Raw genomic sequence first — 97,364 nt, 5'->3', positions numbered from 1 at the left:
TTTACGGACATTAGTTTATACCAGCAACATAGTTGAAAACTATAATTCAGTAATTGGTAGTTTCCTAGCTGCTAAAAAGTCTTTTAATAACATAAACCAACTGTTATTAGACCTTTATGTACATTTTGGTTACAACCCAAGGTACAAAAAACTAAATCAGAAAAGTAATAGACTGAGAAATTGATATAGAATATATGAAGAGTTAATGGATGTATTTCCGAACTTAATTAAGAAAAACTAAAAGTTCGAAAAAAATCCAGATTACACAAAATTAGCTTCGTTCCCTCTGATGTATTTTTATGAAAACTATATTTAATTTATAGGATAAATTTCTATATAACTAAATTTATGCGATCTAAAATAATGTGAAGTTTTTAATTCAATATTATAAACTTTAAGAAGATTTTATAAATATTCAAATACCAGATTATCAAGCAATTAGGATTAAACTAATTTTTAAAATCAAATCGGATTTAAATAATTTTTTAAAATTTATTAAAAATTATGCAAAAACAAAATATTTTTAAAAGTTATAAGCTACACCTTAACAATGATAAGTTAATGAGACAAAAATGATACATCATCTCTGGTATCACAGCAGTGTTAGTCATTTTCTTCGCCATCATTCTAGGAATCATGGAAAGATTCATTAACTTATCAGGCAATCTTTACCCTGCTGTTAATAATGCTAAGCATTTAAATGAGGCGATGAGAATTATGGCAATTATTTATTTTGCCATCTTCTTCTTACCTTATCTTTACTTTATTGCGGCATTCTTCTCAGGAATTAACCAGATCTATCGCTCATTTACTTTACACATGATTATCTGAGCTACAATCCTTGTTGGGATCTTATTAATGTTTATTACATGTGTAATGTTAATTGTTGGTTATTCTAATTTAGACAGTTACAACCTGATTAGAAACTTTCAATAACAATGGATTATAATAACAAAATTGTTATTATTGATAAACCAAAAAATATCTCAAGTGCTTTTTGCTTAAACCTATTTAAAAAGCGCTTTAAAATTAAAAAAGCTGGACATAATGGTACCCTAGATCCCTTAGCATCAGGGGTATTGGTAGTTGCTACCAATAAAAAAACCAAAGAACTAAGTCGTCTTAATCAAGACGATAAGCAATATTTAGTTAAACTAAAGTTTAACGCCCACACTGATACTTATGACATCATGGGGAAGGTTGTTAGAACTAGTAATTATGTTCCAGATGTTAATAAACTAAATGATTATCTAGATCAGCTAGATAATCATAGTTTTTATCAAACACCACCAAAGTTCTCAGCCCTTAAAGTTAATGGTGTTAGAGCATATCAATTAGCTCGCAGAGAAGTGGATTTTGAACTAGCTAAACGTTTAACGACATTATATAAGGCGAAATTAATTTCGTATTATGGTGATTATGTTGAGATCTTGCTAGATGTTAAAAAAGGCTTTTATGTACGTTCTTTTGTGGTCGATTTAGCTGACCACTTTAATACCACAGCCATGATGGTCGATTTAGTTCGTACGAAGTCTGGTCAATACAGTTTAAAAGATGTTATCAATTATCAATTTAAAAAGTAGTACAATCAACCAAATCAACAAGGATGTTGATTTGGTTCTTGGTTTTTTTGATGGTATTCACAGGGGTCATGTGAAGCTTTTTAGTCAATCTAATAAGTTTAATCTTTTAACCTTTAATCATGTGCCTAAAAAGCAAAGATTACTATATACTAGAGCAGATGCAATTGAGCAATTAGCTCAATTGCCTAATCTTGAACAACTCTTAATCTATGATGTGTTAAACAATAATTTAACTGCTCAAGGTTTCATTCATAAATATATTAAGTTAATAAGACCCAAAAGAATTATCGTTGGGTCTGATTTTAAGTTTGGTAAAGATCAGGTTGATCATTCTTTGTTTGCAAAGAATGGTTTTGAAGTTGTCGTTATTCCCAAGGATGATTGCTGTACAAGCGGGATTAAGCAGTTAATAATCGGTTGTGACTTTGAGCAGGCCAACAAATTATTAATCCACCCCTTTTATTTAAAAGGTGAGGTGATAAAAAACCACCAACGCGGACGAACAATTGGTTTTCCTACAGCAAACATTAGTTTAGATAACCAGATTATTGATCTAACTGAAGGATCTTATGCTTGTAAGGTGATTGTTGATAATATCACTTATAATGGTGTTTGTTTTATTGGAAAACCTAAAACCTTTGACGAACAACAAAGAAGATGCGAAGCACATATCTTTGATTTCGATCAAGATATTTATAAAAAAACCATTAAGGTTGAACTTTATCAATTTATTAGACCAGTAATTAAGTTTAATTCGTTTAACGAATTAAAACAAGCGATTGATGATGATAAGAAAACAGCCATAACCTTTTTTAAAAATCAAAAAAAAACTAAAGTTTTAGTAGCACTATCAGGTGGGGTGGATTCAGCTGTTTGTGCTTACTTGTTAAAGCAACAGGGTTATGATGTTGTGGCTGCTTTTATGCAAAATTGAGATAAGGATCTTAATCTTGAGCTATTATCAGATCATTTAAATAATGACATTGAAGGTTGTGATGCTAAACAAGATTTCCAAGATGCCCAAAAGTTGTGCGAACAATTAGATATAAAGCTGTATCATTTCAATTTTGTCGAACAATATTGAAATGATGTATTTCTAAGAACGTTAGATGATTACAAAAAGGGATTAACGCCCAACCCTGATGTGTTATGTAACCAGTTTGGTAAATTTGGATGGTTTATTGATGCGTTAAGAAAGCAATTTGGTGATGATATCAAGATTGCTTTCGGGCATTATGCAAAATTGGTTATTAAAAATAATCAACCATTTTTAGTGCACACTAAAGATCATAATAAAGATCAAACTTATTTTTTAACAATGCTTAAGAAAGAACAGTTAAGAAATATCATCTTTCCTTTAAGTGACTTTGATAAACCGACTGTTAGAAATATTGCTAAGCAAGCTAATTTATATGTGGCTACAAAAAAAGATTCAACAGGAATATGTTTTATTGGCGAACGAAATTTTAAACAATTCCTAAGCAACTATCTAGCAATCAAAAAAGGACCAATCGTATTAATTAACGAAAACAAGGTTGTTGGCGAACATGACGGATTATACTTCTATACGATTGGTCAATCACGACGCTTAAATGTTGGTGGAACTAAAGAAAAGATCTTTGTATGTAAGAAAGATCATGATCAGAACATATTATATGTTTGCTATGAATCAACCAAAGATCAACACTTAGCTTCATTTAGTTGTGAGTTATCAAACTTTAATTGGTTAATAGAGCATAAAGAACAATTAGTTAAACGAAAACTATGAATCAGATTTAGGCACCGTCAAAAGCTCCAAGAGTGTAAAATTATTTCATATGATAATGACAAAGTGATTGTGAAATATGAAAAACAAATTGGTGTAACCCCTGGTCAATATGGTGTGATATATAATCAAGATCTTTTTGTTGTAGGTGGTGGTAAGATTACCAGGATTATTGAATAGCTTATCGATTTTTAATCGATAAGCTTTTTTGTTTTAGCTACTCTAGTTAGATAACTTCTAAATTTTGGATGAGCGATACTAATTAACAATTTTGTACGCTGTTTAATCGATTTAGCCTTAAGATTAATAATTCCATATTCAGTAACTATATAATCTAGATCATTTCTTAAAGTGGTTGTGACTCCTTTAAGTTTAGTGACAATTTTAGAAGTTTGGTAATCACTAGTTGTTGATTTGATAGCGATAATGATTTTACCATTTCTAGAATAACTAGCACCTCTAATAAAATCAGCTTGACCACCTGTTGCTGAGTATTGTTGATGATCAATTTGTTCAGCATTAACATTGCCAAATAGATCAATTTCAATTGCTGAGTTAACTGCAACAAAATTATCAATTTTAGCAATATTTATTGGATTGTTGACATAATCAAACCTAGCAATTTTAAACTCTTCATTATGATCTAGATATTGATACATTTCATGATTACCAACAGCGAATACAAAAGTTGATACACCTTTATCGATATTCTTGTATTTGTTGGTGACCACACCTTGTTTGATTAATTCAATCATCCCTGTACCTAGAATTTCGGTGTGAATTCCTAAATCTTTTTTAGTCGTAAGTTTTTTACAAACCATATTAGGGATCGCACCGATCCCTAATTGAATAGTAGAACGATCATCAATTAATGAAGCAACATAATCAGCAATTGCTAATTGTTCTTTAGATGGTTGGATATTAATAGCTTGAGTTAATTTATAGTCAGATTCGATAATAGCTGTTACTTCACTAATATGAAGTTTATGTTTAGCACCAACAATGTGAGGCATATTCTTATTAGCTTCAATAATGATTTGCTTAGCTTTTTTAATTAACTCTAGATCAAAACAAGTTGATAAACCTAAATTAAAATAACCTTCTTCATCCATGTCAGTAGTTAATAGGATAACTGTATCGATATTAAAATTATTCAACAATTCTGTTGATTGCGAAAAATGAAACGGGTAATATTCGATGTTATTTGGAATTAATCCTTCTTGGCACTTGTTAATTGCATTTCTTTCAGGAGCTCTAAAGAAAAAACAATGCCTTCTGACGATTGGATTAAATTCATCTAAAAAGATTGTTTCTTCGCAATCAGTTGTAGAAGCGTAATAATAGAAATCTAGCTTAGAATACTTGTTATTTTCTAAAGATTTTTTAATACCTTTTAATATCGATTTTGGTTGAATGTAATCGAACCAAATTTCTGAGTTATTTTTGATTAATGATGCCGCTTGATTTTGATTAACTAACTTCTTCTTATATTTTTCAAAATATTTCATTTTTGCGCTTGTTTATTAATAATTTTAAAAAAGTAACTTTAAATTTATAGATAAAAAAACGAATTTATTTTAGTAAAAATTACAAATTGATTTTATCTGTAATAAAGATCTCTAAGAGCTGTTTTGCTTTATGTCATGGAGTTTTGTGATTTAGAAAGAAGATATAGACCTTATTAAATAATTGACAAAATGCCTTTTTTTTAATAAATCAATCCTAGAAGGATATTTATTTAGTTGATGATTATAACTTTAATAATTTTTCTATAAGTTCTGATTTATGAAACTTTATTCTTTTTAACAACTAAAAAAAAAGCCTTTGCATTAGTTTGATTTATACATTTAAGTAGGGATATAAATGAAATTCACAAAAATTATCAATATCACCAGGAGACAATTAGCATTATTCCTAGTATTTTTAGGAACCGTAATATTCGCTAGTGTAGGAATCGTCTCTTTGATGACTTATGCACTTTCTAAGCAAGGATTTTACTTTCTAATATATGATCAAATGAAATTTAATATTTCATTGATTTTACCGCTGATTTTCTTTGTTATTTTTGCTGTTGTAGGTTTGGTAATCTTACTAACAGGTAAAGAAAGTTATCAATTTAGCAGCAAGTTAATTAATAATCCAAATCGATTGAAAATCATAATTTCATTTGTTGAAATCATTCAATTAATTATTTGAGCTTTTTTTATCATAATTTTAATTACTTACTTTTACCCAATAAATGAGTCAGTTGATCAAATTTATCAAACTCAAACATCAACTGTTGATTTTGCCAACAACACAGTTTATTCAGGATTTTTATCTTTTGTTCATATCAAGAATAACTTTTTTGCTGATCTAAAAGTATCAATTCTAAATTATGCATCAATCCTTCCGTATTTCTATAACAAGGATTCGTTTGCATTCTGGAACATTATTTATCTAACTTTATATTTAAGTTTCTTTTTAGCTTATGTTAAGTTAAGTCTTTTCAAACAAAATCAAAGATTATTTTCACTAATTCCCTTTGCTGGGTTAATTTCTTATTTCAAATCATCTAATAATCTAGAAGAAAATGTTTTATCGGAAACAGATAAAACAGGTTTAAAGTCATATCAAATCCTAGCATCAAATCAAATAGTATTTAAGATCAAACTAACTAAAACGACCCTTTATTTATCGTTATTCTATCTAGCTAGTGTCTTAGGATTTGTTATTTATGCAATTACAATAACATTTATGTATGGAATTGGTTTTAAACTAAAACCATCAGTAGATGTAAATAATGCTTATGTATTTGATTTTAATCGTTGAAACAGACAATTTAATGTATCAGAATTGAGGTTAATGACTGATTTCTCAACCGCATTAAGGGCATTCTTCATTATCACATTTGTAGTAATGAGCTTAGGAATTATCTTAGATAAAAATCCTTATACTTTTGGTGCTATAGTTAGAAAAAATAAAACTAGATTATCTTTAACCTTATTAGCTATAGATATAATTCAATCATTATTCTGCACATTGATATTCTACTTTTATGTTGCTGCTACTTATGATGATTTTTATCCTTTAGCGGTTCAGGACAAAGTAATAGGGGAGATTGATAGTAATTATGCTGGTTTACTTTATGGAAGTCAAGATTTAATTATTACTAGTAGTTTAGTATTTGTGCTTACATACTTAAGTTGATTCTTAGCATATGCTAAGGGTGGAGTGTTTTCTAGAAGAACCAGAATCTTAATGTACGTCCCGTTTGCTTCATTATTTTTTGTTAAATACAACGTTGTTAATGCAAAAATAAAAAGCAAGAATATCAATAGTTGCCGATTGCTTTATTAAAAAATATTTTTAATCAACTAATTGAACAATAATTCTTAAAAAGAATTATTGTTTTTTGTATCTATTCAGGGTGTCTAATCGATTTTTGTGTAATATGGTTTATAACCCAAAAATAATCGTTAAAACAATTTTACATATAAGATAAACAGGAATGAGTTGAAAAAAACAACAAAATGAAATAAATCCAAAAATTAATTGGAAATTTGTTAAGTAATTGGTGACACAAGTAAACTTTTCTAGTGTTTTTGCTAAACTAGTTACACAGACTCTAGCTGATGTTGAACGCGTTAGTATAGAATAGATGAAGAGTTAATGGGTTTACTTTTAAACTTGCTTAAGAGAAATTAAGGAGTTTAAAATTCAGATTACACAACGTTTAGTTCGTCACTAGAAACATACAACCAATGTAGCTCAAGCTAGCGCTATATTTTATATTAATTAATTGTTGGCATAATTAATCTAAGATGATCGATTAATAAAGTTATTGTTTATGATTATTTGAATAATTTGAAATTAAGCGATTAGTTTTATATCTAAAAAACTATATTTTATATATTATGAATAAACGCTTAAGTGGTTCTCAAATAAGAAAAATCTGATTAGATTTCTTTAAGTCTAAAAATCATGAAATTGTTGAATCAAAATCATTAGTACCCATCAATGACCCAAGTTTATTATGGATAAATGCGGGTGTAGCAACATTAAAAAAATACTTTTCTGGTGAAGAAAATCCGACCAACCCAAAATTGGCTAACTCACAAAGATGTATAAGAGCTAACGATATTGAAAACGTAGGTGTAACTTCAAGACACCACACTGTTTTTGAAATGTTAGGTAACTTCTCGATTGGTGATTACTTCAAAAAAGAAGCAATTGAATTTGCTTATGAATTATTAACCAAATGATATGGATTAAATAAAGATAAGCTATACATCACAGTTTATGAAGATGATAATGATGCTTATAACTATTGACTTGAGCAAGGTGTGGATCCTAAACACATCATTAGATGTGATAAGAAACGTAATTTCTGAGATCTAGGCTCTGGACCGTGTGGTCCTTGTACGGAAATTTATTATGACCGCGGTGAAAAATATGATCCTAAAAAATTAGGAGAAAAACTTTTTTTTGAGGATATTGAAAACGATCGTTACATTGAAATATGAAATATCGTTTTCTCACAATTTAACAATGATGGTAGTAATAACTACACCGAACTATTAAGAAAAAACATTGATACTGGTGCTAGCTTAGAACGTTTCGTCTGTGTGTTACAAGATGTACCAACTAACTATGATACTGATCTGTATTTACCTATTATCCAATCAGTTGAAAAACACACCAAACACAAATATCTTGTTGATGATTACTTTAGTAATGAACAAGATAAGCAAGATGTTCTAAGAGCTTTTAGAGTAATTGCTGACCACTTAAAGTGTGGTGTATTTGCGATTGCTGATGGAGTTTTACCAGGTGCTAAGGATCGTGATTACATTATAAGAAAACTTCTGCGTAGAGCGTTTGTTTATGCAAAAAAACTAAATGCCAAACCAGAATATTTAGTTGATGCTATCAACGTAATCATTGATCTCTATGGCGACTTCTTTAATCATTTAATTCCTAATAAAGAAATTATTATTCAAGCAATTTCTAATGAAGCAAACAACTTCTCAAAAACATTAGACTATGGTTTTGATATCTTCAATGAAGCCAAAAAAACTAATAATATTACAGCTGAAACGATCTTTAAACTAGTTGAAACCTATGGTTTCCCCTTAGATTTAATTAAGGAATTATCAGCAGAATCCAAGATTAATTTAGACCTTGATGGTTTTGAAGAGTTGTTTAAAAAACATCAGCAAGTATCAAAAGCAAACAATAATGAAGTAGGTATGAAAAAACAAAATGAGAACCTACTTAAGTTCGAAGCACCATCTAAGTTTTCATACGATAAAAATAACATTAAAACAAAGGTTGTAGCAATCTTTGATGATAAGTTTAACCCTGTAGATCAAATTGAGGTTGGTTCAGGTTGAGCGGTATTTGAACACACGCCAATTTATGCGACTTCTGGTGGGCAAAGATTTGATGAGGGCTACTGTCTTAAAAAAGGTAATCTTGTTGTTCATTTTGACAACGTGATTAAAGCACCAAATAAACAACATTTACATCACTTTAAAAAAGCAAGTTTTTGACTTGATGAAAAAGTTGAATTAATGCATGATGAAAACTGAAGAAGACTAGTAAGAAAAAACCATTCACTAGAACATATATTGCATGCAACACTTAAGAATACAATTAGCGAAACAATTAAACAATCTGGTGCATTCAAATCAGCAGCTAAAGCGACTTTGGATTTTAATTACCCAACAAAGTTAACATATGAAGATCTAGAAAACCTAGAAACAAAAATGCGTAAGGTGATTGCTGATAAGATTCCAGTTACAGTTCATCACGTAGACTATGAAACTAGTCAAAAGATGAACGCGATTGCCTACTTTGAAGAAGAGTATAAAAAGCACGAATTATTGCGCGTAATTAAGATTGGCGATTACAGTGTTGAATTATGTGGTGGCACACATGTTGATAACACCAAAGAGATTGAAGAATGTTTTATAACTGATCTTTACTCATTAGGTGCTGGACGATGAAGAATTGAGATTATCAGTTCATATGAAACGATCTTTAATTATTTAGTTGATAAACAAGAAGAGATTAAAAAAGAAAAAGAGTTAATGTTTAATGAACTAGGTAATTATGATCTTACTTCTTACTTAGATTTCAGTAAGAAGTTACATTCGTTTAGTTTGCCAACTTCAGTTAAAGATTTAAGAAAAACATTAAGGGCTTTTGAACAATTAAAAGAAGAATACAAAGCAATTAAACTAGAGTTAGATAAGAAAAAAACTAAAGATCGCGCTAGTGAGATTAAAAAGTTAGCTCTAGAAAATCTAGATCACAAAATTGTGCTATTGTTCTTTGATAAAGAAGAACACAAAGCGCTAGCAATGGCACATACCGAATTAGTTAATGAAAAGCAAGATCATCTTTTCTTTTTCATCAACAAAGTTGATAACAAGATTAGCTATCTAATCGGAATGAAGAACCCAACAGATAAGTTAAGTGCTAAGGTGATAATTGATAAAGTTAATAAAACCTTTGGCGCTAAAGGTGGTGGCAAACCAAACTTTGCTCAGGGTGGTTTTAGCACGGACAAAGATATTGATCAATTAAAAACAAACTTTATTAATTTATGTATTACGTTGCTTTAGATGTTGGTTCTAAAACTTTAGGAATTGCTACAGGCGATGGTGAGTTTAAAATCGCTTCACCATACTGCGTGATTTCTTTTAACGAATACGATTTTAAACAATGTTTAACTAAGCTAAAAGAAAAAACTTCGGCTTTCTTTTATGAATTTAAATTTGTAATTGGAATGCCAAAAAACATTAATCAAACAAAATCTTCAACAACCGAAATGGTTGAAAGCTTTATTGAATTGTTAAAAGAAAATTTTAAAAACGAAGTTATCATCTATGATGAAACCTACACTTCAATAATTGCTGATCAATTGTTAATTGATAACCAAATTAAAGCAAAAAAACGTAAAGAAAAGATTGATAAGCTTGCTGCTTATGTGATCTTGCAATCCTTTTTTGATGATGACAGATATCCTAAATAAATTTAAGCAACTAAATTTAGAACTAAAAATACCAATCATTCGCGATGATAATTTGATTAATTTAGTTAACAAATTATCTAATCTTAAAATTACTAGTTTACTTGAAATTGGAACAGGGATTGGTTACAGTTCAATGTATCTAAGTGCTCATCTGCCAGATTTAAAAATTGACACGTTAGAAAAAGATACGCAACGTTATCAGTTAGCCCAAAAATGGCTAGCAAAATTTAGTAAAATCAATCCAATTAATGGTGATTGCTATGAATTTATTCCCAGTGATAAATATCAAGCAATCATTCTAGATGGACCTAAATCCAAACAGATTGAATTATTCAATAAATACCTTAATTATCTACAACCAGGTGGTGTGATGATTATCGATAATTTTTTTTTAAAAAATATAAAACCAAATAACAAGCTATATAATAAGAATCAAGAGTGACAAAGATTTATTTATAACCTAGATAAACAACACTTTAATGTGGAAATTGATCAATCTGGAGACGGGGTAGTTTATGTTTTTAGTAACTCAAGTACAATCGCTTAATCAAGCTAAAAAATTTGTTGATCAAGCGATTGATTGTATCTTAGTAGGTTATGAAAATTTTGCTTTAAGGTGTACTAAGACTTTAAATTATCATGAATTAAAAGAGTTGGTGGATTACCGTAATGCTAAGAAAGCTAAAACCAAAATCTTTGTTTTATTAAACAGCTTTATTTTTGAAAATCAGCTAGATGAATTAACTAATAAATTAGTTGAATTACATCAACTAAAAGTAGATAAAGTTTATTTTCAAGACTATGCAATTGTGCAAATTATACGAGAAAAACAACTAAATTTACCTGTTGCTTATCATTCTGAAACGATGGTGACTTCTTATGGTCAATTTGATTTTTTTAAAGAAAATAATATTAACCATTTAGTGATCGCTAGAGAGATTTTCATGAATGAAATTAAGCAGATGCATGAAAATAAACAAAATCTAGAATTAGAGATGCAAATCCAAGGATACGCATTTTTCATGCATTCTAGATGAAAGATGATTTCTAACTTTGAAGCTTATGCTAAGATCTCAGATCAACTCTCATCTAAAAAACAACTATGGATTCGTGAAGCGTTAAGAAAATATCCTAATGCTATCTATGAAGATGAGTTTGGAACCCACATGTTTACTGGGTATATTCTTTGCGCAATTAAACAACTAAACGAGCTTTACCAGTATGGTTTAGATTATGTCAGGATTGATTCAATCATGATCCAAGAAGAAGATCATGAAAAAATTACATTTTTATACCAACAACTAATTAATCAATTAAGAGAAAACGGTTTATTATCTAATCAATTAATCCAAGAAAAATATCATGAAATCGAACGAATTAGTTCGCCCATTGAAATAGCCTCTGGTTTTTTTGGTGGCATGAAAGAGATTAAACACCTTATTAAAGAAGAAGGAGAAACAAAACGATAATGAAATACGAATTACTAGCTCCTGCTGGAGATGTCCAAAAAGCAATGTTTGCAATTGATTATGGTGCTGATGCGGTATTTTTAGGTGCTAAGGCTTATTCATTAAGATCTAGTGCAAGTAACTTCTTTTTTAAAGATATAAAACAAACAGTCGATTACGCTCACGAGCGTAATCGTAAAGTTTATGTAGCAGTTAATGTTGTATGTCATAACCCCTTAGTTAAAGGTTATGCTAAATTTATTGCTAATCTTGAAGAAACAGGTGTTGATGGTTTGATCGTGGCTGATCCATTTATTATTAACTATACAAAAAAACACCACCCAAACATTGATCTGCACTTATCAACTCAACAAAGTGTTACAAACTCTAAATCCGCCTTATTTTGAAAAAGTAACGGTTTAAGTCGAGTTGTTTTAGCTAGAGAAGTAACGATGGATGAATTGACATTAATGATGCCAAGAGTTAAGGATAAAGTAGAAATCGAATATTTTATCCACGGCGCTGTTTGTATTGCTTTTAGTGGTCGTTGTATGATGTCAAATAACTGATCATTGCGTGATGCTAACGTTGGTGGTTGTGCACAATCTTGCCGTTGACGTTACGAACTAAAAGATGACAAACAAAATCATCACTCTGATTCATTTACAATGTCTCCTAAAGATATGGCATTAATTGATGAAATTAAGCAATTAATGGAATTAGGTGTAGCTTCATTTAAAGTTGAAGGGCGAATGAAATCAATTAATTACGTAACCACCGTAATTCGATCGTATCGTCAAGCAATGGATTATTATTTAGCTAATGGATTTAATGTTGATCAAAAAGATGAACATCTTATTTTAGATCAAGCTAGAAAAGATCTAAAATCAGCCGAAAACCGTCCAGCACATAAAGGTTTTGCGCACAATCAACCAGGTATTGATGCAATGCTGTATCACGAAGATGAACGTAAGGTTGCTCAAACTTTTGCTTTCATCATTGATGAAATCCAAGATGATGGATATGTTAAAGTAACATGTAAAAATAACTTTAAAAAAGCTCAAGAATATATGATCTATGGTCCTAGTTTTAAGATCGATCAAGTGAAGATTACTTCTTTATTGAACAAACGAAAAGAAGAAGTCGATGTGGCAAACGATCCGATGTCAACTTATTATTTAAAATTTGATCAGCACTATGAATTAATCAAAAATAGTATTGGGCACATTAAAAAAACCTTGGAACTTTAATAGTCCAAGGTTTAATTGCTAGCAGCTGGTGAATTAGATCATCTAGCTGCTCTTGATTTAAGACGACGAGCTTTATTCTTAGAAATTCTGTTATTTTTAGCTAGCTTATCAGCTAAAGAATACACTTGTTCAACATCTTTCTTATCTTTAGAAGCTTTAGTTTTCTTAAGTTGGTTCTTTAAAGATGTTTTAAATCCTTTAGTTAATAAATTTGCTTTTTGATTCTGACGATAGCTCTTTTCGTTTGCTTTAATATTAGCCATATCGTTGATACCTTCAAAATTATATAACTTATTAATTATAATATATAAGTAGATAAATTACATATAACAATAAATTAATGAATAGTAGTTTCCTTTTTATAGTCTTGTTAGTAGTTATTCCAATTGGACTAATAAGCTATGTTATCTATAAAAGAAAAAAATCTAAAGAACCTGGTCAGTTTGCAGGTAAAACCAAAGAAGAACGCCGTAATGAAGTATGAAAAACGATTAAGCGTTATCTTCAAGATAACGAAATGTATGGTCGTGAGATCATGTATTCGTTTGTTGCTAAGCGTCCTTCAGCTAACGATGATCGTAAGTTGCACAAACAATTTAAAGAAGCAACGAAGCAATACTTATTAGAACACAAGTTGTCTAAGAAAGAAAAGAAGGAATACTTAGACAAAAGAAAAAAAGAGATGGCGCGTGAACGCTATTGCATTTATTTTCAAACTAAGGATGCAAAATCGCAAGTAACGTTTGAACCTGCAATTATTGAAGCAGAAGTATTAACTTTACCGGCTAAAAGTCGTCGTGATCCGCCTGAAAGAAAAATTCAGATTAACGGATTGCAAGATTTTAAGAAAGAGTTTGCTTGAATCGAACCACTAAAAAACAAAGAAGATGCACGATTGAAAAAAGCTGAAGATGAACGCTTAAGAAAATTGGAAATCAAAGAGCGCAGAAAAGCTGCTAAATTAGCTAAAAAAGAAGCTAAAGCTAAAAAGAAAATTTAAAAAATAATGAATAAGAAAAAAGTCATTTTTTTTGGAACAACAGAATTATCGCTAGCTTGTCTAAAAGAGTTGTTAGCCGATAATTTTTTTGATATTGTTGCAATTATTTCTCCGCCCGACCGTGTTAATTTAAATAACAAAAAGAACAAACTTAATCCAATTAAGCAATTTTGTGTTGATAATAACTTACCAATTTATCAACCTGAAAAATTATCAGGATTTTACGATGAATTAAGTCAAATGAAGTTTGATCTAGGGATTTGTATTGCTTATGGTCAGTTTATTCCTAAGAAAGTTATTGATCTTTTTGCTGATGGTATATTAAATGTTCACCCATCTAAGTTACCTTTATTAAGAGGTGGTGCACCCATCCATTATGCGATTATTAATGGTTTTGAAAAAACAGCTATTTCAATTATGAAACTAGATGAAAAAATGGACCACGGGCCTGTTTTTGATCAACTAGAAGTGTCAATTCAACCTGATTGAAATCATGATGATTTAAATCGTGAAATAATTGCAAAATCACCGTCGTTTCTAATAAAAACTATAAAAAATATCTATGCACATAATTTAGTTCCAACACCTCAAGATCACGATCATTTTACTTTAGGTTTAAATATTAAAAAAGAACAAGAACAGCTCAACTTAAATCTTGATGCTAAAAGTTTTGTAAATTGACAAAAAGGTCTTTGATCTTCACCTGGTGGCTATCTAGTTTATGAAAATCAACGTGTTAAAATTGCGGCTTCTCGGGTTGTTGAAAATGAAGAAGAACATCTAGATAATCTTGTTGGAACAATTTATAAAATCGATGAAACGGGAATTTATGTGTACTTAAAAAAGGGTAGTATTGCAATTACTAAATATTTATTGCCTTCTAAAAAAGTTTTGGATATTAAGCAAGCAATCAATGGAAAAATGTCTTTTAAAGTAAACACTAAATTCAGTTAGTATGAATAAAAAATATATTTTTAAAAAAACAGATTTTATAAACACATTTAACCGTCCTAGATCGCTATGAAAATTTAGCAATAGTGAATTATTAGCTATTATTCAAAACGAACTAGGCTTATCTAAGGATGACTATGTTGATTTATTAGATCAATTAGATAACGAAAACAGTTCAATTATTAATTTTGATGAAGTTGATTTTGTTAATGAACAGATTGATCAAGAAGAATCAAAAAATATTTATATTAATGAAGTTAGCAAGATTAAAATTAAAGCTAAAGAATACATCAAAAGAAGGGTTTTATTTCAAGAAGTTGATTATGCTAATTTAGAAGAAGATAACATTAAATTTGTTGATGGTATTCTTGAACAATATCAGATTAAATATATTGATGTGTTCGATATTAAACAAGAGAATATAGCGCTTAGAATTATAGATTTAGCAGAATATCAAAACACACCTTTAATTACAGCAATAGATTTACATGAAATTATTAAAAAACACGATTATAATGAAACAAAATTGCTAATTTTAGATGGCATTTACTTTAATGAAAAAAGCGATTATTTTTTACAGGCTAATATTGAAGGTTGTTTATTTGAAAAGCCAAAAAATGATAAACTCAAAGTAAGTGTTTACAGTTTAAAAAATTCAACAACAACCAAACGAAAAGACATAGTTTCTTATTATTACGATTATCGCGTTTTAGGCGAGCTTGGCTATGATGTTGTTGAATGAAATGTTGTTTTAATTAAATACGGTTTATCTAAGAAAAATCAAGTGGATTTTACTACTACTAGTACGGTATGTCATAGCAAAACTAGTGGTTCATTACCTGATAAACTTAAGGAAGCTAATTTTTTTAGCAAATCTTTAATTGAAAACAAAGCTAGTTATAAACGTTCTGGTTATGAAAAACTATCATTAGATTATCCAGAATTAAATCCAAGTAAAACATCATTTGGTAATTTGCTAGACATCTTAACTTTCAATGTTAATGAGAATGATAATAAAAAGACATATAAGTTTGTTGTAGAACAGATGTCCATTGTTAAAAATGCATTTGATACTGTTTTTGATGAAATGATGCAGATCAAAGAAACAAACATTGGTACAATTGTCTTATCAAATGCTTACTTTAGTCAATTTGGTGATAATTTACACCATACAATCATTAAATACACATTAGGTAAAAAAGCGTTTCAACCGTTCTTGCTAAGTGGATATGTTTATAAGATTTCAAAGTTTTTTGACAAAAACAACAGTTTAATTTTTCCATTAGTCAATAAAAATAACGAGCCATTTTCAATAAAGAACTTTATGAATTATGTTGCTAATAATGCTGACACTTTAAGACCTAGCGATTGTTTCAACATACTAAATACAGTTTATGGAAGCAAACCAATTGAACATTATGTTTTTAATGAAGCTAAAACCGCTTTTAGTAAACTAAAAGACAAAAAAGTTTATTTTGATTTTGAGTCAATTTGTCACCTATTTGCACCAATGGATGATGTGTTGCCAAATATGCAAATTGTAACGCAAAATTCGTATATTATTGATCGAAATGATGGTAGTGAATCACACTGTTTTAATGATGTAATCGATCCATGTAAATTAGATGTTAATTGATTTGTAAAAATCATCAACGATCTTCATCAAGGTGTCGATTATAGTTACGTAGTTTATAACGCTTCATTTGAACGATCTAGATTAAGAGAAATGGCTTATTATATTGAAAGATATAAGCAATATTATCCAAACAAATTTAACAATCCGCAGGATTTAGAAATAGACTACTTACAAAAAGTTAAAGAAATTGAAGACAACCTTTTTGATTTAGCTGATTTCTTTAATTTAAACAAAAAACTACTAGTGGTTAAATCGCTAAACGGTTTTTATTCAATTAAAAAAACCTTGTTATTAACATCGAAAGAACAACGAGAAAAAGCTAAAGCGGTTGATTATTCAACGCTTAATGTTAAGCGTGGAGATATGGCGCAAAATTTAACAGCGAAACGATTCTTAGGTTTATTGTCAGATCAAGAGTGAAATCAAATTGCGATTGATTTAGCTACATATTGCGAAAACGACGTTCGTTCAATGATTGCAGTGGAACACTACATTAGAGATTTAATCAAAGGCAATTAAATTTATTTTTTAAAATAATAAATAATAATGAAGGTAATTTAGCTATGATTTATGACAAATTAGAAAATTTTAGTAAATATTTAACAGTTAATAAGTATTTTCCTAAAATTAAACAATTTCTAGAAGAACACAACTATGATCTGTCTCACCTAAAAGTAGGAATCCATCAAATTGATGGAATGGATCTATACCTAAATGTGCTAGATTCAGTTGTTTATTTAAATACCGAAGCTAGATATGAATTACATCATAAATATGGTGATGTTCATGTAGTGTTCAATCCTGGTGAAATTTATTTTAGTCAACATGCTGAAGATGCTAAAGACATGAAAATTGATATCCCTTACAATGAACAAAAGGATGTAACTTTTTATGTTTCAGATACCACTAAGGATGGTGTTTCTAAAAACAGGTTAATACCATCTAAAAACACTTTTGTTGTGTTTTTACCTGGTGATTTACACGCTCCAAGAGTGTCTGAAAAACCTTCTAAAAATATCATCAAATACATATTTAAATTTAGATGCTCATAAGAAAAATTTATCGGTTAATTTCGTTATTTTTTGTTGCTGTTTTAGGTTTGTTTAACCTAAATATTGGCTTTGTTAAAGAAGACAAATTAATCGATTACAAACAAAGTCTGCAAACTCAAGAAACAACAGATGATGCAGGTATTTTCTATGACGATCTAAAACAAACTGCGCAAGCAAGAACAATCAAGATTTTTTTAACTGGTAATAATTACCAATCAGTATTAACGTCATTAATGCTGACGCAGTATTTCTTAAATGATAGCGTTGTTGACGATGAAAATTCTCCAGTAGTGTTTTTATACCAACAACAACTAGTTAACGACCAAGATTTTAGCATTAATGCTGCTAGCAACATTATCACTTGGTTTAACAACAATTACTCCAATAATAAAGGATTAATTGATACTAATAGTAGTACGATTTTTGATGATACTACTAATCTAAGTTATACTGCATCAAACGTTTTAACCTTTCTTGATCTAATTAGAGTTTATTTTCATAATAAATACATAAAAAACCCTCAATTAGCAAACAAACCTTTGTTGTTTGATATCTTTATTTCGCCTGATTTGTTATCCGCAATTTGGGATAACAAATCATTAATGCTATATAACTTTTTAGCTTATGTTAATAAGTTTCATGTAATCGCTAATTCTAACTATTTGAAGTCTGTGTTTTTTCAAAACTATGCTCACCTTGTCGAAAATAGTTTAATTAATGATAGTCCACAACAAGTATTAGCCAACTATGAAGATAATTTCAATAAGATCTTTGTTAATGCAAGAACAAAGTTAGATAGTAACAAAAACCTAAATAACGGTTTTAACGACGACACTAGAGATCAAAACAGTTTTGATACATTTAAAAACACATCATTATATGAGTTGGTATATAACCAAGAAAAATTTGCATTTTATGACGGAATTTCTTACCAATTTAATAATAATCAGATTAGTGATAAATTAAAATTAAGTGTTCATTTTTATCAAAAAATCTACGAATTATTTTTTAATGCAAAAGCATTAATGTTAGATAAATCTAAGATTGATTTATTGATCAGGCAATACTTGAATATTTTCATGATTACTGATCAATATAATATTGCTGATTATATCTATAAGAATAGTGCTGATTTTGACATCAACAAAAAGACTTTTATTTTTTTAGAACCAATTGCACCAACCAGGCTAAATTTAAATGAAATTAATTCGGGTAATCCGATTAATAATTTAAAGTTTGATGAGTATAAAGCGATCTTAGAAACGTTTAGAAAAATTTATCCTGTTGATCAATATAATTTCATTTATCTAACAAATATTAACTTTGATGGTTTTAAAGCGCGGTTTGATGCATTTCAACAGTTGCTTGGCATAAATGATCTAAAGATAATTTATACCAGACCGATTTCGGGATATTTTTTCTTCTATGAGTTGTGAAACCAGTACCAAAAAAACATTACCACCACACTTAATGAACCAATTACATTAGGTGGGGTTGATTATAATGATGATAATGTTTTAGACACTTATAACTTCTTAACTAAAAATACTGTAGCAACAACAACCAACATCAACAAAATGACCAGAAATGTTAATAATTACCCTGTTCCTTTAACATTTTTAATTAATGATTTCGAACTTGGTCGGATTAATCAACCAGCACAGTATTTCTTGTTAAACCAAGCGTATGTCACTATTGCGCAAGGGTTGATTAATGATAGCAACAATGCAGGAATGAACCTTCTAGGTTCAAAACGTTTTTTTGACAACAACGACTATACAGCTTACGACCCAGTTGCATCATATGATAAAATTATTGCCCAAGAAAAAAAGGACACGCCAACTCAAGCAACAATTCCAATAATCTTAATCGTGTTTTTTGTCGTTTTATTAGGTTTGGTTGTTTGTATGATGATTTTTATTATCTATAATTACAGGAAGTTACAAAAAGCCAAAAGAAGCTGAGAAGCTTATATAAGTAAGTTTAAAAAAGAAGAGAAAAACCATGCCTAGAAAACATTTAATTGCAAACCAAATTAATAAAAAACAACAATCAAATGCGAAGTTGTGACAAAAGTTAGCCAAAGAGATTAAAGCTGCTGTTAAAGTTGGTGGAACTGATCCAGAAACTAATTACAGACTAAAAGCTGCGATCGATAAAGCTTTAACTTACAACTTATCAAAAGATTCAATTAATCGTAATATTCACGGAACTAGTAATAAAGATGATGACCAATTAATTGAAGCAGAGTATGAAATTTATGGTCCTGGTGGTTTGGGGATTATTGTAAGAACCTTATCAGATAATCCCAACCGCGTGATCTCTTCATTAAATGGATATATATCAAAACTAAAGGGATCATTAGCTAAACCTAATAGCGTCAAGATTAATTTTCAACAACAAGGGATTATTTTAACTGATCTAAACAATTATCACGACGAAGCCTTATTAGAATTGCTAATTGATTATGAACTGATTGATATCAACTCTGATGAAGAAGGTTATGAGATTATTACAGTTCCCAACGCTTATTACGAAGTTAAGAAAAAACTAGAAGCTGCAGGGTTTAAAATCCATCATTCTGAATTGAAATTAGTGCCACTTTCATACGTTGAACTAAATCAAGAACAAAATGAAATGTTTGAAAGATTTAGCGCATCATGTGAAAATGATGATGATATTCAATGAATCGTAGCTAATAATCAATAATTTTGTGGTATAATCTTAAAGGCATTAGCTACAAGGCCACATAGCTCAGCGGTAGAGCAACCGGCTGTTAACCGGTTGGTCACAGGTTCAAATCCTGTTGTGGCCGCCATTATTGGCGCGTTGGTGAAGTGACTTAACACACACGCCTTTCACGCGTGCATTCACGGGTTTGAATCCCGTACGCGTCACCATTAATTAAATTCATAATATTATTTGGGTTTAAAAATCCCGCATTCTTTGAGTTAGAGCACATAATTCAAAGATTATCTATTTTGTTAGGAAAACTCCTAACATTCTGGAGTGTTAGCTCAGGTGGGAGAGCATATGCCTTACAAGCATAGGGTCGGGGGTTCGATCCCCTCACACTCCACCACGCCGACTTAGCTCAATCGGCAGAGCAACTGACTTGTAATCAGTAGGTTGTAGGTTCAATTCCTATAGTCGGCACCATAAAGCTTCTTTAGCTCAGACGGTAGAGCAAGTGACTCTTAATCACTGGGTCGTGGGTTCGATCCCCTCAAGCAGCACCATGTTGCACTCGTGGCGGAACTGGCAGACGCGCTAGACTTAGGATCTAGTATCATTACGATGTGGGGGTTCAAGTCCCTTCGAGTGCACCATTAAAATTAATTTTAATAGTTTTCCAACATAGCAATTTTTTTTGAAATTGCTTAAAAAAAATTATATATAGCTAACTTAGAATATATATAATAATTCATTTGTTCACTTTTAAATTTAGAGTAATTTAACTTAAATTATCTGTAGCTAATTTAAGTTAATTGATACGAGCCGATTAGGCTCATTTTTTATTTTTATTAGACTTTTTTAATTTTATTAAAATGGGCTTTTTAAATAATCAAAACCTAAAGAATTAGCTTTTTTGTGTTAATTCTTTTGGTTTTTTACTTTACTTATCTAAAAATTAAGGATTATTGCTATTTCCTTTATAAAGTAGTCTTATTCAAAGGTTTTTTTAGCAATTATTAAATTGAGCTATTCTTATATCACATAATTGAACATAAAAAAAGCATTTACAATATTTTTGTATAAAAAATGAACCTTTTAATTTCTTGCTAATCGCCGATAAATTTAGTTTAGCTATCAGCTTTAATATATAATAATTACGATACCGATAAAAATTATAAAAATGATTATGAACACAACTAGAACAGTATTTATCATTTTAAGCAGTCTAGCGTTAGTCATTGGGTTAGTTTTTTGAGGTTCATCATTCTACATGTTTTTAAGAAGATATCGTATAAGAAGAACGACTTACGATGGTGCTTTTGGTAAAACAATTAGTGATAAAGACATGAAATTAACATGATGGCAAAAAAATGGCGGATATCTATTTTTTATAGCCGGACTGATGGTTTTAATGTTTGCCGTTGCAGGTTTTGCTAACTTACACAATTTCTAATAAAAATATATAGAATGGTGTTTATCACATTTAAAAACTGAAAGAAATAAATAATTTAAAATGGCTTCAACTACAAATCAAGTTCACAGCCAGAGACACTCTTCAACAGGTTGAAAGAGATTTTCTGGTCGTTTTAAAGAAGTTGTTGGTAAGTTGTCTGCAGGAATTATGATTCCGATCGCATTATTACCTATTGCAGGGTTATTGCTAGGGATCTTTGCTGCAGTTCAAAACAACGTTAGCCAAGCTACAAACCCAGGTGTTTATGCTATGGCTGCCTTCTTTAAAAATGGTGCCGACGCTGTTTTCGGTAACCTGCCTACTCTATTTGCAATCGCAATAGCAGTAGCTTTCACTAACCAATCAGGGGTAGCAGCATTCTCTGCTTTTGTTGGTTGGCTGATCTTTAATGCTACACAAACCGCATTAATTTTCCCAAATGCTGGTACAACAGATTCTTTCAAAATCTTGTACTTTAACAACGTGCCTGCTAGTGCGCTAGCTATGAACGTTGGACTTAGATCTCTAAGTACTTCTGTATTTGGTGGGGTTGTTGTTGGTGCTATTACAGCTGTGCTGTATAACAAGTTCCACACAATTCAATTACCAAAAGTTATTGGGTTCTTCAACGGTAACCGTTTTGTTCCAATTATTACATTATTAACAATGTTACCGGTTGCTTTGATTGCATTAATGATCTGACCGGCTATTGGTATTGGATTAAATGCTTTAGGTCAAAGCCTTGGTGTTTTATCAAGAAATGGTAACTTTAACTCATTCATTTTCGGATACGTAGAAAGAGCGTTGGTTCCGTTCGGTCTTCACCACGCTTTCTATGCTCCACTATGATTTACAAGTGCTGGTGGTAGCATTGCAAACGTAATTGCTACTGAAGGACAAAATGCTATCGCTCCGTTAATCGTTACAAATGAAAACGGAATGAAAATTGTTCGTGCAGTTGTTGGTGTTGCTGCAAACAAAGCAGAAATGAAACCAAGTAATTTCACTGCTATGGATTGAATGAACTGAGGTCAAGTTGTTAATGCATTAAACCCTAACACTGATATTAATACAGACACTCTTAGTGGTGACCAAAGACTTTGATTCTCAATTAACTCACTATTTGTAAACAAATCTGTATACTTAAGTGGTTCTCAAGCAACAACTCCTTACACATTCACATTTAAATCATTTGCTGACTCAACTCTTAACCACCCTTCATTAATCGCTTCTATTACTAGAAACGGAAATGTAATGACTGGTCAAGAAATATTAGGAATGATTAAAGCTAGTCAAACAGGTTCATTTGCTTTACAATCAACTGATACTCTAAACTATGCATTCCCTGGTGTAAACCCTGGTCAATATGTACAAGGTAAATATGCGTTCATGATCTTTGGTTTACCTGCTGCTGGTGCTGCAATGATTATGGCTGCTCCTAAGGATCAAAGAAAATATGCTGCTTCAATCATTATCTCAGCTGCATTCACTGCATTCTTAACAGGTATTACAGAACCAATTGAATTTACATTCTTATTCTTGGCTCCTTACCTATTCTGAGGATTCCACGCTATCTTCTGTGCGATCTCATTCTGATTAACAAGCTTATTAGGTGGTAACATCGGTCAAACATTCTCTGGTGGTATTATCGACTTAACAATTTATGGATTCGTTCCTGATGCTTTAGGTGCTAAAACAAACAGCTGACTTCCATTAGTTATCGGTCTATTCTACATCCCGCTGTACTACTTCACATTCTACTTCCTGATTACTAAACGTAACATCGAAACTCCTGGACGTGGTGCTGGTGCAAGATTGTACACTAAGGCTGATTACCAAGCAAAAGTTGCTAACAAAGCTGCTGGAAACACAACTGGTTTCAAACCAATTGAAATTACTTCATACAAACTAATTAAAGCGTTTGGTGGACGTGATAACATTACTGCAGTTAATGCATGTGCTACAAAATTAAGAGTATCTGTTAAATCTAAAGATAAAGCTGATTTCGGTCAAATTGGCGCATTAGGTTCACTAGGTACATACGCTGTTAGTGATACATTAGTTCACGCTGTTTATGGTGGTGATGCTGATATTATTAAATCTAACATGCAAAAGATGATAGCTAAAGACTACGATTCTACAGCTATCGAAAAAGCAATTGGCGATGTTTCTTCAACTAAAGAAATTGATCCATCAATGCCAAAAGCAAGCCCAGAAGTTGATCACAAACTTTCTGATATTATCGAAGTACACAGCCCTGTTAAAGGTACAGTAACTGATCTATCTAAGATTTCAGATGCTTCATTTGCTGGAAGAATCATGGGTGATGGTGTAAGTGTTGAACCAGATGATGGTATGTTTTACTCACCAGTTGATGGTAAATTAGAATTAGCTTACAACACAGGTCACGCTTACTTCTTCGATGTTCATGGTGCTAAGATTTTAATCCACATCGGAATTGATACAGTATCATTAAACTCAAACAACTCAGATTCTGACAACTTAGTAGGTTTCAAAATGTTTGCTAAATCTGGTGACAACGTTTCATTCAAAAAATCACCAGTTGTTCAAGCTAACTTAGATATTATTAAGAAAAAAGAATTATCAACAAATTCTCCAATTCTTGCTTTAAAAGACACATTAGTTAACTACGACCTTAACGTTGTTGTGAAACCTGGGGACAAGGTAAATGTTGGTGATCTATTGTTCAAACTAGTTAAAAAGAACAAATAGTTTTCAACAAACCAGAAAATAAAGTGCATTCCTTGCACTTTATTTTTTTTATTTATATATTTAAGATAGAGTAAAATTTTTATTAAATATGAGCAATAGCAGCTGCATGAAAAAAAAGGTGTGTAACGCATCTTCTTATAATTTTAAGGACAAATATCAGCATCTAAAAGGGCTAATTAATAACCAAGAAGTTGGTTCTAGTCGACTTGTCGAAATCAAATCTCCGATTGATAATGAAGTAAGTGGATCGTTTTATGGGATGACTGCTGATGAGATTGATGACGCTTATGAAAAGGCTAATATTGCTTTCAGATCTTGGTCTAAACGCACTTACGAGTATCGTAAAGCTAAGATTCTTAATTTTGTTCAATTATTAGAAGAAAACAAAGAAGAATTCACCAAATTACTAACTGATAATATTGCTAAAGCATATAATGAGTCGTTAGCAGAAGTTGAACGTTCAATTCAATATATTCACGATACAATTAGTGTTTATGAAGATATGATTAAACAACCACTAGTTATTGATGAAACTGTTCATCACGTTAAGAACAAGGTTGGTAAATTCGTGCGTGAACCACTAGGCGTAGTTTTGAATATCTCACCATGAAACTACCCCCTAAACACACCTTTATCTAAGATGATTCCGACACTAATTGCAGGTAATACGGTTGTATATAAGGTAGCTACTCAAGCAGCAATTATAGGAATTAGATTAACTCACTTGTTCAAGCAAGCCGGTTTTGATGATGGTGTTGTTCAGTGTGTGGTTGGTTTAGGTCGCGAAATCGGTGATAAATTAAATACAAATAAACATATTAAAAGTATTTCTTTTACTGGAAGTACACCAGTGGGTTTAACTTTATTAAAGCAAGCATCTGTGGGTAATATCTCATTAGAATTAGGTGGAAAAGATGCTGCACTAATTCTTAGCGATTATAATAAGCAAATAACGATTAAAGAAATCATTAAAGGTGCTTATGGATATTCTGGTCAAAGATGCACCGCGATTAAAAGAGTATTTATTAAAGAACAAGACGCAGATGAATTTGTGGAATTACTAAAGACTGAAGTATCAAAATTACATTTAGGAAACCCGTTTGATAACCCTTCATTAGTTCCTGTAATTGATCAATATGCAGCCGATTATATTAAAGAACTATATGATGACGCACTAAGTAAAAATGCAAAAGTTGTTGTTGGTGGCGACTTTGAAAAAAACTGGATTGAAGCAATCTTATTAGACCATGTTACGACTGATATGCGTGTTGCTTGAGAAGAACCGTTTGGTCCAATTTTACCGGTAATTCGTGTTAAAAATGAAGAAGAGATGATTAAATTGCATAACCAATCTCAGTACGGTCTACAGGCAAGCATTTTCACAAGTAATCAAGCTAAATTCGAAGAAATTGCTAACCAATTAGAAGCTGGAACAATCAACTGAAATCGTTCATCTTCAAGAGGGCCTGATTTCTTCCCATTTTTAGGAATTAAAGATTCGGGTATAGGAGTACAAGGGATTAAAGATACGATCCTATCTGTAACTCGTTACAAAGGTTTTGTTTATAATCGCTAATTTTAATATATAATATTAGGGACTATTTTCAAAAAGCTATATCATATATAATTAATGTTCAAAAGAAAAATAATAATGAAAAAAGATATTCATCCAACATTAAATAAGGTTAATTTCTTATGTGCTTCTTGCAATAATAAGTTTATCTTATTATCAGTAATTAAAGCTAAAGAAGTTCACATGGACGTTTGCAGTAAATGTCACAGCTTTTACATTGGTGAAACTACTCAACAAGTAGTAAAAGGACGTGCTGAAAAATTATCTAGCAAGTTCAAGCAAGGTAAAGCTCATATTAGCAAAAAAGGTGATGAAGCTTCTGCTAAACCTTCAGCTAAAATCAATAAAAAATCAAACGACAAAGCTAAATCTCTAAAAGATTTATAAGACCTTAATTATCTAAATAACAAACAATACCAAATGTAATATTTGGATTGTTTGTTTTTATTTTATTAACAACCCAACTATGGAATATAACAAACAGATGTATGAAACGTTAGTATCAATAAGAACTAACGCAGAGAAGTTAAATAAAGAGTTAGAAACTCTATCTAACGACTTTAAACGAATTCATGCTATTAATAAAGAATTAAAGCAAAAAAAACAATTATTAGAAACTTTTGAGGTTTACGATAAATTGGTAGTTAGTGGTCTAGAAGCCGAAAAGATCATTAATGATAATTCAATGAAGGAATTTCATGAGCTAGCAATAATTGATTTAGATGCAGCAAAAGAACAGATTCCTGATCTTGAAGAAAAACTTAAGATCTTATTATTACCTGCTGATCCTAACGATGATAAAGAAGTTATTGTGGAAATGCGTCCTGCTGCTGGTGGAGATGAATCTTCGATCTTTGTAGGTAATATGTTTGATCTTTATAAGGAATATTGTTCAAAACATAACTGGAAGATTAACGTGATTGAAATGTTGCCTACATCAGTAGGATACAGTTTTATTGCTTTTGAAATTAATGGTGAAGATGTTTATTCAAAAATGAAGTTTGAATCAGGCGTTCACCGTGTTCAAAGAGTTCCGGCAACAGAAGCTAAGGGACGTGTTCACACATCAACAATCACAGTTGCGGTATTACCTCAACAAGATGATGTGGAAATTGAAATCAACCCATCTGATTTAAGAATTGATACTTATCGCGCTTCAGGAGCGGGTGGTCAGCATGTTAATAGAACTGAAAGTGCTGTTAGAATCACGCACATTCCATCAGGTATAGTGGCTGCTTGTCAAGAAGGTAAATCACAAATAGCCAACCGTGAAACAGCAATGAAAATGCTTCGTTCTAAGCTATGAGAGGCTGCTGAAAAAGAAAAGAATGACGTCTTATCTGAGTTAAGAAAAAACCAAGTAGGATCAGGTGATCGAGCTGAAAAGATCAGAACATATAATTACCCTCAAAACCGTGTAACTGATCACAGAATTAATATGTCATTAAATAGTTTAGACCGTTTCATGATGGGCGATATTGATGAAATGATCTACGCACTACGTTCTAAAGAACAAGAAGAAAAAATGAAATCAATCATGAATGAATAGCTTTTTATGACATTCCATGAATTAATTAATTATTTATCTAGTAATTTTTCGAAATATCAAGAGCAATACTCTTGATCATTTTTTTTGCTCATCAAACACTATTCACAAAAAATTGTAAATAAAACCGATTTAATTAGCTTAAGAGACGAAGAAATAGATTTTAATTTTAACGATTTTATTAAGGATTGTGATCGAATTCATAAAGACCAATATCCAGTTGAATATATTACAAACCAAGTTCAAATTAATGATTTAAGTCTTTTTCTTGATGAGACAGTTTTAATTCCTAGATACGACACAAATGCAGTAATTGATAAATTCTTAAATGTTGTTAACTCTAGAAATGATATTACTAATATTTTGGATATATGTACTGGATCAGGATTGATTGGATTAACAATTAAAAAAAGATTTCCAAAATATGAAGTTTTTGGATCAGATATTTCAAAATCAGCGGTAAAAATAGCTAATTTTAATGCCGTAAAAAATTTGTTAAATGTTCGATTTTATGTTGCTGATTATCTTGAAATATTTGAACAATTACCTGAAGAAATTGATGCAATTATTATTAATCCTCCATACCTAGATGAAGAACTAAAGACGAACTATATTAAGCAAATAAGTTATGAACCATTTAACGCTTTATTTGCTAAAAATGGCGGAACTTATTTTTATGAAGAAATATTTAAATACTTAATAAACAATAAAACAAAAGTTAAAGTTTTGTGCATGGAATTCTCTGAACTAATATTTGCTAAAACTGTTGAATTGCTAAAAAAATATAGTCTGTATGATAAAACAACGTTTTTTAATGACGAAAACAAAAAATTAAGAGGTTTTATTATTGAATGAAAGTCTTAGATTTTAATAAAGATTTTAACGAAATAGTTAAAAGTATTAACAGTAATAAATTGATTGTCTTACCAACAGATACTGTTTTTGGCGTTATCTGTAAATCAAAAGATAAGATATACAATTTGAAAAAACGTGATTTAAGTAAAAAATTAATATATTTTTGTTCAGACGTTAAACAAACTAATATAAATAATGATTTGTTTATTGAATTAGCAAAACGCTTTTGACCAGGTAAATTAACGATTGTTTTTAACAAAGAAAGTTACCGTATTCCTAATAGTTTGGAAATTTTAAAAATATTAAAAATATGCGGCAAAATTTACTCTTCTAGTGCCAATATTAGCAACTTGGAACCATATAAAAAATGAGAGCAATATTTTAATGATCCTTATTTTAATCAAATAGAAGATTTGGTCCTAATAAAAGGAGAAGTAAAATCAGAACAGGGATCAACTATTTATGACATAGATAACAATAAGATTTTAAGAGAAGGTGAAATAGTTATTTCTCTCAAAGAGTTTTTAAAAAATTATTTTAGTGAATAAGGTTGATTATTCTAAAAATAAACTCAAGTTAAGAAATTCTTTAAATTATCATAAAAAAGATATAGGAATATAATTAAATAAGTAATTATGGACAAGAGAAAAATCATATTAACAGCTGATCACACAGGTGTTTTCTTAAAGCAAGAGCTTGTCAGCATGCTAAAAACAGAATACCGTGATAAATTCGAAGTTATCGATTTGGGTTCTAATGATGAAAAAGCCCCAGATGATTATCCTGATTTCGCTTTCGCACTTGAAGAATACTTTAAGGATGAAAATACAAAAAATCTTGGTGTAGCTATCTGTGGAACTGGAGTTGGAATATGTATAGCTGCTAACAAGATTAAAAACGTTCGTGCTGGATTAGTCACTGAAGTTAAATATGCCGAATTAGCTATCCAACATGATAAATGTAACGTTTTAGTCCTAGGTGCTAGAACAACATCAATTGATGTTAATAAAGAAATTCTAAGAAAGTTCTTATCCGCTGAATTCGAAGGTGGTAGACACCAAAGAAGAGTAGATAAAATTAGTAACTATGAAAAAAAACAAAATTAAAGATCCATTAAAAGCTAATTACTTTAAATGAGATCTAGTACCAGATGAATTCAAACCATCAAGAAAAAAATCTTATATCTTTTTAGGTATAGCTTTAGGCGCATTATTATTGTCTCTAATCCTTGTTGGTTTATCGGCTTCACCTTATATTGAAATTATAAATAGAGGTGTAACTCAGAACCAGTTTGTTGATGCAGTTAATAATGGTTTTTATACAAGAGTTTATACTCCTGATAATTCAAGTATAGTTCAACCTGGGACAGTAGGTTTAGATATTACTCCAATAGCTAAAGCAAACACAAGTTTACAAACTATAGGTGATATAAGAATAGCTATTGGATTAGTTTCGGTATTCTTATTTGTTTTATTCATAGTACTTGTAGTTGTATCTTACATGTACTTCTTGGGTTCTATTAAAGATGTAGATAAACCAACTAAACCACTTACTTATTAATTAAATTTAATGACTAACTTTTAGATAAAAAAAACATATATTGAATAAAAGGACAATTCAATATATGCATCAAAACAGAGGAATGTTTCTCGAAACATTAATCAACAATACGATAAAGCATAATGAATTAGCCCGAAAAGGGCTAATTTTTAAACGTCATTTGCCAATCAATGTTTATAATTTTGCCAATCGAAGAGTAACAGGTTGATTAAAAGAAAAAACTCAAACAGATTATTATGGTTTGTATAAAGGTTATTTTTTTGACTTTGATGCTAAGCAAAGCTCAAAGATTAATTATTCTCTTAAAAACATTAAACAACATCAACTAGAACATTTAAGAAGGATTCATGATCAAGGAGGAATTGCTTTTATCTTGTTGTTAATTGTTCCAAAAGAAGAATTCTTTATGATTCCAATTAAAAAAATTGATTCTTGGCTAAAACACCAAGAATCAAAAACTTTGACCTATGAATGAATCAAAAAGAGCTCTTTCAAATTAGAACTTTTTTATCCAGGAGTTATTGGAATCTTTGAAGCCCTCCAAGAATGAATTGACTTAATTAATCTTCGTCCTTTTGGCGGTTCTTAAAGAAACCTGTAGCTTTTCTTTTAGGTTGAAGCATTTCATCATCTTCGCTTACATATTTTCATTTAATAGTAGCAGTAGCTTCTTTAAGTGGTTTAGCTGCTCTAAACTTCACTTTTGGTTTTGGCGGAATTCTTGTTTGAGCTCCAGTAACTGGGTTAACAGAAATTCTTTCACGACCAATAGTCACTCTAAAAGTTCCAAGTTCAGGCAATCTAACTTGACCTTCAGATTTAATTTCTTTTTTTACTAAATCACTATAAACTTGGAAACAAGCTTTTACAAGTTTCGGACTTGCCCCAGTACATTCAGCGATAATTTTGCAAATTTCAGATTTAGTTAGCATTTTTATCTCGATTTTATATTTAGTATATTTTAATATTTTCTTAATTAAACATTAAAAATATTAAAAAAAAAATATTACTAAGATTAATTAAAATCTGATAATATTAAAAAGATTTTTTAAAAATCACAAGATTTATACAATATGTCTCATAAGTTGTCTGAAGAACAAAAAAAAGAAGCAGAATACCAAGAAAATGTTGCTAAAGCAATAACTGCATTTAATACACTATTCACTAAAGAAACTGGCAAATTTGATTTTATTAAATCTGTTTATGAAAATGATGGTGTTGCTAACATGGAATACCCTCGTCAAAAATTAAACGAATTAATGGAGTTCATTATCCATGAACCATCAAAACATTATGCTAGGAATTTCTTTATAAATACTTGCTTAACTAAGGTTACAGCATACGAAGAGATCGTAGACGTTTTAAGTTTATTTAGAAAAGATAAAAACATCTTAGATAAATTTTGTTTATATTACTTATTATTTAAGCAATCTTTTGATTTTGATGATTCTGAAAGATTCAAAATTACCAAAATTTTATCAAACATTGCAAAAGAACTTATTGAGGTTTTAGATTTAAATTAATTTATGGCTAGAAAAGATAAAGGCGTTAACATAATCATCCTAATCGTATTACTAATCTTAGGGATTATTCCAGGGGTACTATACGCTTTATTCAAGGTCTTTGTTCCACCATTTAGTTGAGTAATATTCATCATATTACTATTATTCTTCATATTCCCTGCAATCATTTACTTACTGACTTGTTCAGATGTGGTTCAGTTCAAAAAGGCTTAAGAAGATAACTATTTGCACTTATACTTTAAAAATAAAGTAAAGAGTGGTATACTATAAAAGCAATAACCAAAGACCATAACTGGTAAATCAAAAGATTCCCTTAATTCGTTATGTAGGTTAGATAACTATATCTAATAACAATCTTTGTTATTGTTTTCAATTTATATTGGATTTTAAATACACAATGAAAGCAATTATTCAAAAAAAGATTGAACATGTAAATCAAATTGCTGGATTGTTAAAAGAAGCAAAATCTTTTGTAGTATTTGAATATTCAACAATGACAGCAAAAGAGATCACTGCACTTAGAAGAAAAGTTAAAACAAGTGCTAACGAAATGTTTGTTTTAAAAAACAACATTTTAAGAAGATCTATTAAACAAGCTGGCGTTGATGGATTTGACGCAGATATTAAAAACCAAATCGCATTAGTAATTGGTTTAGAAGATGCTTTTTTACCAATTAAAGCAGTTCATGAATATGTTACAGCTAATGAAAAAGTTAAATTTGTTTGCGGATATTTAGAAAACAAAAAACTATCTGCAGCAGAATTAAGCGAAATTGCTGTACTTCCATCAAGAGATGAACTATACAGCATGTTCTTATCAGTGCTTCAAGCTCCAGTTCGCAAATTTATGTATGCACTTAAAGCTGTAGCTGACACAAAACAACAATAATTAAATTTATTAAATTCATAGGTAATATTTACAATGGCAAAATTAACTAAAGAACAATTTATCGAAAGTCTAAAAGAAATGACTATCGTTGAAATTAACGATGTAATTAAAGCAATCGAAGAAGCATTCGGTGTTTCAGCTGCTGCTCCTGTAGCTGCTGCTGCAGCTGCTCCTGCTGCTGCTCCAACTGAAGCAACAGTTGTTTTAGTATCAGCTGGTGATAAGAAAGTTGAAGTTATTAAACTAGTGAGAGAAATTACTGGTTTAGGTTTAATGGATGCTAAGAAGGCAGTTGACACTCCTCCTGCAACTATTAAAGAAAACATGAATATTGAAGAAGCTAACGCATTAAAAGCTAAGTTTGAAGCTGTTGGTGCTAAAGTTGAACTTAAATAATCATCTTAATCCACTAATTTAAATTTATTAAAATAAATAAAACATCATGGCAGTACAACAAAGAAGATCTTCGAAACATAGAAGAGATAAAAGACGTTCACATGATGCTTTAGCAGTTAACTTAATCAACGTATGTAAGCACTGTGGGAAATTCAAGAAGGCTCACAGAGCTTGCTCATGTGGAATGTACAACGAATTAAGAATTACCAAAGCAAAATAATGAACGATAACTTATCACACAAATCTAAGGATTTAAACCTAACTTCAGTAAGTGAAGTATCGAAATACCAAAACAGTAAAGTTAAAGCTGGTTTGGATTGGTTTAGTGCGACAGCAATCATCTTATTAACAATAATCGGTGTTTGTTTTGGGATTTGTATGGCTTGTTTAGTTATTATTCATGCGTCTTAATTAATAAACACAATTATTAAAAAGAATAAAGATCTATCCTCTCGGATAGATCTTTTTTATTTAGATATTTCTCTAGTGCTTTGATTGCACAATCATTTAGTTGCTTATAAGATTTGTTATGTAAGAGTTTTTTAAGGTGTGCTTAAAGCTAAATATAATTATCTGTAATATATAAGTGTTGTTTTTTTGAATGATATATATGTAGATCAATTTTTAATTAAAAAAACAAGATCTATTTTTTTATTAATAGATCTTGTTTTAAATGTTTGTTAACAATAAAAAAATAGTCTAATGACTATCTTTATTATTTAGTTCTTTCTTCATTAAATTTTCGTATAAGTTAACTTCTTTATTTGGTTTAATGAATTCTTTTAATTTAGCGATTTCTTGCTTAGAATATTCGCTTGGTCTTGCGTAGTTAATTACAACAATCAGATCACCTTTTTCACTGTAATTAGCACCATATACTCTTGAATCTAGTTTTAAGTTGATTCCCCCATTAGCAATCGTGATGATATCACCATTCTTGGTTCCTGGTTTTAAATTAATCTCTTTAATTTCTTTTAATGTTGGAATCGAGATTGTTCCGCCAGTGATTGCTAGCAATGGATCAACTAGCACATTAACAACGACGTGATTATCACGTAGTTCAAACACTCTAGAAGGTTCGATCTTAACTCTTAAGAATAGATCACCAACAAGATTTTTATAAACATGACCTTCACCGCGAACTACTACTACGTCTTGATAGAATACTGTTGAATCAATTGATACGTTTCTTTCAACAACTTCATCGACCATTCTGCGTGATTTACATTTCTTACATTTATTCTTGATCGTTTGGCCTTCGCCTTTACATGAAGGGCAGGTTTTTTTAGTTTGGAACATTCCTAGTAATGTTCTTCTTTGTTCGATTACAAAACCTTCACCGTTACAATCACCACAAGTAATTACATCCCCATCAGCTGATCCAGAACCATTACAATCAGGGCATGTTACTTGTTTTGTGTACTTAACATTTTTAATACAACCATTAGCAGCTTCTAAGAAATTTATCTTAATTTCATGAACTAAATTAACATCAACTTCTTCAACATATTCTTGGTTGTGAAAGCCACCGCCTCCACCACCAAAGAATTGTGAAAACACATCACCAAACCCACCATCAAAGTCAAAGCCGCTAAACACAGAGTTAAACACATCATAAGGGTTGAACCCGCCTTGGTGGAACCCAGACGCGTTTAAACCTTCATGGCCATAAGTGTCATAAAGTTTTCTCTTCTCTTCGTCGCTTAAAACCTCGTATGCTTCGTTCACTTCTTTAAACTTTTCTTCAGCATTGTGGTCTTTGTTACGATCTGGGTGATATTTCATAGCAAGCTTTCTAAAAGCTTTCTTAATATCTTGCTGACTAGCAGATCGTGATACTTCTAATATTTCGTAATAATCTCTTTTTGAAGACATATTAATTGTGTGTAAATGTGTTTGTTAATTTAGTTTGGGCTTGTTAAAGCAATAATATTAATATTTTAGCACTCTAAGAGTCAAAGTGACAAAAAAAGTTAAACAAATTACATTCATTGGGTTGTGAATTAAATTGTTTTAAGAACATTTGAACCGTCATATCTTAATGAATTAATGGTCCAAAATCAATATTGCTTACTAAATGTATAAAATAATTAAAGTTATTTTATTTACTTATTATAATTAAGGTATATTCTTATTTATTAAGGTATATTCTTATTTATTATAAATAAGATTTAATTAATAACTATTAGAGAATTTAAGTAGATTATTCTGATAGTTTATTTTATTAATTTAAGCGAATGAGAAAAATGAGAAAAAAGATATTTAAATTGCTTGCACTAAGTTCAGTTTTAGCTGTGCCATTGAGTTCTTGTATGGATAAAGAGTCTAAAAGCGGAACAAAACTTAATGGAGGTGAATCTAATGTTGATGATAAAGAAGGTGGCTCATCATCTGATGATAATAAAAATCAAACAGGTTCTAATTTAGGAGATGATAAAAAGAAAGAAGAACCAGTTGATGATAAGAAAGATTCAGGAGGGGGTGAAACAGGTGAGTCTGGTGATAAATCAGGTTCAAGTGGCTCAAATCTAAATGAAGATCAAAAACCACCTGCTACAGATGAATCTAATGATAATGCAGCTATTGAATTAACTTTAAAATCTAGAGCTGTTGTTGCTTCAGATTTAATTAATCAACAAAACGGAACTTACAGTCTTAATTGAACAAAGTTTAATACGAATATTAGCGAACAAAAACAAGCAAGCGCAACACTATCTAATTTAAAGGTTAATGATAGAGCAGGAATGATATCTTTTAATTTAGCAACAAGCGACAATAGAACATTTAGTTTCAACCAAACTGTAGATTTTAGTTTTGAAAATCTAAAAAGTTTGATTTTTAACTGAACTCATGTTAAGCAAACAACTAATGATGCTTCGTTAGAACAGATTAAAGCAGTTACTAATAGCGAACAATTATCTAAATTTGCAACTCCAGCATTATACACTTCTTCAAATGATCACACAAACTATTTCTCTTATTTGAGCAAATGGTTTAGTGTTAATTTAACCTATCAAACGGACTATAAGAAATTAGAAGAAAATGAAATTACTTTTCAGTATCAACTATCTAATTCTCAAAAAACCCACTTTTACAATATAGAAAATGGCAGTTCGACACCGCAACTTTGATTTAGTAACAAAAATACATCATTTTTAGTTTATCCTTCTGATTTATCTAGAGCTGCAAACAGTTTAGTTGTAAATACTAGCAGCGACTTGTTTAATGAACCAATAGATAATTTTTACGATACAAAAAACAACACTGTTAAAACTGATAAATTGGATTCATCAGTTAAAGAAGGCGGATTCATTAAATTTACTAATGATTATGGAACTAAATTTTATATATCATTAGTTAATAGTACGGCTTCATACAATGTAGATACAAGAGAATTATCATTTACTGTTCAAGTAAGATCACTAAATGATTATGATGTTCATAATAGTCGTTCAATACAAAAGACATTTACGGTAACATTAGCTAAAAACGCAGATGAATAATAATTTTTAGTGCGATAATAAATAATCACTAACAAATATGAATACAGGCTATAGCCACGTTGATAAACAAGAAAAAGCTAATAAGTTATTTGGTAAAACAGCAATTGCAAAAGCAATTTGAATTGTTTGTTTACCCGGCTTATTGGCCGCTTTTTTTGCGGGTTTATACAGTTTTTTTGATCAAATTTTAATTCAAAAATTAGTTCCAGAAGTTTGAAAACTAAACGATGTTTATAATGGTCAACACTTTTCAAATATAAGTGTTTATCAAAGGGTTTTTAATGAAATCTTTATAAATGATAGTATTGTTAAAATTCCTAATATTTATTTCTTTGATAACCATTATTACCAAGCATCTGCTTCTCAGCCTGTACCAATTGATTATTTTAATCCGGACTTTATCAAGATTTTTGGTGAACAAATTCGATCTGAACCAATAATCACTTTAGATCGTAATTCTTTATCTAAATCAATAAATAATTATCAGATTCTTGATAATATCGTTTTATTATTCAAAAGCGTTTATAACGCTCAGATGAGTGGTTTAAGCGACAACACCTCACAGCTATCTAATGTGTCGATTATTGCTAGACAAGCAGTTAATTCTTTTCAGAACGTTTTATTAATTGGTAATGCTGCTATATACTTGGTACCAATTGGTGCTGGTGTGTATTATACAAAAGCAATTAGTTATAAATACGAAAAAACTGGTCGAGATATCTGAGTAATGTCGTTTTGATCAACATTAATTTTGTGTTTAATAGCCAGTTTGGTTTGCTTTATTATTGTTGGCGCTGGATTTCAACGACACCTAATTGGTACAACCAATCTAAGTCCTAATATTATTAGTTTAATGCAAACTAATAATACCCAACAAATTGTTAGCAATATCAACAATGTTGATAATCAATCGCTTAATGGTGTTAATTTCACGATTTATCCTAAAGTGATTTTAGCTTATGATAATGCAATGGCTGATATCTCAGCGCATTGAGCAGATCAGTATAGCTGAATCTATGCAAGCGGTTTCTTCATTATTGGTTTGTTTTCGTTGTTATCATTTATGATTCGTTCTGAAGGACGAAACATCTTTGTAACAGTTGCATCGATCGTTGCTAATCTAACAAACGTTTTATTGGACTTTATTTTTATTAAATATTTCAGTCTTGGTTTAATTGGTGGTGCAGCAGCTTCAGTTATTAGCTGAGTTGTCAACTTATTGTTATATGTTGGTTTTGTAATGTATTTCAATAAGAAACAATCAACTTGATTAAGTTTTGCTGATCTATTTAAGGTTAAATTTAATATTAAGATTATCATTCCGATCATGATCTTAGGATTATCGTCATTTATTCGAATAGTTGGTTTAACCGTAATGTTCTTGGTTTATAACTTATTATTAATCAAGGTTTCAGGACAAGATTTCCAAAATTATCATGCGGGGTCTGTACCGTTAATCATTTTATTCTTTATTGCGCTATTTGGGATATCAGATGGCGGCAGGCCGTTGATTGGTTATAACTATACGAATCGACATTACAAACGCGTTCATTCGGCGTTTTGGTGGTCGTTGTTTGTAACGTTTAGCTATGCTATTATTTCTTATATCATCGTGTTTTTTGTTGCTAAAACCGTTTTAGTTAATCTATTTAACTTTAAAGATCCAAGCACAACACCAATGGTACAACCAATCGACAATGCTGATATGGCGACAAGTTATATCAGAATTACGATGTTAAGAATTATCATGTTCTCAATTACAATTTGTGGCATGATGTTGTTCCAAGGGACAAACGATGTGATTAGATCATATATCTCTTCAGCTATAGAAGGAACATTTGTTTCATACATTGTTTTTGGCACGGTATTTGGTCTATCTTACATATTGCCTAAAACAGGTAACTTAAATATTTGGGTTTATGTTTCAGGTTATGCAATATCACCGTTTATAACCTCGATTATTGTATTTGTTTTATCGATTCTATTACTAAAAAGAAATCTAAATGTTAAAAACGAAACTGTTGAACGTAAGATGAACAAGCTTGATTTAATGCAATACAACTTCTTTGTTAATGAAGCAAAAAAATATAACTTACTAACACCGCAACAACAACACGAATTAGTTAAATTAGAAAAAGCTAAACAAGAAGAAAACCGTAATTAATAATTTAACTAATTGATTAAAAATGAACGGTAAATATTAAAAATATTTTGTTTTTTTTACAAAAGATAAATTTATTGAAAGTACAAAAAAATGTAGCACTTAATGCTGCTACATTTTTTCAACTCTAAAAGACCTTATTTAGTTTCTTTCTTAGTTTTTTCATCATTTGTTTTAGGATCGGCATCCTCAGTTGGTTTTACATTCAAATCGGGGTCAGTAGTTATATTAATTTTTTGAAACAGCTTTTTAGACTTGTTGATCTTATGGTTATATAGTTGTTCAAATTTATTAATGTTTTCTAGCTTAGTTTGTTCAGAGTTGAAGTTCATCTGTTCATAAACTTCTTTAGATTTTGTTGTAAGAATTGGTTCTAATAAAACAAAAACAGTTCTAATAGCACAAGCTCCAGCAAATAAAACGTTTGCTAATTCTTGGGTTTTGTTGTTTTTATAAAGCTCTCAAGGTTTGCGAATTTCGATCACGCTTGAATATTCTTTTGAGATATTAAGCACTAATTTAATTGCTGCACGAATATCATTTTGTTCAACTAGTTTCTCAAACTCACTAGGTAATTGTTTTAGATCTTCTAAATATTTATCTTCAACATTGTTACCAGCTACATAAGGTAAGATAATTGATTCTTGTCTTGACTCTAGCATGGGAATCAGTCTGTGAACTAAGTTACCTAGGTTGTTAATCAGATCAGAATTAATTGTTTCTTGAATTAAACGTTTACCAACCTTACCATCTTCGCTTAAACTCAATTCTTTAAGTAAGTAATAACGTAATTGATCCACACCAAATAGATCTACTAATTCATTTGGATCAATCACATTGTTAAGTGATTTAGACATTTTGTTGCCATTTTCATCTAAGATTCAACCGTGAGAAATCATTCTTGTAGGTTGTTTAATTCCAAGCATCTTTAAAAAGATCACCCAATAAATTCTGTGGAATCTAGTAATTTCTTTAGCAATCAGATGAATTTTTTCACTTTTATCATCATTTCAAAATTCTTGATAAACTTGGTCGTTATCAGAACCAAAACCCATTGATGTTAAATAAGAAAATAACGCATCTAACCAAACATAGATCCTATGACTTGGATTAAGTGGTGTTTGAATCCCTCAGTTAATACTCGTTCGACTAATTGATAAATCCTTAAGTCCGACATTAACAAAATTATTAAGCATCTCTTTATTACGAGATGCAGGGAACACGCTAGGTTCATCATTAGTTAATGATTCTTTAATAAAATCATTGAACTCAGATAACTTAATAAAATAAGAAGGTTCGTTAATTGATGTTATCTTATGACCAACATTACAATATAGTTGATCATCAGGATCATTAGATAGATCAACATTATACTTTTGAATAATATCGTTCTTTTTTAAAACACTTGAACTAGTATAGTTTTCTTCACAATCAACACAGTATAATCCTTGTCATTGATCTAAATAAATATATTTCTTAAGATAAAACAATCCAAAGATCTTTTTTACTACTTCTTGGTGATTAGGTTCAGTTGTTCTTACAAATCTAGTTAACTCGATATTTAAACGGTTGAATAAATCCTTAAATTTATTAGAGTATCGATCAACCATAGCTTGAGGACTTAAATTTAAAGATTTAGCTTTAGTTTCAATCTTTTTGCCAAACTCATCAGTTCCTGATAAGAAGAATACATCATAACCCCTTTGTTTTTTAAAGCGAGCTAAGAAGTCTCCTAAAATAGTTGTATAAGCATGCCCGATGTGGGGATTGCCTGAAGCATAATAAATTGGCGTTGAAATATAACACTTTTTATTTTTTAACATCGTTTAATTTTCCTTAATAATTTTATTGAAAAAAATTTAGATTATTAGGTTATTCAAGATCATACCCGCTTTGTTTAAACTTAACGTCTTTGGAAAGCTTGCGATTCCGAGCGTTTTTTGATTTGAAATACAAGGTGATTGGAACATATTCTAATCCGAATGCCTCTCTTATTTTATTTTCTAAATACCTAGCATAAGAGAAATGTAAATAATCAGGGTTGTTACAGAATAGTACAAAGGTTGGGATCTGGCCCTGAGCTTGGGTTGTGTAGGTTATTGATAACCGATTACCATTAAATATTGGTGGTTGGTTCATCATCTGGGCTTTTTGAACAACATCATTTAATAAGGATGTTGAGATCTTAATTTTGAGCTGTTCTTGAATTAGTTTGATCGTACTGAAGATTGTATCAATTCTTAAATTAGCCTTAGCACTAATAAAGATGATTGGGGATCATGGTAGATACTTAAATTTAGCGCGAATCTGCTTTTTGAACAGATCCATTGTTTTATCATCTTTTTTAACAAGATCTCATTTGTTGACTACGATAATTGTAGGTAAATTAGCTTCATAACATAAACCACCGATCACCTCATCTTGTTCAGATAGATCAGTCGATCCATCAAGCATCAACAAAATCATCTGCGATCTTGAAATTGCTTGCTGAGTTCTTTGAACCGAAAACTTTTCAATTCTAGTTGCAATCTTACCTTTTCTTCTAATTCCTGCAGTATCAATTACTTTGTATAATTCTTTGTTATAACTAAAAGTTGCATCAATTGCATCGCGGGTCGTCCCTGGGATATCAGACACTAATACCCGCTCTTTTTTTAGTAGTTGGTTAAGTAAGCTGGACTTACCTACATTTGGTTTGCCAATAATACAAAAGGTTGCTACCAACTCTTGTTCTTTTTTATTATCAAACTGAGCTTTAAGTCTGATAATCTCATCCAAAAGATCCCCAATTCCGATTGCGTGTTCAGCTGAGATAATCATAGGTTTACCAAAGCCCAAACTAAAATAACTACCTAAGTTAAGTTGATCTTTATTTTGGTTTTCAATCTTATTAAGAACAAAAAGAATTTTTTTGTTCTTATGTTTTTTTAGTAGTTTAGCTGCATAATGATCGTCGGAGTTGATACCTTCTTTGTATGAACAAACAAATAAGATGATATCAGCTTCATCGATTGCAAATTGAACTTGCTGTTCAATTGCGCGTTGAAATACATCACTATCAGTTGTCAATCCGCCTGTATCAATAATTTGAAAACGTTTGGTTAATCATTCAACATCACCAAAGATCCGATCCCTAGTGATTCCTGGTGTGTCATCAACGATGGCAATTCGATTTTTAATCAATCGATTAAAAAGGGTAGATTTACCAACGTTTGGTTTGCCAACAATTGCAACCTTAAGCATGGTTTGCCTCCAGTTTTTCTTTGTATAAACTGATGATTTTATTAACCACTTCTTGAATTGATAATGAATCAGAATCAATTACGATTGCATCTTCAACAATCTTTAGTGGAGCTAGTGCGCGATTGCTATCATTATCATCACGTTTTTGAATTTCGCACCGAAATTTTTCTATATTTTCTGAACTCAAATTAAGATTTAATTGTTTAATCCTTCTGATTGCGCGTTCACGAGCAGAAGCGGTTAAAAAAATCTTTAAAATCGCGTTTGGCAACACCACGCTAGTAACATCTCTTCCGTCCATTACTACTGGTTTTTTAGCTGCATAATCTTGTTGTAAACTGAGTGCTAATGCACGAATCTTTTTATCTTGAGCTATATCACTTGCACCTTTTGAAATAACGGGATCATCAAGTAGATCTGAGATATTTTGACCATTAATTTCAACTTGATCACCATTAAAAACTGAATGATACGTTTTCAAGTTGTTTATCAATTGATCAACTGATCAATTGTTCTTATTTATTAAATAATAAAAAGCTCTAAACATCTTTCCTGTTGATAAATAATCAAAGCCAAGATTTTTAGCAACTAATTTAGCTACAGTTGATTTACCACTACCTGCTGGTCCATCAATTGCTACCTGTTGATTGTTAATTTGTTTACTCATGATTACGCAATTTTAAATATCCCAATTATGATAAATAAAAAAATAATACCAATACTAATCAAACCAATTAGAAAACCTAATAAAACCTTAAACTGTTTAGCTTTTTTCCTGTTTGTGCCAATCTTAATTTTCTCAACTGGTTTAAAAAAATCAGGATCATTAATCTTTTCTTTAGCTAAAGCTATGATCTGTTCAAGTTTGTACAGATCATTATGCGAGTGACTTACGAAGTTTGCTGCTATCGTTTTGATGTTTTCAAAACTCTCTTCAATCTTATTTATTTCGCTTAAACCAGGGTCGTTTAAAATCCAACTTTTCTTTTCATTATTATTTGTTAGATCTAGTGAATAATCGTTTAAAAATCTTGCTTGATCGATGATATTCACTAGATCGTTTGAATCAAAAGAACTAACAAGATCTTTTAATTCATCGATATGTTTAGCATTTGTATCAGAATAATTAATCTTTAGATCTAATAAAGTAGGTTTATTGGCTTGGTAATCAATAAGAATGTTTGAGCTGATTCTATCTAGTTCTTGTTTGTATTTCGTGATTGATTCATCTTCCTTATTAAAGATCTTATTTAATTGAGCTTGCTTCTTTTTGGTTTCACGAATAATTTTGTTTTTTGATAATCGGCTCATAATAAAAATATGTGTATTTTACTACACGATACCTTATTTTAAAATAAAATAATTACAGATTATTAAATAGATAAAAATGAGAAAGGTTTAATTTGTGAAATTACTTGTATTAACGTTAAAAGAGTTTCAAGATATCGAGCTAGTTAGTTTTGCTTCGATTTTAGTTGCTAGCGGTAAGTTTAGTAAGATTGATTATTACTCACCAGATCAAAAAGACAGTGTTGTAGGTCAGTTTAATGTAGCACACATTAAAACGATTAAATCATTTGACGTAAATGATTATGATGCGATCTATGTTCCTGGAGGAATGGGTGCGATTCACCTAAGAGCTAATCAGAACGGACTTGATGCAGTTAAGCAATTTGTTAAGGCTAATAAGTGAGTTATTGCAATTTGTGATTCGCCTAATGCTTTAAGTGAAAATAAGATCTTAAATCCAGAAGACAAATACATCTCTTGAAGCGATGGAACAATGAATCATGCTAACCGTATCAAGGATTTCAATGTACAATTAAATCGCTCAAATAAGTTAATTACAGCAAGATGTTCATTAACTACTTTAGAGTTAGCTTTTTATACACTAGAAGTGTTATTTTCTAAAGAATTTAGTCAAGAACTAAGAGCTAAACTAACTGGTGTTGCTTAATTTTATTTAGAAAAATAAGATTTTTTGATATAATTTATAAGGTATTTGGTGCCTTAGTCAAGTGGTAAGGCTTGGAGCTGCAACCTCCACATCGTCAGTTCGATTCTGACAGGCACCTCCATGTGTGTCCGGGGCGGAATTAATATTTGGTTCGACTCCAAAAACATACACCATCTTATAAATTATATCTACCGCGGGAAGTAGCTTAGCTTGGTAGAGCACTTGGTTTGGGACCAAGGGGTCGCAGGTTCAAATCCTGTCTTCCCGACCAGTTATGGCTGGATACCTCAGTTGGTTAGAGGGCTCGGTTCATACCCGAGTTGTCGTGAGTTCGAGTCTCACTCCAGCCACCATGTTGGATCTATAGCTCAATGGTTAGAGCCCCCGACTCATAATCGGTTGGTTACAGGTTCAAGTCCTGTTAGATCCACCAATAATAACTTAGAAATTTTTTAGTATAGTACTTACGTTTTTAATTTGATAAATAGCAAGTATTATTGCTAAATAAGTACTATCTAAGATACGGATGCTTACCCAAGTGGCTGAAGGGTTCGGTCTTGAAAACCGAGAGTGGCTTAACGGTCAGCGGGGGTTCGAATCCCTCAGCATCCGCCATAAATAATTAAAAAATTATCATAACTTTACACATTATTATATTATTAATAGTGTGTTACATCGCGGGATAGAGCAGCTTGGTAGCTCGTCAGGCTCATAATCTGAAGGTCGTTGGTTCAAATCCAGCTCCCGCAACCATGGTTCCTTGGTGTAGTGATAACATACCTCCCTGTCACGGAGGGGTTGCGGGTTTGATTCCCGTAGGAACCGCCACGGTCTTGTAGCTCAGTCGGTAGAGCAATGGTCTGAAGAACCATGTGTCGGCAGTTCGATTCTGCCCGAGACCACCATTATTATTTTCAATATTTTAATCATTGGCTGTTAAGTTGTTTGTTAACAGTCTAATTACTTAATACAATCAGTTTTTAAAATTACGCAGATTTTTGCGTAATTTTTATATGATGTATTATAATATTAAACGATGTCGGCATAGCTCAACTGGATAGAGCATCAGTTTGCGGAACTGAAGGTTACAGGTTCAAGTCCTGTTGTCGACGCCATTAAATTAATTTCTTTTGTAGACTTATAAAACCCTTACGATCTAACTATATCGTAAGGGTTTTTTCTTTGTTTTAGGGGCTTTTAGTAAAAAAAGATAACGAATTTATCTAATACATGATGAATAAAACTAGATGGTTAATAAAAGCAATTGATTAAATTTCGTAGCAACAAGCTGTGTTTTTTTAAATCATTATAGGTATGTTCAAATTATCTGATTTTAGTTTTTTCTGTTAAAAGGCCAAAAATACTGTTGGCAAATTTTGAAGAATTCCTAGAGTGATAAAAGAATTTGCTCGAGAATATGTTAAGTTAGGTTAACATACTTATTTATGAGTTGCTATAAAAATTTATGCATTTATTAAATAGATATGTTTATGTTGTAAAGAGATAAAACTGCTGAGACTTAATGCCCGACTGAATTGTTTAGATTTATTTATCGAAGTGATGGTTTATTAATCTATAAGAAAATTGATTCGAATTTAACAACCTAAATTACATCATAGGAACTGATTAACTCAGCTTAAAGTTAATTATCAATCGATTTCTAATAACGTTTATGTCCCTTAACACTAAGGGTCATTCATCTAAACAAATGTGAGAACCACAAATCGATTATCTTAAATTATTTAAACCCAGTAACTAATCTATGTATAACTACAATAAGGAATATCAAAATCTTACAACTTTTATAGATTACAATGCCAAGATTATTATTTATATCCAAAGAAAGATAGTCTTACCATCTATTCTTTAAATTCTTCTAAGAAGGATTTGAATTTATAAGAGATGCTATCAATGAAGAAGGAAATTACCTAATCATTATTTCCGAATATAATCAAATCCTAACAAAATATACCGATACATAACTAGCCCTATCTTGAATGATAGATAAGAAAATTTAATAAGATAATATGAAAAATACTTAAAAATTGTTAATGTAACCAGGAGGCAACTAGCATTATTTTTAGTGTTTCTGGGAACAGCTCTATTTGCGAGCACTGGCATTCTGATTCTAATGAAACAATCTGTTTTAGACAATGGATATTGATATGTAATATATGATCAAGTAAAATTCAATATTTCATTGATTTTACCGATGATTTTTTTCATTTTTTTTTGTTGCAATTGCTATGCTAATCTTACTGATTGGTAAAGAGCATTATCAGTTTGGAGATAAGTTGATTATTAGTCCAAAGAAACTAAAAATCGCTTTATCATTTATTGAGACAGCCAATTAGCACTTTGAGTTTTTTTTCTTATTAATCTTAATCACTTATTTCTTTCCAATAAATCAATCTTTAGATCAGATTTATCAAGCAAAAACATCAACTGTTGATTTTAATAATGATCAGATAAATTCGGGCCTATTATCTTTTGTAAAGATTAATAACAACTTTTTTGCTGATGTAAAAACATCGGTCATTAATTATGCTGCTATTCTTCCTTACTTTTACAACAAAAACTCATTCATCTTTTGAAACATAACTTATCTAATTTCATATCTAGGACTATTCTTGGTTTATCTGAAACTAAGCCTATTTAAACAAAAACAAAGAATATTATCTTTAATTCCATTCTCTGGTTTAGCTTCTTATCTAAAATCAACTTATAAATTAAATAATGAAATATTGAATAACGATCAACATGTCAATTTAAGGTGATTTCAAAAAATCTTCCAATCTAATAAGATTGTATTCCAAATTAAGCTAACTTCAGCAGTAGTTTACATATCGTTATTTTATCTATTATGTCTTTTTGGATTCGCAATCTTTACAGGATCTGTTGCTTTTATTGATGCGAATGGCTACAAACTTAAATGAACAAGTGATAATAATGCTTATGTAATCGATTTAAGACCATTAGAATCTAAAAACGAAGAGCTGTGAGCAAGAAGAATTGGATCTGCACTTTTGATAATTCCTATAATAATGTTCATTGGATTTGCTATTGGTGTTATTTTGGATAAGAATCCTTATGTTTTAAGTCCAAAGGTTAGAAAGAATAAGTTTAGCTTATCGTTAACATTATTAGTAATTGAAATCGTTCAATTATTAATCTTGGTAGCTTTAATTTTTTCGTTTATCTTTATTTCTAATACATTATTTGTTCAAAGGGCGACTTCTGCAGTTTTTCAAATTGAAGCTACTGGAATATTGCTTTCTAAGCAAGATATGTTTATGATCGGTATAGGGTTCATGATTAGCATATATCTTAGCTGATTCATAATTTATGCTAAAGTCGGAATGTTTTCAAGATCAACAAGAATCTTGGCATTTATTCCTTTTGCGTCTTTATTCTTAGTTAATAAGTACGCTATTAATGCAAACGAAGAAGAGCGAATTAATGGATTTAAGTGCCAAGCACTTTAAACTAAAAAATTTATTTTCAAAGAAAATAAACAACCCTTCTTAAATATCGCATTAGAAAGGTCTTATATTAAACAATAGCTTGTACCAAATTCAATTTTTTACACAAAATTGAATTTGGTACAGTTTTATCTTTACTACTTGATAAACATAATTTGCATTATGATGAATAAATAGTTAAAAATAACTAATGTAAAAAAAATCAAAAAAGGACATGAGATTTTAATCAAAATCTTATGTCCTTATTCATTATTTAGGTTATTTATTCTATCTGATTAGATTGAATTAATTTCTTGTATAAATTGAAGCTAAGAAAGTTGAGAAACTATCATCAATAGTTAAATCATGGTTACTTGGTTTGCTACTATTAACTGTTGTTGATTGTTTAACAGGAGCAGACGCAGCAAGTGTTGGAGTAGTGTTTGTTGTTGAAGCTGTTGCGCTACCCATGTAGAAGTTAGGGGTAATTTTACCATTACCATCATTGCTAAACGCAATGTTCATGATTTTAGTAGTACCATCAGTACGGTTTAATCATCCACTTGTTTCGGTTGGATAAGTTTTTACAATAAAATCAACAATTTGACGATAATCTACAGCAGATTGATCGTTTCTTGCAAATCCAGTACCACTAGTAGCAGCAGAGAAAGGATTTAATTGGTTACTAGGAGCTTTTTGATTATCAAAAAGGTCTCAATATAATAAGAAAATAATTCCGTTATTGTAATTAGGGTTACTTCTGTCGGGCTGTCATCTTTGAACAGCTCTTGCATAAGGACCATCTCAGCTTAAGCCGCTACTTAGATCTCCCCCATTAATGAAATAGTTTTGATCGCTGTCTGTGTTAGTTAATACAGTTAGTACGTAATTCCCGTTGTTAATTAAATTAGTACCATAAATCGCGGTTTGAATAGGTGACTGTAATTGGTTAGCGATTGAACTATATGCTGCTTTATTGCTAACGTCTTGTGCTGTAATAACTTTAAATAACCCTGGTTGAGTAACTACCGTACAACTTGTTAAAGCAAAACTGATACCAAAGCCTAGTGAAGCTAGACCTGTTAGTTTTGAAACAATTTTGTTTTTATTCATATATATTTATTTAAGTACACTATATTTATTTTAGTACACAGTTCATATTATATAAAAAGATAATAATTATGTTTTTCTTATGATTTATTCTAAAAGATTAATTTTAGTTGTTGGTCCAACTGGCACAAAAAAATCATATTTAGCTAATATGTTGGCAACAAAATTAAATGTGCCAATTATTTCAGCTGATGCCTTTCAAGTTTATAAAGAATTAAACGCTGGAGTGAATAAGCCATCTGAAAAAACATTATCGGAAATTAATTATCATTTAGTCTCGGATATTTCGATTTTTGACGATTGATCAATTGCACATTTTAAGAATCGTGCAGAAAAGATTTTAGAAGATGCTCCTGATTGAACGATTGTTTGCGGTGGTAGTCATTTATATATTAATAGCTTGATTAATGATTATCAATTAGAACAACAAGAGTTAGATGCGGAACTATTTAATGAATTAGAAAAACTAGAAAATCAAGATATATTTAAGCAATTAAGTGAGTATGATTTAGAAGAAGCAAAAGAGATCGGACAAAACAATAGAAAAAGATTATTACGAGCATTATATTTATTTAAAAAACACGGTAAAAAGCCAAAAAATGATAAAAAAAAGTTGGACTATATCGTTGTTAAATGTATGTCAGATAAAGAGTTGCTTTTTCCGTATTTAAGTAAACGTTTAGATGAAATGATTGACAATTTAAATTGAATAAAAGAAGTCGAGTACTTATACAAGTTAATTTCAGATAAAAAAATAGATAAATGACCTATTGCTATGAAGGCATTAGGATATAAAGAAATCTATGATGCTTGGAAAAATAATCAACCGGTTGATCGAGAAACAATAAATAAAAAACTTAAAAAACTTGTTAAGCATCAATTGACTTGAACGAGAAATAAATTTAACGAAAGTTTAAAAGAATACAGTTTTAACTTTTTTAAAGATGATGCTAGCAATACTTGTGAAGCGATAATGAATTACATAAAAAATAATGACTAAACACTTATATATACACTTACCCCTTTGCCAAAAGATTTGCACATTCTGTGATTTTAAAAGAGAACTAATGGATCGTTATAATCCTAGAAAAGTTGTTCAAGATTTAATTGATGAAGTTGAAAGAAAAAAATTCAAAGAAGGACAATTTTCAAGCATTTATTTGGGTGGTGGAACACCTAATGTTTTTGATGATGAATTACTAGATTACTTTTTGTCAAAAATTAAAAAATATGCGGCAAAAGTGTGCGAATTTACAATTGAATGTAATCCAGATTTAGTCACGAAATCACAAGCTAAAATTCTTAAAAAAAATTCAGTTAATCGTGCATCGGTTGGAATACAAATTATCAACAATAAAATCCTGAAATATTTGAATAGAACTCACGACATTAATCATTGTTATGAAGCGATTCAAAATTTATACGACGCAGGAATTGATAACCTAAATATCGACTTAATGTATGCACTTCCTCACATGAAGAAAGAAGATGTTCTAGAAAATATTAAGTTTATTAAAAAAACAAAACCAAATCATATTTCTTTTTATGGATTAGATCTTAAACCTGGAGCTTATTTAACTAAGACGCCCTACAAAATCGACTTAGATGAAGAAGCGATGCAGCTAAGAGTAATGAAAGCTGAACTTAATAAGATAAACTACAAACGTTACGAAGTTGCGAACTGATCTCGATTAAAAAAGTATCAATCTGTACATAATAAGGCTTACTGGTTAACTAAAGATTATGCAGCAATTGGCTGAGGTGCTCACGGATTAGAAAATAAGGTTGAATACTACTATGATGGATCAATTAATAAGTGAGAAATGAAATATAACCCTTTAACAGACGATCAATTCTATCAACGTGTTTTAATCATGGGTTTAAGACTAAAAGATGGAATTGATATCACTAAAGAGCCATACAAAACTGCCTTTGAAAAAAACAAGCACAAATTGAAATTTTATTCAATCAAGAACAATCATTTAAAAGCTGATAATATCGATCTTTTAAATAACACCATCATTGATATCTTGGAATAAATATTAGTAATAATACTAATAAAAAGAAACTGGATTTTTGAGCATTTATTTTCTATATAATTCTTTATACTTACTAGATTATGTAAGAAATTAAGGTTATATAATATGTTATTTCTAAAAAAATTTCATGCCCAAGGGTTTAAATCTTATGCTGATAACATTAGTTTCACATTTGATGAACACGTTACTGGGATTGTAGGGCCAAATGGGTCAGGTAAATCGAACGTTGTCGATGCCTTAAAGTGGGTGCTGGGTGAACGTTCGATGAAAAATCTAAGAGGGAAAACAAGTGATGATGTTATCTTTTTTGGATCACAAGAAAAACCGGCATCTAAATTTGCTGAAGTAAGCTTAACATTTGATAACTCTCAAGGTTATTTACATGATAAACGAAAAGAGATTGCAGTTACTAGAAGAGTTTACCGTGGTAGCGGGGTATCTGAGTATTTAATTAACAACGAACCATCATCACTAAAAGAGATTAATGATATTTTTCTAGATTCTGGTTTAACCAAGGGTTCGTTGTGTATTATTTCGCAAAATACAGTATCGAGTTTTATTGAAGCTAAACCAGAAGATCGAAGACAGATTTTTGAAGATGCTGCTGGAATAGGTAGATATGCTAAGAAAAAGCAAGACGCGATTAGACAAATTGCTCGAACCAATGATAATTTAAAAGAAATAACAACAATTGTTAACGAATTAAATCGTGATCTAAAGAAATTAAGCCAACAAGCAGAAAAGGCTAAGCTGTATTCTGAAACAAAAGAAAAGCTAAAAGATTTAGAAATAACTTTATCAGTTAACGAATACTTGATTTCACAAAAAGAAATTCAAGCACTATCTGAACAGATTGCTCAAATTGATGAACGTTTATTAAAAAATGATCCGCAATTACAAATTAATCAAGAGAAGTTAGAGACGTTTAAAAAACGTTATAATAGTGCTGATCAAAATGTGCAAAAAATTCAAGACGAATTACAAAAAATATACGATGAAATTGCACTTTTAGAAAAACGTAATATTGTTAATGATTTACAACTAAAATCAGATTTAGATTCTAACGATAAAAATAAAAAAATTAATGCGTTAGAACAATTATTAAAATCATCAGAAGAACAACTAAAAAAATACTTTGGTTTAATCTCAACTTGAGAAGAAGAGCTAAAGAACCAAGATGTTGAAAAAACTGATTTAGCTAACGAATTGGAAAACTTAAAAAAAGCGCTAGCTAATTTTCAAGTTAAACGTTATCAATCCAACTTACAAGTACAGTTTTTCCAAAACCAAAAGACCAATCAGTTTGCTCAAGATGTTGGTGTTCGTACGGTATTAAATAATAAGGATGCAATCGGTGGTGTTCATGGAATTGTGCAAGACTTTATTAAGGTTGAACCGCAATATGAATTAGCGATTTCAACCGCATTAAATAAAGCAACAAAGAACATTATTGTTGATTCTAATCAAGATGCAATTAATGCCGTTAATTTTTTAAAAGCAAATAAAGCAGGAAGAGCAACATTCTTACCGTTAGCCAATCTTAAAGACCGCGATGTTAAACAAGAACACTTAGAAGTATTAGAACAAGTTGATGGTTATCTGGGTATTGCTGCTAATTTGATTGATTATCATGATCAATACGATCCAGCTATCCGTGCACTGTTAGGTCAAATTATTATTGCAAACGATCTTGAATCAGCAACAAAAATTTCAAAGTTCACTTACCAACTTTACCGTGTGATTTCATTGGGCGGAGATATTGTTAATGCAGGTGGGGCTATCACTGGTGGTGAAGAAGCAAAACAAGCTCACACTTTATTTAATCTTGATGAAAAAATTGATACACTTAAAAACGAACTTTTAGTTGCTGAAAAAAATATCAACGAAATAAACAAAAAAATTGAGTTTTTAAACGCAGATTATCTTAAAAAAGATAAGGAATTTAACGAGAAAAAAATCTCAATTCAACGCTATCAAGACTTAATCGTAATTGAGCAAAAGAAATTGGATGATTACAAGATTCAATATGAGCAATTAACTGATAAAACATTTGATGGTAAAGAAGTTAAGTGAGATGATAAAAAAATCAAAGATAAACTATTCAGTCTAGAAACAAAGAAAACTACTTTAGTACAAGATTTAAAGATCAATCAAGAAGCTAAAGAAATGTATCAAAAGCAAGTTGGACAACTTGAAAAAGATGTAACAGTTTTTTACAAAGAGATTGACGAAGATAAAAATGATAAACTAAAACGTCGTGAATTATTAACAAAACACGAAAATATCATTTATTTAGCCAAATCTAAGATTAATGAATCTTATAATATGGCGATTGAGTTTGCGATTGAAAACTACAATAAGCCATTACCAATTTCATTGTCTCAAGCTAAGAACGAAGTAGTAAAGCTTCAAAGTACGCTAAACAATTTGGGTGCTATCAATATGGAAGCAATCGAAGAGCTTGATATTAAAAAAGATCGATATGAAAAGCTTTATGCTCAACAGCAAGAATTAATTAATGCTCGTGAACGAATTAATGAAGCAATCATTAGATTAGATGAAAAGGCAGTATTTGAATTCGACCAGTTGATTAGTAATCTAAATCAAGAATTGCCTAAAACATTCTATTACCTATTTGGTGGAGGTAATTGTGAAATTAGATACTCAAACCCTGAAGAAAAACTTACTAGTGGTATTGAAGTATTTGCTTCACCACCAGGAAAAAACATTGGGAATTTAAACCTGCTATCAGGTGGAGAAAAAGCTCTTGTTGCTTTATCAGTTTTATTTAGTATTCTTAAAGTGTCTTCATTCCCTTTAGTTGTATTAGATGAAGCTGAGAGCGCTTTAGACTTAGCCAACGTTGAACGTTTTGCTAACATCATTAAAAACTCATCAGATCAAACGCAATTCTTAATCATTACCCACCGCGAAGGTACGATGGTAAAATGTGATAAGTTAATTGGGGCTACGATGCAAACTAAGGGTGTGACCAAGATGTTATCGGTATCTTTACACCAAGCTAAAGATATGGCCGAAGAAATTGAGAATGAATAATGAGCTTTATTAAAAGATTATTTAGTAAGTTTAAGAAAAAGCCTGATACTGTAGAAGAAATCAAGAAAAAGAATCAAGAAAATTCTTTATTTGAAACCACCCAAGAAAAGTTTGATAATGGACTAAAAAAGAGTAGTAATTCCTTTTCAGATATCATCAACCAACTATCAACTAAATACGTTACTTTAAACGAAGCATTCTATGAAGATCTATTTGATTCTTTTGTGCAATTAGATATCGGATATAATGCGACCAAAAAGATTGTAGATGCGATTACTGAAGAGATCAAATACCAAAAGGTAATTGATCCGACGTTAATTAAACAGATTATTGTAGATAAATTGTTTGTTTATTACATTCAAGATAGCGAAGTTAATATTGATCTAAATTATCAAGATAATCGGCAAAATGTCTTTTTAGTAGTAGGGGTGAATGGTGTTGGTAAAACCACATCAATTGCGAAGTTAGCAAACTACTATAAAAAACTAAATAAAAAGGTGTTGTTAGTTGCAGCTGATACATTTAGAGCAGGTGCAATCCAACAATTGAATATTTGGGCAGAACGCCTTGGAGTTGATATCTATAAAGATGAAACCAAAAAAGATCCAGCAGCAGTAATCTATGAAGGTTTAAGTTATGCTAAAGAACGTAATTATGATTTAGTAATATGTGATACATCAGGGCGATTGCAAAACAAAGTTAATCTGATGAACGAACTTAAAAAGATTAATAATGTAATTGAAAAGTTTATTGGTCGTATTGTTGACGAATCATTGCTAGTTCTAGATGCTACAACTGGTCAGTCAGGTTTAATGCAGGCTAAGGTATTTCACGAAGTAAGTAAGATTACAGGGATAATTTTAAGTAAAATGGATTCATCTTCAAAAGGTGGCATCATTCTAGGAATCAAAGATCTATTTAATATCCCGGTTAAACTGATCGGGTTGGGTGAACAGCTTGATGATCTAGTAAGCTTTGATCTACAAAAATACCTGATTTCATTAACAATGAATCTAAATCTAGATTATGAAAAAACAAGTAATTAGCTTTGAAGAATGAAACCTTTTAAACGAATTATTTGGTTATTATCAGAACTTATTATCTGAAAAGATTAAGTTATATCTTGAAGATTTTTTGGTTAATAACTTATCTTATAACGAGATAGCTACCAACTACTCGATTTCAAAATACGCAGTGTATGACCAGATTCAAAAAGGAATAGTTCAACTTAAAAATTACGAACAACAATTAAGTCTAAACGAACTATCTAAACAAAGAATAAAGTTATATGAAAAGATTAGTGATGCAAAACTAAAAGATGCATTACTAAGTCTTGAAGAAAAATAACTTATTTAAAAATATTAAAATTAATAGAATAAATAACAAAATAAGGTAAATATATGTCATCAAAATTAAAACTAATTAAAGAGATTGATTATTCAAAAGAAATAAAAATCACTCAATTTTTTATTGATCCAGCAATGCTAGAACAGCAACGTCAAAGAATTAAAACAGCTTTGCCAGCTGAAATTACTAATGAATCAATGATGCAATACGAGTTATTACAACTAAGTATTAAAGATAATGTGTTCTCAGCTATTATGAACTATATAGCTGGACACTTTGATTTTGAAATCGATCCAGAAGAGCTAAAAAGAGTTACCCAACAACTAAAAGCAACTGGTCTTCAAGCACAAACTGAACAAATATTAGAAAATATGGCTGATAAGATCATCAAGAAAGGTCTTATGTTTGATTACTTATCAGAACAATGAAAAGTTAAAGTATCTGATAAAGAAGTTAAAAACATGCTAGATGTTTATTATGAAAAAACTAACCAATCAATTCATGATGTTTTAAATGATAAGCAAAAGTTTGAATCAGTAAGAATGTCAATCTTTGAAGAAAAGATGGTGTTAAAAACTATTAGCATGTTCTTGATTCGCTTTAATATGCAAAACCCTAATTACATTGAAGCTCAAGACGACGAAGAAAATTCAGCTGAACAAAAGAGTGTTAATTAATGCTTAATACTGTTTTATTGGAAGGTTTAATTGATAGCTACAAGTGATCTAAGAATAAAACAGGGTTCTATGTAACGATCACCCAAAAACGAAGATTTGGTAACCAAACCTATACGGATTATTATGTAATTTATGCTAATGATCAACTTGGCTTGGAATTAGAAAAATACGTACTTGAACACGAATATCTTGCAATTAAAGGGGTTTTAACCACTTACCAAGATAAGAAAACTAAGGTTTGGAAAACCCAAATATTAGCTGAAAAAATATTAGTCAGAAAATAACAATATCGATATATGCTTAACTATTTTAATACTGCTTTATTAATGGTGCAAATGATCTTGAAAAAACAAGATCCACAGATCCAATTTGGTCAGATGTCAGTAAACGACCAAGGGTTTTTTATTGATTACTTATCCCAAGCAATCAACATTAACCCCGAAGACTTTAATAAGTTAGTAAAATCATTAACTAAATTATCTTCATCAGCAAAACTAATTAGTGTCTCAACATTTGATCTTAAAAAAGCTAATGAACTACTAAAAGATCAACCATACTTATTAGAGTTGATTAATGAAGCCAACAGCACAACGGTTAATTTAGCAGTGGTTGATGACCAATACTATTATTTACCAAGTGGTGAACTAATGGATAATACCAAATTAGTTAAAGCATTTAATTTCCAATCGGTTGGTGGTGCTTATTTTAAGGGTGATAAAGATAATGTTGTGATGGTGCGTCTAAATGGTTTTGGTTTTGATAACAATCAAAATATGCAAGATTATTTAGCAATCATTGAAGAACAAAAACAACGCGATCACAGAAGAATTAATAAGATCTTAGAACTATTTAGTTTCAACCCCCTATCAGGAGCTGGGATGCCGATGTGATTACCTAATGGTCAGATCGTACGCCAATTAATAGGTGACTACGTGCACAGTGTTCAAAAGAAGTTTGGATTTATGGCAGTTAACACCCCTGTGCTAGGTAGTGTTGATCTTTATAAGAAATCTGGACACTATAGTCACTATTCTAAAGATATGTTCCCCGAAATTACCTTATTAGATGGAGACAAGATGATGTTAAGACCGATGACATGTCCGCATCACTGTTTGGTTTATCTAAATAAACCGCGTAACTATTATGATCTACCAATGCGCTTATCTGAAGATGCATTATTACACCGATATGAAGCTAGTGGAGGATTAACTGGTCTTGAGCGTGTAAGAGCAATGATGTTATTGGATAATCATATCTTTTGTAGGTTAGATCAGATTAAAAACGAGATCTTAAACTCTTACCAAGTTATTAAAGAAGTGATTAGCACTTTTAATCTTAAGTTCCACCGAATTGATCTATCATTACATGATCCTAATGATAAGCAAGGATTTATTGATAATCAAGAAATGTGAGCCAGATCTGAAAAACAACTAGAAGATGCACTTAAAGATTTAGGCTTAGAATACACCAAGCAAGTTGGTGAAGCAGCCTTCTATGGTCCTAAGATTGATTTCCAAGTAAAAACGGCACTTAACAAGATTATCACCGTATCTACAATCCAATTAGATTTCTCATTACCAAGTGAAGAGAAATTTGATATCAAATACAAAACCAAGGATAATACCTACGAACAAGGAGTGATTATCCACTTGGGAATCATAGGAACATATGAACGTTTTGTGGCTACCCTATTAGAACAAACTAAGGGTGCATTAGATCTATGGTTAGCCCCAAAGCAAGCTGTAATCATCCCCATAAACAACTCAGTTCATTTAGATGGATGTAATGAGTTGTTAAAGAAATTGCTAGCAGCTGATTTAAGAGTAAGTGTTGATGATCGTAATGAACGTCTAAATAAAAAAATCCGAGATAACCAAGTAAACAAAATTCCGGTTCAGATCATCGTTGGTGATAACGAACTTAATAACCCTAATACGATTACATACCGTCTGTATGGGCAAGAAGATTCGCACCAACTAGAACTAACTAAGTTCATTGAACTATTTAAAAAACCTTATTAAGTCATTAAATGTCTAAAAATAAGTTATTAATTATCGATGTCAACCAACGGGTAATCTATGATCAGGGTTATGATATCGATCAATTAACAAGATTAATTAACGAATTAAAAAGTAACTTTGAAATCTTAGTTAGTTCATCAAGTTGGTTTGAAAACATCATTAATTTTAATAACCTAACTAAATTAGGATTAAATGATATTAGTTATCTAACCGCTAATGGGGCGTGCATTAGAAAAAGAAGTGATCTGAAATTTTATTACGAAGCATACCTTAAAAAGAATGATTATGATCTAATTAATCATTTAGCACTAATTAAACAATCCGGGATCCTAATTAAAGGTCCATCAAGTGTTGATAGTTATGACAACGTGATGGCGACCTACTTTTTAAACTACAACACGATTAAGCAAGCACGGATGCGTTGAAAACACCAAATGCACTGAAACAACGACTACAAGAGTTTTCAACAATCAATCCAAAGAATGTTAATCAGCCAGATCTATCTTTTTAACATTAAAGAATGAATTAACTCTTCTGATTTTAACCAAACAATTATAAACAACGAACGGTTTAGCTTCATCCAACTAAATGAAGATGATGGGCTATTTATTAATAAGGAGATTAATAAATTAAGTACGATTAAAAAACATTATCCTAATACTTTTTTAATCTATCTTGCTTTACATAATCAAATTGATCAAAATACTTATGAACAATTTGATTATGTAGCTGTTCCTGATAATGTTAATGAAGCGATCTTACAAAACGCTCATTTTGTCTTTAAACCAAATGAATTAAACCTTTTAATTGATAACTTGAAATCGATTATTTAGCAAAATTTTTATTATTAAATAATAAGTAAAACTCTTTAACATTAATCCTTAAAAATAATTTAATATAAAGATATATATTGAATTTACAACTTGTGCATAACCATAATAAAAATAAATGAGTGATAAATGATAATGAATCAAAAGATACATAAAAAAATTCTGAAGAATTTAAATAAGTTAAAAAAGAAAGCATTTAAGCAATATGGTGCTTATGATTTTAACTTTGCTTATGACAAAACTGGAAAGGTTTATCTAGTAGGGGTTGATAATACTACTGGAGAGATTTTTAATTTAATCAAGCCGGTATTTAAATTCTTAAAAAAGCCATTACCAGGTGATCTATATGGCTTGGATCAACAACCCTTTTATTTTGTTAATAACCATCATTATGTTGATGCGCTTAATATTGATACGGGCGATCAAGTATTATTAAGATATAACGTGATTGACCAATCGTTAGTTGATACTCAAACTAATGATACTGTTGATCCGGCTTTTTATACCGATCTTGAAGGTTACGAACTAAATTTTAGTCAGTACACCGGTTCATTATTAGATTTAAGTAATGAAGCAACTTCAGCTCAAGAAGAAGAAGTAGTTGCACAAGAAGCTGCAGAAGAAGAAGTAGTTGAGCAAGACCAAGCTGTTGAAAACCAAGAAGTTCAACCAGTTTATGATCAACAAGGTCAGGTTGGTGATGATCAGCAACAACAATACGATCAACAAGGTTATGTAGATCAACAACAATATGATCAACAAGGTTACGCAGATCAACAAGGTTATGCAGATCAACAACAATATGATCAACAAGCTTACGATCAACAAGCTTACCACCAACAAGGTTACGCAGATCAACAATATGATCAACAATACGATCAACCACAAGATTATGTTGATAACACTCAACAATATGATCAACAATACGAACAACAAGATTATGACCAACAATTAGATCAACAACAATACGACCAACAAGCCTATTCAGACCAACAAGCTTATGATCAAAAAGTTTTAGCAGACCAACAAGCTTACGACCAACAATTATATCAACAACAATACGACCAACAAGTTTATGATCAAGAACAAAATCAACCAGTTGAACAAGTTGTTGATCAAGCGATTGATCATGTAGTTGAACAAGCCGTTGAAACAGTAGCTGGACAACCTGTAGAAGTTGATAAACCAGAACCAGCTAAACCAACAGCACCTAAACAACCAGTTAAACCAGCTAAGAAGGTTGTTAAATATGCAATTAAAAAACCAGAAGCTGAAGCTAAACCTGAAGTTGTAAAAGAGCAATCTATAGAAGAATTAACAACTAAAGAAGAAGTATTAGTTGAGCCAATTGTTAGTGAAGCAGTTAAACAACCTGCTGAAGTTCTTGCTGCTGAACAAATTAAACCAGAAGTAGTTGAACAAAAAGAAGAAGTTTTAGAACAAGCTGTTGAACAAACTGAGTCAACACCAGTTGTTGCTGATGATCAGATCAAGCTAGAAGTTGAACAACCAATTAACAAGAAAGTAAACCTAGATGATTTAGAACAAATTCCGGTTGTTATTAAACTACCTAAGTTTGAAACTCCTAAACCATCTGAAGTACAACAACAAGTACTTGAAGAGATCAAGCTTGAACAAGTTGAACAAAAAGAACCTATTATTGTTCTAGACAGTGAACAAGAAGCTGAAATAGAAGAATTAGCTGAAATTCAATTTGAAAAAGAAGCTCAAGAACAACTATTGTTATCTAGCTTTGAAGAACTAGACGATCATTATGGTCTAATTGAAGATGATGATGTTGAACTAAGCAAAGTTAAATTTGAAGATATCAAGTTAAGCAACTTACTAGTAGATCAAAAACCAGTAATAGAACATAACAAGAAAGTTCAACAACAACCAGTAGTAGAACAATTACCTAAAGCACCATTTGAACAGAAGTCTCAAGTTGTTCAAACTAAGGTTGAACCGAAGTTAGAAGTAACTAAACTAGATGATCTTGTTGAGATTAGAGAAATTAAAGAAAATAATAGTCAATCATTAAAAAAACTAGAAAATTTAATTGATGAAAACAAGAGGATCATTGATCTATTTAAACAATTAAAAGAAGAAGCTAAGAAATCTAATAGTAATGTCAACTTAGAAAAAGTTGCAAAACAACTTGTTGATTATTTAACTAATAAGATGAACGAAAAAGCTGGTTTATTAGCTAAACAAAAAGCAGTTGAACAATTAGTTAGCCAACCTAAAGGAGTTGTTAACCAAGTTGCTAAAGATAAAGTTGTACAACAACAAGTTGCACAACCTAAAAAAGTACCAGCAAAAGCATTCTACGAAGAATCAGATGATCTATTAACTACTGTACCTAATAAAACTAAGCAACCAACTTCTGAGCTATTAGACTTCTTAGTTCAACAAGTAGTGGATGGTGAAGAAGATGATCTGCCACCAACTAATTTTGATAAACGTTCAAACCAAAACGTACGTCAAAAATTAGATGAGATCAACCAAGTTAATGCTCCGGTTGAACAACCTCAAACTCTAAGACAGGTGAACCAAACCGAATCGCTTGATCAAAGATTGTTCTTAGAACCTGAAATTCAAGTTCAACCTCAAGCGTTGTACACAGCTTCACGCGAAAACCAATCTGAACCAAATCAACAACCTACAGCTAAAGTAGAACAACAACCTACAACTAGAATTGATCGTGAAGAGATGATTAAAGCTCAACGTGAACAATTAGTTCCACCAGCTAGAGTTGCTTATCATTCAAACAAAGAAATTGATGAACGTTATTCAGGTCAATACGATCCAAGATTTGTACAACCTGGTCAACAAGATCCATATTATGATCAAGGTTATGACCAACCTGATGCTTACCAAGATCAACAACAAGCATATCCAGAACAATATCAAGATCCAAGATATCAACAACCGGTTGATCCAAGATATGCTGAACAAGGTTATGAAGATATGAACCGCCCAGTTCAACCTAACTCTGAGTATGGTTATGCTCCTAATAACTTCTACCCACCAGCTTATGAATCTAGAAGAGGTTATGAACCTTACCAACCAAGAAGAGTTGGATATGATCTTCGTAAACCGTCAGCTTATGAATTTAATAAGCAACCAGTAGCTAGAAGATATCAACAACTTCCAGCGCGATATAGTGAATTTGACCAACAAAGACAACCAGCTTATCCAACTTATCGCGGTACTTTAAGAAGTGAATCTGACTTCTTAAGATTTAAAGAAGGTTATGGTTATGATTATGATCGTCCATCTACTCAGTACTACCGATCAAATTATGATACATACGTAGGAGAAGTAAGAAGACCGATTAGACAAATAGGTATGGATCAACCAATGGGAGAATTAAGACCAAGAGCTTATCCACCAAGAACACTAGCACCTAGAAGAGCTCCTCGTTTAGCTTATGGTCCAAGAAGAGTGTCTAGAATGTCACCACTAATTGCTCCAAGAGGTTATAACCAACAACCTAGAGTAAGAAGAGTACCAGTATCAAGAGGGTATTGATAATGAACAAAACAAAAAATCAAATTATCGACTTTTTTGTTAATCATACTAACTACTCGACCGATCAGATTATTAAGATCATCCCAATCCACAACGGATTTACCAATCTCTCGTTTTTAGTTCAAACAAGTGATGGAAATAAATTCCAAGTCCGGTTTGCGATGAACAATGAATTAGTCTCGCGGGTTAATGAATATCAAGTTATCCAACTATTAAAAAACGACTTATTCATTTATTTTGATCAATCAACCGGAGACTGTATTAAAAAGTGAATACCTGGTAAAGAGGTTGATTACTTTGATAAAACTAGGTTAGATAATTTAGCTAGAGCAATCAAAAAGATCCACCAAGTTGATATTAATAACTGTTCAGTTTTACCAATCGATTATTATAGTGGTTTTGAGAACGCTAAATTATCAACAAGGCATAGGAAACTATATCAACACCTAATTAATAAGTATAAGGATTTACCAAAAATATTAACCCATTCAGATCTGAATGCGCATAACATGTTGGTTGATCAAAACGATCAGATTCATTTAATTGATTTTGAATGATCAAGAATTAATAATCCTTATTTCGATCTAGCTAATATGGCTAGAGAATCCTTAAATCTAGATCAAGCATATTATCTAGTTGATTCTTATGGTGGTCTAGATCGAAATATCTTTAATGATTTTTTAATCATTAGTTGTCTGTTTGCTCTAATTTGAACTTATAATATGGCTCAAACAGACAAGATCATTGCCTACCGCAATGATGTACAAAAACGCTTAGAGTACTATTTAAGGTCTTTTAAGCTTAACTTGTAAGATTGTATTTTAAAAGCGTATAATATATAAAACGTAAAAATAAAATAACATTATGTTTAGTATAAAAAAGTTAAAGTCCAAATTTGTTGGAATTAGCTTTGTGTTTTCTGGAGTTATCGCTCTTGGAACTGGTATGGGTCTAACTAGTGAACACAAATCTGAACATTCACCTTCTTTAGTATTACAAGCAGGTGAAGAAACCAACTCAGTAGGTCCTAGAAAAATTACATCCGAAGCTTGATTTTACCCAGTTGTGGGTGCAGGTGCAGGATTGATTGTTGTTTCATTACTTCTAGGATTGGGAATCGGTATTCCGATTGCTAAGAAAAAAGAAAGAATGATGATTCAAGAACGTGAAGAACATCAAAGAATGGTTGAATCATTAGGAGCATTGGAAGAGCAAAACAAAACTGAAGAAGTTGAAGAGGCTACTGAAGCTGTATCAACTCAAGCAGTTAATCCACAAGAGCAAGCAGCTCAACCAAATGTAAATGTTCTACCAGCTCAGAATATGGGAATGAATCCAAACCACCAGCAAATGTGAAATCAACAACAAGGATTTGCTCCACAACAAATGGGCCCACAAGGTTTTGGTGGGCAGATGGGAATGCAACCTGGATTTAATCAGCAATATGGTTTCAACCAACAACAAATGAATCCACAGATGCAAATGGAACAAAGACAAAACTTCCCTAACCAAATGCCTCCGCAAATGAGGATTCAACCAAGACAAAACTTCCCTAACCAAATGCCCATGAATCAGCCAGCACAAGGCTTTAGACCGCAGGGTATGGCGCCTGGTCAGATGAGCGGAGCTAGACCTGGGTTTAATAACCAGGCTCAACCAATGGGTGCTAACCGAATGAACTACCCTAATCAAGGAATGCGTCCTGCTCCACAAATGGGAGGACCTAGACCTGGTTTTCCACCGCAAAACGGACCTAGATAAAAACTTTAAAAAGACTAAAACTTAATTTTATCAATCAAAAAAATAGACTAATAACGCAAAGATTCTCATTATTTTTTAAAAAGTTTAATTTAGAATAATATAAGAATAGTGAAATTTTTAAAAAACCTAATTTGTTAACATAGTATAAAAATTGTAATCGTGAAAAAAAGTATTTTTAAATTATCAATCGGATTAACCCCTCTTGCCTTAATAGGTTTAGGTAGTTTTGGATTAGCTGTTTCTGGAGCTAAGCCAAATCACGTTAAACCTATTAACCATGAAGGTGAGATGACTTCACAAAACCAATCTAACCTTTTAGATACGGCTAGAAGATGGAGAAACTCTAACTTCACATCTCTTTCAATTGACGGTACTAACCCAGGTGCTTTAGTTTTAAATGGGCAAAAATCAATCAGTCGTATTGATTTATATGGTAACGTTATTTGAACATTTGATCCAAGTAAAACAGAAGATCTAACGAACGGAGTTGGTTATTATGATGGTAATAACAGATTTACTGCATTTTCTGGATCAGTTCCTTTCAATGTAAGTGATTTAAGTTCTAAAACAGTAGTAGAAGCTACTCAAGATCAAGAAGACCCTAATGTTTTCTATCTATTATTAATTCCAGATGTAGCAGTAAAACAAGAACAACAAACTAAAGATCAAGTATTTGAAAATTACTTCAAAAGAGATGCTACACCTGCACCTACTCCTGTTGAAGGTGACGGAACAGCATCTACTAATTCTCAAGCTGGCGGTTCATCATCTGGTGGTGCAGGAATGAACGGAGGGACTACTGCAGCAAGATCTTCTACTAAACTTGTTCAAGATCAAGGCTCTTCATCTGCAGGAACTTCTACCCAACCTGGAGTTGTTGCAAATGGAGATAGCAACGCAGTTATAGATTACAACAGCGACGATAATCATCTTCCTAAAGCTTTACCGTTGAAAGATGAAAACGAAAGTTATGTAAACATTAATCAAGATAAAAAATATAATACCATTAACTCTCAAAAAAGTTTACAAGGTGTTATTGTTAAGGTTAATGAAAACTTGTTTAACGCTACAAACCCTTTTTCAATTGAAAACATGGCGTTTGTAAAACCTAAAGATATGGTTGATAATTATCCTTCAACATGAACTCAACCTAGCCAGAACGGTAAAAAAACTAATGTTCTTAAATTTTATCCTGTAAATGATCCAAATCCTAACTCTACTCAAGCAAATAATTATTTCAGAGCAAAACATTTTCCGAAACGTTTAGAAACTCAAACCAACACTCCTTTAGTTGATAGTTCGTTTTCTCCAAATGAACATCCAGAATGATATGAAGATGATCAGTTTGTTATGCCTTGAATGCAATATATAACAAACCTAGGTGGTTTATATGCTAAAGATGGCTTTGTATATTTATTTGGAGGAAATGGTACTTGAGTAAATAACGAGTCTGCATTAAGCATCGGTATATTTAGAACAAAATTTGAAAAAAACACTACCGAAGCTCCAGGAAATACCAATACTGTAGGTTATCCATATGGTGTCTTGCTGTCAGGAATTAGCTATGATCAATCTAGATTAAGACATTCACTTGGGCCTGCTGGTTTGGGTCAAGATGTTGGATATCACTTTGTTCCTCGTCTTGCTGTTGGGGGTGTAATTTCGCCCAAAAGAGCAAACGGTAATATTTTCTTAGGTTCAGCTATTACCTGAGGAACTAACGGCGGAAATATTTTGGATACAAAGTGACACAGTCCAGGTGTTATTTCTGTTGGCGCAAGTAATTCAGCTAACCAAACAAAAATGGTTACTGTTGATAATAATCAATACACAATACCTGCTTCATGATCTAATACTTATGATTACAACTCAGTTAATCCTGCAGCATTACTAAGTAAACCTGCAGGTGGTAACACTAAGCAAGTTGAATCTTTATTCTCAACAGCTTTAAAATTAGATACATTAAATTCTTTACCGGATAGATTCACAGAACAAAACAATGTATTTTTTAGCTATGCAATGTTAGACGGTCGTCAGTGAAGCATGGGTTCATGAAAAGATAGTTCATGATTAACAACAAACATAATTAACAATTTCACTTTTAATACACAACAACAATTACAATCTGCTAATACTGAAAACTGAAACCCAAGAAATATTTTAAACGCATTAACAACTGGAAGGGGTTTTGATCGCAGAAATATTGGTAATGTAGTTTACACTTATTCAAGTAATTCAAATAGTTTTACTTATTATTATCAAGTAGGTAGCACTATTACAACTTGACCTGAAGTTCAAGCAAATTATAAGACTAATGCTAACATAAATTTCTATAATCTAAATAGAAGCGACTTTGGAACTGTTAATTCTGTTCAACAAAATCAAAACGAAGCCGCATCTAAATTAAATGGCGCATATTCATCATCGTCTGGAAATAAAGATGAGGGATGATATGACGGTTCTATTTATGTTAAACAAGCTAATTTCACACGAAGTAGTCAAGGGTACACCTGACAAGACTTTAAAGGTTTAACAACTACAGCAACTAATACAGTTATTTCAAACTGATCAAAAGCTGGATACAGCATCAAACCAGATAATGACACATCATTTAACGTTTCGAAAATAAATTATGAAAATGGCATTACGGCTGCGGTTAATGTAAGATCGTTAGATAGTTATTATGTTCAGTTAAGTGGAAGTAACTCATTAAATGATGTAGCTCCAGTAAGTGATCAATCAACAAATTTAGCATTAAATGCTAATAAGATTACTAACCCGATATCTAATAGAAATAATGTAATTGGTCAGGGTGAATTCATCAACAGAAACGATATTCCTTCATCTTTCTTTGAAAACAAGATTAACGATATAATTACAAAAGATTCTGATGGCAATGAAGTCTTAGATAATCGTTTTATTAGTTCTATTTATAGATATACAGCTCCTCAAAACAATCCAGAAATTCAATTAAGATTATTAGTAATTGATCGTTCTAGAGCAACAAATGATTTTATTAAGTTATTGCCTCAAGTTTTAATTAACGGTACTTACGTTCCTGTTCCTCAAGCTAACAGTGTTTTTGCTACTGATCAAGAGTTCACCGGCTTTAACGCGCTTCCTGGTTATGTATTACCTGTAGCGATTTCAATTCCGATTATTATAATTGCTTTAGCATTAGCCCTAGGTCTAGGTATTGGTATTCCAATGTCTCAAAACCGTAAGATGTTGAAACAAGGATTTGCAATCTCTAACAAGAAAGTTGATATCTTGACTACAGCTGTGGGTAGCGTGTTTAAACAAATTATTAATAGAACATCTGTTTCAAACATTAAGAAATCACCTCAAATGCTTCAATCAGGTAAGAAGCCAGGAACAACATCAGCAAAACCTACTTCTTCATCTAAATCTTCATCAGCACCAGCTGCTAAAAAACCAACTGGTCCAAGCAAACCTACAGCACCAGGGGCAAAACCGACAGCTCCAACTAAACCAAAAGCACCGGCACCAACTAAGTAAGGATAATAATTAAGATAAAAGTATAAAAATATGAATATTTCTAGAAAACTTAAAACATACACCTTAATAGGTGGATTAGCTGGAATTGGTATTCTTGGCTCTACTAGTTTTGCTTTTAAACAACCTGCTAATAACAGCACAAATAAATTAGTTAATCAAGCTGCTAAACAGTTAGATGCTAACAGTATTAATCTTTCTGGCGTAGGTCAAAACGGTTCATTATTTAACTCAATAATTAGAGATGTTAATGACAATTTTATCACTTCAGCTAATGGAACAATCATTAAATTAGATAGTTTCACAAAACCTTTATACGGTTTAGATCTGTCTGCTGATTTCCCAGGTTATAAGATTAAGCAAATTGTTGCTGATTATACAACAAGTACAAACAATTTTGACAAGCAACAAAAAAGAGTATATTATGCATTACTAATTAATGATAATGTTAATATTCATCTTAAGAGAGTTGGGCGTACAGATGCAGACAAAACTAGAGCCGGTACTGCAAATGATAACTCTAAGTTTGTAATCGGGGGTGTAGATAATCCAGCTCACGTTATTAGATTTGTTGATGATGGATCTAAATTTATTTTCACAAAAGAAAATGAAGGCGATATTGTAAACGATTTCATTTTGGATGCTCCGATTTTACCAAAAAACTTATCTCCAGCTTGATATAATCTATATGTTCAAAGAAAAATACTACCTAATGACGTTAATTCATCAGTTATTCCTTGACCTGTAGGAAGAGTATCTGGTTCAAATGTTGAAGATGGAACTTTTGACTTTGGTAACAACGTTATATCTTCTACAAACGAAATTACACAAACTAAGACTGGACAGCCTACAGCATTTAATTCTGCAATGCAACCTGGTGCAACTAATCGTTACGATGCAGAAGTAAATGTAAAAAACAGAATCAAAACAGCGTTTCAATTAGACGAAAAATTTGTTTACCCACAATGAAGTGGAAATGAACAAAATACACAAGTTACAAGACTTACATCTAGACCTTCAGGTACAAATTATTGAATCCTTAATATTCCTGGAACTCCGGACGTTACTTTAAAAGAAGATCCTGTTAATGTATTTTCAAGTCTTTATTTAAACTCAGTTAACTCAATATCATTTATTGGAAATAGTATCTATATTTTCGGTGACTCTGAATTACCTTCTTTATGATATTATGCATTCCCAACTAAGTTATCAGAGCTACAAGCTTTAAACAAAGTGAAAGCTGATGATCTTGAAGCTTCAACTAACGATAATGGTTCAACTTTAGGTGATAATAATTCATTAAAATCTTATAGAAGTTTTGGTATAGAGACTAAACCTACTAGTCCAAATAAAATCGATCAAACAAACTGAGCAGACCCTAATGTTATTGAAGCTAGAATTTATTCTGATTACAGATTAGGAATAGATAATGAAATTTCTGTAAATAATAGCGGTCTTTTTGTTCCTAATACGATTGGTGGAGTAGGTTTTACTTCAACTGGATCTAGAGTTATTTTAAGAGCTTCATATGATGCAAACGGAAATTTAACTAGAAATTCACAACCTTACTTATACGTATTTGGTTATTTTAACTGGCAGCACACAAGAGGTGGTGATAATTTCTGATACGGAACTTACAAGTTAATAAACAACACGCCTTACGATGTTCTTAATGCTGCTGTAGTTGGTACAGAAACTTCACCTACCCAACCTAATACATTAAGTTTTAGTATGTTGGGCGGTTATTTAACTGAGCAAGGCGCTAACAATTTTTCACAAACACCTTATATTAGAGAAAGTAATAATAATAGCGATTTGCAAAGCAGAACAATTTTCCAAAGCGGTTATTCAGATCCAAATTATAAATACATACAATCAACTTTAGGAAGAGACGGCATTAGAAACAACTTATCTATTGGGGTTAGAACCACTAGTTTCTTAAACACAAATAGACCAAACCCTAATGGTTTAGAAATGGTTTCTGCTGCAACATATTTAAGAGCTCAAATCGGAATCGCAAGAACATCTGGTTTACCAAATCAATCTCCGTTTGGAACCACTCACCAAGTTATTTCTCTTTCTCCGACCGATACATTTTCATCAATTAAAAATATTAAAAATGTAGTCCCAGGTGATGAATTATGATACTTCTTATTTACAAACGAAAATAATAGATCGAGCATTTATACATTAAGATTACCTGATTCAAATAATCCTAACTCATCAAGTACATTTGGACCAAGTGGTTTAGTTGATGTTAATGAAATTAGTTTAATCTTACCTTTATTAAATAATTCATTCTATACTGCAAATTCAAAAGGCGATATAATGCTTTATTCAAGCAATCCTGGTTCTCCTGGTTCATATACTCCTGTAAGCACATTTAATCAAAATTTAAACGCAATTGCATTTGAAGGTTCAGGATTTAAATACACATCTGATTTCTGAGGCACAATTCAATTCAAACCTGCAGAATACTTGATTCAAAACGGATTTACAAGTGAAATTGCTAAGAATTTTGTTACAAATCAGAGTTTTTTAAATAGTTTAGTTGATTTCACTCCTGGTAGTGCTGGAACTAAATATCGTGTAGTAGTTGACCCAAATGGTAACTTAAGCAACACGAACTTACCTCTTAAAGTTCAAATTCAATACTTAGATGGTAGGTATTATGATGCAAAATTAAAGAATAATGATCTAGTAACATTCTCTTACAATAACTTTGCATCATTACCTTCATGAGTTATACCTACATCAATCGGTGTTACTTTAGGTATTCTTGCAATTATGATTATCTTAGGGTTAGCAATCGGTATTCCATTGAGATCTCAAAGAAAATTACAACAAAAAGGATTCCAAACAACATTCAAGAAGGTTGATACCTTGACTGCAGCCGTTGGTTCAGTATACAAGAAGATTATTACTCAAACTGCTAACGTTAAGAAAAAACCTGCTGCTTTAGGTGCTGCTAAAGCAGGTGCTAAAAAAGATGGCGATAAACCAGCGGCTCCATCAAAACCTGCCGCTAAACCAACGGGTGCTAAACCAACTGCGCCAGCTAAACCAACTGCGCCAAAGCCAACAGTTCCAAAACCAACAGCTCCAAAACCTTCTGCTCCAAAATAACATCAATTGTTTTATTAATTTTAAAAATAATCTCCCTTCTATCAATAAGGTATTTGCTACCTCTATCAAAAAGGGGGGTTGTTTTGTACAATATTTAAATTAAGGTAATTCTTATTAAAAATAAATAATTCATTATAGTTATTAATGATAATGTTAAAAAACTTCTATAAAAAATCTTTTATCGTTTTTATTATCTTAATAATAACTGTTATTAGCTTAGCTTTCTTTAGTTTATTTAGCTTCAAATCAACAGCAGCTAATAAAATTAAGTTAAGCAACCAATCAGTTAATTTAGTAGCAAATCCGCCGACTGATCAGATAATTCAAAAACATTCATTAGATGTTGTTAGATGAAACGCTAACGCTAATTTTTCATCATCACCAACCAGTGATGGTGGACTTTTAGCGATTACAGAATCTGGAAAATTAGAGCGTATAGATAGTTTTGGTTATTTAAAGTGAGAACTAGATTTAAAAAACGTTAAAGGTTTAGCAGAAGTGGATGATAATAACAATTTGGTATATGACAATAACCAAATTGTTATCAGATCAAGAGAGTTACGCTTTGTTAACAGCATTAACCGTAAGGTGATCTCTGAAGCTGTTCAATCTAAAGAAGATCCTCATCTTTATTATCTTTTAGCAGTAAGTGATCAAACGATAAATAATGATTTAAAAAATGATTTATACAGCTTTCAAGAATTATCAACCGATATAACATCACAAGGATTAATCTTAAAAGTAAGAGAAGATCCTAATCGAGTAAACGATCCGGTTGGTGTTGTGGATTATGCTAATATTTCACCAACAGATTTAATTCAAAACTACCCAAATAGTTGAAAAACAGATACATTATCACTATATGGACCAAGCGGAAGTTTTCGTAAAGAAGACCACCCTTCTTGGTTTGGTAACAACTCAAATTTTATTTCATTACCTTGGTTACAATATATAACCAACTTATCAAATATCTACGAATATAAAGATAATGTCTTTATATTTGGTGGTAATGGTAATTGAATCAACAACCAAGAAAGAAATCGAAACCAAGCAAGTAAGTACTTATCAATGGGAGTTTTTCGGGTTCAATTTAATAAGAGTTACAAGATTAGAGCAACAGTAACAGGTTATCCTTATGCTTATTTATTAAGTTCATTAACTTCAAATGATCCAGATACGCAAAGGTTATTATTAGGTCAAAATAGTAATTATACTTTGGTACCTAGAATTGCTTTAGGTGGTGTTAAACAAGGTTTGGGCGATAATAAGAATTATGTTTTCTTATTTGGAAGTATAACCACAGGATTAAGTGCTAGTGATAATCCTAACCAAGTTGTTTTAGATGCACCTAACTATTCAGATAGCGAATTAGATAGTCTTAATAAATTAACCTCAACACCACTTAGTGCTAATAATGCAGCTAAAAACTCAGTTGGGCCTAGAGCGTTAATTGGGTTATTCTTTAATTTGGATGATTTAATTAGCTTGCCGAATTTAATTGATCAAGCTAATATTAATAGCACATATTATCTAAACCAAAACTCATATAGTTTTAGATTGATAGCTCCATGAACAACAACAAACGCACAACCTAATATTAATGCGTTAAATGTTTCAGGTAACAATAAGTCGATTACAGGTACCTTATATAATTTAACGATTCGACACAGGTTTAATGAAAATGATGTTGGCGGATTAATTGATATCGATGATAAAAGTTATGGCGTGGCAGTAGGTCCTTATATCTTAAGAATCTTTTCGCCAGCTCTAACTGGACCGATTTCCAACCAACAGAATTGGTTGTATCGATTATCTAACACTGACTTTATTAACTATGACATCAATAGCCCATTAAACTTTAATCCAATTTTTAACTTTAAGGATTTTAGAGGAATTGGTGTTGTTAACGCGAATAAGAATTATCTTTTTAGTTTATTTGCGCCAAGTTCATTAATTACCACAACACCAAAGTTGTACTATACAACTTTTAGCGACCAACTAAATAGCAACGTTAATTTTAATGTTACAACAATCAATCGTTCGAATGGATTGTTGCAATTTAATAATCATAACGGTTTGTCATTACAGAATAGTGATTTCTCATACAATATCTATTCAATAAATAATGACAACCTTCAAGATAACGGCATTATTAATCCAATTGAGCAGCGAGTTAAGTTTTTAGGAAGTGGGCAATTTAATCCAACTAGTCATTTAAATTTAATCAATACCAATTTAATCGATCTATTTGAAATAGAAAATAATCAAACAATTTTAAAACCAGATAAGATTAAGTCGATATATAAGTATTTCTCATCGAATGATGATAATCAAAATTATCAATTAAAACTTAAGGTAATTGATTTGAATTACGAAAAATCTAGCTTTAGGTTAGTTCCTTATGTTTTTAGTAATTTAACCAATGATTACCAGATCGTTCCTGATCATAGTAATGGATTAACTACGGACAGCAGCTTTGCTAGTTTTAAGAAATCAATCGGTATTGATTCGATTTATCTTTATGTGGGAATTGGCGTCCCAATATTAATCTTAATTATTGGGATCGGAATCATGACCTTAGTGGGAATGGCGTTAATGAGAGAACGTAAGCGCTTAATCAGGTCATTTAGAACAAACAACTTGAAAGTTGATAGCTTGGTCTTATCGATCGGTTCGGTCTTTAAATCGTTAATCCATTCTTCAAAACGGTTTAAACGATTGTTATCCAAAGACAAAAATGAAGTTGAACAAAAACAGATGATGCAAAAACCTTTAAATAAAACAACTACAATTAGTGATAATAAGATAGGAGATAAATCTAACCAATCATTTAGTCAACCTAAAAATGAAACCAATCGGGTTAACTTTTCAAAGATACGAGAATACAAAGCTAAAACCAAGATGGTTAGTGTAGATGAATAACTAATATAGCAATGATCTTAAAGCAATTTGCAACCACTAAGATAACTCATATAATTAAGATTATTTTAAGTCTTATCTTAGCTTTGTTTTTGCTTCTAGGTCTATATAGATCTATTGATCATCACAATCCAGCAAATAACCAATCAACTTCATTAACTAACCAAGCTCAATTAGTTGCTGATAATAACAACGATTATCAACAACTAAAAACTAATAACAATCATTACGTAACCAATAGTAAAAATGATTATTTTGTACTAACAAAAACGGGTGTGGTTAAGATGGATGTGTTTGGTAATGTTTATTATAATTACAACTTTGCAAACACATTTATTAACTACCAAACTGTTGATTTTGTAGCTGATACACTAAGGCAAGATTTTTATTATTTATTAATCAAAAATCCTATTGTTAATATTAGTGGAACTAGTTTAACTACATTAACAGTAAGTTCACCCGCTTATGTATTACAACTAAAAGATGAAAACAACACGTTAAATATTGTTAAAACTTACCAATTAAGTACTTATCGGTTCTCTAGAGATATTGCAACTTTATACAGTCGCATTGGGTTTGAGCAAAACCAAACTAACAATACGTTATTAGGTTTACTCGACAAACCTAGTAACAGTTCGTTGTTAAATAATATTACCTACTTTTATTACAACTCAATTAGTAGGTTAGTATTCATTAATAACCGTTTGGGTGTTTTTGGTAATAATGAAAACCTATCATTATGGTTTTATTTGTTTGATATTAATCAAGCAAATGATTTTAATCTTAATAACGAACTAAATTTAGTTACAATCTTTCCGCAACTATATGGGCTTACTGATTTAAATTGATCAATAAACAATTTAAATAATGCCAACCACGCTGCTAGCGCGCAGTTTGTAATAAACAACATTCGGTTATACAGTCCTGCTTATTTTGTGGCTGGAGTGAATGTTGTTAAGCAAAATCTGGTTAATAATGAAGGATTATTAAGTTCCCAACAAACAGCAACATACTCATTGCATTTGGGGTTGATTCCAGTACCAATAAGTCGGATTACTAATAACAATCAGTTTGGTTATAAAGTTAGTTCGAACTTCTATAATAGTGATAATCCCAATTATTCTAACCTATTTGTTAGTGGTGTAATTAGTCAAACTAAGGTTGCACAGATTACTAACAACATTAATATCATTAGCCAGTTCTTTAGCGCTTCAAATACGATCAGATTAGATACAACCAGAATTAATGCTAATAGTCAGTTTGCTTATCACTATTCTGTTCTAGAAGATAATTCTAATCATGTGGTTAATAATTATCCCAATTTAGTAGGGATTTTAATTATTAAATCTGAGATCATTGGGTTCGTGTTTGCGCCTGATAGTTATAATCTGATCTCCCAACGAGTTTATCCTTTAATTCGAGATGACGTTCAGATGTCAGGGTTTGATCTCTTAACTGGTATTCAGATTAGAGATTCAAAATGGTGGTTAAGCTTTTTTGATCCAAAGCAATCAATTAGTTGGATTAATCAGATTAATCCAAGTATTAGCCAGATTAATAATGGTGCATTAGCAATTAATTACACCAAAATCTACCAATCAAATAAACAAGGATTAATTTTCTTAAACTTAGTTTTAAGTGATCAAGCATTTTATAGTTTCATCTCAAATAGTAGTAGTATTAAACTTAATTTAATCTATCGCGATCGATTAACTAACCAGTTTAAAGAAGCTAGCTTTTTTGAAAACGGGATCCCAAGTTTTGATAATATCCCTAATTCAAATGGAACTAAATTATGGGGAATTATTAAATTTAAACCAGATTCATATTTAGTTGATCGAAATCTTAATACAATGAGTGCTAATAGTTTAAGCAATAATAATTTATTGCTTAAAAAATTATATGAATACACTCCTGGTGAGATTGATTGATCACCAAGAGTGATAGCTCAAGCACTTGATAATCAAACACTAAGATTAAAAGTTCAGTTTCCCTATTTTGATGGGAATTATTATTCTGCTGATCAAAGACTTATCAACCTAGCATTCCCATCAATCACCTATGATAAATTAGATGCTTATCCGGTATATTTCCTTCCCACGGTAGTTATCTCAGCGGTTGTAATCTTAATTTTAATCATCTTATTTATCTTCTTGATTGTAGTGCAAATCTTAAAGACTAAAAAAGTCTCATTAGATTTATTTAGGAATGCTAATCGTAAAGTTGATAAACTAAACGATTCGGTGAACATAATCTATCAAAAGATTGAAACCCAACTATATAGTCCGCATTCAGATCATAAACGAATGGGTAATAAATTACCAAACAACCAAACGGTAAGAATAAACCAGCCACCAAACACTCCATTTGCTAATCCAACGATGCGTATTCAGCCAACAACATCATTTGGTCAAGCTAATGGGTTTAACAACACCCAACGTTATTATGGGCCTTATGTAAACCCAGCGCGATTCCGTGGTCAAAATCCAACTGGTTTTGTTTCAAAAAACCCAAGACCACCATTTAACGATTCACGTAATGCTAATACTAGAGGTGGTTATTCAAGCAATCAAACAAGAACAACACCAACTCAACAATTCGGATTTCCCGATTCAAATAAATAACCTAATAGCAACTAAGCAATGAAGTAAATGTTAATTTACTTCTTTTTTTTTATAATTATTAAAACTGTTAAGTTTTATTTGATTTAAGAATAATGAGTAATAAACAGATAACCGCTGTAAGAGGAACAATTGACTGATTTGATGATGAGATGATTTTATTTAACGCGATCATAAATAAAATCATCAAGATATCAGATCATTATACTTATCAAAGAATTAAAACTCCCGTGTTTGAACATGCAGAGTTGTTTAGTCGTAACCTTGAGCACTCTGACATCGTTAAGAAAGAGTTATACCAATTTGACGATCTTTCCAAACGTAAATTAGCGCTACGACCAGAAGGTACAGCGAGTGTGATTCGTGCAGTTAACCAACACAAATTATTAGATCAAAAACCACTACCGTTAAAGTTGTATTATCTTGAACCGATGTTTCGATATGAACGCCCTCAAAAAGGTAGGATGCGACAGTTTTATCAATACGGGATTGAGTTAGTGGGCGAACTTGATCGTTTTGATTATTTGCAAACAATTTTGTTTGCAAAAAAGATCTTGGATAGCTTTAAATTTAATTGTGTTTTAAATATCAACTGATTGGGGAACTTTGATTCTAGAAAAAAATGAGTTGATCATTTAAACGAATATTTTATCAAGTACCAGGATCAATTAACCGAGTTGTCAATCTCACGTTTGAACTCTTATGGTGTGTTAAGGATCCTTGATGATAAGATCGAAATTACCAAAGATTTTGTTAAGAACGCACCAACAATAGATCAGTTTATTTCAGATGAAGAAAAAGTTCAGTTCAAACAATTCTTAAACCAACTTGATAGTTTAGGACTAAATTATCAAGTTAACCCAACACTTGTTAGAGGATTAGATTATTATTCTGAATTAGTTTTTGAGTTTATCTTAGCCAATAACGACCAAGCTCAAAGTACATTAATTGGTGGTGGTTGTTATCAAAACTTAATTAAGGAATTAACTAATAAAGAACTTAAAGCAATCGGTTTTGCTTTAAGTATCGAACGATTTATCGCTTATCTTGATGATGATCTTAAACAATCATTAATCTCATCAAATCAAAAAGATAAATACTTGTTAATTAATTTAACTAAAGATAAAGAAATAGATGCAATTAAATTATCCGAACAACTAATTAATCATCATTACAACGTTTATTACCATAATAAATTAACTAAACTTGATAAAGCAATCAAGTATGCTCTTCGAGCAAACTTTAATCATCTCATTATTATGGGTAATGACGAATGAGATAATGAAACAATCACAATCAAAAATTTAAACAATCAAACCCAACAAACAATTAAGCGAAAGGATTTTATTAAATAATTATGTACCAAACATTAGATTTCACCAACCGTAAAGCTATTATTGAACTAAAAAATGATCAGTTACTCAACCAACAAGTGATGATTGTTGGTTGAGTAAAAAACATTCGTAAGTTGGGTAATTTCAACTTCATTGAACTAGCTGATAAATCAGGTTTAATCCAACTACTAGATAAGAACAATGAATATAGTAGTTTATCAAGAGAAGATCTAGTTTTAATTGAAGGTAACCTTCAATTAAAAAAAGTAGCTAATCCTAATTTAGAGTTGGGTGATCGAGAGGTGTTGATTAACAAACTTACAACAATCTCAAAATCTAAGACGCCACCATTTATTATTGAAGATATTACTGATGCGCTTGAAGATGTTAGGTTAAAATACCGATATTTAGATCTAAGAAGACCGGTGTTGCAAAAAAATATGAAGTTTCGTTCAGATTTTTTCTTGGTGGTGAGAAACTTTTTAGCTAAACACGGTTTTACTGAGATCGAAACACCAATATTATCTAAAACAACCCCTGAAGGTGCACGCGATTATGTGGTCCCTTCACGTGTAGGCCCTAATATGTTTTATGCGCTTCCCCAATCAGCGCAGATTTACAAACAACTATTAATGATCAGTGGTTTTGAGCGATATTTCCAAATCTCAAGATGTTTTAGAGATGAAGACTTAAGAAAAGATCGTCAACCCGAACACGTTCAGATTGATATGGAAGTTTCATTCATGTCAAAAGAACAGTTCTTTGATCTGATTGAAAAGATGTTTATCCATCTTTTTGATCAACTAATGAAAATTAAGATTGAACCTAACTTCTTACGCATGAAATATGATGATGCGATGAATCGTTATGGAACAGATAAACCAGATCTAAGGTTTGGTTGTGAATTGATCGATGTAAGCTTGGTGTTTGTCAACCACGACTTTGTTGTGTTTAAACAATTTGCATCTAAAAACCGCTTGAAAGCAATCGTTTTAGATGAAATAATGATTTCATCTAAAGAACATAAGGTGTTAGAAAAATATGCTAAGGATAATTATGCTAAAGCCTTAAGTTGGTTTAGTTATGAAAATAACAAAATAGTTGATGGATCAATCAAACGTTTTATCACCGTTGATGATCTTAAAAAATTAGGATTATCAAACAAGAAGGGAACGATCTTTTTTGTTGGTGATGATGATCTTAATGTAATTAATAAATCATTGGGTGCGGTAAGAAGCCAACTTAATGAGATTTATCAGTTAGCAAACGAAGATGAATACAAATTCTTATGGATCGTTGATTGACCATTATATGAATGGGATGATAAGACCAACTCTTACCAATCAGCGCATAACTTGTTTACAGCACCTGATGAAAGATATTTAAAAACATTTAATCAAGATAAAGCTAACGCCAAAGCTGCTTCATATGATTTGGTGTTAAATGGTTTTGAACTAGGTAGTGGAGCAATCCGAATTACAGATCCATCACTTCAAAAAGAAGTGATGAACTCATTAGGGTTATCAGAAGCTGAAGTTAATGACAAGTTTGATTTCTTATTAGATGCTTATCACTATGGAGCTCCCCAACACTGTGGAATTGGGATCGGTTCAGATCGTTTGTTAATGATCTTAACCAAGTCGAAATCAATTCGTGATGTAATCGCTTTTCCTAAGAATAACCAAGGGTTTGATCTGATGAACAATTCACCTTCTGAAGTAATCAACGAACAATTCTTAAATGAACTTTATTTAAAAGTTAAAGACAATAAATAACAATCAATAATGGATTTTCAATCAGTTAATACCCGCTTAGAAGATTTCAAACAAATCTTAATTAAAAACAATTATTCTGAAGCAAGTATCAAGAAGTTTATCTCAGCTTTTGAGTTTGCTAAATTCTGACACGGTGAACAGAAGCGTAAAAGTGGTGAACCTTATATTATTCATCCACTTGAAACCTCAATCAAGTTAGCCGAATGAAGAATGGATGATGATACGATCATTGCGGGATTATTACATGATTTATTAGAAGATACCAGTGTTGATAAACGTTTGATATCATCCACGTTTAATAATAATGTGCTTGATCTTGTTAAAGCTGTTACTAAGATCTCATCTGAAGCCAAGAAAAACCGTGAAGGATTATTATTACACAAAAATGAATTAGATTACACAATCCGTGTTTTTAGTTCGATCTCAAGAGACTTACGACCTATTATTATTAAGATTGCTGATAGGTTTCACAACCTATCAACGATCCAATTTTTAAAACCAGATCGACAAAAGATTATTGCTCAAGAAACATTTGACATCTACGCGCAAATTGCCGGTAGATTGGGAATGTATTGGATCAAAACGCAATTACTTGATCTAACTTTTAAGATTATTAATCCCACTGCATTTGATGATACATTATCACTAATCAACGAGCACAAACTTAACAATTCATTAAAATGAATTAGTTTCGAACAACAAATTAAAAAGATCTTAGATGGTAACCATCTAAATTATGAACTTACTTCAAGAATCAAAAGCGTTTATTCGACTTATCAAAAATTAAATTACCGTCATGATAGTCAAAATGTTAAAAATATTCACGACATTTACGCACTAAGAATTATCGTTGAAAACGAATTTGATGTTTATCAAGTTTTAGGGCTTGTGCATTTAAACTTCAAATACATTCCAAGATTATTTAAAGATTATATCTGTGCTCCTAAAAATAATCTATACCAATCAATTCATACTACTGTATTAGTTGATGGAACACTTATTGAAGTGCAAATTCGAACCAAAAATATGGATCGCAATTCCAATTTAGGACTAGCATCTCACTGAGCATATAAACTCAATATTGACATCAGTGAAACTGATGAATATAAAACCGAAGTGCTTAACCGGTTTCAAGTTGATATTTTTAATGAAAAACGGGCACGTGATCTAACCTTAATCAAAGATCTTACAAAAGGATCTTTGATTGACGTATTAGTATCAAATAACAATAAGAGTTATTCGCTATCATCATCAGTTACAGCATTAGAGTTAGCTTATCGGGTTGATCCTAAGCAGTTTATCTTTCTAGATAAGATTATGTGTTCAAACGATAATATCTTATTTGATAAGTTGTTAGAAGATGGTGATGTGGTTACTTTTGAATATAGTAATGAGATCAAGATTAATGAGAGCTGGTTAAAACGAATTAAAAACCCGGCCATCAAAAAAGAGTTAATCGCAATCATTGAACAACTTAATCAGTATGAAGATTCTGAAAAAGAGTTTGTCGAAAAACTAAGAAAGTATTTCAAAAACAACCTTATCTCGTCAACAGATATCTTAAACCGAGTCAAGATCTTGGGATTTAACAGTTTGAGTGATTACATTAAATACGTTAATAAGATTAACTTTAGAGATAACGAACAATATGAGTTTTTTTCAAAAAACTTCAATTGAAAAAAGGTCTTAAAAAAACTCAAAGTACATAAAGCAAAATGGTTATTTCTTAACTCTTATTTTAAAGAGATCCCAGGGATCAATTTTGCTAGTATTAAGATCAGTCGCTGCTGTTCAATCTTACCATACATTCCCTCAGCAGGTTTAATCCAAAAAAACATTCTTAATGTTCACTCGCCCAACTGCAAGAACATTAAGAAGTTAAACAATGAAAAGATTATTGCGCTTAACTGAAGCGATGAAAAACTTGAAGCACGACCAAGATTGTTTCGCAGTTATGTTAAGCTTCAAGGAGCTTGAAGCGGTAACGTGGTTAATGATATCTTGTTAATTATTATTAATAATAATGCTAAGCTATTTTCGCTTAATGTGACTAAGGATAAGAAAAACAATACGTTTATAGCAGATCTTGGGATTTATGTTCAAGATATGCGCCACCTTAATTTCATCATGGATGAAATCACATTAAAAGACATGTCTTTTAATTGAAACTTATTATAATTATTGAATGAATACTAAAAAAACTAAATATATCTTTGTTTCTGGCGGAGTCTACTCTTCAGTTGGTAAGGGTTTGATTATTGCTTCAATATCAAGTATTTTCAAGCACCAAAACTTTAGGATCAACATCTTAAAGTTAGACCCTTATCTAAATGTTGATTCGGGCACGATGTCACCTTATGAACATGGTGAGGTGTTTGTTACTTCAGATGGGGCTGAGACCGATTTAGATCTAGGTTATTACGAACGTTTTTTAGTTCAAGATCTAGACGAAAAGTCTTCAGTTACCTCTGGTAAAGTTTATTTTAGTGTTATTAATAAAGAACGCAAGGGTGAGTATTTAGGTAATACCGTTCAGTTAATTCCCCATATTACCAACGAGATTAAAAGACGGATTTATGCTGCTGCTAATGATAAATATAACCAGGTTTGTGATTTAGTTTTTTGTGAAATCGGGGGCACGATTGGGGATTTAGAATCGCTTCCATTTATTGAAGCGATTAAACAAATCGTGCGCGAAAATGATAAGCACGACACGGCATTTATCCATGTCGTGCCAATCATTAGTTTATCTAATAGCGAACAAAAGACCAAGCCACTTCAACACTCACTAAAAGAGTTAAATAACTTGGGAATTAATCCCGATTTTTTAGTTGTTAGATCTAAAAACGAATTAGATCTAACAACTAAGTTAAAGATTGCTGGAGCAACCTATCTTGATAAAGACAATATCTTTAACTCGATTGATCTAGATAATACTTATTATTTACCGCAATATTTATATAACCAACAAGTTCATGATAAGATTGCTAACAAGTTACAACTAAGAATCAATCCTGATATTAAACTAGATGCATGAAATGATCTAGTTAATAAAATTAACAATAAAGATAATATCGTTAAAAAGATCGGGATTATTGGTAAATATACCCAATTCAAAGATGCTTATATCTCATTAATTGAGTCAATCAATTTAGCGGGGTATCATAATAACGTTAGATTAGAGTTAGATTGGATTGAATCATCATTATATGATCAAGCTAATTTAGAAGAAGTAGTTAATAAGATTAAACAATATGATGGAGTGATCGTTCCTGGTGGGTTTGGTTCGCGTGGGGTTGAAGGTAAGATCAAGTTTATCCAAGCTGCTAGAATCAACAAGATTCCGTTTTTAGGAATCTGTCTTGGGATGCAACTAGCATGTGTTGAATATGCGCGCAACGTCTTGGGTTTAGATAAAGCGAATTCAAGTGAGTTTGATAAAAACACCCCTTATCCGATCTTTAAGTTGATGAACCAAGAAGGTGATAACTTTGGTGGAAGTTTAAGATTGGGTGATTATTTAATTAATTTAAAAGAACAAACGTTAATTAAATCAATTTACCAACAAGATTGAATCAAGCGCAGACACCGTCACCGTTATGAATTTAATAATGATTATATTGATAGATTTAATGATGGAGAATTCATCATTTCTGGGGTATACCAACAAGAGAATTTGGTTGAAACGATTGAATTAAAAAACCACCCATTTTTTGTGGGTTGTCAATACCACCCCGAATTTTCATCTAAGATAACAGCGTCTGAAGCCTTGTTTGATTCATTAGTTAAAAAAATCAAAATGTTATAATTTACCAGTTATGAAAGTAAGTTTTGACTATCTATTAAAAAGCTTTATCATTTTTATATTATTAGTACTATCAATCGTTGGAATTACGTTTGGTAGTATCCAAACGGCTAAGTTATCACCTCAAGGACGTTTTTATAATGGCGATATTAATACCACGATCTATTTTTCACCATTTGAGATGAAAACTGACCAAAATCAAAATGATACAGTTCAACGCAATCAAACATTTGATTTTAGTCAACCGCGTAATGTTGATGATACCCAGTTAATTCCCCAACAAGCTTTTACTAATTTAGCTAATAGCTATAGTCAAAAACTGTTTGCATTAGGGTTTTCTGAAATTAATGTTGCTTTTAAAAACAACGTTCCCCTACCAACTAATAGTCACGTTGATAGTTCTTGATTAAATAGTAATAAAACCTTACCAGCATTGGTAATTTCGGCTAATAAAACCTTAGATAAAAGTCCAAACGAACGTCAAAGAATCTTTGACGAACGTTTAAAAAGAACGATTCAAACTACGCTTAACAATCAATATAACCTAACTTTAGAAACTACTGATGGTTATGTGTTGTTAGATAATAGTGAGATTATTAAAAATTCAATTCGAGTGATCCAGCCAAGTGCAGCTAGTGCTAACTCTGGAGTTACTTTTGAAGTTAAATTAAAAAATAATCAGAAGTTTGCAGCAAACTCTGATAATAGTAATCAGGTATTAGATTATTTCGTAAATCTAATCCCTAGAAATTCAGATTATTTCACATCAAACGGTCAAGGTAGTGTTGAAGATATTAAGAACAGATTGTTCGTATCAAACAACACCACTGATGTATTAGGTAATAGAAACCTAGTTTTATGAAACGATAAAATTGGCGCATTAAATTACGTAAGAGGTATCTTTAATGTTGTACAAAACTCAAATCAATGGTTTGCTCTAAGTAATACCGAACAAGCATTATGAAACTTCTTACATGCAACTGGTGGGTATGAACCAAGTGCTAATGTTAAGAACTTAGTAGCGCCATTTAAATCAGCACAAGATATCCAACTAAATGATCTTTATTATATTTATGCTGAACCTAAAGCTTATGTAGCAGCTGCTGCTGATGCTAAAGATAAACCCGAAGAGATAACAACACCTCAAGGTTCAAGAAACCCAAGAAGTTCAACACCAACTGATTTTAGTGGTCTGTTTGCTCCGTTTATCTTATATGAATTAAGAACAACTAATGTTGATGGATCGGAATCTCAATTATTAAATAATCTATTCCCAACTAACATCACCATTAACAATAATGGTGATGGGGTATTAAGCTTAACTGAAAGATTGAATCCATCTGCTACTTATGCAACGATTAATTTTAACCAAGCTAATAGTTTAGCTACATTAATCAGACAAAGTAGTGCTAATAACAAGTTCTATGTTGTTGAAAATAGTTCAACAATTAACCAACCATTAATCAAACAAACGTTTACAAACCTTAACCAATATCAATCGGGTTTTTTAGCGGTAGGAATTATCTTATTGGTATTAGCATTGATCATGATTGCTGGATTTAAGGTTCAAGGATTCTTTGGGATCTTTGGTTTGATCTTATCAGCAGTACTAACCTTTTTAATCTATTCAAAATTCAACGCGTTTGTTGACATGTTTAGTTTAACTGGATTAATCGGGGTGATTATCTTTAACTTCTTAGTGCAGTTGTTTATGAACCTAAATTTCAAGCGCAACGTAAGTAATAAGATTTCGTTGCTCGAGTCGTGGAGGTCAACCCATAATAAGACGTTCTTAAAAGCGGTTGATCTGTATCTGATTCAGTTAGTAATTGGGTTGTTCATGTCGTTTATTTCTAAATACGAATCGCAATCAATCGGAATCTTGTTAATCATCTCAAGCTTGATCGGATTCTTTATTAACTATGGGTTGACGGTATTATTAGTTAAGGTGTTCAATTCTATTAATAATTTTTCGCCAAAACTATATCTGTACAAACATACTTACAAGAACTTAAGTATGATCTCTGGTAACCTATCAAAAGATGCGATGGCGTTTAATGATCTTGTTGTAACAATTGACGAACAAGTTGATAAGACCTTTAGTAAAACTTACAAGTATCAAATCATGAGCAAACGCTCATTGGCTGCTTTATTACTATTCGTTGGTTTAATCGGATTGGGAATCTTTGCATTATACAACTTAAATAACCGCACCTTCTTTATTAATAGTGATAGCTTATACGATTCACTTAACACGATCTTAATTGCATTAGGATCAACCACCTTAATTGGTTTAGCTTACTTCTTATTAAGATATCAATGGATCGTGGTAATTGGTTATCTTGTTCATGCTTTAGCTAACTTTAGTGTTATCTTAGGTGTGTTGTTCTTAACTAAAACAATCGTAAGTTCGGACTATGGATATCTGTTCTTATTAATTAGCTTGTTTAGTTATATCTATTCGTTAGCCAACTTCGTGTTTGTAACAACAAACCTATACACTTATTTCAATCTAAAAGAGATCTACAAACCCGAATCAGTTAAAAAGATCGTTAATAACTCAGCAATAGCAATAATTGATCTATATCTTTATTCAACAATTATATCAACACTTGCTTATTTCATCTTCTATGGTCTAAACTATGGAGGTAGTGGATTAAATATTACTGATGATCTAAATAAACAATTAGTTTATTTTGGTGGCTTTAGCTTATTTAATATGGTGTTAATTAATATTAATGCGATCTTCTTGCTAAACCCATTAATCGGTTTATTGATGATTAAAAAATCAAACACGAACGCGATTTACTGATCAAGAGTTTCACTAAAAACCAAACAAGAAGAAAAGAACCTTGATCTAATTGATGAACAATTAGTCGAAGGAATCAACTTGCATAAACGTGCAACTATAGTTGTTTATCACGAACATAAAGAAAATAATTAAATGATATGAAAGACCAACTAATTGCTCAACTCAAAAAAACAATCATAACCGTACCAGATTTCCCTAAACCTGGTATCTTGTTTTATGATATTACCCCGATCTTATTAGATCCAATTTTATTTGATCAAGTAATTGAAGCGATGGCTCAGGTGGTAAGAAAAACTAAAGCAAACGTGATCGCTTCACCAGAATCTCGCGGATTCTTATTTGGTGTACCATTAGCCAATAAACTAAAACTACCCTTTGTTTTAGTGCGTAAAGAAAAGAAATTACCAAGAGAAACTTTTAGCGCTTCTTATGATCTTGAATATGGTAAGAATAACGTTATTGAGATTCACCAAGATGCAATCATACCTAATTCAAAGGTGATGATCGTTGATGATTTACTAGCTACTGCTGGAACTGTAGAAGCGATCGCAAAACTAGTTAAACAAGCTAAATCAGAAGTTGTTGGTTATAGTTTTTTGATCAGACTAAAAGAACTTGGCGGAATCAATAAACTTGATCAAACCAAACCTATTGATTACATCTTAGAATATTAATCTTATAAAATCTTTAAGAGATAAAAACTATTTTGATCTAATCTATAAAATAACTTACCACCCATATGGGTGGTATTTTATTCGTACAACTGATCAAAAGCTCTTATAATTAATAATTTGATATAATAATTTAATAGTTACTAAAAGATAAAATATGTTAAATCGACAATTTATTCCCAACTCGTTTTTGCAACAAGAAACTACCTTTGTTAAGAAAGCGTTCTTAAAGTCACACCTGTATGCAGGGTTGGCTTTCTTATTATCTTTTTTTGCTGCGTTGATCATAACAACTGTAGCACAAAGAACGGGTTTATCAACTTCAATTGGGTTTTTAATCGCTTCAAGTGTTAGCTTAACCGTTGGGTTTTTAATCGTAATTATCTCATCATTCTGATTAAACGTTTATCGTTCGATGAGAACTTTAGTTAGTGTTTATCTGTTTTCTTGAATCTTCTTAACTTTTGGTTTAAGTGGTGTGTTATTATCTGTTGGTCGATATGATATCCAAGGGATTAGAGGTCTTGATTTAACCCAGATTAACACCGCGTTATTAATCGTTGGTTTAGTTTATATTGTTACTTCATTCTTAGGTTATAAGATGAGTAACAGTGCGGGATTTAAATTATCTAAATTTTTATTTATCTTATTCATCATCAGCACGGTAATGATCTTATTAGTAAATATCGTGTTCATCTTTGGATTCAATCAAGGGTTGTTTAGTGTTTATTTCTTAATCATTACGATTGTAAGTTTAGTATTTTCAGTATTAGCACTAATCTTATCATCGTTTATGACTAGAAAAGTGGCTGAATCAATTCAGTTAAGTGATAATGAAAACTTAGTTACAAACTTCGTTATTTACACTTCGTTTGTCTTGTTCTTTAGATTATTTATCCTATTTATTGATATCTTAAGAATCATGGGATATCGACGATAAAAATATATTCTTATTTAAAATAAAAAATAGGAATATAATTTAAACGATTATTATTAGAATAATGAGCAACATAAAACTTACAAGAGCCCAAAAAGTGGGTATGGGATTTGGTTTCTTTTTCTTATTTCTAGTATTGCTAATTGGGTTTATTTATCTGTTCTTAGCTTTCTTATGATACGATAAGCAATACAACCCGGTGAAGTTGTATAACAACTTCTTTTCTAAGCAAGCATTAGAATGATTTAACCGCGATAATAGTTATGAATGAGGAAGTTCGACTTATCACGAGTTTGCTAGGATGTTACCTGATCCTTCAAGTGTATTTGGTAAGATTAAAAACTTCATTCCAGTTTTATATAATACTGATTCGTTTTTGGGAACACACAATAGCCCTTTAAAAGCAGGTTTTTTTGGTTATTTTATTCCCTTAGGCATTAGCTTTGTAAGTTCATTGTTAGTTAGTTTAATTTTCTATGCAATCTTCAAAGCGATCATAATCAGTTCAATTAGAAGAAAACAAAAAGCGCAAAAACTAAAACTAAAAAAAGAAGCGCAAGCTAAAAGTGCATCTCAACAACAAGAAGCAATTTATCCGAATACTTTATAAATAAAAACTACTAACGAAAAAATATCATCATTATTAATTTAAGATTAGAATAGTATGGCAAAAACAACAAAACACTTATTAACTCAAGAAGGTTTAAAGAAACTTCAAGCAGAACTAAGACTTTTAGTTGACGTTAAACGTGCTGATGTTATTAAATTAATTCAAGAAGCGCGCGAACAAGGTGACTTATCTGAAAACGCGGACTATGATTCGGCTAAAGCAACTCAAAGTGAGATCGAAAGTCGTATCGCAGAGATTAAAGATATCTTAAATCACTATGAGATTATTAAAGAAGTTGACACCAAAAACAAACGAGTTATCGTTGGTGCTAAAGTAACAATCCACGATCACTCAGATGGACAAAACTACACATACGAAATTGTTGGTCCGATTGAAAGCGATCCAGCTGATAATAAGATCTCACACGAATCTCCAGTTGCTAAAGCAATAATGGATAAAAAAGAAGGTGATTCAGCTGAAGTAATTGGGATTGAACACCCTTATAAAGTTACGGTAAAAAAGATCGTACTTTAATCAAAATTACCAAGAAAAATTCATCAGATCCATAAAGTTTAAACCTAATAAAATAAAAATCTAGATTTTATAATATTTATGTTATAATTTTATGGGTAATAACGGGTAGGTAGCGAAGTGGCTAAACGCTTCTGACTGTAAATCAGACACCTTTTGGTTTCGGCGGTTCGAATCCGTCCCTGCCCACCATTGGAATGTAGCCAAGCGGAAAGGCAATAGACTTTGACTCTATCATGCGATGGTTCGATCCCATCCATTCCAGCCATTAATGACTCACTAGCTCAGCGGTAGAGCATTTGACTTTTAATCAAAGGGTCCCGGGTTCGATCCCCGGGTGGGTCACCATTTTAGCCCAAGTGACGGAATGGTAGACGTACAGGACTTAAAATCCTGGGGTAGCGATACCGTGCCGGTTCAAGTCCGGCTTTGGGCACCATTAAGCGGGTGTAGTTCAATGGTAGAACTGCAGCCTTCCAAGCTGTTAATGTGGGTTCGATTCCCATCACCCGCTCCATTATTAAACACTAATTCTGATACTCTTAGGGGTGTCGGATTTTTTTTATTTTTGCTCTTATTTAGGGTATTTTTTAATTTTAAATAGTTTAATGAGTGTAAAATTCAACTATATTTTATACATTAGCGAAACTAATAGTTAGCACAAGCTAAACTTTTCCCACTCGTGTAAACCATTAATATCACTAGCGTAAACTTTTAGTAGAACTAGATAAACGATTACTTGAACTAGATAAACTTTTACTAAATCTAACTTCATACCTGTATTTTTGGTATTATTTGTGTTAAAATTATGTTAATTGCGAGGTGCTGTAATGTTTAATTATGCAAAGAAAATAAAAGAATATCGCGAACGTAAGTTTTTAACGCAGCAAGAGTTAGCGAAATTACTAGGTGTGACCTATGTTTCTATATGTAGATGGGAGACTGGAAAGTTCTAACCTAACATGGAAACAAAGAAGAAACTTGTAGCACTCTTTGAAGAAGCAGGAATGAAAATTGATGATTTTAGAAAAATTAGTGCTGGTATGGCAAAACAATTACAATTCAAAACAACTAAAACTGCTACATTTCGTATACCAGTAGAAGATATATTCAAGTTTGATCCTAGTGCAAAGAAAGTTGTCGATTATTTAAGCAACGCATATAGTGGATATACTTCTGAGTTTAATACAAAATTGATTAGAAGCACATCAGAGCAGCTTTTTGAACAATATTGTGAAAAAGATGATAGCGTTGATTGGGTATATAAAAATGGCGATTCAGGTCAACAATATTTTTCTGTTGTTTATCTAGATGGTTTTAACAAACAGTGGCTTTTCTATCCAGATTATATTGTGAAAAAGAAGAACGGAGATATCTGGATAATCGAGACAAAAGGTTGTGAAACAGGTGGAGTAAACCGCAATATTGATATACAGATTGAAAACAAATTTAATGCATTCAAAGAGTATGCAAACACCAAAAAAGTAAAATGGGGTTTTGTACGTGATTTAGATAATTCTTTGTATATTAATAATACTGAATTTGTTATGGATATGTCAGATGATCACTGGGAACCATTAGAAAAAATATTTAATTAATAGGAAGTTAAAATCATGGAACAAGGTGTAATTTATATATTAACTAATCCATCATTTCCTGATTATGTGAAAATAGGTTATGCGGATGATGTAACAAAAAGATTAAAAGAACTAAATAGAAGTGAATGTATACCTTTTGCATTTAGACTTTATGCGTATTATAAAGTTCAAAAAAGACTTACTGACATGAAACTTCATCAAATGATCGACAAATTAAATCCTAACTTACGTTCAATTGAGGAGTTCGATGGTAAAACTAGAAAACGTGAGTTTTATAATATGAGTGCTTCTGATGGTTATTCAATTCTCGAGACTATCGCTCAGATTAATGGTTTAGAAGGAAATCTAGTGTTAGTTGAACCAACAACTGCTGAAGTTGAGGATGAAAAAAAGGCTGAAGAAATTAGAACTAGAGCAAAACTACCACGACTCGATTGGATCATTCAGCAAGGTATTATTAATGTTGGTGATAAGATTTGTGTTATATCTCATCCTGAAAAGGTTGGGACTATAGTTGATGGTAAACACGTTAAATATGATGGAAAAATAATGACATTAAATGTTTATGGCTGTGAAATTACTGGCTGGCCTGCAGGACAAGGTTATGCATTCATTAGGCCTGTGAATAGTAACAAAACATTAAGCGTACTTAGAGAAGAAAAAATGAGAGAGTTAGGAATGATAAAATAAACAAATTATTATAATCGGAGGGGATTAATTTGAAAAAAGTGACATTTTCATCAATTTGTAATGCTTTTAAAAATCATAGTAAGAAAGACATGAGTACTATTTCGCGCTTCCTTTTAAATACAATTACTTCTATTCCTGGAGTAAAAAATAAGATTAAAAATATATATTATATATATTTTTAAAAGCAAGGAACTAATTGAATTTTTCAAAGGTGAAACTCATATTTATGAAAATATACAAAAAGCAGCAAACGATCCTTCCAATCTATTTGCTATCTCAAATAATTTTGAAGATGCTTGTGAACGACTATTAGATGATGAGGCTTATGATTTAGTATTTGAAGATATAAAAAAACTTTTAAACGAAGATGATAGTTTAAGCACAGAACATAAAGAATATTTATTAAATGAAAAAAATCATGATTTAACACGATTAGGACCAAAAGCTCTTATTTATGCTCTACAAAATAATAATTTAACTAGTGTAAAAAAACCTAAAAAAGCAAAAGTTATGAGCATTCAAGATACTCAAAAAGCAATTGTTGATTTAGTAAATAAATTACCAAAAGCAGTTAAAATTGAAATTCCAAGCGAAATTAAAATAGAAGAAATGATATATGTTACAGCAATCTTAGAGGCGTTTGCTGAAGATGCTGGAGTTGATTTAATAACAAAAGATGAACTAATTAGTAAAGCTGATTATGGGAAATATAAAAAGAAATTTGATCGATACAGAGCTGATTATTTTAAAGCAGAAGGCATTAGAGAATCATTAAAGGATGCGTCGATTGAAAAGAAACTGGGGAGTTTTACTCGATTAGAAGAAGATACATATAATGCCGTTATTGATAAAGTAGAAGATGATTATGAAACAAGCTACAAAAGAATGAATTGTGTTTTAGAACACGTTACAACCATCAGCTTAAATTCTTTATTAGAACATGTGTCAGGATGGCTTGGTAATTCTGAGAAAAAAGGTATATGCCATATTTTAGTAAATGAGAAAAGGTTATAAAAGAGGTAGCAATGGTGAGATTGAAATCGATTAAGAAGAAGCAGTTAGGACGATATACAAAAAATATCTTGATGGGCTTACTGCTAGTGCAATTGCTAAATATCTAGATGAAAATAATGTACCAAGACCTAACAAAGCTAAAAGTAAGAAATGGTTAACTACAACAATAAATAGCATCCTTTCAAACGAAAAGTATAAAGGTGATGCATTACTTCAAAAAACATTTACTGTTGATTTTTTGATGCACAAAACAAAGAAGAATAATGGCGAAATTCCACAATATTATGTTCATGATTCACATCCTGCAATAATAACTAAAGAAGATTGGGATTTAGTGCAAATTGAAATGAAAAGACGTAAGAAAATAGGAAGAAGTTATCAGAGTTCAAATTCCTGTTTTTCTTCAAAATTAATATGTGCTGATTGCGGGAAATTCTATGGTAAAAAAGTATGGCATTCAACTGATGTGGGTAAAAAATATATTTGGCAGTGTAATGCTAAGTTTAGCAAAAGGAAAGAACATAAATGCCAAACTCCATCACTAAATGAGGAATATATTAAGTCGATGCTTGTAAAAGCATATCACGAATTTATAAAGAAAAAAGATATATATACAAGACTTACTTTTAACTAAAATTGTATTATGCAATCATGAAAATTTAGATAAAGCAATTTTAGATAAACAGACAGAGATGGATAAAATTGCATCTAAGGTTCATAACCTTGTAAAATCGAATGCAACTACTCCTCAAGACCAAGTAATGTATTACAAACAATATGAAGAATTAGAAGAATCTTATAATAAAGTTAAACAAAAATATGATGCCCTTTTGGAAGAAAAAGAAGATAAGAATATTAAGGCAAGAGGTATAGACTTATTCATAAATAGCCTTCAAGACTTAAATATTGATGTCATAGAATTTGATGAGGAAATGTGGAATTTGCTTATAGATAACATGTTGGTTGAAAAAGATAAATCGATGTTATTTAGGTTTAAAAGCGGAATAGAAATTAAAGTTGAAGCTGGTAAATAAAAATCCTAGCTTTTTAAATGGAACTAAATTGTAGGGGTGTCGTTCTTATTAGGGGTGTCGCATTTTTAATTAAGGGTGTCGCTTTTAAACTCTAGGGGTGTCGCACTAAAATAACAAAAACGACACCTTTTATCGTTAGGGTGTCGAAAGTATCAAAATATGTGTTTAGTGCCATTATTGAATCATTTTAATCCTATTTTCTATTTACCTAAAACAATTCAATAATTCATATTCCTAATATTCAGCAATCAGCACTCAGACGATGTGCTGTTTTTTATTTCTATATAAAAATTCACTATTTTAAAAAATTAGATATTTTTAAAACAATTGTGCAAAAGAATTAGTAAATAATCCTTTCACCCACATTTAGCTTAACTAAAACACTTTAAAATTTATCTTATTTTTAAAATAATATAATGACATCAAGATAAGAACGATATGTTTGCAACTTAACTTTTATTTGTTTGTAAACAATATGAAAAAGAAACATCGATTGAAGTGATGGTCTACATTAATTGTAGGTATGGTTGGCGTATTGCCATTAGTTTCTTCATGTACTAAAATAATTAAAACTGAAGAAGTTATATCAAATAATACCGATTCAGAATCAAACAACAATACACTTGATTCAGATAATAATAGCAGACCATCTAGTTCGGTAAATAATAACCAATCTCCAACCGTTCAGCCGTTTCAACCATCACAAAATCCGCAACGTCCATCCCAACCAAATCAATCATCAACACCAACTAATCCTGGACATGTTGATACAAATGATGAGGTAGATCAACCAGAAGAAGATCCAAATGCAACTACATTTAATTCATTAACAGAGATTAATGATTATTATTCAGCTTATCCAGATCTAGTTAAATATCATGATAGTTCGTTTCCTATTGATACGCAATCTCAGATAATTAGAGATATTTACCATAACCTATTTGATCGTAGTTTTGGTTTTATAACTGAATATGAGCAAGGTGCTAACTCAGGGGGTACTTTGTGATTATTAGACTATAAGAAAATTGGTAATCCTTCTGAAGCTAAGTATAAGTTGTTTTTTGGAACAAATTATCACGTAGCTGTAGATTTATATCGTGACGATGATCAAGATATTTATAAGCAAACAAAAAGAGTAAATAGTAACCCATTAAAAACTAGTGCTATTACTTTTGATGTTAGTAGGGATAATAATAAAAATGTTAGAGATGTTGTAACTCGAACCAAATATAAATATAAATATGCAAGAAGGTTCTTTAAAGCAGATAAAGGTTTTAAGATCGTTTTCTTAGGGCAAAACTACATGACACAAGATGCTCAACCTTATGGGAATGGGCGAAATTTTTATAGTGACTTTGCTGTTTTAGAGCTTGATGTTGATCTTAATGCTGCTATTCCAGCAAATGAAGTAGTTTATCGCAGTCCTACTGATGATACTAATCGAGCAGCAGTTCAAGCTCAGGAAAAACGACAAGCTGACATAGAATGAAAATTAATTACTGAACATATCAAGAATGCAATCGCTGCTGTTGATCGATCAATTCAAAAGTTTGTTAACAAACCAAAAAATGAATTGTGATTAACTGATGGAAGTATTCCTTATGCAACAGTTAATTATCAAACATTAAGATATCTTAAAGAAAAGTATCTTTTAGATCCTGATGGTGAACAAAACTATGTCACACCAATTACAGAACCAACGTTAGCAATAAAAAACTCAACTAGATTAACAGAGTTAAGTAATGATATTAAAAAATACATCGGAGAAGTAAATTACAATAATCAGTCTCAATTCTTTGATGCTGGTTTCCCTTATTTTGTAAACAGGCAAGTTACTGAAACGTCAACTAATTTACCTACATATACATATCCGTCTACAATTGGTGAATTACCACAAAGATATCCAGTTGCTTCACGTAAATTTATTTTAGTAAATACCGACTATAACGGTAATGTTATTGCCGATCATGGGACAACATTTAATGAAGAGCAACGTTCTACTTATTACGGTGTTGTTTATGAACAACCAAGTATTGTTCAACCAATTGGTGGGATTAGTGGATCGTTAACGATCAACGAACAAGGATTACCAATCGGTTTATTATTTGGTGATAAACCATTAACACCAGTTCTTGATGATAATAATCGTTGGATCAACAGTTATATGATTTTATATGCGCCTTTTGTGCAAAACGTTCAGTATACGACAATCAATTCAAAGAACGAAAGAATTACGATCTATCCATATAACCTAATCGATGGAACTGATAAAACCAAATACCCAAAGCAAGTACATTCTTATCGAGAACGATTAATTGCTTTATATGGGCCAAATTACACAACTGCTTTGTTTCCCAATCCGAAATAATTAGGTTATTATCTCAAGAAAAAAATAAGCAGAAAATCTGCTTATTTTTTTAAGACAAGAGCAATTTAGTTAGATAGCAAAATACATTTTTTTCTTGATATTTTGCAAAAAATAATCTATCCAAAGATTTGTTTGCACAAAATATATCGATTAATAAGTAGTTTTATACGTTTTTTTAGTATTTTTAATATAATTTTTTTATGTCTAAAAAAGCATTTAATGATCGCACATTTGCCTTATTAACGATAAACTATATTGTTGGTTTTGGTTTTATTGCTACAATTGTTGATATTGTTAAAATTGGTTACTGAGCGATTCCGATCTTATTTTTAACTTCATTTATTGCCACTGCAACAGCGTTTGCATTTTCAAGATTAATTAGTGCATTCCCTAATGAAACAGGTGGTTCAATTTCTTATGCAAAGAAAACTAATTTGAAGTTTTTAACCTGTTTTACTGGTTTTAACCAGTATATTAAAGCACCGCTATTTGCAGCTACTGGGCCGTTGTTTTTAGTTAATATTGCTAGGGTATTGACTGATAACGAAACAACGTTATGGATTGTTAGAGCAGTTTCGATTGCTTTTTATATCTGTTTAGTTTTACTTGTAACCTTACAAGTAAAAGTATCAAAGTGGTTTATCTTTTCAACTGCTATTATTAAGTGGATCTGCTTAATTTTTGGTTTTATCGGTTTAATCGTTTTAGTATCTAAAAATAGTTCTAATATTGTTCAGAACTTTAATAATGTCAAGAATGTTAATGCTTATTTAATCTTCTCGTCAATTATTACGTTCATGTTTGCCTTTGGTGGGGTGGAAACTGTTCCTAATATTGCTAACAGTGTTAAGTTTAATAAGTTTTCTAAAGCATTAATTATCTCCATCCTATTAATTATTGGTTTATATACTATAGGTTATATTTTATTTTTAAACCTAGACTTAAACTTGATTAGTGGTGGTTTTATTGATGTTTATAGGCGGGTATTACAAACTTTTGGAATAGTAATGTTCTTAACTTACTTATTGTTTTTTAACATTTCAAGTACGATGACAAGTACATTGACTAACCCTAAAGTGTTAGTATCAGCATCTCAAATTGGTTTTGTTCCAGCTTTTTTATCTAGAACAAACCGCTTTAACCAACACCGTAATGCGATTATTACTCATGTAATTTTAATCATCATTTCGATGTTTATCTTTACACTGTTGCCGTTATTTGTAAAAAGTTTAAATCGAAACTTTTTTACGAGTGTAATTAATATGGGTACGATCGCGTTTTTATTCCAATACGTATTGTCGTTTATTACGATCTTTGTGTTGGTAATTCAAAAGAAAATGACTAATATTCGTTGATATGAACTATTAGCGTACGGGCTTTCTGTGTTGTTTATTATTGTGCCTAGTTTTATCTACTTATTCCCGTTCCTAGTTGGACAAGCCTGAACGGTTGAAAACACAATTGTAATTAGCACATATGCAATCTTATTTGTTATATTCTTATCTTATTTCTTTTATGCTAAAAGTAAAAACAAGATAAATCTTAATACAAAAATTGAAGAAGAAGACGACAAAGAACCGACTAAAGCAGATGATAAAGAATTAATTCCTAAAGTGAATAGTTTATCTGATCAACAATTAAATGAAAATAAAGGTACGGTTTAGTACCTTTATTTTTTCTTATTGTGTTAGTAAAAGTTCTATTTTTAGGGATTATTTATTTTTTTGATCAGAAATTATATGACTAATTTTTATGATAAAATTAAATATCCTTAAAAAATAGGAGAAAACAATATGCAAAAAAATGTAAAAGATTTATTAACTCTACAAGCTTCATTACTTGTATTTGGAAACAAAGTTAGAAACTTCCACTGAAATATGAAAGGACACGATTTTTTCCCAATGCATGAAGAGTTAGGTAAACTTTACGAAGAAGGTGCTGATAAAGTCGATTTAGTTGCAGAAAAAATCGTAATGTTAGATGGTGCTGCTCTTGGCAGTTTTAAAGAAGCGTTAGAACACTCTATGCTTAAAGAAGTAAGCGGAAAACCAGTTACATCTAAAGATGCTTTTAAAGTTTTAAAAGAAGATATTAAAACATTATTAAACTTTGTTGGTAATATGCAAGAAATCTCTTATCGTGTACAACCAACTTTAGATGAAGTTGTATTATTCTTAGATTTATATCTATGGAAGATTACAAAATCTTTAGAATAATTAGTTAAAAGAAGAACAATAAAAAAAATCTTGTATTCGCACACAAGATTTTTTTTTATTGTTGATTATGTTTATTGACACAAAAAAACCCACTCGAAAGGAATTCGAATGGGTTAAGATAGATTGATTTATTTGTTATTAATGAATTTATATAGCACGACCCTTCAACGAGTTAT

General features: G+C 31.1%; 77 protein-coding genes, 20 tRNA genes and 2 pseudogenes. 90 read left to right on the top strand and 9 right to left on the bottom strand.

The window, feature by feature from the left end; genetic code table 4:
- From P690_RS04300 to mnmA, 4 genes and pseudogenes are all read left to right on the top strand, one after another.
- Window positions 1-241, top strand: a pseudogene (locus tag P690_RS04300) (IS256 family transposase); the annotation flags it as partial.
- Between the two features lie 263 nt (window positions 242-504).
- Complete coding sequence (locus P690_RS0103680; protein WP_027122392.1) at window positions 505-936, top strand: MPN157 family protein; 432 nt, start codon at window positions 505-507, stop codon at window positions 934-936.
- Window positions 937-938: 2 nt separating this feature from the next.
- A complete protein-coding gene (gene truB, locus P690_RS0103675) occupies window positions 939-1,583 on the top strand; it encodes a tRNA pseudouridine(55) synthase TruB (RefSeq protein WP_027122391.1) in 645 nt (214 codons plus the stop codon).
- Window positions 1,555-3,528, top strand: coding sequence for a tRNA 2-thiouridine(34) synthase MnmA (mnmA, locus tag P690_RS0103670; protein ID WP_027122390.1), 1,974 nt, complete (start codon window positions 1,555-1,557; stop codon window positions 3,526-3,528). Before truB ends, mnmA begins: the two co-directional genes overlap by 29 nt.
- Before the next feature lie 11 nt (window positions 3,529-3,539).
- Here the strand turns inward: mnmA and P690_RS0103665 are convergent, their stop codons facing one another.
- Window positions 3,540-4,856, bottom strand: a complete 1,317-nt coding sequence (locus P690_RS0103665; protein WP_027122389.1) for an acetyl-CoA hydrolase/transferase family protein — start codon at window positions 4,854-4,856, stop codon at window positions 3,540-3,542.
- Between the two features lie 355 nt (window positions 4,857-5,211).
- Between P690_RS0103665 and P690_RS0103660 the strand changes: the two genes are divergently transcribed.
- From P690_RS0103660 to P690_RS0103635, 6 genes are all read left to right on the top strand, one after another.
- On the top strand, window positions 5,212-6,687 hold the full coding sequence (locus P690_RS0103660; protein ID WP_027122388.1) for a hypothetical protein: 1,476 nt from the start codon (window positions 5,212-5,214) through the stop codon (window positions 6,685-6,687).
- 557 nt (window positions 6,688-7,244) lie between these two features.
- Window positions 7,245-9,959: an alanine--tRNA ligase gene (alaS, locus tag P690_RS0103655; protein WP_036459699.1), complete on the top strand. Its 2,715-nt coding sequence runs from the start codon at window positions 7,245-7,247 to the stop codon at window positions 9,957-9,959.
- On the top strand, window positions 9,941-10,369 hold the full coding sequence (gene ruvX / locus P690_RS0103650) for a Holliday junction resolvase RuvX (protein ID WP_027122386.1): 429 nt from the start codon (window positions 9,941-9,943) through the stop codon (window positions 10,367-10,369). The genes alaS and ruvX overlap by 19 nt, the downstream gene beginning before the upstream one ends.
- On the top strand, window positions 10,350-10,916 hold the full coding sequence (locus tag P690_RS0103645) for an O-methyltransferase (RefSeq protein ID WP_245576710.1): 567 nt from the start codon (window positions 10,350-10,352) through the stop codon (window positions 10,914-10,916). The genes ruvX and P690_RS0103645 overlap by 20 nt, the downstream gene beginning before the upstream one ends.
- Window positions 10,885-11,838: a U32 family peptidase gene (locus tag P690_RS0103640; RefSeq protein ID WP_027122384.1), complete on the top strand. Its 954-nt coding sequence runs from the start codon at window positions 10,885-10,887 to the stop codon at window positions 11,836-11,838. The genes P690_RS0103645 and P690_RS0103640 overlap by 32 nt, the downstream gene beginning before the upstream one ends.
- Entirely contained in the window at window positions 11,838-13,067 is a 1,230-nt protein-coding gene (locus P690_RS0103635) for a peptidase U32 family protein (RefSeq protein ID WP_027122383.1), read from the top strand. The genes P690_RS0103640 and P690_RS0103635 overlap by 1 nt, the downstream gene beginning before the upstream one ends.
- Before the next feature lie 11 nt (window positions 13,068-13,078).
- Here the strand turns inward: P690_RS0103635 and rpsT are convergent, their stop codons facing one another.
- Window positions 13,079-13,330 carry a 30S ribosomal protein S20 gene (gene rpsT, locus P690_RS0103630; protein WP_027122382.1) on the bottom strand — a complete coding sequence of 84 codons (252 nt, stop codon included), beginning with the start codon at window positions 13,328-13,330 and terminating at the stop codon, window positions 13,079-13,081.
- Window positions 13,331-13,407: 77 nt separating this feature from the next.
- On the opposite strand from rpsT, the gene P690_RS0103625 reads away from it, so the two are divergent.
- The 22 genes from P690_RS0103625 to P690_RS0103520 all read left to right on the top strand — a co-directional run bounded on the left by P690_RS0103625 (window position 13,408) and on the right by P690_RS0103520 (window position 30,691).
- On the top strand, window positions 13,408-14,067 hold the full coding sequence (locus tag P690_RS0103625; protein WP_027122381.1) for a DUF5385 domain-containing protein: 660 nt from the start codon (window positions 13,408-13,410) through the stop codon (window positions 14,065-14,067).
- Window positions 14,068-14,073: 6 nt separating this feature from the next.
- On the top strand, window positions 14,074-15,021 hold the full coding sequence (fmt, locus tag P690_RS0103620) for a methionyl-tRNA formyltransferase (RefSeq protein ID WP_027122380.1): 948 nt from the start codon (window positions 14,074-14,076) through the stop codon (window positions 15,019-15,021).
- Window position 15,022: 1 nt separating this feature from the next.
- Window positions 15,023-17,173, top strand: coding sequence for a DUF2779 domain-containing protein (locus P690_RS0103615; RefSeq protein ID WP_027122379.1), 2,151 nt, complete (start codon window positions 15,023-15,025; stop codon window positions 17,171-17,173).
- A gap of 44 nt (window positions 17,174-17,217) precedes the next feature.
- Window positions 17,218-17,706, top strand: a complete 489-nt coding sequence (locus P690_RS0103610; protein ID WP_027122378.1) for a YhcH/YjgK/YiaL family protein — start codon at window positions 17,218-17,220, stop codon at window positions 17,704-17,706.
- Entirely contained in the window at window positions 17,697-19,718 is a 2,022-nt protein-coding gene (locus tag P690_RS0103605) for a hypothetical protein (protein ID WP_027122377.1), read from the top strand. The genes P690_RS0103610 and P690_RS0103605 overlap by 10 nt, the downstream gene beginning before the upstream one ends.
- Window positions 19,711-20,415 carry a YebC/PmpR family DNA-binding transcriptional regulator gene (locus tag P690_RS0103600; RefSeq protein WP_027122376.1) on the top strand — a complete coding sequence of 235 codons (705 nt, stop codon included), beginning with the start codon at window positions 19,711-19,713 and terminating at the stop codon, window positions 20,413-20,415. The genes P690_RS0103605 and P690_RS0103600 overlap by 8 nt, the downstream gene beginning before the upstream one ends.
- A 34-nt stretch (window positions 20,416-20,449) precedes the next feature.
- Window positions 20,450-20,524: transfer RNA gene (locus P690_RS0103595), tRNA-Asn, on the top strand.
- A gap of 5 nt (window positions 20,525-20,529) precedes the next feature.
- Window positions 20,530-20,606 (top strand) — tRNA-Glu (locus P690_RS0103590).
- Between the two features lie 106 nt (window positions 20,607-20,712).
- Window positions 20,713-20,788 (top strand) — tRNA-Val (locus P690_RS0103585).
- Window position 20,789: 1 nt separating this feature from the next.
- A tRNA-Thr gene (locus tag P690_RS0103580) sits at window positions 20,790-20,865 on the top strand.
- Between the two features lie 4 nt (window positions 20,866-20,869).
- Window positions 20,870-20,945 (top strand) — tRNA-Lys (locus P690_RS0103575).
- Window positions 20,946-20,949: 4 nt separating this feature from the next.
- Window positions 20,950-21,035, top strand: a tRNA-Leu gene (locus P690_RS0103570).
- Between the two features lie 533 nt (window positions 21,036-21,568).
- Window positions 21,569-21,835, top strand: a complete 267-nt coding sequence (locus tag P690_RS0103565; protein WP_027122375.1) for an MPN207a family PTS transporter accessory protein — start codon at window positions 21,569-21,571, stop codon at window positions 21,833-21,835.
- 60 nt (window positions 21,836-21,895) lie between these two features.
- Window positions 21,896-24,568 (top strand): PTS transporter subunit IIABC, encoded by a 2,673-nt coding sequence (locus P690_RS0103560; RefSeq protein WP_027122374.1) that lies wholly within the window; start codon window positions 21,896-21,898, stop codon window positions 24,566-24,568.
- Between the two features lie 88 nt (window positions 24,569-24,656).
- Entirely contained in the window at window positions 24,657-26,144 is a 1,488-nt protein-coding gene (locus P690_RS0103555; RefSeq protein ID WP_027122373.1) for an NADP-dependent glyceraldehyde-3-phosphate dehydrogenase, read from the top strand.
- Window positions 26,145-26,219: 75 nt separating this feature from the next.
- Window positions 26,220-26,528: a 50S ribosomal protein L31 gene (gene rpmE / locus P690_RS0103550; RefSeq protein ID WP_027122372.1), complete on the top strand. Its 309-nt coding sequence runs from the start codon at window positions 26,220-26,222 to the stop codon at window positions 26,526-26,528.
- A gap of 79 nt (window positions 26,529-26,607) precedes the next feature.
- Window positions 26,608-27,690 (top strand): peptide chain release factor 1, encoded by a 1,083-nt coding sequence (gene prfA / locus P690_RS0103545; protein ID WP_027122371.1) that lies wholly within the window; start codon window positions 26,608-26,610, stop codon window positions 27,688-27,690.
- Between the two features lie 6 nt (window positions 27,691-27,696).
- Entirely contained in the window at window positions 27,697-28,551 is an 855-nt protein-coding gene (locus P690_RS0103540; RefSeq protein WP_027122370.1) for a peptide chain release factor N(5)-glutamine methyltransferase, read from the top strand.
- On the top strand, window positions 28,539-29,090 hold the full coding sequence (locus P690_RS0103535; RefSeq protein WP_027122369.1) for a Sua5/YciO/YrdC/YwlC family protein: 552 nt from the start codon (window positions 28,539-28,541) through the stop codon (window positions 29,088-29,090). The genes P690_RS0103540 and P690_RS0103535 overlap by 13 nt, the downstream gene beginning before the upstream one ends.
- A gap of 87 nt (window positions 29,091-29,177) precedes the next feature.
- The gene (locus P690_RS0103530; RefSeq protein WP_027122368.1) at window positions 29,178-29,648 is read left to right on the top strand and encodes an RpiB/LacA/LacB family sugar-phosphate isomerase; all 471 of its coding nucleotides are present in this window, start codon (window positions 29,178-29,180) and stop codon (window positions 29,646-29,648) included.
- On the top strand, window positions 29,629-30,102 hold the full coding sequence (locus tag P690_RS0103525; RefSeq protein ID WP_036459695.1) for a hypothetical protein: 474 nt from the start codon (window positions 29,629-29,631) through the stop codon (window positions 30,100-30,102). Before P690_RS0103530 ends, P690_RS0103525 begins: the two co-directional genes overlap by 20 nt.
- Window positions 30,103-30,166: 64 nt before the next feature.
- Window positions 30,167-30,691, top strand: a complete 525-nt coding sequence (locus P690_RS0103520; protein WP_027122366.1) for a Holliday junction resolvase RecU — start codon at window positions 30,167-30,169, stop codon at window positions 30,689-30,691.
- Here the strand turns inward: P690_RS0103520 and P690_RS0103515 are convergent.
- Window positions 30,663-31,034, bottom strand: coding sequence for an HU family DNA-binding protein (locus tag P690_RS0103515; RefSeq protein WP_027122365.1), 372 nt, complete (start codon window positions 31,032-31,034; stop codon window positions 30,663-30,665). The two genes, P690_RS0103520 and P690_RS0103515, sit on opposite strands and share 29 nt — an antisense overlap.
- Window positions 31,035-31,175: 141 nt before the next feature.
- Here P690_RS0103515 and P690_RS0103510 point away from each other — a divergent pair, with 141 nt between their 5' ends.
- The 6 genes from P690_RS0103510 to P690_RS0103485 all read left to right on the top strand — a co-directional run bounded on the left by P690_RS0103510 (window position 31,176) and on the right by P690_RS0103485 (window position 33,321).
- The gene (locus tag P690_RS0103510) at window positions 31,176-31,625 is read left to right on the top strand and encodes a DUF1951 domain-containing protein (protein ID WP_027122364.1); all 450 of its coding nucleotides are present in this window, start codon (window positions 31,176-31,178) and stop codon (window positions 31,623-31,625) included.
- A gap of 3 nt (window positions 31,626-31,628) precedes the next feature.
- Window positions 31,629-31,838, top strand: coding sequence for a hypothetical protein (locus P690_RS04295; protein ID WP_084318549.1), 210 nt, complete (start codon window positions 31,629-31,631; stop codon window positions 31,836-31,838).
- A 166-nt stretch (window positions 31,839-32,004) separates the two neighbouring features.
- Entirely contained in the window at window positions 32,005-32,514 is a 510-nt protein-coding gene (rplJ, locus tag P690_RS0103500) for a 50S ribosomal protein L10 (RefSeq protein WP_027122363.1), read from the top strand.
- Window positions 32,515-32,547: 33 nt separating this feature from the next.
- On the top strand, window positions 32,548-32,910 hold the full coding sequence (rplL, locus tag P690_RS0103495; protein ID WP_027122362.1) for a 50S ribosomal protein L7/L12: 363 nt from the start codon (window positions 32,548-32,550) through the stop codon (window positions 32,908-32,910).
- A 46-nt stretch (window positions 32,911-32,956) separates the two neighbouring features.
- The gene (rpmF, locus tag P690_RS0103490; RefSeq protein ID WP_027122361.1) at window positions 32,957-33,130 is read left to right on the top strand and encodes a 50S ribosomal protein L32; all 174 of its coding nucleotides are present in this window, start codon (window positions 32,957-32,959) and stop codon (window positions 33,128-33,130) included.
- Complete coding sequence (locus P690_RS0103485) at window positions 33,130-33,321, top strand: hypothetical protein (protein WP_027122360.1); 192 nt, start codon at window positions 33,130-33,132, stop codon at window positions 33,319-33,321. Before rpmF ends, P690_RS0103485 begins: the two co-directional genes overlap by 1 nt.
- Window positions 33,322-33,609: 288 nt before the next feature.
- Here the strand turns inward: P690_RS0103485 and P690_RS0103480 are convergent, their stop codons facing one another.
- Window positions 33,610-34,785: a DnaJ domain-containing protein gene (locus tag P690_RS0103480; protein ID WP_027122359.1), complete on the bottom strand. Its 1,176-nt coding sequence runs from the start codon at window positions 34,783-34,785 to the stop codon at window positions 33,610-33,612.
- Window positions 34,786-35,156: 371 nt separating this feature from the next.
- On the opposite strand from P690_RS0103480, the gene P690_RS0103475 reads away from it, so the two are divergent.
- Window positions 35,157-36,413, top strand: coding sequence for a hypothetical protein (locus P690_RS0103475; protein ID WP_027122358.1), 1,257 nt, complete (start codon window positions 35,157-35,159; stop codon window positions 36,411-36,413).
- 37 nt (window positions 36,414-36,450) lie between these two features.
- The gene (locus tag P690_RS0103470; RefSeq protein ID WP_027122357.1) at window positions 36,451-38,577 is read left to right on the top strand and encodes an MATE family efflux transporter; all 2,127 of its coding nucleotides are present in this window, start codon (window positions 36,451-36,453) and stop codon (window positions 38,575-38,577) included.
- Window positions 38,578-38,711: 134 nt separating this feature from the next.
- Here the strand turns inward: P690_RS0103470 and metG are convergent, their stop codons facing one another.
- The 4 genes from metG to P690_RS0103450 are packed head-to-tail and all read right to left on the bottom strand — an operon-like array spanning window position 38,712 to window position 43,128.
- A complete protein-coding gene (metG, locus tag P690_RS04140) occupies window positions 38,712-40,397 on the bottom strand; it encodes a methionine--tRNA ligase (protein WP_051420972.1) in 1,686 nt (561 codons plus the stop codon).
- A 49-nt stretch (window positions 40,398-40,446) separates the two neighbouring features.
- The gene (der, locus tag P690_RS0103460; protein WP_027122356.1) at window positions 40,447-41,817 is read right to left on the bottom strand and encodes a ribosome biogenesis GTPase Der; all 1,371 of its coding nucleotides are present in this window, start codon (window positions 41,815-41,817) and stop codon (window positions 40,447-40,449) included.
- A complete protein-coding gene (cmk, locus tag P690_RS0103455) occupies window positions 41,810-42,484 on the bottom strand; it encodes a (d)CMP kinase (RefSeq protein WP_036459688.1) in 675 nt (224 codons plus the stop codon). Before cmk ends, der begins: the two co-directional genes overlap by 8 nt.
- Before the next feature lie 2 nt (window positions 42,485-42,486).
- The gene (locus P690_RS0103450) at window positions 42,487-43,128 is read right to left on the bottom strand and encodes a hypothetical protein (RefSeq protein WP_027122354.1); all 642 of its coding nucleotides are present in this window, start codon (window positions 43,126-43,128) and stop codon (window positions 42,487-42,489) included.
- Window positions 43,129-43,222: 94 nt separating this feature from the next.
- On the opposite strand from P690_RS0103450, the gene P690_RS0103445 reads away from it, so the two are divergent.
- From P690_RS0103445 to P690_RS04135, 11 genes and pseudogenes are all read left to right on the top strand, one after another.
- On the top strand, window positions 43,223-43,774 hold the full coding sequence (locus P690_RS0103445; protein WP_027122353.1) for a DJ-1/PfpI family protein: 552 nt from the start codon (window positions 43,223-43,225) through the stop codon (window positions 43,772-43,774).
- A gap of 47 nt (window positions 43,775-43,821) precedes the next feature.
- A tRNA-Cys gene (locus tag P690_RS0103440) sits at window positions 43,822-43,895 on the top strand.
- A gap of 73 nt (window positions 43,896-43,968) precedes the next feature.
- Window positions 43,969-44,045, top strand: a tRNA-Pro gene (locus P690_RS0103435).
- Window positions 44,046-44,050: 5 nt separating this feature from the next.
- Window positions 44,051-44,127 (top strand) — tRNA-Met (locus tag P690_RS0103430).
- A gap of 4 nt (window positions 44,128-44,131) precedes the next feature.
- Window positions 44,132-44,207, top strand: a tRNA-Ile gene (locus P690_RS0103425).
- Between the two features lie 91 nt (window positions 44,208-44,298).
- Window positions 44,299-44,389: transfer RNA gene (locus tag P690_RS0103420), tRNA-Ser, on the top strand.
- A gap of 61 nt (window positions 44,390-44,450) precedes the next feature.
- Window positions 44,451-44,527: transfer RNA gene (locus P690_RS0103415), tRNA-Met, on the top strand.
- Between the two features lies 1 nt (window position 44,528).
- A tRNA-Asp gene (locus P690_RS0103410) sits at window positions 44,529-44,602 on the top strand.
- Between the two features lies 1 nt (window position 44,603).
- Window positions 44,604-44,679, top strand: a tRNA-Phe gene (locus P690_RS0103405).
- A 133-nt stretch (window positions 44,680-44,812) separates the two neighbouring features.
- A tRNA-Arg gene (locus P690_RS0103400) sits at window positions 44,813-44,889 on the top strand.
- Window positions 44,890-45,905: 1,016 nt separating this feature from the next.
- Window positions 45,906-47,259: pseudogene (locus tag P690_RS04135) on the top strand (hypothetical protein).
- A 282-nt stretch (window positions 47,260-47,541) separates the two neighbouring features.
- Here P690_RS04135 and P690_RS0103390 read toward each other — a convergent pair.
- Window positions 47,542-48,348: a DUF6856 family protein gene (locus P690_RS0103390; protein ID WP_027122352.1), complete on the bottom strand. Its 807-nt coding sequence runs from the start codon at window positions 48,346-48,348 to the stop codon at window positions 47,542-47,544.
- A gap of 79 nt (window positions 48,349-48,427) precedes the next feature.
- Here P690_RS0103390 and P690_RS0103385 point away from each other — a divergent pair, with 79 nt between their 5' ends.
- The 39 genes from P690_RS0103385 to P690_RS0103200 all read left to right on the top strand — a co-directional run bounded on the left by P690_RS0103385 (window position 48,428) and on the right by P690_RS0103200 (window position 97,188).
- Window positions 48,428-49,345: a tRNA (adenosine(37)-N6)-dimethylallyltransferase gene (locus P690_RS0103385; protein ID WP_027122351.1), complete on the top strand. Its 918-nt coding sequence runs from the start codon at window positions 48,428-48,430 to the stop codon at window positions 49,343-49,345.
- Window positions 49,338-50,384, top strand: coding sequence for a radical SAM family heme chaperone HemW (gene hemW / locus P690_RS0103380; protein WP_027122350.1), 1,047 nt, complete (start codon window positions 49,338-49,340; stop codon window positions 50,382-50,384). Before P690_RS0103385 ends, hemW begins: the two co-directional genes overlap by 8 nt.
- 105 nt (window positions 50,385-50,489) lie before the next feature.
- On the top strand, window positions 50,490-53,441 hold the full coding sequence (locus tag P690_RS0103375) for an AAA family ATPase (protein WP_027122349.1): 2,952 nt from the start codon (window positions 50,490-50,492) through the stop codon (window positions 53,439-53,441).
- Window positions 53,441-54,487, top strand: coding sequence for a signal recognition particle-docking protein FtsY (gene ftsY, locus P690_RS0103370; RefSeq protein ID WP_027122348.1), 1,047 nt, complete (start codon window positions 53,441-53,443; stop codon window positions 54,485-54,487). The genes P690_RS0103375 and ftsY overlap by 1 nt, the downstream gene beginning before the upstream one ends.
- Complete coding sequence (locus P690_RS0103365; RefSeq protein WP_027122347.1) at window positions 54,468-54,788, top strand: hypothetical protein; 321 nt, start codon at window positions 54,468-54,470, stop codon at window positions 54,786-54,788. Before ftsY ends, P690_RS0103365 begins: the two co-directional genes overlap by 20 nt.
- A gap of 53 nt (window positions 54,789-54,841) precedes the next feature.
- Window positions 54,842-55,465 (top strand): MPN555 family protein chaperone, encoded by a 624-nt coding sequence (locus P690_RS0103360; RefSeq protein WP_027122346.1) that lies wholly within the window; start codon window positions 54,842-54,844, stop codon window positions 55,463-55,465.
- Entirely contained in the window at window positions 55,465-55,749 is a 285-nt protein-coding gene (locus P690_RS0103355) for a DUF3217 domain-containing protein (RefSeq protein ID WP_027122345.1), read from the top strand. The genes P690_RS0103360 and P690_RS0103355 overlap by 1 nt, the downstream gene beginning before the upstream one ends.
- A gap of 12 nt (window positions 55,750-55,761) precedes the next feature.
- Window positions 55,762-57,486, top strand: coding sequence for a threonine--tRNA ligase (gene thrS / locus P690_RS0103350; RefSeq protein WP_027122344.1), 1,725 nt, complete (start codon window positions 55,762-55,764; stop codon window positions 57,484-57,486).
- Between the two features lie 8 nt (window positions 57,487-57,494).
- Complete coding sequence (locus P690_RS0103345; protein ID WP_027122343.1) at window positions 57,495-58,319, top strand: MPN552 family protein; 825 nt, start codon at window positions 57,495-57,497, stop codon at window positions 58,317-58,319.
- A 132-nt stretch (window positions 58,320-58,451) separates the two neighbouring features.
- Window positions 58,452-61,853: a cytadherence high molecular weight protein 3 gene (locus P690_RS0103340; protein ID WP_307129920.1), complete on the top strand. Its 3,402-nt coding sequence runs from the start codon at window positions 58,452-58,454 to the stop codon at window positions 61,851-61,853.
- Complete coding sequence (locus tag P690_RS0103335; protein ID WP_027122341.1) at window positions 61,853-62,662, top strand: phosphotransferase; 810 nt, start codon at window positions 61,853-61,855, stop codon at window positions 62,660-62,662. The genes P690_RS0103340 and P690_RS0103335 overlap by 1 nt, the downstream gene beginning before the upstream one ends.
- A 52-nt stretch (window positions 62,663-62,714) precedes the next feature.
- Window positions 62,715-63,611, top strand: a complete 897-nt coding sequence (locus P690_RS0103330; RefSeq protein WP_027122340.1) for a P30/P32 family tip organella adhesin — start codon at window positions 62,715-62,717, stop codon at window positions 63,609-63,611.
- A 159-nt stretch (window positions 63,612-63,770) separates the two neighbouring features.
- Window positions 63,771-67,130, top strand: a complete 3,360-nt coding sequence (locus P690_RS0103325; RefSeq protein WP_027122339.1) for an adhesin — start codon at window positions 63,771-63,773, stop codon at window positions 67,128-67,130.
- Window positions 67,131-67,160: 30 nt separating this feature from the next.
- Window positions 67,161-70,253 (top strand): cytadherence protein A, encoded by a 3,093-nt coding sequence (locus tag P690_RS0103320; protein ID WP_027122338.1) that lies wholly within the window; start codon window positions 67,161-67,163, stop codon window positions 70,251-70,253.
- Window positions 70,254-70,403: 150 nt separating this feature from the next.
- On the top strand, window positions 70,404-73,175 hold the full coding sequence (locus P690_RS0103315; protein ID WP_027122337.1) for a cytadherence protein B: 2,772 nt from the start codon (window positions 70,404-70,406) through the stop codon (window positions 73,173-73,175).
- An 11-nt stretch (window positions 73,176-73,186) separates the two neighbouring features.
- A complete protein-coding gene (locus tag P690_RS0103310) occupies window positions 73,187-75,796 on the top strand; it encodes a hypothetical protein (RefSeq protein ID WP_027122336.1) in 2,610 nt (869 codons plus the stop codon).
- Window positions 75,797-75,888: 92 nt separating this feature from the next.
- Entirely contained in the window at window positions 75,889-77,148 is a 1,260-nt protein-coding gene (hisS, locus tag P690_RS0103305) for a histidine--tRNA ligase (protein ID WP_027122335.1), read from the top strand.
- A 2-nt stretch (window positions 77,149-77,150) separates the two neighbouring features.
- Window positions 77,151-78,902: an aspartate--tRNA ligase gene (aspS, locus tag P690_RS0103300; protein WP_027122334.1), complete on the top strand. Its 1,752-nt coding sequence runs from the start codon at window positions 77,151-77,153 to the stop codon at window positions 78,900-78,902.
- Window positions 78,903-78,911: 9 nt separating this feature from the next.
- Window positions 78,912-81,080 (top strand): RelA/SpoT family protein, encoded by a 2,169-nt coding sequence (locus P690_RS0103295; protein WP_027122333.1) that lies wholly within the window; start codon window positions 78,912-78,914, stop codon window positions 81,078-81,080.
- A 7-nt stretch (window positions 81,081-81,087) separates the two neighbouring features.
- Entirely contained in the window at window positions 81,088-82,710 is a 1,623-nt protein-coding gene (locus P690_RS0103290) for a CTP synthase (protein ID WP_027122332.1), read from the top strand.
- 10 nt (window positions 82,711-82,720) lie between these two features.
- Window positions 82,721-85,651, top strand: a complete 2,931-nt coding sequence (locus P690_RS0103285) for an MPN396 family protein (RefSeq protein WP_027122331.1) — start codon at window positions 82,721-82,723, stop codon at window positions 85,649-85,651.
- 5 nt (window positions 85,652-85,656) lie between these two features.
- Window positions 85,657-86,193, top strand: a complete 537-nt coding sequence (locus tag P690_RS0103280; RefSeq protein WP_027122330.1) for an adenine phosphoribosyltransferase — start codon at window positions 85,657-85,659, stop codon at window positions 86,191-86,193.
- 154 nt (window positions 86,194-86,347) lie between these two features.
- Window positions 86,348-87,130 carry a hypothetical protein gene (locus P690_RS0103275; RefSeq protein WP_027122329.1) on the top strand — a complete coding sequence of 261 codons (783 nt, stop codon included), beginning with the start codon at window positions 86,348-86,350 and terminating at the stop codon, window positions 87,128-87,130.
- 61 nt (window positions 87,131-87,191) lie between these two features.
- Window positions 87,192-87,737 carry an MG319/MPN454 family protein gene (locus P690_RS0103270; RefSeq protein ID WP_027122328.1) on the top strand — a complete coding sequence of 182 codons (546 nt, stop codon included), beginning with the start codon at window positions 87,192-87,194 and terminating at the stop codon, window positions 87,735-87,737.
- A 54-nt stretch (window positions 87,738-87,791) separates the two neighbouring features.
- Window positions 87,792-88,271 (top strand): transcription elongation factor GreA, encoded by a 480-nt coding sequence (gene greA / locus P690_RS0103265; protein WP_027122327.1) that lies wholly within the window; start codon window positions 87,792-87,794, stop codon window positions 88,269-88,271.
- Window positions 88,272-88,374: 103 nt separating this feature from the next.
- Window positions 88,375-88,460, top strand: a tRNA-Tyr gene (locus P690_RS0103260).
- Window position 88,461: 1 nt separating this feature from the next.
- A tRNA-Gln gene (locus tag P690_RS0103255) sits at window positions 88,462-88,536 on the top strand.
- Window positions 88,537-88,541: 5 nt separating this feature from the next.
- A tRNA-Lys gene (locus tag P690_RS0103250) sits at window positions 88,542-88,616 on the top strand.
- 5 nt (window positions 88,617-88,621) lie between these two features.
- Window positions 88,622-88,707 (top strand) — tRNA-Leu (locus tag P690_RS0103245).
- A gap of 4 nt (window positions 88,708-88,711) precedes the next feature.
- A tRNA-Gly gene (locus P690_RS0103240) sits at window positions 88,712-88,785 on the top strand.
- Between the two features lie 313 nt (window positions 88,786-89,098).
- On the top strand, window positions 89,099-89,224 hold the full coding sequence (locus P690_RS04660) for a helix-turn-helix transcriptional regulator (RefSeq protein ID WP_084318546.1): 126 nt from the start codon (window positions 89,099-89,101) through the stop codon (window positions 89,222-89,224).
- A 6-nt stretch (window positions 89,225-89,230) separates the two neighbouring features.
- Window positions 89,231-89,866 carry a hypothetical protein gene (locus P690_RS0103235; protein ID WP_211231649.1) on the top strand — a complete coding sequence of 212 codons (636 nt, stop codon included), beginning with the start codon at window positions 89,231-89,233 and terminating at the stop codon, window positions 89,864-89,866.
- A gap of 15 nt (window positions 89,867-89,881) precedes the next feature.
- Complete coding sequence (locus P690_RS0103230; protein ID WP_027122325.1) at window positions 89,882-90,556, top strand: GIY-YIG nuclease family protein; 675 nt, start codon at window positions 89,882-89,884, stop codon at window positions 90,554-90,556.
- 510 nt (window positions 90,557-91,066) lie between these two features.
- Window positions 91,067-91,570, top strand: coding sequence for an ABC-three component system protein (locus tag P690_RS0103225; protein WP_027122324.1), 504 nt, complete (start codon window positions 91,067-91,069; stop codon window positions 91,568-91,570).
- 52 nt (window positions 91,571-91,622) lie between these two features.
- On the top strand, window positions 91,623-92,204 hold the full coding sequence (locus P690_RS04205; RefSeq protein ID WP_307129955.1) for a recombinase family protein: 582 nt from the start codon (window positions 91,623-91,625) through the stop codon (window positions 92,202-92,204).
- 58 nt (window positions 92,205-92,262) lie between these two features.
- Window positions 92,263-92,604, top strand: a complete 342-nt coding sequence (locus P690_RS04200) for a hypothetical protein (protein WP_027122322.1) — start codon at window positions 92,263-92,265, stop codon at window positions 92,602-92,604.
- 475 nt (window positions 92,605-93,079) lie between these two features.
- Window positions 93,080-94,972, top strand: a complete 1,893-nt coding sequence (locus P690_RS0103210; protein ID WP_084318540.1) for an MIP family Ig-specific serine endopeptidase — start codon at window positions 93,080-93,082, stop codon at window positions 94,970-94,972.
- 200 nt (window positions 94,973-95,172) lie between these two features.
- Window positions 95,173-96,636 (top strand): APC family permease, encoded by a 1,464-nt coding sequence (locus P690_RS0103205; protein WP_027122320.1) that lies wholly within the window; start codon window positions 95,173-95,175, stop codon window positions 96,634-96,636.
- 129 nt (window positions 96,637-96,765) lie between these two features.
- Window positions 96,766-97,188, top strand: coding sequence for a Dps family protein (locus P690_RS0103200; RefSeq protein ID WP_027122319.1), 423 nt, complete (start codon window positions 96,766-96,768; stop codon window positions 97,186-97,188).
- Window positions 97,189-97,364 lie beyond the last annotated feature (176 nt).

The sequence above is a fragment of the Mycoplasma imitans ATCC 51306 genome (assembly GCF_000518305.1).
Lineage (GTDB): Bacteria > Bacillota_I > Bacilli_A > Mycoplasmatales > Mycoplasmoidaceae > Mycoplasmoides > Mycoplasmoides imitans.
Note: the sequence above shows the minus strand (reverse complement) of the source record. Positions and strands in the feature narration are given on the sequence as shown.